Origin of the sequence: Alcaligenes sp. 13f (assembly GCF_020496585.1) — a bacterium.
Classification (GTDB): domain Bacteria; phylum Pseudomonadota; class Gammaproteobacteria; order Burkholderiales; family Burkholderiaceae_B; genus Alcaligenes; species Alcaligenes phenolicus.
Genome location: NZ_JAHKKC010000001.1, coordinates 115,344 through 230,686, shown reverse-complemented (window position 1 = coordinate 230,686; position 115,343 = coordinate 115,344). Strand labels below are relative to the sequence as shown.

Annotated in this window: 106 protein-coding genes, 1 tRNA gene and 1 pseudogene (2 of these 108 cut by a window edge); 58 read left to right on the top strand and 50 right to left on the bottom strand. The window is 56.0% G+C overall.

The features are described 5' to 3' along the window. The 3 genes from tviB to KOE80_RS01050 all read right to left on the bottom strand — a co-directional run. Window positions 1-416 carry the 5' end (the start) of a Vi polysaccharide biosynthesis UDP-N-acetylglucosamine C-6 dehydrogenase TviB gene (gene tviB / locus KOE80_RS01060; RefSeq protein ID WP_086046069.1) on the bottom strand. The gene continues 865 nt to the left of window position 1, outside the view, so only the first 416 of its 1,281 coding nucleotides appear in the window; the start codon lies at window positions 414-416; its stop codon lies off the left edge, out of view. Window positions 417-465: 49 nt separating this feature from the next. Next, the gene (locus tag KOE80_RS01055; RefSeq protein ID WP_042482977.1) at window positions 466-1,590 is read right to left on the bottom strand and encodes an MraY family glycosyltransferase; all 1,125 of its coding nucleotides are present in this window, start codon (window positions 1,588-1,590) and stop codon (window positions 466-468) included. A 200-nt stretch (window positions 1,591-1,790) separates the two neighbouring features. Then, window positions 1,791-2,747: a LysR family transcriptional regulator gene (locus tag KOE80_RS01050; RefSeq protein WP_009461103.1), complete on the bottom strand. Its 957-nt coding sequence runs from the start codon at window positions 2,745-2,747 to the stop codon at window positions 1,791-1,793. Window positions 2,748-3,036: 289 nt separating this feature from the next. On the opposite strand from KOE80_RS01050, the gene uraD reads away from it, so the two are divergent. The 6 genes from uraD to KOE80_RS01020 all read left to right on the top strand — a co-directional run bounded on the left by uraD (window position 3,037) and on the right by KOE80_RS01020 (window position 8,155). Next, window positions 3,037-3,567, top strand: coding sequence for a 2-oxo-4-hydroxy-4-carboxy-5-ureidoimidazoline decarboxylase (gene uraD / locus KOE80_RS01045; RefSeq protein ID WP_035271248.1), 531 nt, complete (start codon window positions 3,037-3,039; stop codon window positions 3,565-3,567). A gap of 145 nt (window positions 3,568-3,712) precedes the next feature. Continuing rightward, a complete protein-coding gene (locus tag KOE80_RS01040) occupies window positions 3,713-4,225 on the top strand; it encodes an ureidoglycolate lyase (RefSeq protein WP_035271249.1) in 513 nt (170 codons plus the stop codon). Continuing rightward, window positions 4,222-5,013, top strand: coding sequence for a class II aldolase/adducin family protein (locus KOE80_RS01035; protein ID WP_022983252.1), 792 nt, complete (start codon window positions 4,222-4,224; stop codon window positions 5,011-5,013). The genes KOE80_RS01040 and KOE80_RS01035 overlap by 4 nt, the downstream gene beginning before the upstream one ends. A 27-nt stretch (window positions 5,014-5,040) precedes the next feature. After that, a complete protein-coding gene (locus tag KOE80_RS01030; protein WP_009461108.1) occupies window positions 5,041-5,226 on the top strand; it encodes a 4-oxalocrotonate tautomerase in 186 nt (61 codons plus the stop codon). Between the two features lie 373 nt (window positions 5,227-5,599). Continuing rightward, the gene (locus tag KOE80_RS01025; protein ID WP_083054174.1) at window positions 5,600-7,084 is read left to right on the top strand and encodes a nucleobase:cation symporter-2 family protein; all 1,485 of its coding nucleotides are present in this window, start codon (window positions 5,600-5,602) and stop codon (window positions 7,082-7,084) included. 195 nt (window positions 7,085-7,279) lie between these two features. Beyond that, window positions 7,280-8,155: a hypothetical protein gene (locus tag KOE80_RS01020; protein WP_035271251.1), complete on the top strand. Its 876-nt coding sequence runs from the start codon at window positions 7,280-7,282 to the stop codon at window positions 8,153-8,155. 66 nt (window positions 8,156-8,221) lie between these two features. Here the strand turns inward: KOE80_RS01020 and KOE80_RS01015 are convergent, their stop codons facing one another. Then, window positions 8,222-9,139 (bottom strand): LysR family transcriptional regulator, encoded by a 918-nt coding sequence (locus tag KOE80_RS01015; protein WP_026485032.1) that lies wholly within the window; start codon window positions 9,137-9,139, stop codon window positions 8,222-8,224. Between the two features lie 110 nt (window positions 9,140-9,249). On the opposite strand from KOE80_RS01015, the gene gcl reads away from it, so the two are divergent. The 6 genes from gcl to pyk all read left to right on the top strand — a co-directional run bounded on the left by gcl (window position 9,250) and on the right by pyk (window position 16,138). Beyond that, window positions 9,250-11,025 carry a glyoxylate carboligase gene (gene gcl / locus KOE80_RS01010; RefSeq protein WP_035271252.1) on the top strand — a complete coding sequence of 592 codons (1,776 nt, stop codon included), beginning with the start codon at window positions 9,250-9,252 and terminating at the stop codon, window positions 11,023-11,025. A gap of 28 nt (window positions 11,026-11,053) precedes the next feature. Further along, window positions 11,054-11,842 carry a hydroxypyruvate isomerase gene (gene hyi, locus KOE80_RS01005; RefSeq protein WP_026485030.1) on the top strand — a complete coding sequence of 263 codons (789 nt, stop codon included), beginning with the start codon at window positions 11,054-11,056 and terminating at the stop codon, window positions 11,840-11,842. Between the two features lie 39 nt (window positions 11,843-11,881). Then, on the top strand, window positions 11,882-12,766 hold the full coding sequence (locus tag KOE80_RS01000) for a 2-hydroxy-3-oxopropionate reductase (protein WP_045930827.1): 885 nt from the start codon (window positions 11,882-11,884) through the stop codon (window positions 12,764-12,766). Window positions 12,767-12,988: 222 nt separating this feature from the next. Beyond that, window positions 12,989-14,266 carry a glycerate kinase gene (locus KOE80_RS00995; RefSeq protein ID WP_035271254.1) on the top strand — a complete coding sequence of 426 codons (1,278 nt, stop codon included), beginning with the start codon at window positions 12,989-12,991 and terminating at the stop codon, window positions 14,264-14,266. A 22-nt stretch (window positions 14,267-14,288) separates the two neighbouring features. Next, window positions 14,289-14,687, top strand: a complete 399-nt coding sequence (locus KOE80_RS00990) for a GlcG/HbpS family heme-binding protein (protein ID WP_009461115.1) — start codon at window positions 14,289-14,291, stop codon at window positions 14,685-14,687. Window positions 14,688-14,716: 29 nt separating this feature from the next. Next, entirely contained in the window at window positions 14,717-16,138 is a 1,422-nt protein-coding gene (pyk, locus tag KOE80_RS00985; protein WP_226348140.1) for a pyruvate kinase, read from the top strand. Window positions 16,139-16,666: 528 nt separating this feature from the next. Here pyk and KOE80_RS00980 read toward each other — a convergent pair. From KOE80_RS00980 to KOE80_RS00945, 8 genes are all read right to left on the bottom strand, one after another. Continuing rightward, window positions 16,667-17,062 carry a carboxymuconolactone decarboxylase family protein gene (locus KOE80_RS00980; RefSeq protein ID WP_226348139.1) on the bottom strand — a complete coding sequence of 132 codons (396 nt, stop codon included), beginning with the start codon at window positions 17,060-17,062 and terminating at the stop codon, window positions 16,667-16,669. Then, window positions 17,059-18,513 carry an NAD-dependent succinate-semialdehyde dehydrogenase gene (locus KOE80_RS00975; RefSeq protein WP_226348138.1) on the bottom strand — a complete coding sequence of 485 codons (1,455 nt, stop codon included), beginning with the start codon at window positions 18,511-18,513 and terminating at the stop codon, window positions 17,059-17,061. The genes KOE80_RS00980 and KOE80_RS00975 overlap by 4 nt, the downstream gene beginning before the upstream one ends. A 26-nt stretch (window positions 18,514-18,539) precedes the next feature. Beyond that, window positions 18,540-19,961 (bottom strand): purine-cytosine permease family protein, encoded by a 1,422-nt coding sequence (locus KOE80_RS00970; RefSeq protein ID WP_226348137.1) that lies wholly within the window; start codon window positions 19,959-19,961, stop codon window positions 18,540-18,542. A 105-nt stretch (window positions 19,962-20,066) separates the two neighbouring features. Further along, entirely contained in the window at window positions 20,067-21,536 is a 1,470-nt protein-coding gene (locus KOE80_RS00965) for an aldehyde dehydrogenase (protein WP_226348136.1), read from the bottom strand. A gap of 9 nt (window positions 21,537-21,545) precedes the next feature. Further along, on the bottom strand, window positions 21,546-22,583 hold the full coding sequence (locus tag KOE80_RS00960; protein WP_226348135.1) for an LLM class flavin-dependent oxidoreductase: 1,038 nt from the start codon (window positions 22,581-22,583) through the stop codon (window positions 21,546-21,548). A gap of 1 nt (window position 22,584) precedes the next feature. Continuing rightward, a complete protein-coding gene (locus tag KOE80_RS00955; protein WP_226348134.1) occupies window positions 22,585-23,502 on the bottom strand; it encodes a flavin reductase in 918 nt (305 codons plus the stop codon). A gap of 21 nt (window positions 23,503-23,523) precedes the next feature. Further along, a complete protein-coding gene (locus tag KOE80_RS00950) occupies window positions 23,524-24,333 on the bottom strand; it encodes an alpha/beta fold hydrolase (RefSeq protein ID WP_226348133.1) in 810 nt (269 codons plus the stop codon). Further along, window positions 24,302-24,904 carry an amino acid synthesis family protein gene (locus tag KOE80_RS00945; RefSeq protein WP_226348132.1) on the bottom strand — a complete coding sequence of 201 codons (603 nt, stop codon included), beginning with the start codon at window positions 24,902-24,904 and terminating at the stop codon, window positions 24,302-24,304. Before KOE80_RS00945 ends, KOE80_RS00950 begins: the two co-directional genes overlap by 32 nt. 174 nt (window positions 24,905-25,078) lie before the next feature. Between KOE80_RS00945 and KOE80_RS00940 the strand changes: the two genes are divergently transcribed. Beyond that, complete coding sequence (locus KOE80_RS00940; protein ID WP_226348131.1) at window positions 25,079-25,756, top strand: GntR family transcriptional regulator; 678 nt, start codon at window positions 25,079-25,081, stop codon at window positions 25,754-25,756. A gap of 1 nt (window position 25,757) precedes the next feature. Beyond that, window positions 25,758-26,042, top strand: coding sequence for a DUF1330 domain-containing protein (locus KOE80_RS00935; RefSeq protein WP_226348130.1), 285 nt, complete (start codon window positions 25,758-25,760; stop codon window positions 26,040-26,042). Window positions 26,043-26,242: 200 nt separating this feature from the next. Here KOE80_RS00935 and coq7 read toward each other — a convergent pair whose 3' ends face one another. From coq7 to KOE80_RS00905, 6 genes are read right to left on the bottom strand one after another with little or no spacing between them, the layout of a single operon-like run. Further along, the gene (gene coq7 / locus KOE80_RS00930) at window positions 26,243-26,911 is read right to left on the bottom strand and encodes a 2-polyprenyl-3-methyl-6-methoxy-1,4-benzoquinone monooxygenase (RefSeq protein ID WP_045930824.1); all 669 of its coding nucleotides are present in this window, start codon (window positions 26,909-26,911) and stop codon (window positions 26,243-26,245) included. A gap of 31 nt (window positions 26,912-26,942) precedes the next feature. Beyond that, the gene (locus KOE80_RS00925; RefSeq protein WP_226348129.1) at window positions 26,943-27,578 is read right to left on the bottom strand and encodes a hypothetical protein; all 636 of its coding nucleotides are present in this window, start codon (window positions 27,576-27,578) and stop codon (window positions 26,943-26,945) included. Next, on the bottom strand, window positions 27,578-28,213 hold the full coding sequence (locus KOE80_RS00920) for an SCO family protein (protein WP_009461119.1): 636 nt from the start codon (window positions 28,211-28,213) through the stop codon (window positions 27,578-27,580). The genes KOE80_RS00925 and KOE80_RS00920 overlap by 1 nt, the downstream gene beginning before the upstream one ends. A gap of 21 nt (window positions 28,214-28,234) precedes the next feature. Continuing rightward, a complete protein-coding gene (locus KOE80_RS00915; protein ID WP_026485026.1) occupies window positions 28,235-28,822 on the bottom strand; it encodes a c-type cytochrome in 588 nt (195 codons plus the stop codon). A gap of 55 nt (window positions 28,823-28,877) precedes the next feature. Then, on the bottom strand, window positions 28,878-29,468 hold the full coding sequence (locus KOE80_RS00910) for a cbb3-type cytochrome c oxidase subunit II (protein WP_226348128.1): 591 nt from the start codon (window positions 29,466-29,468) through the stop codon (window positions 28,878-28,880). A 7-nt stretch (window positions 29,469-29,475) separates the two neighbouring features. Continuing rightward, a complete protein-coding gene (locus KOE80_RS00905) occupies window positions 29,476-31,131 on the bottom strand; it encodes a cbb3-type cytochrome c oxidase subunit I (RefSeq protein ID WP_035271261.1) in 1,656 nt (551 codons plus the stop codon). 550 nt (window positions 31,132-31,681) lie between these two features. On the opposite strand from KOE80_RS00905, the gene KOE80_RS00900 reads away from it, so the two are divergent. Genes KOE80_RS00900 through KOE80_RS00890 form a run of 3 tightly spaced genes read left to right on the top strand, consistent with a single transcriptional unit; the run spans window position 31,682 to window position 33,403 of the window. Further along, complete coding sequence (locus KOE80_RS00900) at window positions 31,682-32,104, top strand: OsmC family protein (RefSeq protein ID WP_226348127.1); 423 nt, start codon at window positions 31,682-31,684, stop codon at window positions 32,102-32,104. A 7-nt stretch (window positions 32,105-32,111) separates the two neighbouring features. Then, on the top strand, window positions 32,112-32,912 hold the full coding sequence (locus KOE80_RS00895; RefSeq protein ID WP_035275513.1) for a thymidylate synthase: 801 nt from the start codon (window positions 32,112-32,114) through the stop codon (window positions 32,910-32,912). Next, on the top strand, window positions 32,909-33,403 hold the full coding sequence (locus KOE80_RS00890; RefSeq protein WP_026485021.1) for a dihydrofolate reductase: 495 nt from the start codon (window positions 32,909-32,911) through the stop codon (window positions 33,401-33,403). The genes KOE80_RS00895 and KOE80_RS00890 overlap by 4 nt, the downstream gene beginning before the upstream one ends. Window positions 33,404-33,574: 171 nt before the next feature. Here the strand turns inward: KOE80_RS00890 and gcvH are convergent, their stop codons facing one another. The 7 genes from gcvH to apbC all read right to left on the bottom strand — a co-directional run bounded on the left by gcvH (window position 33,575) and on the right by apbC (window position 45,251). Further along, window positions 33,575-33,949, bottom strand: coding sequence for a glycine cleavage system protein GcvH (gene gcvH, locus KOE80_RS00885; protein WP_021446974.1), 375 nt, complete (start codon window positions 33,947-33,949; stop codon window positions 33,575-33,577). Between the two features lie 86 nt (window positions 33,950-34,035). Further along, window positions 34,036-35,265, bottom strand: coding sequence for an NAD(P)/FAD-dependent oxidoreductase (locus KOE80_RS00880; RefSeq protein WP_226348126.1), 1,230 nt, complete (start codon window positions 35,263-35,265; stop codon window positions 34,036-34,038). Between the two features lie 6 nt (window positions 35,266-35,271). After that, entirely contained in the window at window positions 35,272-37,545 is a 2,274-nt protein-coding gene (locus tag KOE80_RS00875) for an arginine/lysine/ornithine decarboxylase (RefSeq protein WP_226348125.1), read from the bottom strand. Window positions 37,546-37,554: 9 nt separating this feature from the next. Next, the gene (dcd, locus tag KOE80_RS00870) at window positions 37,555-38,118 is read right to left on the bottom strand and encodes a dCTP deaminase (protein WP_009461128.1); all 564 of its coding nucleotides are present in this window, start codon (window positions 38,116-38,118) and stop codon (window positions 37,555-37,557) included. Between the two features lie 126 nt (window positions 38,119-38,244). After that, window positions 38,245-42,381, bottom strand: coding sequence for a translocation/assembly module TamB domain-containing protein (locus tag KOE80_RS00865; protein ID WP_226348124.1), 4,137 nt, complete (start codon window positions 42,379-42,381; stop codon window positions 38,245-38,247). After that, entirely contained in the window at window positions 42,381-44,159 is a 1,779-nt protein-coding gene (locus KOE80_RS00860) for an autotransporter assembly complex protein TamA (RefSeq protein ID WP_226348123.1), read from the bottom strand. Before KOE80_RS00860 ends, KOE80_RS00865 begins: the two co-directional genes overlap by 1 nt. A 6-nt stretch (window positions 44,160-44,165) precedes the next feature. After that, window positions 44,166-45,251, bottom strand: a complete 1,086-nt coding sequence (gene apbC, locus KOE80_RS00855; RefSeq protein WP_226348122.1) for an iron-sulfur cluster carrier protein ApbC — start codon at window positions 45,249-45,251, stop codon at window positions 44,166-44,168. Between the two features lie 102 nt (window positions 45,252-45,353). On the opposite strand from apbC, the gene KOE80_RS00850 reads away from it, so the two are divergent. The 3 genes from KOE80_RS00850 (at window position 45,354) to KOE80_RS00840 (ending at window position 48,992) form a co-directional block, all read left to right on the top strand. Beyond that, complete coding sequence (locus tag KOE80_RS00850; protein ID WP_009461132.1) at window positions 45,354-45,611, top strand: hypothetical protein; 258 nt, start codon at window positions 45,354-45,356, stop codon at window positions 45,609-45,611. Between the two features lie 218 nt (window positions 45,612-45,829). Next, window positions 45,830-47,899: a methionine--tRNA ligase gene (gene metG / locus KOE80_RS00845; protein WP_060186264.1), complete on the top strand. Its 2,070-nt coding sequence runs from the start codon at window positions 45,830-45,832 to the stop codon at window positions 47,897-47,899. Window positions 47,900-48,095: 196 nt separating this feature from the next. After that, window positions 48,096-48,992 (top strand): cation diffusion facilitator family transporter, encoded by an 897-nt coding sequence (locus KOE80_RS00840; RefSeq protein ID WP_060186263.1) that lies wholly within the window; start codon window positions 48,096-48,098, stop codon window positions 48,990-48,992. A gap of 42 nt (window positions 48,993-49,034) precedes the next feature. On the opposite strand, the gene KOE80_RS00835 is transcribed toward KOE80_RS00840, so the two are convergent. Further along, window positions 49,035-49,910 carry a LysR family transcriptional regulator gene (locus KOE80_RS00835; protein ID WP_196784069.1) on the bottom strand — a complete coding sequence of 292 codons (876 nt, stop codon included), beginning with the start codon at window positions 49,908-49,910 and terminating at the stop codon, window positions 49,035-49,037. Between the two features lie 261 nt (window positions 49,911-50,171). On the opposite strand from KOE80_RS00835, the gene KOE80_RS00830 reads away from it, so the two are divergent. From KOE80_RS00830 to KOE80_RS00785, 10 genes are all read left to right on the top strand, one after another. Then, window positions 50,172-51,008, top strand: coding sequence for a bifunctional allantoicase/(S)-ureidoglycine aminohydrolase (locus tag KOE80_RS00830; protein ID WP_026485011.1), 837 nt, complete (start codon window positions 50,172-50,174; stop codon window positions 51,006-51,008). Between the two features lie 174 nt (window positions 51,009-51,182). After that, window positions 51,183-51,656, top strand: a complete 474-nt coding sequence (locus KOE80_RS00825) for a nucleoside deaminase (RefSeq protein WP_042482892.1) — start codon at window positions 51,183-51,185, stop codon at window positions 51,654-51,656. Window positions 51,657-51,787: 131 nt separating this feature from the next. Beyond that, window positions 51,788-52,957 (top strand): YncE family protein, encoded by a 1,170-nt coding sequence (locus tag KOE80_RS00820; RefSeq protein WP_042482889.1) that lies wholly within the window; start codon window positions 51,788-51,790, stop codon window positions 52,955-52,957. Window positions 52,958-53,327: 370 nt separating this feature from the next. Beyond that, the gene (locus KOE80_RS00815) at window positions 53,328-54,737 is read left to right on the top strand and encodes a GNAT family N-acetyltransferase (RefSeq protein WP_226348121.1); all 1,410 of its coding nucleotides are present in this window, start codon (window positions 53,328-53,330) and stop codon (window positions 54,735-54,737) included. Between the two features lie 13 nt (window positions 54,738-54,750). Continuing rightward, the gene (locus KOE80_RS00810) at window positions 54,751-54,930 is read left to right on the top strand and encodes a hypothetical protein (RefSeq protein WP_125303786.1); all 180 of its coding nucleotides are present in this window, start codon (window positions 54,751-54,753) and stop codon (window positions 54,928-54,930) included. Window positions 54,931-55,109: 179 nt separating this feature from the next. Then, on the top strand, window positions 55,110-55,895 hold the full coding sequence (locus KOE80_RS00805) for an aldolase (RefSeq protein ID WP_026485007.1): 786 nt from the start codon (window positions 55,110-55,112) through the stop codon (window positions 55,893-55,895). Window positions 55,896-55,934: 39 nt separating this feature from the next. Then, window positions 55,935-57,263, top strand: coding sequence for an MFS transporter (locus KOE80_RS00800; protein ID WP_226348120.1), 1,329 nt, complete (start codon window positions 55,935-55,937; stop codon window positions 57,261-57,263). Continuing rightward, a complete protein-coding gene (locus KOE80_RS00795; protein WP_226348119.1) occupies window positions 57,260-57,868 on the top strand; it encodes a 2-hydroxychromene-2-carboxylate isomerase in 609 nt (202 codons plus the stop codon). Before KOE80_RS00800 ends, KOE80_RS00795 begins: the two co-directional genes overlap by 4 nt. Before the next feature lie 690 nt (window positions 57,869-58,558). After that, window positions 58,559-59,428: a DNA-binding response regulator gene (locus KOE80_RS00790; RefSeq protein WP_226348118.1), complete on the top strand. Its 870-nt coding sequence runs from the start codon at window positions 58,559-58,561 to the stop codon at window positions 59,426-59,428. A gap of 319 nt (window positions 59,429-59,747) precedes the next feature. Further along, window positions 59,748-60,887 (top strand): calcium:proton antiporter, encoded by a 1,140-nt coding sequence (locus KOE80_RS00785; protein WP_226348117.1) that lies wholly within the window; start codon window positions 59,748-59,750, stop codon window positions 60,885-60,887. Between the two features lie 30 nt (window positions 60,888-60,917). Here the strand turns inward: KOE80_RS00785 and KOE80_RS00780 are convergent, their stop codons facing one another. Continuing rightward, window positions 60,918-61,817, bottom strand: coding sequence for a LysR family transcriptional regulator (locus tag KOE80_RS00780; protein WP_226348116.1), 900 nt, complete (start codon window positions 61,815-61,817; stop codon window positions 60,918-60,920). A 193-nt stretch (window positions 61,818-62,010) separates the two neighbouring features. On the opposite strand from KOE80_RS00780, the gene KOE80_RS00775 reads away from it, so the two are divergent. Next, window positions 62,011-62,784 (top strand): SDR family oxidoreductase, encoded by a 774-nt coding sequence (locus KOE80_RS00775; RefSeq protein ID WP_063688870.1) that lies wholly within the window; start codon window positions 62,011-62,013, stop codon window positions 62,782-62,784. 142 nt (window positions 62,785-62,926) lie between these two features. On the opposite strand, the gene KOE80_RS00770 is transcribed toward KOE80_RS00775, so the two are convergent. The 3 genes from KOE80_RS00770 to KOE80_RS00760 form a co-directional block, all read right to left on the bottom strand. Next, the gene (locus KOE80_RS00770) at window positions 62,927-63,130 is read right to left on the bottom strand and encodes a helix-turn-helix transcriptional regulator (protein WP_226348115.1); all 204 of its coding nucleotides are present in this window, start codon (window positions 63,128-63,130) and stop codon (window positions 62,927-62,929) included. Next, window positions 63,131-63,541, bottom strand: coding sequence for a hypothetical protein (locus tag KOE80_RS00765; protein ID WP_226348114.1), 411 nt, complete (start codon window positions 63,539-63,541; stop codon window positions 63,131-63,133). Between the two features lie 84 nt (window positions 63,542-63,625). Beyond that, window positions 63,626-63,859, bottom strand: a complete 234-nt coding sequence (locus KOE80_RS00760; protein WP_226348113.1) for a hypothetical protein — start codon at window positions 63,857-63,859, stop codon at window positions 63,626-63,628. A gap of 66 nt (window positions 63,860-63,925) precedes the next feature. Between KOE80_RS00760 and KOE80_RS00755 the strand changes: the two are divergent. The 9 genes and pseudogenes from KOE80_RS00755 to KOE80_RS00715 all read left to right on the top strand — a co-directional run bounded on the left by KOE80_RS00755 (window position 63,926) and on the right by KOE80_RS00715 (window position 75,124). Continuing rightward, a pseudogene (locus KOE80_RS00755) lies at window positions 63,926-64,773 on the top strand (ABC transporter permease subunit). Window positions 64,774-64,775: 2 nt separating this feature from the next. Continuing rightward, a complete protein-coding gene (locus KOE80_RS00750) occupies window positions 64,776-65,504 on the top strand; it encodes an ABC transporter ATP-binding protein (protein WP_226348112.1) in 729 nt (242 codons plus the stop codon). Window positions 65,505-65,515: 11 nt separating this feature from the next. After that, window positions 65,516-66,508, top strand: a complete 993-nt coding sequence (locus KOE80_RS00745; protein WP_226348111.1) for an ABC transporter substrate-binding protein — start codon at window positions 65,516-65,518, stop codon at window positions 66,506-66,508. A 9-nt stretch (window positions 66,509-66,517) separates the two neighbouring features. Further along, window positions 66,518-67,867 carry an NtaA/DmoA family FMN-dependent monooxygenase gene (locus KOE80_RS00740; protein WP_226348110.1) on the top strand — a complete coding sequence of 450 codons (1,350 nt, stop codon included), beginning with the start codon at window positions 66,518-66,520 and terminating at the stop codon, window positions 67,865-67,867. 11 nt (window positions 67,868-67,878) lie between these two features. Then, window positions 67,879-69,117 carry an acyl-CoA dehydrogenase family protein gene (locus KOE80_RS00735; protein ID WP_226348109.1) on the top strand — a complete coding sequence of 413 codons (1,239 nt, stop codon included), beginning with the start codon at window positions 67,879-67,881 and terminating at the stop codon, window positions 69,115-69,117. Then, complete coding sequence (locus KOE80_RS00730) at window positions 69,114-70,754, top strand: rhodanese-related sulfurtransferase (RefSeq protein WP_264180159.1); 1,641 nt, start codon at window positions 69,114-69,116, stop codon at window positions 70,752-70,754. Before KOE80_RS00735 ends, KOE80_RS00730 begins: the two co-directional genes overlap by 4 nt. Before the next feature lie 171 nt (window positions 70,755-70,925). After that, window positions 70,926-71,435: an RNA polymerase sigma factor gene (locus KOE80_RS00725; RefSeq protein ID WP_226348108.1), complete on the top strand. Its 510-nt coding sequence runs from the start codon at window positions 70,926-70,928 to the stop codon at window positions 71,433-71,435. A gap of 20 nt (window positions 71,436-71,455) precedes the next feature. Continuing rightward, window positions 71,456-72,463, top strand: coding sequence for a FecR family protein (locus KOE80_RS00720; protein WP_226348107.1), 1,008 nt, complete (start codon window positions 71,456-71,458; stop codon window positions 72,461-72,463). 195 nt (window positions 72,464-72,658) lie between these two features. Beyond that, the gene (locus tag KOE80_RS00715) at window positions 72,659-75,124 is read left to right on the top strand and encodes a TonB-dependent siderophore receptor (RefSeq protein ID WP_226348106.1); all 2,466 of its coding nucleotides are present in this window, start codon (window positions 72,659-72,661) and stop codon (window positions 75,122-75,124) included. A gap of 228 nt (window positions 75,125-75,352) precedes the next feature. Here KOE80_RS00715 and KOE80_RS00710 read toward each other — a convergent pair whose 3' ends face one another. After that, complete coding sequence (locus KOE80_RS00710) at window positions 75,353-76,300, bottom strand: helix-turn-helix domain-containing protein (RefSeq protein ID WP_226348105.1); 948 nt, start codon at window positions 76,298-76,300, stop codon at window positions 75,353-75,355. Window positions 76,301-76,585: 285 nt separating this feature from the next. Here KOE80_RS00710 and KOE80_RS00705 point away from each other — a divergent pair, with 285 nt between their 5' ends. After that, window positions 76,586-77,221, top strand: coding sequence for a cysteine hydrolase family protein (locus KOE80_RS00705; RefSeq protein ID WP_226348104.1), 636 nt, complete (start codon window positions 76,586-76,588; stop codon window positions 77,219-77,221). Between the two features lie 108 nt (window positions 77,222-77,329). Here the strand turns inward: KOE80_RS00705 and KOE80_RS00700 are convergent, their stop codons facing one another. Then, a complete protein-coding gene (locus tag KOE80_RS00700) occupies window positions 77,330-78,367 on the bottom strand; it encodes a DUF72 domain-containing protein (protein ID WP_226348103.1) in 1,038 nt (345 codons plus the stop codon). 545 nt (window positions 78,368-78,912) lie between these two features. Next, window positions 78,913-78,986: transfer RNA gene (locus KOE80_RS00695), tRNA-Gly, on the bottom strand. 202 nt (window positions 78,987-79,188) lie between these two features. Here KOE80_RS00695 and trmB point away from each other — a divergent pair. The 4 genes from trmB to lysM all read left to right on the top strand — a co-directional run bounded on the left by trmB (window position 79,189) and on the right by lysM (window position 81,717). Then, window positions 79,189-79,956: a tRNA (guanosine(46)-N7)-methyltransferase TrmB gene (trmB, locus tag KOE80_RS00690; RefSeq protein ID WP_226348102.1), complete on the top strand. Its 768-nt coding sequence runs from the start codon at window positions 79,189-79,191 to the stop codon at window positions 79,954-79,956. Beyond that, on the top strand, window positions 79,953-80,900 hold the full coding sequence (pip, locus tag KOE80_RS00685; protein WP_226348101.1) for a prolyl aminopeptidase: 948 nt from the start codon (window positions 79,953-79,955) through the stop codon (window positions 80,898-80,900). Before trmB ends, pip begins: the two co-directional genes overlap by 4 nt. A 42-nt stretch (window positions 80,901-80,942) precedes the next feature. Beyond that, window positions 80,943-81,143, top strand: coding sequence for a sulfur carrier protein ThiS (gene thiS, locus KOE80_RS00680; RefSeq protein ID WP_060186249.1), 201 nt, complete (start codon window positions 80,943-80,945; stop codon window positions 81,141-81,143). A gap of 130 nt (window positions 81,144-81,273) precedes the next feature. Further along, window positions 81,274-81,717: a peptidoglycan-binding protein LysM gene (gene lysM / locus KOE80_RS00675; RefSeq protein ID WP_045930802.1), complete on the top strand. Its 444-nt coding sequence runs from the start codon at window positions 81,274-81,276 to the stop codon at window positions 81,715-81,717. 410 nt (window positions 81,718-82,127) lie between these two features. On the opposite strand, the gene KOE80_RS00670 is transcribed toward lysM, so the two are convergent. The 12 genes from KOE80_RS00670 to ffh form a co-directional block, all read right to left on the bottom strand. Next, on the bottom strand, window positions 82,128-83,003 hold the full coding sequence (locus KOE80_RS00670) for an alpha/beta hydrolase (protein WP_226348100.1): 876 nt from the start codon (window positions 83,001-83,003) through the stop codon (window positions 82,128-82,130). Beyond that, entirely contained in the window at window positions 83,000-85,387 is a 2,388-nt protein-coding gene (locus KOE80_RS00665) for a TonB-dependent siderophore receptor (protein ID WP_226348099.1), read from the bottom strand. Before KOE80_RS00665 ends, KOE80_RS00670 begins: the two co-directional genes overlap by 4 nt. Window positions 85,388-85,497: 110 nt before the next feature. Beyond that, window positions 85,498-86,502: a FecR domain-containing protein gene (locus KOE80_RS00660; RefSeq protein ID WP_226348098.1), complete on the bottom strand. Its 1,005-nt coding sequence runs from the start codon at window positions 86,500-86,502 to the stop codon at window positions 85,498-85,500. Beyond that, complete coding sequence (locus KOE80_RS00655; protein WP_226348097.1) at window positions 86,469-87,011, bottom strand: sigma-70 family RNA polymerase sigma factor; 543 nt, start codon at window positions 87,009-87,011, stop codon at window positions 86,469-86,471. The genes KOE80_RS00660 and KOE80_RS00655 overlap by 34 nt, the downstream gene beginning before the upstream one ends. A 215-nt stretch (window positions 87,012-87,226) precedes the next feature. Continuing rightward, entirely contained in the window at window positions 87,227-88,162 is a 936-nt protein-coding gene (locus KOE80_RS00650; protein WP_226348096.1) for an ornithine cyclodeaminase family protein, read from the bottom strand. Window positions 88,163-88,324: 162 nt separating this feature from the next. Beyond that, the gene (locus KOE80_RS00645; RefSeq protein WP_226348095.1) at window positions 88,325-90,004 is read right to left on the bottom strand and encodes a hydantoinase B/oxoprolinase family protein; all 1,680 of its coding nucleotides are present in this window, start codon (window positions 90,002-90,004) and stop codon (window positions 88,325-88,327) included. A 10-nt stretch (window positions 90,005-90,014) separates the two neighbouring features. Then, complete coding sequence (locus tag KOE80_RS00640; RefSeq protein WP_226348094.1) at window positions 90,015-92,108, bottom strand: hydantoinase/oxoprolinase family protein; 2,094 nt, start codon at window positions 92,106-92,108, stop codon at window positions 90,015-90,017. Window positions 92,109-92,141: 33 nt separating this feature from the next. Continuing rightward, a complete protein-coding gene (locus KOE80_RS00635) occupies window positions 92,142-92,942 on the bottom strand; it encodes a 3-ketoacyl-ACP reductase (protein ID WP_226348093.1) in 801 nt (266 codons plus the stop codon). Window positions 92,943-92,960: 18 nt separating this feature from the next. Then, window positions 92,961-94,241 (bottom strand): TRAP transporter large permease, encoded by a 1,281-nt coding sequence (locus KOE80_RS00630; RefSeq protein WP_226348092.1) that lies wholly within the window; start codon window positions 94,239-94,241, stop codon window positions 92,961-92,963. After that, the gene (locus tag KOE80_RS00625) at window positions 94,229-94,762 is read right to left on the bottom strand and encodes a TRAP transporter small permease (RefSeq protein WP_226348091.1); all 534 of its coding nucleotides are present in this window, start codon (window positions 94,760-94,762) and stop codon (window positions 94,229-94,231) included. Before KOE80_RS00625 ends, KOE80_RS00630 begins: the two co-directional genes overlap by 13 nt. 59 nt (window positions 94,763-94,821) lie before the next feature. After that, window positions 94,822-95,835 carry a TRAP transporter substrate-binding protein gene (locus KOE80_RS00620; protein ID WP_226348090.1) on the bottom strand — a complete coding sequence of 338 codons (1,014 nt, stop codon included), beginning with the start codon at window positions 95,833-95,835 and terminating at the stop codon, window positions 94,822-94,824. A gap of 828 nt (window positions 95,836-96,663) precedes the next feature. Beyond that, entirely contained in the window at window positions 96,664-98,088 is a 1,425-nt protein-coding gene (ffh, locus tag KOE80_RS00615) for a signal recognition particle protein (protein ID WP_226348089.1), read from the bottom strand. 103 nt (window positions 98,089-98,191) lie between these two features. On the opposite strand from ffh, the gene KOE80_RS00610 reads away from it, so the two are divergent. The 3 genes from KOE80_RS00610 to ampD are packed head-to-tail and all read left to right on the top strand — an operon-like array spanning window position 98,192 to window position 99,927. Beyond that, window positions 98,192-99,043, top strand: coding sequence for an inner membrane protein YpjD (locus KOE80_RS00610; protein WP_009463240.1), 852 nt, complete (start codon window positions 98,192-98,194; stop codon window positions 99,041-99,043). Next, complete coding sequence (locus KOE80_RS00605) at window positions 99,036-99,287, top strand: PP0621 family protein (protein WP_009463238.1); 252 nt, start codon at window positions 99,036-99,038, stop codon at window positions 99,285-99,287. Before KOE80_RS00610 ends, KOE80_RS00605 begins: the two co-directional genes overlap by 8 nt. Before the next feature lie 4 nt (window positions 99,288-99,291). Beyond that, window positions 99,292-99,927 (top strand): 1,6-anhydro-N-acetylmuramyl-L-alanine amidase AmpD, encoded by a 636-nt coding sequence (gene ampD, locus KOE80_RS00600; RefSeq protein WP_226348088.1) that lies wholly within the window; start codon window positions 99,292-99,294, stop codon window positions 99,925-99,927. Window positions 99,928-100,097: 170 nt separating this feature from the next. Here the strand turns inward: ampD and htpG are convergent, their stop codons facing one another. Together htpG and KOE80_RS00590 are read right to left on the bottom strand one after the other, a co-directional pair. Continuing rightward, window positions 100,098-102,002 carry a molecular chaperone HtpG gene (gene htpG, locus KOE80_RS00595; protein ID WP_226348087.1) on the bottom strand — a complete coding sequence of 635 codons (1,905 nt, stop codon included), beginning with the start codon at window positions 102,000-102,002 and terminating at the stop codon, window positions 100,098-100,100. Between the two features lie 94 nt (window positions 102,003-102,096). Beyond that, window positions 102,097-102,981, bottom strand: a complete 885-nt coding sequence (locus KOE80_RS00590; protein ID WP_226348086.1) for an EamA family transporter — start codon at window positions 102,979-102,981, stop codon at window positions 102,097-102,099. Between the two features lie 166 nt (window positions 102,982-103,147). Here KOE80_RS00590 and KOE80_RS00585 point away from each other — a divergent pair, with 166 nt between their 5' ends. Then, the gene (locus KOE80_RS00585) at window positions 103,148-103,459 is read left to right on the top strand and encodes a monooxygenase (protein WP_083054201.1); all 312 of its coding nucleotides are present in this window, start codon (window positions 103,148-103,150) and stop codon (window positions 103,457-103,459) included. A gap of 64 nt (window positions 103,460-103,523) precedes the next feature. Here KOE80_RS00585 and KOE80_RS00580 read toward each other — a convergent pair whose 3' ends face one another. Beyond that, window positions 103,524-104,066 (bottom strand): carboxymuconolactone decarboxylase family protein, encoded by a 543-nt coding sequence (locus KOE80_RS00580; protein WP_083054202.1) that lies wholly within the window; start codon window positions 104,064-104,066, stop codon window positions 103,524-103,526. Window positions 104,067-104,196: 130 nt separating this feature from the next. On the opposite strand from KOE80_RS00580, the gene KOE80_RS00575 reads away from it, so the two are divergent. Beyond that, window positions 104,197-105,051, top strand: coding sequence for an AraC family transcriptional regulator (locus tag KOE80_RS00575; RefSeq protein WP_083054203.1), 855 nt, complete (start codon window positions 104,197-104,199; stop codon window positions 105,049-105,051). Here the strand turns inward: KOE80_RS00575 and KOE80_RS00570 are convergent. Next, complete coding sequence (locus KOE80_RS00570) at window positions 105,043-105,936, bottom strand: LysR substrate-binding domain-containing protein (RefSeq protein ID WP_026484978.1); 894 nt, start codon at window positions 105,934-105,936, stop codon at window positions 105,043-105,045. The genes KOE80_RS00575 and KOE80_RS00570 overlap by 9 nt on opposite strands. Window positions 105,937-106,090: 154 nt before the next feature. Here KOE80_RS00570 and KOE80_RS00565 point away from each other — a divergent pair, with 154 nt between their 5' ends. From KOE80_RS00565 to KOE80_RS00555, 3 genes are all read left to right on the top strand, one after another. After that, window positions 106,091-107,083: a Bug family tripartite tricarboxylate transporter substrate binding protein gene (locus KOE80_RS00565; RefSeq protein ID WP_035271329.1), complete on the top strand. Its 993-nt coding sequence runs from the start codon at window positions 106,091-106,093 to the stop codon at window positions 107,081-107,083. A gap of 15 nt (window positions 107,084-107,098) precedes the next feature. Beyond that, window positions 107,099-108,265 carry an amidase gene (locus tag KOE80_RS00560; RefSeq protein ID WP_045930793.1) on the top strand — a complete coding sequence of 389 codons (1,167 nt, stop codon included), beginning with the start codon at window positions 107,099-107,101 and terminating at the stop codon, window positions 108,263-108,265. Window positions 108,266-108,526: 261 nt separating this feature from the next. Further along, window positions 108,527-109,840: a ferric reductase-like transmembrane domain-containing protein gene (locus tag KOE80_RS00555; protein WP_035271333.1), complete on the top strand. Its 1,314-nt coding sequence runs from the start codon at window positions 108,527-108,529 to the stop codon at window positions 109,838-109,840. Window positions 109,841-109,935: 95 nt separating this feature from the next. Here the strand turns inward: KOE80_RS00555 and KOE80_RS00550 are convergent, their stop codons facing one another. Next, window positions 109,936-110,544 (bottom strand): TetR/AcrR family transcriptional regulator, encoded by a 609-nt coding sequence (locus tag KOE80_RS00550; RefSeq protein ID WP_226348085.1) that lies wholly within the window; start codon window positions 110,542-110,544, stop codon window positions 109,936-109,938. A gap of 144 nt (window positions 110,545-110,688) precedes the next feature. Between KOE80_RS00550 and KOE80_RS00545 the strand changes: the two genes are divergently transcribed. The 5 genes from KOE80_RS00545 to KOE80_RS00525 form a co-directional block, all read left to right on the top strand. Further along, a complete protein-coding gene (locus tag KOE80_RS00545; protein ID WP_226348084.1) occupies window positions 110,689-112,197 on the top strand; it encodes a DHA2 family efflux MFS transporter permease subunit in 1,509 nt (502 codons plus the stop codon). Window positions 112,198-112,231: 34 nt separating this feature from the next. Continuing rightward, on the top strand, window positions 112,232-112,612 hold the full coding sequence (locus KOE80_RS00540) for an RNA-binding S4 domain-containing protein (protein ID WP_026484973.1): 381 nt from the start codon (window positions 112,232-112,234) through the stop codon (window positions 112,610-112,612). Window positions 112,613-113,047: 435 nt separating this feature from the next. After that, window positions 113,048-114,202 (top strand): mandelate racemase/muconate lactonizing enzyme family protein, encoded by a 1,155-nt coding sequence (locus tag KOE80_RS00535; protein WP_088451214.1) that lies wholly within the window; start codon window positions 113,048-113,050, stop codon window positions 114,200-114,202. A gap of 125 nt (window positions 114,203-114,327) precedes the next feature. Further along, the gene (locus tag KOE80_RS00530; RefSeq protein ID WP_226348083.1) at window positions 114,328-115,206 is read left to right on the top strand and encodes a Bug family tripartite tricarboxylate transporter substrate binding protein; all 879 of its coding nucleotides are present in this window, start codon (window positions 114,328-114,330) and stop codon (window positions 115,204-115,206) included. Window positions 115,207-115,321: 115 nt separating this feature from the next. Continuing rightward, on the top strand, window positions 115,322-115,343 hold the 5' portion of the coding sequence (locus KOE80_RS00525; RefSeq protein ID WP_226348082.1) for an HD domain-containing protein. Its footprint extends 620 nt past the window's final position; 22 of the gene's 642 nt are visible here — the first part of the coding sequence; the start codon lies at window positions 115,322-115,324; its stop codon lies beyond the right edge, outside the window.

Sequence of the window (115,343 nt, the reverse complement as noted above, 5' to 3'; positions counted from 1 at the left end):
ACTTGCTCCAGCACGGGCACGCACACTTCTTCGGTAGCACCTGGGTAAACCGTGGACTCGTAAACCACGATGTCACCACGCTTGAGCACTTTACCGATGGTCTCGGACGCACGAACCAGCGGCGTCAGATCGGGCTGCTTGAATTCATCAATAGGCGTGGGCACGGTCACGATGAAGACATTGGCCTGTGCCAGTTCATCCGCCTCGCAGGAGTAGCTCAGGCCACTGGCCTCGGCCAGCTCTGCGCTCTCGACCTCCAACGTGCGGTCTACCCCTTCCTTGAGTTCGGCGACGCGACGCGCGTTAATGTCAAAACCAATAACGGAACGCTTTTTGCCAAACTCTACTGCCAAAGGCAAACCGACATATCCCAAGCCGATAACGGCCAGTTTCACATTCTCAAGTTGCAACTTCATTCTCCAGTTAGCGCTATGCGCAAGGAATAATCTTGAACGCCTGCCAGTCTCAATCCCGGTCTACGCGCCGCCGTACCGACGGCAGCAGCAACCAGGAGGGGCGACGCCACGAAACCAGACGGGAATAGAGCCAGATATACACCAGTGAGAAGGCCAACATGCTGGCGCACAAAGCCCAGGTATTGTCCCACCAGATCGTGGCCGGAACCAAACCGATCAAGGCCAGAACCCACAGGTAAGGCGAGGTCATGGCATTACAGAACGCGGGCAAGGCCCCACCGCTGTCACGACTGAACGTGGAGCGCACCAGACGGCGGAACACCAGTTGATGCAGGTGCAGCGCATCCGGTTGATCCACAGGTACACCCCGTTTGAAACGGCGGCGCCAGATCGAAAACATGGTTTCGAAAACAGGATAAAACAGCACGGCCAAGGCGTAGAACGGCGACACACTGGGGTTGCGCACCACCAGCTGTACAGCCAGCTCAGCCAGCATGAAGCCCAGGAAATACGCCCCGCCATCGCCCAGAAAGACCCGTCCGAAAGGAAAGTTCCACACCAGAAAACCCAGGGTGGCCGAGGCCAGCGAGGCCGCAATCAGGAAAATCGGGATGTCCTGCACCTGCAGGGCCACCAGAGCCAGGGACAGAGCCATCAAGGTGGCGATCATGCCCGCCAGGCCGTTCATCCCGTCAATAATATTCAGTGCATGAGTACAGCCGCCCACGGCAATCATGGTAAAGAGCAGCGAAATGGGCCAGAAGCCCAGAACCCAGTCGGCCCAGCTCACCCCAACGCGCGACACTCCACCCAGCAGCCACCAGGCAATCGCTGCCGACAGGAAAGCGGCCAGCAAACGTTTCAGAGAACCCACGTCCTTGGTGATGTCCTCGACCAGGCCCGCCACAAAAACCGGCATGGCAGCCAGAAACAAGACCGGCCACAGCCAGGTCAGTGTCATGTTGCTGGGACCCAGCACCAGCAAGCCGGCCAAACTGCCTGCCACCACCGCCAGCCCTCCCACACGCGGGGTAGGACGAGAATGGGACGCTTGGGGTTTACTAAGGTCGCTGTCCCCGGTCAAACGGCCGTGCCAACGCTCGGAGGCCACAATAAGCCCGCCGACCATAAAAGCCACGACACAGATATACAACCAGGTAAAGGATTCCCCCATCTGAGGTAAAGACACCGCGAAACACCCTGCAAGGTTAGGAACTACATCATTATCAACCTGCCTTCCGGCTTGTGTCCGTGACTAGTCGCTTTAAATGCAACAATTTTCGTCAAGTTCCGTATCACTTTCGTGTAGGCAGGAGTAGCACGCTAATTTGCCCGAGCGCGAGCCCGAAAGCAAGTATTTTGCGGGATTGGGGCTCAGGAATCGGGTTGCGGCAACGGTTCTGTCGAGGCCAGCTGATTACCGCATTCGGTCAGCAGACGCCGCAACCAGCGATGGCTGGGCGAATGCCGGTTACGTTCATGCCAGAGCTGATAAAAGCGCATGGGCGGAAACTCCAGCGGGGCCTCCAGAATCGCCAGGGGCAATAGTCGACAATAAAACTCGGCGAAATGACGCGAAGTCGTAAAAATCAGGTCTGTATTCTGTAGCAAATACGGTGCTGCCGAAAAGGACTGCACCGCCACGCTTTCATCACGCTGAATACGTAAGGTCGCCAAGGTTGTATCGATGACACCGCGCTGGTTGATGGAATACGGCATGGGCACCACATGGCGCGCCCGCACGTAATCATCCATGGTCAGCCCCTTGCGAGCCAAGGGGTGCGTTGCCGCTACCAGGCAGACAATCTGATCTTCCAGCAGCACGGACAGATGCATGCGATCGGGCGGTTCGGGCCAGTTCCCAATGACCATATCCAGGTCGCCTTCCGCCAAAGAACGCTCAAAATCAAAGCTGGCATCCAGAGAATGCAGATTCAAGCGTGCCCCCGGTGCCTCGCGACGCATGCGCTCGACCACTCCGCCAATAAAGACAGGCGCCAGATAATCTGGCGCTCCGATATGAAACTCACTGCGACTTACCTGAGGGTCGAAACTGTCGGGTGCATTAACCATACAGTCGATCTCGGCCAGGGCTCCTTTAGCGTGGGCCAGCAGGCCAATGGCGCGCTCGGTAGGCACCATGCCCCCTTTTTCGCGCACCAGCAAAGGATCGCCAATAATGTCACGCAAGCGTCGTAAGGCCGCACTGATAGCAGGCTGCGACTGGTTCATTTTGAACGCGGTACGCGAGACGCTGCGCTCGGTAACGAGTAAGCAAAATACCCTCAAGAGATAGGTATCAAGCGGGTTATCCCCACGTCGGGCGGCCATCTTATTCTCTCCTTCTTACGCTTTTTTCCAGCATGATAATGACATACATGCACAATACGAGATGGCATATATCATTTATACGCCTAATTCTATTTTATTTATAAACAGAAAACTTAAACTGGTCCCATATAAGAAAATCATAGCCCACAGGCGGTGGTTTATAAGGGTTTGAATAAATCAAACATACCGTGTAAACGCCCACCCACTACCCTTGATAAAACGGCCTCCAGGCCTGGTCCTGGAGCCGCCTCGGCTCGCACTATTTACGCTTAGATAATCGGACTGACACATGACTACTCAAACCCTTACCACCACACAGGCGCTCACCGAACTCTCCAGCCTGGATCAGAGCCAATTTGTGGACAAGCTCGAAGGTATTTTTGAACACTCCCCCTGGGTCCCTGAGCGTAGCTGGAACCAGCGTCCCTTTGAAAGCGTGGATCAGTTGCACGCCTGCATGGTGCAAGTGGTCCAAGAAGCATCGCACGAAGAACAGAAGAACCTGATCTGTGCTCACCCCGAGCTGGCTGGTAAAGAAGCCGAGCAAGGGACACTGACCACCGCATCGACAGGCGAACAACGTGGCGCCGGCCTGGATCAGTGTTCGGCCGAAGAGCTGGCCCGTCTGCGTGGCCTGAATGCCCAATACCGTGAGCGCTTCGGTTTTCCCTTCGTGATTGCCGTCAAGGGTTTGAGCCGTTACCAAATCATGGATACAGTAGAAGCTCGTCTGAACAACAGTGCTGAAACCGAGTTTCAAGCTTGTCTGACTGAAATCGGCAAGATTGCCCGTTTCCGTCTGGATGCGCTGCTGGGCTGATTTTGCTGCCTGCCGGGTCTTGTTGACCCATCCAGTTCACGGGGTAGCGCCAGCCTGCGGGCACGCTGCCCTTTGTTTCCTCTGACCCTTCGTGGCGCGGCTGCTTTCAGCCCCACGCGGGTCTGCCCTACCAAGGACCTCTGCCATGACAATCACATTGAAGTTGGAAACCCTGACAGCCGAAGCCTTCGCCCCCTTTGGTGATGTCATCGAGGCCTCCGACACGGTTCAGCACTTCACCATCAATGAAGGCAATACCGAGCGCTACCACGACCTGGCCAAGATCGAGCCGGGTGCAGACGGCCACGCGATTGTGTCCATTTTCCGTGGTCAGCCACGCACCCTGCCCTTTACCGTGGAAATGATGGAACGCCACCCCAAAGGTAGCCAGGCCTTCATTCCGCAGTCCGGCCAACCGTATCTGGTGATTGTGGCCCCTGCTGGCCCGACTCCCAAGGCAAGCGATCTACGCCTGTTCCTGGCCCGTGGCGACCAGGGCGTGAACTACGCAACTGGCGTTTGGCACCACCCCTTGATGGCACTGAATCAAGTGGCCGACTTCATCGTGATTGATCGCAAAGGTCCCGGCGACAACTGCGATGTGATTCAGCTGGAAGAAAAAGCCATCATTGCTGAACTGGAAACCACAGCAGCGTGAGCCAGTCCTGTCCCATCACGCCGGACATAGCGGCCATTTACGCCCATCGTCCGGCCGATATTGATCCTGAGCACTGGCGTGCCCGTGTCAATCTGGCCGCCGCCTACCGGCTGGCGGCCCGCCAGGGCTGGGACGATATCATCTACACCCATATTTCCCTGCGCCTGCCCGGCCACGACGACACTTTCCTGATCAATCCCTTCGGTTTGCGCTTTGATGAAATCTGCGCTTCCAATCTGCTCTTGATTGATACCCAGGGCCAGGTTGTGGACGGCACAGGCCGTCGTGCCAACCCCAGCGGTTTTGCCATTCACGGCGCCGTTCACCGCGCCCGAGCGGATGCACACTGTGTCATCCACTTACATACAGATGCCTCGATTGCCGTCTCGGCTCTGTCCTGTGGACTGCTGCCTCTATCGCAACACGCCATGCGGTTCTGGCAGGATATTGGCTATCACGACTATGCCGGTCTGGCCTTCCCGCCCCAGGAGCAAGAGGCCCTGCTCAAGCAATTAGGCTCCTATCCCGCTCTGCTCTTGCGCAATCACGGCGCCCTGACCTGTGGCCGTACTGTTGCCGAGGCTTATGTCCTGATGGATGCCTTGGAGCGCGCCTGTCGCATTCAGCTCTCGGCCATGGCTGCCAGCCCGCAACTGCACCTGCCCCCAACGGATGTGCTGGATTTGACACATCGCCAGCTTTTACCTGGGGATGAGCCAGAGGGCTTGTTAGAATGGCCAGCCTTGCTGCGCAAGCTCTATCAGAGCGAGCCGGATTTTTGCCGCTAAGACCCTTTCCACCCCTACGGAGCTTTTATGCCTTCTATTAACGTACAACTATTCGACGGCCGTCCCGTGGAAATCAAGCGTGAGCTCGCCCAGGCCCTGACTAAAGAAGCCTGTCGCGTGCTTGGCTGTACCCCGGAGGCCGTCGATGTGGTCTTTACCGACGTCAAACGCGAGGACTGGGCCACGGCCGGCGTCCTGTGGTCGGACAAATAACTCAGACCCATGAAAAAGCGGCCACAGGGCCGCTTTTTTTATATCTTTCAGTACCTTAACGGCTCTTCAAACATAAATCAAACGGTAGTTTGGAGGCTGCTAACATAGATTTCCAGGACGGACTAGGTGGGCAATACCCCTAGCACTGAAAAATGCATGAAAAAAGCAGGAATCTGCTAGGGCGTGGCCTGAACACAGGCCCCATCTACAGGGCTTATATCCTTTCCCCCCTGTCAGCATCAGCCTGCCATACGCTTTTACGTATTCTACTTATCAAGCCGTACTGCCTTCCAGTGATACGGCCCATCCGATAACTTTATGCTTACGCGGCCCAGGCATCGGCTGCGCATAACGTATTAATAAGGAGACCCGGATGTCCGCCAACCCAGAAGTGTCCACACCTGCTGCTTGTGACGGTGTAGACGAACGCCTACCAACGGGGCGCCTGGCAACCCTTGGTTTGCAACACGTCATGGTGATGTACGCGGGCGCAGTTGCTGTCCCCCTGATCATTGGTGCGGCCTTGGGCCTGTCCAAGGAACAGATCGCATTCCTGATTAATGCCGACCTGCTGTGCTGTGGCCTGATCACCATCATCCAGGCTCGTGGCCTGGGTATGTTCGGTATCAAACTGCCCGTCATGATGGGCGTGTCCTTTGCAGCGGTCAGCCCCATGATCGCCATTGGCCTGGATCCGCAACTGGGCCTGCCCGGTATTTTCGGCGCCACCATTCTGGCCGGTATCTTCAGTATTCTGATTGCTCCGGTATTTAGCCGTCTGATGGGCCTGTTCCCCCCGGTCGTGACCGGCATCATCATTACCGTGATTGGCGTGACGCTGATGCGCGTGGGTCTGAACTGGATCGGCGGCGGCTCCCCTACTATTACTGACGCCGCCACCGGCCTGTCCATCCCCAACCCCGAATACGGCTCGCTGGAAAACCTGGGCATTGCCCTGATGGTGCTGACTGTGATCCTGCTGATCACCAAGTTTGCACGCGGTTTCCTGGCAAACGTGGCAGTGCTGATTGGCCTGCTGGTCGGTTTCTTTGTCTCTTTGGCCATGGGTCGCATCACCTTTGAAGGTCTGGATCAGACCAGCTGGTTTGCGGTGGTGACTCCATTCCACTTTGGCGTGCCTACTTTCAGCTGGGCCCTGCTGGGCGCAGCGGCAGTCCTGTCCCTGATCATGGTGGTGATCATGGTTGAGTCTCTGGGCATGTTCCTGGCATTGGGCTCCATCTGCGGCCGTCCTACCGACCGAGAAGCGCTGGTGCGCGGTCTGCGTACCGACGGTCTGGGTACCCTGGTGGGCGGCATCATGAACACCTTCCCGCACAGCTCGTTCTCGCAAAACGTGGGCCTGGTCAGCGTGACCGGCGTGCGCAGCCGCTGGGTATGTGTCATGGGGGGTGCCTTCCTGATCATGCTGGGCCTGTTCCCCAAAATGGCTTTCATTGTGGCCTCCATCCCCAACTACGTTCTGGGCGGTGCTGGCATTGTGATGTTCGGCATGGTGGCCGCTACCGGCATCAAGATCCTGATGTCAGCCAACCTGAACCGCAACCCTTACAACCCCTATATCGTGGCCATCAGCCTGGGCTTTGGCATGATTCCCCTGGTTGCCGAGCACCTGCTGGACAAGATGCCCCCTGCTCTGGCTCCCTTGCTGCATAGCGGAATCTTGCTGGCTGCCGTATCTGCCATCTTGTTGAACCTGTTTTTCAACGGCATGGAAAAATACGCCGACCAAGGTCACACCGTTGAATCCACCGCTGCTACCCAGGCCCGCAAACAGGCCGCCGCTCAAAAAGCGACTGAAGACAGCGGCAATCACCTGGCCTCGCAAAACGGCTAAGCCCCTTTTTGATCAGCCGCCCTGCCTGAAATGGGCGGCTGTTCAAATTCCTGCAGTACCTTCATAAAAGTATCGACTGTCCATAATTAATCTAAGCAAGGTCAGTAACACCCACTCAAAGAAAACTAAGGCCGCAGGCCGTAAGGGACATCAGATCCCAAGGACCTGCTTGCGCTCAAACAAAGAGGAGACACCATGAAAAAGCTACATTCTGCTCGCTGGGCATGCGCCCTGCTGGCCGCCCCACTGCTGTCCAGCCCCGCCTTGGCAGCCGACTGGAGCGACACCTTTTTAGGCTACCGCTTCAGCACGCAATACACCGAGCCGATGAACGATCGGACTATCCAGAAGCACATCCTGAGCCTGACACACGTTAACGGCTACAGCCTGGGCCAGAACTTCTTTAACCTGGATATTCTGCAGTCGGATCGCTACGACCCGTCCAGCGGCAATGGCAGCAATGGCGCCACCGAGTTCTACGCCACCTACCGTCACCAGCTCTCCATGGGCAAGGTATTCGACAAGGATCTGAGCTTTGGTCCCGTGAAAGATGTGGCCATTACTGCAGGCTTTGACCTGAACACCAAGAACACTGCCTTTGCACCTCGCAAACGCCTGCTGGTGCTGGGCCCGACCTTCAAATTCGATGTCCCCCGAGGTTTTGTGGACCTGAGCCTGATGGTGGGTAAGGAATGGAACCACTGCGGTCTGGGTGCTCCCGCCTGCCCGGACAGTCGCAGCTCCTTCCACACCCAGTTTCTGGCCAGCCTGAACTGGAACCTGCCCTTCGATGTGGGTTCGGTCCCGCTGAAGTTCCAGGGCTTTGCCAACTACGCAGGCCCCAAGGGTGACGACTACGCGGGCATCAGCACCAAGTCTGAAGTGCTGGTCCGTACCTCCCTGATGGCTGACGTGGGTAAAGTGGCCTTCGACAAGAAGAACACCCTGTGGGTGGGTATTGGCTACGAGTACTGGTACAACAAGTTCGGTAATCGCTATATGGCGAACGGCAACCTGAAGCCTGGCATCAAAACCAGCGCCCCCACCGTACAAGTGGAATGGCACTTCTAAGCGCCATGCAGCATAAAAAAAAACCGCTTTTCGAAGCGGTTTTTTTTATTCAGAAGACCAAAGCAGTTAGAACTGCACCTCGCCGTCCCAATAACCCGGGGTGTTGTAGATGGCTCGCAAATAGTCGATAAAACGTCGCACTTTGGCTGGCAGATAACGCTGTTGCTGATACACCGCCTGGATGTCGTAGCTGGGAATCTCGAACTCATTCAGCACCGTCACCAGCTCGCCTCGCTTGAGTTCTGGCTGAATTTCCCAGGTGGAGCGCCAGCCAATCCCCCAACCTTGCTTGACCCAATTAAAGAGCAATTCACCGTCATTGCAGTCCAGATCACCATCAACCCGTACCGCCAAAGGACGACCATCCCGCAAGAAGGTCCAGCCGCGTTGCTGCCCACCCTGCAAGTTAAAGGCCAGGCAGTTATGACGAGCCAGATCTTCCGGTACGCGCGGCACCCCGTGACGCTCGAAATACTCGGGCGTACCACACACCACACGCCGGTTCGGATACAGACGTACCGCCACATAGTTGGGGTCTGTGACCTCGCCAATACGCAAGGCCATGTCATAACCTTCGCGCACCAGATCCACCACGCTGTCGGTGAAGTTGAAAGACAGCTTCAGCTCGGGGTAACGCTTCTTGAAGGACAAGGCATGCGGTGCCACATGACGACGCCCAAAGGCAGCCGGAGCCGATACCACCAGGTGCCCGCGCACCACTTTACGCTGGGCGCTGATGCTGGCTTCAGCCTCTTCAAAGTCCTTCAGAATTTGTTTGCACTGCTCCAGAAACTGCTCGCCCAGATCAGTCAACGTCAGCCCGCGCGTGGACCGGTGCATCAAACGCACCCCCAGTCTCTGCTCCAAGGCATCCAGGCGCCTACCCATCACCACCGGGGTAACGCCTTCGATCACGGACGCAGCCGCAAAACTGCCTTTTTCAGCGACCAGCGCAAAACTTCGAATTTCGGTATAACGGCTCATTCAATACTCCAAGTATCGATAGAAACAATCGTACCACCATTTCTAGGCAGGGCTATCACTCCTTATTATCGAGTTGTGAATTTCGTCAAACGATGATCTAGGAGATATCAATGGCTCGAATGAGAGCAGTGGACGCCGCCGCCGCGATTTTACGTAAAGAAGGCGTGAGCACCGTATTTGGCGTGCCTGGCGCCGCAATCAACCCCTTCTACTCCGCACTGCGCAAGGAAGGTGGCTTTGATCACATTCTCGCCCGCCACGTGGAAGGCGCTTCCCACATGGCCGAAGGTTTTACCCGTGCCAATCCCGGCAATATCGGCGTATGTATCGGTACTTCCGGCCCCGCTGGCACAGACATGATCACCGGCCTGTACTCCGCATCGGCTGACTCGATCCCAATTCTGTGCATTACCGGCCAGGCCCCTCGTGCCCGCCTGTACAAGGAAGACTTCCAGGCCGTGGACATTGAATCCATTGCCAAGCCCGTGACCAAGTGGGCCGTCACCGTGCGCGAACCCGATCTGATCCCGCGCGTGTTCCAGCAGGCTTTCCACATCATGCGCTCTGGCCGTCCTGGTCCTGTGCTGATCGATATGCCTATCGACGTGCAGATGGCCGAGATCGAATTTGATCTGGATACCTACTCCCCGCTGGAAGCCTACAAGCCTGCTGCCACCCGTGCCCAGGCTGAAAAAGCCATCGAACTGCTGAACGCTTCCGAGCGTCCGCTGATCGTATCCGGTGGCGGCGTCATCAACGCCAACGCATCCGAGCTGCTGCAGGAATTTGCCGAGCTGGTCAACGTACCCGTTATCCCGACTCTGATGGGCTGGGGTACTGTGGCCGACGATCACCCATTGATGGCTGGCATGGTTGGCCTGCAAACCTCGCACCGCTACGGCAACCAGACCTTGCTGGCATCGGACTTTGTATTCGGTATCGGTAACCGCTGGGCCAACCGCCACACCGGTTCCGTAGACGTCTACACCGAAGGCCGCAAGTTCGTGCACGTGGACATTGAGCCTACGCAGATCGGCCGTGTATTTGGCCCTGATCTGGGTATTGCCTCGGACGCTGGCGCTGCACTGAAGCTGTTCATTGAAGTGGCCAAGGAGTACAAGGCTGCCGGCAAGTTGCGCGACCGCGCCGCCTGGGTAGCCGACTGCCAGAAACGCAAGGCCACCTTGCAGCGCAAGACCAATTTCGACAACGTGCCCCTGAAGCCTCAGCGCGTTTACGAAGAAATGAACCGCGCCTTTGGCCCTTCGACCACCTACGTCAGCACCATTGGCCTGTCGCAGATTGCTGCCGCCCAGTTCCTGCACGTGTACAAGCCACGTCACTGGATCAACTGCGGTCAGGCAGGCCCATTGGGCTGGACGATTCCTGCTGCACTGGGTGTGGTTGCGGCTGACCCCGGTCGCGAAGTGGTAGCCATTTCGGGCGACTACGACTTCCAGTTCATGATTGAAGAGCTGGCCGTAGGCGCACAATTCAAGCTGCCTTACCTGCACATTCTGGTCAACAACGCCTACCTGGGTCTGATCCGTCAGGCACAGCGCGGCTTTGAGATGGACTATTGTGTACAACTGGCCTTTGACAACATCAACGCCCCTGAAACCGAAGGTTATGGCGTGGATCACATCACCGTGGTGGAAGGTCTGGGTTGCAAGGCCATCCGCGTACACAAACCCGAAGACATCCAGCCCGCCATTGAACAGGCTCGCGCATGGATGAAAGAGTTCAGCGTGCCGGTTGTGATCGAACTGATCCTGGAGCGCGTCACCAACATTGCCATGGGTACCGAACTGCACAATGTGACGGAATTCGAGTCCCTGGCCGAAGCGGGTATTGACGCCCCCACCGCCATCTCGCTGATGGACTGATTGCTGATTTAAAAAACGGAGTAGCACTATGCCAAAATTTGCCGCCAACCTGACCATGCTGTTTAACGAGCACGACTTCCTGGATCGCTTCCAGGCAGCGGCCGAAGCTGGTTTCAAGGGAGTGGAGTACCTGTTCCCCTACGCCTACGACAAACAGCAGCTGGCTGACAAACTGCAACAACACGGTTTGACCCAAGTGTTGCACAACCTGCCTGCGGGCGACTGGGACGGCGGCGAGCGCGGCATTGCAATCCTGCCCGAGCGCGTGGGTGAATTCCAGGACGGCGTAGGCCGTGCCATTGAATACGCCACCGCGCTGGGCTGCAAGCAAGTCAACTGCCTGGCTGGCAAGCTGGCCGAAGGTGCAGACCGCGAACTGGCTCACAAGACCTTGGTCAGCAATCTGCAGTTTGCTGCCGCCAAGTTGAAAGACGCCGGCCTGCGCCTGCTGGTTGAACCCATCAATACCTTCGACATTCCAGGTTTCTACCTGAACCGTACCGAACAGGCCGCGGCGCTGTTGCAGGACGTGGGTTCGGACAATCTGTTCATCCAGTACGACGTCTACCACGCCCAGCGCATGGAAGGCGAGCTGGCTGCCACCATGAAAAAGCACCTGGACAAGATTGCACACATCCAGATCGCGGATAACCCAGGCCGCAACGAACCGGGCACAGGCGAGATCAACTACGCCTGGCTGTTCAAGTACATCGACAGCATTGGCTACCAGGGCTGGATCGGCGGCGAGTACAAGCCCGCCGGCGTGACCAAGGATGGCCTGGGCTGGATGACCGAACTGACTGAAGTCACCGCCTGATCGTCGAATACCTGCAGATAATTATTAGGAGATTACACAATGGCTAAAATCGGTTTTATTGGTTTGGGCATCATGGGCGCACCCATGGCCGTCAACCTGATCAAGGGTGGTCATGAGCTGTTTGCCTACACCCGTGGCGACTTCCCCAAAAGCGTGAAAGAAGCTGGTGCCACCGTTTGCGCCAACGGCACCGAAGTGACCCGTCAGGCTGACATCATCATCACGATGGTGCCCGACACCCCGCACGTGGAAGATGCTCTGTTTGGCGAAGACGGCATTGCCGCTGGCCTGACCGCTGGCAAGATCGTGGTGGACATGAGCTCCATCTCCCCCGTGGCCACCAAAGGCTTTGCCGAGCGCATCGTCAAGCTGGGTTGCGAATACCTGGACGCGCCTGTGTCCGGTGGCGAAGTCGGTGCCAAGGCTGGCTCGCTGACCATCATGGTCGGCGGCAAGCAAGAAGCCTTCGACAAGGTCAAGCCCCTGTTTGAACTGATGGGCAAGAACATCACCCTGGTCGGCGGCTACGGCGACGGTCAAATCACCAAAGTGGCCAACCAGATCATCGTGGCTCTGACCATTGAAGCCGTGGGCGAAGCCCTGTTGCTGGCCTCCAAGGCCGGTGCCGATGCGGGCAAGGTTCGTGAAGCGCTGATGGGCGGTTTCGCAAACTCCCGTATTCTGGAAGTTCACGGTGAGCGCATGGTCAAGCGCACGTTTGATCCAGGCTTCCGCATCGAACTGCACCAGAAAGACTTGAACCTGGCCCTGACCACGGCGCGCCAGCTGGGTGTAGCACTGCCCAACACCGCAACGGCCCAGGAGCTGTTCAATACCTGCGCCGCCCACGGTGGCGCCGCACAAGACCACTCCGCCATGGTCCGCGCTCTGGAAATCATGGCCAACTACGAGATTGGTCAATAAGATCGGTTCAAGGATGCTCCCGTCCGGACTGATTTTTTCCAGATATCAAGCCAGTACGACCGGGACATCCAGCAAGCGGGCTGCGGCCCGCTTTTTTTTACCGCCAAGTCCCCCCAGACAGCACAATCTTTCTCGAAGGCTGCAAGTCAAAGCGGGGAGGTGAAGGCGTGTTGTAGCGCAGTAAGATGGTTTGTTGCCGTCACTCTGCATTAGGATTGACCCATGAAGATCGAGCCACAAGACTTACTCAGCAAAATGTTTCAAGCTGCCGTCAACGCGGCTCAGCCTGAACATTGCATCCCGCCTTATCTGCCCGATGCTCCCAAAGGCCGCACCATTGTGATCGGTGCTGGCAAAGCATCGGCAGCGATGGCCCAGGCACTGGAGCGTCACTGGGACAAAGGCCCCATCAGCGGTGTTGTCGTCACCCGCTATGGCTACGGCGTGCCTTGTGATCACATCAAGATTCTGGAGGCCTCTCACCCCGTGCCGGACCAGGCCGGTGAAGACGCGGCCCGCGAAATTTTGCGCACGGTCAGCGATCTGAACGAAGACGATCTGGTTATTTGCCTGATTTCCGGTGGCGGCTCGTCTCTGCTGCCTCTTGCCGGAGAAGGCATCACCCTGGCGGACAAGCAAGCCATCAACAAAGCGCTGCTCAAATCGGGCGCTTCAATTGGTGAGATGAACACGGTACGCCGCCACTTGTCTGCCATCAAAGGTGGCCGTCTGGCAGCGGCTTGTGCCCCCGCCCGCGTCCTGAACCTGCTGATTTCCGATGTTCCCGGCGACAAGCCCATGGACATCGCTTCTGGCCCCACGGTGGCAGATCCCACCACGTGCGAGCAAGCGCTGGAAATCATTACCCGCTACGGCATCGAGATTCCAGCCGCAGCCCGTGCCCTGCTGGAGAGCGGCGATGGCGAAACCATCAAACCCGACGATCCACGCCTGGCTCATGTCACCACCCATCTGGTTGCTACACCCCAATTGGCCCTGCTGGCTGCAGCTCGTGTCGCTGAAGCCCGTGGCGTGCGTCCCGTCTTGCTGGGCGACAGCATTGAAGGCGAAGCGCGCGATGTAGGCAAAGTCATGGCTGGTATTGCCCTGAGCGTTTCCCAGCATGGCCAGCCTGCCCAGGCCCCCTGCGTATTGCTCTCGGGCGGAGAAACCACCGTGACCTTGCGCGGCCAGGGCCGTGGCGGTCGCAATGTGGAATTTCTGTTGTCCACCGCCATTGCCTTGAACGGGGCACCCGGTATCTACGGTTTGGCAGGCGATACCGACGGTGTGGATGGCCAGGAAGAAATTGCCGGAGCCTTCTGCGGTCCGGACACTTTGGAGCGTGCTTGGCAACAAGGTATACGCCCAAGGGCCAGTCTGGACAATAATGATGGTCATGGCTTCTTTGAAGCCTTGGATGACGCTTTGGTTACGGGCCCTACCCTGACCAACGTCAATGATTTCCGTGCAATTCTGGTTTTAACCCCTAGCGATTAACGCTTTTCTTTAAGGACTGGACATGAGAGACACGAAAGTACTGACCCTGGCCGATGTTAAAAAAATTGCTGCCGCTGCCGAGCAAGAAGCGCTCAAGAACAACTGGGCTGTCAGCATCGCCATTTGCGATGCAGGCGGCCACGCGCTCTGGATGCAGCGTATGGACGGCGCTCCCTTGATGAGCGCGCAGGTTGCTCCCGCCAAGGCACACACATGCGTGCTGGGCGGTGGCAAGCCCAGCAAGGTTTTTGAAGACATGGTCAACAATGGTCGCTTTGCCGCTCTGTCCATGCCCATCACGCCACTGGAAGGCGGCGAGCCGATTGTGGTGGACGGTCAAGTCATTGGTGCAGTCGGCGTGTCCGGCGTGAAAGCACCTGAAGACGCTCAGATCGCCCGCGCCGGTATCGCTGCTCTTTGAGCTATCGATCCCCCTAAGGACAACAACCCATGAAACGTCAACGTCATTCCCGCATTCTGGCTACCCTGGGTCCTGCCAGTTCTACGCCAGAACGCATTCGTGAACTGTTCGAGGCCGGCGCTGATGTGTTCCGCCTGAACTTCAGCCACGGCACACATGAAGACCACGCCGCGCGCTATCACACCATTCGTCAGATTGAAAAGGAAACCGGTCGCAGTATCGGTATTCTGATGGACCTGCAAGGGCCCAAGCTGCGCGTTGGCAAAATGCAAGATGGCCGCGTGACATTGGAAACCGGCCAGAAATTCCGCCTGGACCTGGACCCCGCCGAAGGGACCAGCCAGCGTGCCTACCTGCCTCACCCCGAAATCTTCGCTGCACTGGAAGATGGGACAGACCTGCTGCTCGATGACGGCAAGCTGCGTCTGCATGTGGACAGCTTTGGTCCGGATTTTGCAGAAACCACGGTCATGGTCGGCGGCCCGCTGTCCGACCGCAAGGGCGTGAACGTACCCGGCGTGGTACTGCCTATTTCGCCCTTGACCGAAAAAGACCTGATCGATCTGAAGTTTGGACTGGAATTGGGCGTGGATTGGGTTGCGCTGTCCTTTGTGCAACGTCCTGGCGACATCCGTGAAGCCCGCGAGCTGATCGGCGACAAGGCCTGGATCATGGCCAAGCTGGAAAAACCGCAAGCGCTGGAACACCTGGAAGAAATCGTCCAGCTGTGTGATGGCGTGATGGTGGCACGTGGCGACCTGGGCGTGGAAGTTCCACCCCAGCGCGTGCCTGTGTTGCAGCGTCAGATCGTGCGTACTGCCCGTGCGGCAGGCCGTCCGGTAGTTGTCGCCACACAGATGCTGGAATCCATGATCACCTCGCCAGTGCCCACACGTGCTGAAGCCTCCGACGTGGCTACCGCCATCTACTCGGGTGCTGACGCCGTCATGCTGTCTGCCGAATCGGCCTCGGGCCAGTTTCCGCTGGAAGCGGTGTCCATCATGGACAGCATCATCAAGGAGATCGAAAACGACCCTAGCTGGCGCACCATTCTGGAAGCCAACCACAGCACCGCCGAAGCCAGCACCGCAGACGCGATCTGCTGCGCCCTGCGTCGCGTGGCCAGCATTCTAGAACCGGCAACGAACGTGGCTTACACCACGACCGGCTTTAGCGCCTTGCGTGCCAGCCGTGAACGGCCCATCGCCCCTATCCTGGCCCTGACGCCCCGTGTGGAAACCGCACGCCGTCTGGCCTTGGCCTGGGGTGTCCATGCCGTACCCTGCGAGGACGTGAGCGATCTGGGCGAGATGATCGACCACGCTACCGATATGGCAGCGCAACATGAGTTCGCCCAGGCGGGCGACACCATCGTGATGATTGCCGGTGTTCCTTTTGGCACCAGCGGTCGCACCAACCTGCTGCATGTGGCCACGGTTCCACAGAAGTAAGTTCGCTCAACCTTGGCGATAAAAAAAGCCTTGTCCATCCACTATGATGGGCAAGGCTTTTCCTATTCAGACTGTGCAGTATTTTTTTTCATGTGAAGCCAAAACAGCGGCGGCGAGCCGCACGGGCATCAACAAGGCCAGAAGCCCCGTAAATGCTGGCCCTTCAAGACAGGACACTCACAAACAAAAGATACGGGCAAAAAAAAACCCGAGATCTAGAGATCTCGGGCAAATCCACCAAAGGAGGAGGGTGGAGGAGACAATCGTGGCAAGTTGGGCTACCAGATAAAGTATCGAGCCAGAAAGCTAAGGGTTATTACGCTTGTGCTTTTGCTTATTTCCCGCTTTCTTTTCAACATCCAATGACTAAAGTCTACCTACAAAAATGGTGCAATGCAAGATAAATACCGTGGAAAACCCTTAGACGCCCATCTTGTCGCTTTAATGCATCAATTTCCTAACGCAAATATCCTAGCAAGTATCTAGTCGTTATCCCTAGGGCAGCGAGCTTGCTCTCATTTACCACTCTTAGAGCGAGCCCACTTCCTCTTTCTGGTACTCCTCAATGGCCTGACGAGCAATACGGAAGCTGTCGACAGCGGCTGGAACGCCTGCGTAAATGCCAACCTGCAGCAACACCTCGCGGATTTTCTCCGTCGACAACCCATTACGCAACGCACCTTTGACATGCAATTTGAGTTCATGAGGGCGATTCAGCGCTGCAATCATGCCCAGATTAACCATGCTGCGCTCCGCCAGGCTCAACGTATCACGCCCCCACACATGCCCCCAGCAGTACTCCGTGACTAATTCCTGCAAGGGCTGCATGAACGCATCCGCCCGCCCAATCGCTTGATCGACATAAGCATCCCCCAACACCTGACGACGTATTTCCAGCCCTTTCTCAAACTTACTTTTGCTCATAAGGACAACCCTCCAAAAAGGCTGTATTTGATATCTAAATAATCATCAATCCCGTACTTTGAGCCTTCTCGCCCCAGCCCAGATTGCTTGATCCCGCCAAAAGGGGCCACTTCATTCGAAATAATGCCGCGATTAATACCGACCATGCCATAATCCAGCCGTTCGCTCAAACGCCAGGCCCGGCCCAGATCACGCGTGTAGCAATAGGCGGCCAAACCGAACTCCGTATCGTTTGCCATCGCCAGCGCCTGCTGCTCCGTATCAAACTTGAAGACAGCCGCCAAGGGACCAAACGTCTCATGTGTGGCCACCTCCATCTGAGCAGTGACGCCTGTCATCAAGGTAGGTTCAAAGAACCAACCTCCTCGCTCATGACGCTTCCCTCCCGTCCGTAGTTGCCCACCTTTATCCAGCACATCCTGAATCTGTGTCTGTATCTTGGCTACAGCACTTTCGTTGATCAACGGACCAATATCCACACCTGGCTGACACCCATCTCCCACCGATAGCGCTTGAACCTTGGCCTGCAACGCCGCCACAAACTCATCATGAATACCGGACTGCACCAGTAAACGATTCACACACACGCAGGTCTGGCCCGCATTGCGGAATTTAGCCACCAACGCCCCGTCTACCGCCGCATCCAGATCTGCATCGTCAAACACAATAAAGGGAGCATTGCCGCCCAGCTCCAGAGACACCTTCTTCAAGGTCTGTGCCGACTTTTCGTACAGCAACTTGCCAATGAGCGTGGAGCCGGTAAAGGTAAATTTACGAACCTGCTCACTTTGAAAAAATGCCTCACCAATCGCTTGGGCATCCCCAGTCACCACACTGAAGATGCCTGCTGGAACACCGGCCTGCTGCGCCAGATCCACTAAGGCCAGTGCGGTAAAGGGCGTCTCCAAAGCCGGCTTGACGATGCACGGGCAACCCGCCGCTAAAGCAGGACCGACTTTGCGCGTAATCATTGCCGCTGGAAAATTCCACGGCGTAATCGCCGCGACCACCCCTATGGGCTGCTTGCTGACTACAATACGGGCATCCGTATAAGGGCTGGGAATCAAATCGCCATATACACGTTTGGCCTCTTCGGCAAACCATTCAATAAAGCTGGCGGCATACACGATTTCCCCCTTGGCCTCAGCCAGAGGCTTGCCCTGCTCAGTCGTCAAGATCAAGGCCAGTTCATCGGCTTTTTCCAGCATCAAGTGATACCAACGCTTCAATACTTCCGAGCGCTCTTTAGCCGTCTTGCTTCTCCACTCAGGCCACGCCCGGACAGCCTCATCAATCGCACGTTGCGTCTCGGCCTGCCCCATATTGGGTACTGATCCAACGCACGATTGTGTCGCTGGATTGATCACTTCCCGCCGCTCACCCGTCTCAGCGTCACACCACTGCCCGCCAACAAATGCCTGTTGATGAAACAAACTCAGTTGATTCAACATCCTTTCTTTCCTTTTAAAACAGAGAATTAAACAGCTTCGGAGGCCATCCGGGCAGCCATGCTGGAACGCGCCTTGCCAACATTTAATCCGTAATACAGTAAAGCGCTGGCTGCCAGGCCAATCATCCAGGACACATCCACCCCACCGAGCACATCCCACCAAACTCCCTCGAACAACTCATTTTTCAGGAAAGGAAGTTGCACCAGAATGCCAAAAAAATAAGCACACAGAGCCTTCAAATTGAACTTGCCGTAACCCCCGCCATCCACGGCAAAAATAGCTTCAATGTCGTATCGCTTATGGTTGATCAGGTAAAAATCCAGCAAGTTGATCGCAACCCACGGTGCCAGAATAAACAGCAAGGCAAACACCGCATTGATGAAAATGCCAATGAAATTGCTGGAAGCCCACAACGCCGCCCCTGTTGAACCCAGCAGCAGGACCAGCGACAGCCCCACGCGAATCCGCTTGCTAGGCATCCACTGCCCTGCAAACGTCTGAATAAACGTAATGCACGACAGAACGGCGCCATAAAGATTCATGGCGTTATGACCGATGATGTTCAACAAAAACAGCACCATCAAAATGGAACCAAAGCCGCCCGTATAGGTTTTCACTGCCTGCATGGCATCGCTATGAAAACCAATACCCACCGCCACCATGCCAAACACAAAGGCAAAAATAGTGCCTAATGTTGAGCCCAAATACGTGTACCAGAATGGCTTTGCAATACCGATAGATTGGGGCAGGTAGCGGGAGTAATCAGAGGTATAAGGCGAAAAGCTGATTTGCCAGACAGCGCACAAGCCAAACATGGAGAACCAGCCTGTCGGGGTGAATTGCCCCTGGTTGAGCACCTGTGTATTAATATGCGGCACCATCAGAGCCATGCCAATGACCAGGGCGCCCCCCATGAACCACATACCAATCTTGTTAAAGCGGTGAATAAAGTGATAGCCCAAAATGCCAATACCGGTCGCCAATACAGCGCCCATGATGGTAGCGGTGGACAAGGGCAAAACCGGCACTACAGCATTCAAGGTCTTACCGGACAAAATAATATTGGAGACAAAAAACCCCAGGTAAATCACAGTAGTAAACAGCACGACCAACAAAGACCCGTAACGGCCAAACTGCGCACGACTTTGGATCATTTGCGGAATTCCCACCTGGGGCCCCTGGGCTGAGGACAAGGCATGGGCAATGCCACCAAAAAAATGCCCGCCACAAATCGCCAGCAAGGCACTGATCATGTCCAGTTTAAAAACCTGGATCGACATGGCACCCGTAATCACTGCCAAGGGCGCAATATTGGTACAAAACCACAAAGTGAATAAATCCTGTGGCTTGCCATGCCGGTCATCTGACGGCACATAATCGATCGAGCGGCTTTCAATCGCAAACACGCCCTGCTCTGGGTCCTGACACCCAGTTTCCAGTTGTCCCATAATTATTCTCTTAGGTGTAGTGAATCGTAGCGAGGCGTTGGCCCGCCGTGCTGCGCAAGCCAAGCCCTGAACAAGATCGTCGAAATACTGCGGTAGCTCCTTTACTTAACGCATGACGAATGGATCAGCCATCGGCTCATCCGAGGTGCGAAGCCAGACCGTTTTAGTCGTGGTGTAATCGAGCACCGCAGCCAGACCACCTTCGCGGCCGTGCCCAGATAGCCCGAACCCGCCAAACGACGCTAACGGCGAAATTGCCCGATAGGTATTGAGCCATACCACCCCCGCCCGCAAGGCTTTGGACAAACGGTGCGCACGAGTCAGTTGCGTCGTAAAGACCCCGGCTGCCAAGCCGTAGTCCGTATCATTGGCCTTGGCAATGGCGTCCTGCTCATCATGGAAAACGTCGACAGACAAAACAGGCCCGAACAATTCGATCCTCATGCTGTCTGCCTGCGGCGCCTGGCTGCAATCCAGTACCGTCGGTGCATAAAAATGGCCCACCGCTTCCAGTCGCTGACCGCCTACCAACAAGCGTGCGCCTTGAGCCAGGGAACTGGCCACCACACGCTCAATGGTGCTGATCTGGCGCACCGTGCATAAAGGCCCGTACTCCGTTGCCATATCCTGAGGATCGCCTATCCGGATCGCCTTCACTTTTTCAATCAGGCGCTCTAAAAAACGATCCTTGATACTGGCCTGCAGCAACAAGCGTGATCCGGCCACACAGCTTTGACCGCTAGCGGCAAATACCGCCGCTAACTGTGCATTGACCGCACTGTCCAGATCCGCATCGGCAAAGACCATCAACGGTGATTTGCCCCCTAGCTCCAGAGAAACCTTAGCCAGATTATTGGCACTATTGCCGACGATGCGCTGTGCGGTTTCCGGTCCGCCCGTAAACGCAATATGCGCGACTTTTGGGTGACTGCTCAACACGGCTCCGCACTCCGGCCCAAACCCAGTGATGACATTGACAACACCCGCCGGAAAACCCACCTGATCCAGCACTCGCGCAAAGGCCAACAAGGGACCAGGCGCTTCTTCCGACGCTTTGAGCACCACCGTGCAACCGGCTGCCAGCGCAGGACCAAGCTTGACGGCAGACAGAAACAACTGGCTGTTCCAGGGCACAATCGCCGCTACCACCCCCACCGGTTCACGCGTCATCCATACGTTCATATCCGGCTTATCCACGGGAATGAACTGTCCTTCGATCTTGTCCGCAACCCCGGCGTAGTATCGGTAATACTCCGCCACATAGGCGATCTGGCTGCGGGTTTCCCGAATAATCTTGCCCGTATCGACAGTTTCAATGGCTGCCAGTTCTGGCGCAGCTTGCTCCAGCAAGTCGGCCAACTTATAGAGCAACTTGCCCCGTTGGGAAGCTGTCAACTCGGCCCAGGCGGGATCATGCAAGGCACGATGCGCCGCCTCCACTGCCCGATTAACCTCATCAGAGCGGGCCTCGGGCATCTGTGCCCACCCCTGCCCACTTGCAGGATTAATACTCTCAAAGCTGGCGGCACCTGATTCGAACCGACCATCGATATACAGTTGAAATGGAGCCTTCATCGCGTATTCCTATGCAAAAGCTGGCATGACTTCATGAATCATGCGCTCCAACGACGCCTTCTTGCGTTCAAAGCTCATACCGGTATCAATCCAGAACGCATACTCGTCATAACCCATCGCTTCATAGGCTTTAAGGCGATCAATGACTTCCTGCGCCTGCCCAATGACATTGTTTTGACGCATGATTTGTGGCGAATACATGGGATGCGCCGCAATTTCCGCTTCACTTAAGGGCGCAATCAGGCCTTGTGAAATCTCACGCTCATTTTTGAACCAGGCACCAAAGTAGTTATAGAAAACATTGATTTCTTCGGCTGCCAATTGCGCATCCTGCTCACTGTCGGCCACATAGGTATGACGCAAAAGCATGATTTCCGGCTGTGGGATCTCCGAGAATTTCTGGCAGGCGGCCTTGAAATGACCCATCAGTTTTTCCACTTCTTCATCACCAAAATGCAGCGGGGTTACCTGCACATTGCAGCCGTTGGATACGGCGAACTCATGACTGTTAGGGTCTCGCGCTGCAACCCAGATCGGTGGGTGCGGCTGTTGTAAGGGCTGCGGAGCCGAAGTGGTCTTGGGAAACTGCCAGAACTCACCCTCATGGATGTAATCACCCTTCCACAAATTTTTCAGGGCAGGAATCAGTTCACGCATGCGTTGCCCTGCTCCCCACGGGTCCAGACCGGGCATCAGGCGCTCATATTCAAAGGCATAGGCTCCACGCGCAATTCCCAGCTCCAGTCGTCCATTGGTCAAGATATCCGTCATGGCGACCTCACCGGCCAGCTTGATCGGATGCCAGAATGGCGCCACAACCGTTCCCGTACCCAGCCGCACATTCTTAGTCTTGTTAGCCAGGTCAACCAAATTCAACAAGGGATTGGGTGCAATCGTAAAGTTCATGCCATGGTGCTCACCCGTCCAAATTGCATGCATGCCCCCTTCGTCAGCAATCTGGCACAACTCAATCATTTCTTCATAAAGCTGCTGATGAGTCTGTTGCTCATTGACACGCTCCATATGAATGAAAAGAGAAAAACGCATTTCAAAACTCCTGATTCAACATCTCTTTGACAACACCGGCCTCATGACTGCCTCGATACCAGCCATAGGTCTTGACCTGACTTTCACGGCGATAGCGGGCCAGCATGGCGACCTGGGCGGAGTCGGCCATTGGCCAGTCCTCCAAGGCACCCAGATCGACATAACATCCCCGCAAAGACTCGCTCAACGGCGTATTGCACAAAAAGGAAATGTATTGATGTTGATTGGCTGCGTGGTGATAGACCGCGTACACGAAACTGGCTGACGCCTCGGGCTGGACCTGGTTCAGCAAGCGATTCAAGGCCTCATCCGCTCCCTGCAGTCCGACCTCGATCGCTGGCAATGCCCATGTTTTGTCTGCGTTCTGCTCCAGCAGCACTTTATTGTCATGAACCACAATGGCATTGAGCACGACTTTAGGTCCGGCAATAACCTCGGTCGACAAGGCGGCGGGCGTGAAATAGCCGCCGCGATAATAGCCTAGGCCGGCATAACCGGCGGACTCAAAGTTCATGACCCGCCCAATCAAGATGGCATGATCGCCCGCGTCTACCACCTGATGCATGCAACAGTCGAACCAGGCGCTGCTGCCGCCCAACACGGGACTGCCATGTTCACTGAAGTGCCAGTCCAATCCGGCAAAGCGATCGGGGTTAGGGCGGGCAAAGGTATTGGAGATATCTTTTTGACTCTCAGCCAACACATTGATAGCAAAATGCCCAGTACCAGAAAAGGTCTCAAAATTACTGGACGATTTGGCAATGCTGACCAACAACAAGGCCGGGTCCAATGAGACCGATGAAAAAGAATTGGCCGTAAAGCCAACTGGTGCGCCATCGTCCGTACGCGTCGTAACCACCGTAATACCCGTCATGAAAGCACCGAAGGCCTCGCGCAGCGCTTTTTTTCTGTCTTCCATTATGTTTCCTCCTGTTGACGCTCAAGCCACAGCATAGTTGCAGCTTTGCACTGCCAGCCATCGCGTCAGGGCTTGGTTGACCTGATCAGGCGCTGTCAGGTTCACCATATGTCGTTCACACTCCAGCACCACCGCCGTCCCTTTTGCCGACAAGCTGGCCATCGTGCGCGACATCTGCGCGGTAGAGTTAGGGTCATCCGCCCCGGTCAATGCCAACACAGGGCACTGCACCTCGGACCAACGATCGGCATATAGCACATCGCCGTAAGCAAATGCGCTGTAGGCAGTGGCATAGCCTTGCAAGTCCACTTGCTCCAACCAACCTTTGACCTTGCTCACAATGGGCGCATGCGCAGGGCCGGTTTCAAACCAACGAGTCAGCGGGGTCTGCACATCCACATACCCTTCCGTCAACGACTGCGCCCGGGCAATCACCGCCTGACGTGCTGCTTGGTCACGCCGATGCACGCCATTGACCACCGCCAGTCGCCGGACTAAATCCGGACGCTCTATCGTGACCCCCGCTGCGATCAAGGCCCCCATCGAGTGACCACACAAATTAACGGGGCTCAGGGCCATGTTTTCCAGAAAATCGATCATCCAGTCCACATAATCAGCCAGCGTCGCCCCCGACATCAGGGGCGTGCTTTGACCATGCCCAGGCATATCCACCGAGATCACCTGATGCGTTGCCGCAAAGAAAGCCATCTGGGGATACCAGGCCTCGGCCTGCATGCCAACGCCGTGAATCAGCACCAAGGGCTCGCCTGCTCCTTGCTCCAGATAATGGGCAACGCGCTTATTTGACAGCAGCCGGATTTTCGACATCATGACCAAGCTCTTTCAAATCCGAGTAACGATCGCCAATACGATGATTCGGGCGCCCAGCGGTCGCGCCACCGAGCACCACGACGATTTCATCGGCCGCAGGCGCATCCGGCACAGCAAACTGCAAAGTCAGATAATGGGAGCGACGACCCTCATCATTCTTGTCCATCATCGGTACCAGAATGGGGGCATTAGCGGGACCACGGGTATTCGTGAAGGCCAGGTAAGACTTGGCTTTGACAGCGCTTCGATAAATATTGCCAAAGTGCAGCGTGTGGATCAGCGCGGAGGCATGCTCCAGCTCGCCATCCAGACCGACAACGGCGCTTTTACCAAACGCTTCGACCGCATCGCCTGAACCAATTTCATCAATGATGAGTTTGGTCAGATGCTCGCTGAGCTGCGGCGCAATGTCACGAATCTCTGGCGATAGATCCTCAACGAACCCACGACCGACCCAGGGATTACGAAGGATGGCGGCTGCCGCCACCATTTTCAAAGGACGCTCACCGGCCTTAAGGCCGTCCATATACACCGTCTCGACATGCAAAATGGTTTTTCGTATCAGGCTCATTCCACAACCTTCTTGAAGATATAAATAAATAAACGAAGCGCCATTATGGTGTACCATCTTATGGTATACCAAGTAGGGAATACCCGTATAATAGATCGATATCATTGCGTCTACCTTCATCACCAGCGGAATACGCTACGATGTAGCCACTTTATTTATTCAGTTTTTTTCATCATGAATCTGAAGATTGAGCATCCTCCGGCCACGTTGCGTGAACTTTGCCAAGCAAAACTTCGCAATGCGATCATTACTGGCTATTTCCCTTCCGGCAGACGGCTCGTTGAACGCAGCTTGGGAGAAGAGCTGGGAGTTAGCCGCAGCGTAATACGAGAAGTGATTCGATATCTGGAGGCCGAAGGCCTGGTCGAAATCTTGCCAAACAAGGGCCCGATCGTAGCCACCTTGAACTGGGACGTCGCCTCGCAGATCTACCAGGTTCGTCTTTTGCTGGAGCAAAGCGCGGTTGCCGACTGTACCCGCAACCTGACCGAAGACACGGCGCAAAAACTGAAAACCGCACTATCAGAACTGAAAAACAGTTTTGGCACCGAAGACATCCCCCTGATTCTGTCGGCATCCGCCCAGCTCTACGAAACCATTTTCACCGCCGCACACCACCACATCGCCTGGGAAATTGTGCAGCGGCTTAATGGCCGAATCAGCCGCCTACGCGCCATGACGCTCAAATCCACTGATCGGGAGCTTAGCGGACAGTTGCGGATCCAGCGTATTTGCGAAGCAATCTACCTGCATCGAGATGCCGACATGGCTAAACAAGCCGTTCTGGAACACATCACAGAAGCAGCCGCCATTGCCCAACGTATTCTGGCCACTCAAGAAGGAGACAACTGAAATGGCTGCCTACTGGATCGCTCATATCGATATTCTGGACCCCACGCGCTATACGGATTACACCAGCGTCGCTCCCGCGGCTTTTCAAAAATATCAGGCTAGATTTCTCGCCCGAGGTGGCCAGGCCACCTGCTTAGAGGGTCAGGCATATCAACGTCAGGTTGTGATTGAATTTCGCGATTACGAGACTGCTTTGGCCTGCTATCACTCCCCCGAATACCAAGCGGCTAAAGCCAAGCGCCAAGGATGCAGCGTCGCTCAAATCACGATTGTGAACGGCCTTTAAAGCTCCCCAGTCATTCCAATACAGACGGTCAAACACCTTTTTGGTGACGGCTGTGCAAAATAAAGAGCCTCATTCACACGGCACGAGCCCGCCCTCCGCTACTGTCGCCAGATGAGGGACGTGCTTCTACTCTGGAGCAATCTGGCGACAAAAAACCCGGCATCAACAAAAGGGCCGGGTTTCGTTTAAAAGAGGCAAAATCACAAACGATAAGCCGTCGTCGTCATGACTTTGGACATCATGCGCATCAAGGTTTTTACCGGAGGCGGCAAACCCGCTGCACCATGATTTTCGGCTGTGCGGCGATGCTCGATTTCGTCATCGCGCATTTTTTCCACAATGCGGCGCGAACGATTATCGGTGGCTGGCAAGGACTCCAGATGGCTTTCCAAGTGCTCCTCAACCTGACGCTCGGTCTCGGCCATAAAGCCCAGGTTATACGGCACCCCTGCCCGGCTGGCGAGCAAGCCCAAGGCAAAGGAACCGGCGTACCACAAAGGGTTGAACACGCTGGGACGGCTGTCCAGCTCACGCAAACGATCATCGCACCACGCCAGGTGGTCGACTTCTTCCTGGGCGGCTTGCAGCAGCACTTCGGTTGCCTGGGGATCTTTGCACAGCATGGCCTGGCTACGGTACAAGGCTTGGGCGCAAATCTCGCCTACATGGTTCACACGCATCAAGCCGGCAGCATGGCGGGCTTCGTCAGCCGTAATCTCGGACACTTCCTTGCCAGCGGGATTCGGGCGCGACGCGCGTGCCGAACGTCCCAATACTTCCAGGGCCCGATTCGTCTCGCTCAGAATCTGGTCAAAAAAGCTGTTACGTCGGTACAGACGGGTATCGCTGTTGGAAACGGTATGGCTCATGAGGACACCTGCAAAACAAAATGGATGGGTATTATTGCCGCAAAAAGGCGATCACTGCCTTGCTCTCAGACAAGAGCCAAAGCAATGGCAGCACACAAGCCATGATAACCAGGCCTATGCCGGCAATCTCTTGGTCAGACTGCAGATAGAAATTACAGAGCCGAACCGGATTGTCGTAATACAGCAGACCAACAATGGCCATCATCCAACTGAAGTTACCGAAGAAGAACAAGCGAAACACCAGGTGGGCGCGTCGCCAGGACTCCATGAACACCATGCCCATCAAGACCAGACCGATATATTTGGCGGTGGCCATGGGAGGCGATACCAGAACGTCGTCCAGTGCTTTGGGAACCATCCAGTAAGCCGCGGCAAAGCTGACCATGATCAGACCGGGCAAACCATATTCATTCAGGGCGTAATACGGGCGCAGCAAGGCCTGCATGGCAGCCGAACGGCCTACGCCCTGATAGCGCAGGGCCAGCTGCAAGGTAATGCCTGACAAGACCAACAAGGGAATATGCACCAGCATGTGCAGACTCATGGAGGCCGTCAGGGGCCGGTCCCAAAAGGCGGCAGCGGCAAACAGGAGCGCCGCCAGCAAGGCCAGGGCACTGCCAAAATAAGGACGTACTTTAGGGGATTCGACGACACGTTTTAAGGACATTACATCGCTCCCTTCTTATCCAGATCCTCGAGGGCACGCTTGGCATACGCCAGGGCCAACATAGGTTCACCGTAATCCACGATACGACCCAGGCGCGGTTCGGCACTGACAACGTGATAGGCCGCGTTGTGCTCGTACTCATCAAAAGGGGCGGGAATAACGACGATACCAAAATCATCCAGCACACGCTGACGCTGTTCGCCGGGCATCATGGTGACAAATTGCCAGACGTCCGGGTTGGCCTTCATGGTTTTGCTATAGCGGCGCAGGTGATCAGGCGAATCGGTGGGATCAAAACTGATGCTCAGCAGGCGGATACGGTCCTGCAAGCCTTCGTCCACAATCGCTTTTTGCAGTTGCTGATACTCCGAGCCCATCGCCAGACATAGCGTGACACAGCGGGTATAGATGAAATTGACGATGGTAATACGGCCATCGTTTTGCAGCAGAGAGCTTAGCTGGGTACTGCCCCCGGCAGGGAGCAGTACTTCGACATCGGAGATCAGACGCGGCGAGGCGGCAACATCATTGCGACGGGCCGTCTCGGCTGTCAGGGCGGAGAACCCTTGCGTCAAATGGGCCAGTGCCCCAATACCCAGGGCGAAGACCAGGAGAATACTTATAAATAGTCTCATCGCTGGCCCATCATTTCAGTCTTACTCTTCCATGGGAGCCAGATCAGCGTCCCCATTCCAATGATCGGTTTTATCGGCTGTTTTTTCACGTTCGGCTTTGACAAAGGCCACGTCCACAGGATCGGCGCTATTGCCACCCAATTCTGTACGCAGGTAATTAACAACGGCCGTCATTTCCTCGTCATTGAACTTCTCGCGGAACTCGGGCATCGCACCATTGTACTTATTCCCCTTGACCGTGATCTCACCCGTAATACCGTGCAGCATGATCTGGACCAAAACCTCAGGCTTGCGCAGTACCCATTCGGAACCCACCAGCGGAGGGAACACGCCTGGAACACCGGCACCCGTTGCCTGGTGACAGGCAGCACATTGGGCCACAAACAGCTGCTGACCATCTACTGCGCCTTCTGGCAACTCGAAGTCGGCAACGATACGGTTGTCGCCCACGGTTGCGTCATGACTCAGGTCACTGCTGAAAATATAGTAGATGCCCCACAGGAACAGACCTGCAATGATCAGCAGAACCACCCAAGGGATCGGTGCTGCGTTCTCTTCCGGATCGGAATGCTCACGCAGCTGTGCTTCATATTTACGATTGTCGCTCATTCTAATTCTCCGAGGCGCCCCGCCCTGCGGGGCGCGCTAGCTCAGCAATGCCTGTTTATTTGATAACGCTGGCTGGCGATACGGGATACGTACGATCCAGCGCCAACAGGTATTCAACCAGGTCCAGGGCCTCTTGCTTGGCCACAACCACCTTGCCTTCTGGTGCGAAATCACCTGGCAAGTTGACAACCTTGTCGCCTTCCTCTGCCTTGTCCTTGAGCTCGAACATGAAGGGGTATGAAGGCATATTGCTGCCAGGAGTATAAGCACGAGGCTGATACAAGTGACCCAGGTGCCAGTCCACGCTAGGCTGACGAGCACCAATATTGAGCAAGTCTGGTCCAGTACGCATGGTGCCGAGCAGGTGAGGTGTGTCGTAGAAGTAGTCGCCTGCTACCGAGGCACGACCCCAGCCACGCTGGAAGTCAGGAGCCTGGTTCTGGCTGCGTGGCTGCTGCGAGTGACAGTAGACACAGCCCATATCAATGTATTGCTGACGGCCGCGCAGTTGCACTTCCGTGTAAGGCTTCAGGCCTGGAGAAGGCTCCACCTTTTTAACTTGCAGGTAAGGGACAACGACCAGAGCCGATGTGGCCAGGGCGAGCGTCACCATGGCGCCGCCCAATAGTTTGTATTCGCTTTCCATGACTAAATCATGCCTCCACTACATTGCGAGTTGCCGAGCGCTGGTGAAACAGGGCTGGACCAATACGACGGCTGCCATAGCGCAAAGCCATTGCCACAAAGTGGAAGGCAAACACAAGGTGACCCAGAGTCATCAAACCACCGCCAATCGAGCGCGACTTCAGGTAAGGCATCGTGACAAACACCGATTCCATGAAGGCTTTGGCAGGATCAAGCATGGCCAGACCTTGCAACCAACCGCCAATGCTCAGACCAATAGCGTAGATGGAGAAACCAATCACAACCAGCCAGAAGTGCAGGGAGATCAGTTTGGGGTAAGGCCACTCCCAGGACAGCACGCGCGGCATCACGTAGTAGATGGCACCGAACATCACGATGGTAAAGAAGCCGTACAAGCCGATGTGGGCGTGGGCAACCGTGAAGTGCGTGAAGTGGGTAATCGTGTTGATGCTGCGCAGCGCTTCAAAAGAACCTTGAATGGAGCTGACGGTGTACATCATGCCGCCCAGCACGATAAAGCGCAGGGTGGGCGAGTGAATCAGGGTACGGAAGTGACCCTTCATGGTGTAGTGCTGGTTGATCGAGAAAGCCAGCACGGGGATGATCATCATCATGCTTTGCACGATGGACAGGGTAACCATCCACTGCGGCACAGGACCGCCAACCAAGTGGTGACCACCAACCTGACCGTAGAAAAATGCCAGACCCCAGAAACCCACCAGAGACAGGTTGTAGGAGCTGATAGGCTGACCGATGATCTTGGGCAGGAAGTAATACACCGAAGCCAGAGCCATCGGGGTGTAGAACAGACCCAGCACGTTGTGGCCAAACCACCAGTTCATGGTTGCTTGTTCAACACCCACGTGCACGGCAGGCAGGTTACCGACCAGGAACAGGATAGGGAACCAGAACAGGGCTGCGCCCATGTACCACACCGACACATACAGGTGGTGAGCACGACGGTTTTGCAAGGTGAAGACCAAAGGCAAGGCAGCCAGAGCACCACCGATAACCATCAGGATATCAACCTGCCAAGGCATTTCCAGCCATTCCATACCGTCGGTGATACCCATCGCGATACATGTCAGGCCGATAGCCAGGCCAATGTTCCACAAGATCCCGCCCGTGATGGCATAACGCGCACCGATCAGGGGAGTCTTGAGCAAACGAGGCAGCATCCACATGGCAACGCCGAACGCGGCCATTGGAGCCCAGCCGTAAGCCACACCGTTCAGGTGCAGCGTACGCATGCGACCAAAGGTCATCCAGGCGTGTTGCGTCAGAAATTCGGGATCGTGCAGCTTGATCGAGCTGATCAAGCCTGCCGTCGAGGCAAAGATCAGCCAGAAGACCGAACAGGCCAGCAAAATGAACGTGACCTTGGCGGAGGAGCGGTCGGCTTCCACGCGTTCTGCCAATTCAAGGCTCAGCGCCTGACGATCTTCAGCCGAAATTGCCTTGCGGCCCATTTCTTCTTGAAGTGCCTGACGTTGTTCAGGGGTGGCGGAGGGGTCATCTACCTGCCCGATTTCGCCTTTGGAGAAGATCTCTCGCGAAGCAGCGGGACTGTGGTCAAAGAAGTTACGGCGTAACGACCAGATGAAAACAAAGAGTCCTGTAACGGACAATATGAAAGCTAGTAGCAGTATTGAAACGGTATTCACAATGATCCAGGCCTGGTTAATGTGAAGCTGCCAAGCAGCTCGGCGGCACCTTGACGCGTCGCAGATCAAAAGAGCATGGACGCAAAAAATCTGCGACTGCCTAGGTCGCGAGAGCCGTCATGTTAAAACACCCGCTTGTGACGTCCGAATAAAGCCCCCATTGAAAGCAAGGTTTATTGAGACAGAACAAATACGAGCACGACATTTTTTGGTATACAGGCGACAGCCATTATAGGCGAGGGTAAACCCCTGTGACATATCTGTTTCAAAATGCCGTGTACCGCACTGCATTTTATCCTAGGACAAACAACAAAACCAGTCTAAATCTTACAAAGAGCCTGGTTCTGCTCTGATTTGCCTATATGGAATTTCTTATACGGGCCACGGCAAGCCCAACACAAAGCCGTAATCAGAGGCAACAAAACCAGGTGTGGTCGACATAGCCCCACAAGCAAGCGGCAGACGTTTCACACGACCTCATCAAAAAGTACAATCACTGCTATCAATCTACTGACGAGTCTTGGCTCGCACTGCAAACAAAGGAATTCATATGGAATGCACAATCGACTGGGGCGGCAAAGACGGAATGTTGTTCGTTGCCCGTACAGGCAGTGGTCATGTGACGGCCATGGACGGTGCACCTGAAGGGGGCGGCAATAACCTGGCTCCACGCCCCATGGAAATGCTGCTGACCGGCGCCGGTGGCTGCGCAGCCTACGACGTGGTGCTGATCCTCAAACGTGGTCGTCACGCCATTACCGGCTGTCAGGTCAAACTGACGGCCGAACGCGCCGACACCGACCCCAAAGTCTTTACCAAGATTCACTTCACCTTTGTGGTCACTGGCAAGGACCTGCCCCAGGCCGCCGTTGAGCGCGCCGTACAACTGTCGCACGACAAGTACTGTTCCGCTTCGGCCATGCTGGGCAAAACTGCCGAGATCACCCATTCCGTCGACATTCAGCAAGCCTGAGGCCACCATGTCCCTCTATCCCTACGAAGACCTGCTGCGCCTGGTCTACACCCAAGGCACTCCCAAAGGGGACCGCACCGGTACCGGCACGAACTCGGTATTTGGCCACCAAATGCGCTTCGATCTGTCGCAGGGTTTCCCGCTGATCACCACTAAAAAGCTGCACACCCGCAGTATCTTTATTGAATTGCTATGGTTTTTGCGTGGTGAGTCCAATGTGCGCTGGCTGCAAGAGCGCGGCGTAACCATCTGGGACGAATGGGCCGACAAGGACGGCAATCTGGGCCCGGTCTATGGTGTGCAATGGCGCTCCTGGCCCACTCCCGATGGCCGTCATATCGACCAGATCAGCCAGTTGGTGGAGCAAATTCGCAAGAATCCCGATTCACGTCGCCTGATTGTTTCGGCCTGGAACGTGGCGGATGTGGGCCAGATGGCCCTGCCCCCATGCCACGCCCTGTTCCAGTTTTATGTGGCCGACGGCAAGCTGTCCTGCCAGCTCTACCAGCGCAGTGCCGATATTTTCCTGGGTGTGCCCTTCAATATCGCCAGCTACGCCTTGCTGACTCACATGATGGCGCAGCAATGTGACCTGGAAGTGGGCGATTTCATCTGGACCGGCGGCGACTGCCACCTGTACTCCAACCACTTCGAGCAAGCTGAGTTACAGCTCTCGCGCGAGCCTCGCCCCTACCCCAAGCTGACGATCAAGCGCAAACCCGCCAGTCTGTTCGATTACGAGTACGAAGACTTCGAAATCACCGACTATGATCCTCACCCCCATATCAAGGCGCCTGTTGCCGTATGAGTTCTACCCCTTTCATTCGTCTGGTCGTTGCCTATGCGGCCAATCGCTGCATAGGCAAGGATAACGACCTGCCCTGGCGCCTGCCTTCCGATTTGCAGCACTTCAAGCGCGTGACCATGGGCTTGCCCATCATCATGGGTCGCAAGACCTGGGAGTCGCTGGGTCGTCCTTTGCCTGGCCGCCCGAATCTGGTGATCAGCCGCAATGCGGATTACCGGGCAGAAGGTGCACAGGTGTTCAGCAACCTGGACGATGCCCTGGCAGCCTGTCCCGGCTTTGAAACCGCTTGCGTGATTGGTGGCGAACAGCTTTTCCGTCTGGCCCTGCCTGTGGCGCAGGAACTGATCGCCACCGAGATCAAGGCAGATGTGGATGGCGATACGTTCTTTCCCGAACTGCCTGCCGGTGAGTGGCAGGAAGTGGAGCGCCTGCCTCAGCCTGAGGAAAACGGTTTCACTTACGACTACGTGACGTATCGCCGCCGTAGTTAAGAAAACCGGCTACTTGGCCCAAGCTATCCGTCTCACTGCACGCTTAACCGCGTATGCTCGAAACCAAATAAAAGGCCTGAATCCGATGACACGGATTCAGGCCTTTTTTGCGATCAGTCCGCCGAAATCAGGCAAGACCAAGGCGTATTCCTGCTAACTCAATATCTGAGCTTACTCAGCCACCGCTGCATAAGCAGGGCCATCCAGCAAACCTTGCAGATCAGCTGGATTGTCAGCCTTGAGCTTGAAAATCCAGGTATCAAACGGAGCTTCATTGATCAGATGGGGCGCATCGGACAAAGCCTGGTTGAACTCCACCAGCTCACCCGCCACTGGTGCGTAAATGTCGGAGGCGGCCTTCACCGACTCCACCACGCCTGCGGTGGCACCCGCAGCAAGACGTGTACCTGGGGTGAAGTCACCCACAAACACCAGGTCGCCCAACTGATCTTGAGCAAAGTCGGTAATGCCAACCAGCACAACACCGTCTTCATCTTTGGCCCACTCGTGGCTTACTACGTACTTTCTATCTCCTGGCAGCTGCATATCGCCTCCCTGACTGACCAGCCAACAATCCCGATGATTTCAGAAACGGCAGCAGACCATGCCCACTGCCCTTCCCGCTCGCATACTTAACCTTGCTCTGCCTGTGTCTTCAAGGCACGTGCACACGCTGCTGCCGACGCCCAGGCCCATTGGAAGTTATACCCGCCCAGCCAACCGGTGACATCGACCGCTTCACCGATGAAGTACAGACCAGGTACTTTACGTGCTTCCATGCTCTTCTGATTGAGCTCGCGCGTATCCACGCCGCCGCTCATCACTTCCGCCTTTTTATAGCCTGCGGTGCCACTAGGTTTCAACTCCCAGCCATTAATCACCTGTCCGACCGTACGCAATACACGATCCGGCAGATCGGCCAGACGTTGCTGCCCCACGCCTTTGGGCAACAAGTCCGAGGTATCCAGCCATTGTTCGACCAGACGGCGCGGCCACAAAGTCGACAAGACCGTGACCAATTGCTGGCGATTACCCGCTTTCAGATCCAATAATTGCTGCGCAATGTCCTGACCAGGAGCCAGGTCCACACTAATGGTCTCGCCCGACTGCCAGTAGCTGGAAATCTGCAAGATGCCCGGCCCGGACAAGCCACGGTGCGTGAACAGCAGATCTTCCAAAAAGGCCTGGCGTTGCTTGCCCTGCCCTGTGCTGACTTCCACTTCCAGAGCCATTCCGCTCAAGGCAGAAAATGGCTTCCAATCCCGACCATCAAAGGTCAAAGGCACTAACGCCGGATGCGGTTCGATCACTTTCAAGCCGAAGTGACGTGCCACGCGCAAGGCATAGTCCGTGGAACCCAGCTGCGGAATCGCCATGCCACCCGTGGCAATCACCACCTGCAAGGCATTCAAATCCCCCTGACTGGTGCGCAGCACAAAGCCTTCCTCGGTACGGCCAATGGACTGCACCGAACAGGGCATGCGCCAGGACACCTGCCCTTTCAAACACTCCTGGCGCAGCATCTGGATGATGGACTCGCTGGAGTCATCACAGAACAACTGGCCTTTGTGCTTTTCATGAAAACCGATGCGGTACTCTCGCACCAGTTCCAGAAAATCCTGGGGGGTATAGCCCGCCAAGGCCGAGCGGCAAAAATGCGGGTTCTTGGACAGAAAATTCTCTGGCGTGGTGCCCGTGTTGGTGAAGTTGCAGCGCCCTCCACCGGAAATACGGATTTTCTCGGCCAGCTTTTCAGCGTGATCAATCAGTACCACTCGCAGGCCGCGCTGGCCTGCGATACTGGCAGCCATCATACCGGCCGCACCTGCGCCGATGACGGCAACATCAAAAAAAGGGATCACGCGGGTTTACTCGTTGGTTTCAGACTCAAGCACGCAATCTACGTAGTAGCGCGGCAGTCCATCGGGGCCGATATCCTGCGCCAGTCCATGCACATAGGTCTCAAAGCCAGGGAAGCGGGCATTGAACTCGCGCGCAAATTGCAGGTACTCCACAATGCGCGAGTTAAAGCGTTCGCCAGGAATCAGCAAAGGGATGCCTGGAGGGTAAGGCGTCAGCAAGACACCTGTCACTCGACCCTCCAGCTCGTCAATACCCACGCGCTCGATATCGCCATGCGCCATCTTGGCATAGGCATCCGAAGGCTTCAAAGCGGGAACCATGTCGCTCAGGTACACCTCGGTCGTCAGACGGGCCAGATCATACTTGCGATAGGCCTGGTGAATCTGCTGACACAGGTCACGCAAACCCATGCGCTCGTAGGTAGGCTGAATCTTGCAGAAGTCCGGCAAAATGCGCCACATGGGCTGATTGCGGTCGTAATCGTCCTTGAACTGCTGCAAGGCGGTCAACAAGGTATTCCAACGGCCCTTGGTGATGCCAATAGTGAACAGAATAAAGAAGGAGTACAGGCCGGTTTTCTCGACTACCACGCCGTGCTCGGCCAGATACTTGGAGACCAGAGCGGCAGGAATACCCTGTTCAGCAAAGGTGCCGGAAATATCCAGGCCAGGAGTCACTACCGTGGCTTTGACCGGGTCCAGCATGTTGAAGTTGGTCGACAACTTGCCAAAGCCGTGCCACTCCGCATCGGAGCGCAGAATCCAGTCGTCGCGCTCGCCTATGCCTTCTTCAGGCAGATTGTCCGGGCCCCAGACCTTGAACCACCAGTCGTTCTCGCCATATTCCTTGGATACCTTGCGCATGGCGCGACGGAAGTCCATGGCCTCGCAAATGCTTTCCTCGACCAGGGCGGTACCGCCGGGCGGCTCCATCATGGCCGCCGCCACATCACAGGACGCAATAATCGCGTACTGCGGGCTGGTGCTGGTGTGCATCAGGTAGGCTTCATTGAACACGTTGCGGTCCAAGGGGCGGTTCTCCGCATCCTGCACCGTAATCTGGGACGCCTGCGACAAGCCAGCCAGCATTTTATGCGTGGAGTGCGTGGCGTAGATCATGGTGTCTTTGGTGCGTGGACGGTCCGCGCCAATGGCATGCATGTCGTGATAGAAGTCGTGAAATGCAGCATGCGGCAGCCAGGCCTCATCAAAATGCAGCGTAGGGATCTTGGAATCCAGAGTTTCCTTGATCATTTCCACGTTATAGATCACGCCATCGTACGTACTTTGCGTCAGCGTCAGAATACGGGGCTTCTTGTTCTTGGCCTTGCTGGCAAAGGGATTGGCCTCGATCTTGCGCGCAATGTTTTCCGGCAGGAACTCGTCTTGTGGAATGGGACCAATAATGCCAAGGTGGTTGCGCGTGGGGCGCAGGAACACTGGGATAGCGCCCGTCATGGTAATGGCGTGCAGGATCGACTTGTGGCAGTTACGGTCCACTACCACCACGTCGTTATTGGCCACATTGGCGTGCCAGACGATCTTGTTGGACGTGGACGTGCCGTTAGTCACGAAAAAGCAGTGGTCGGCATGGAAGATGCGGGCGGCGTTGCGCTCGGCATCGGCTACCGGGCCGGTGTGGTCCAGCAACTGACCCAGCTCGTCGACCGCATTACAGACGTCGGCACGCAGCATGTTTTCACCGAAAAACTGGTGAAACATCTGGCCAACCGGGCTTTTCAGGAAGGCGACGCCACCCGAGTGCCCCGGACAGTGCCAGGAGTAAGAACCGTCGGACGCGTATTTGACCAGCTCGCGGAAAAACGGCGGTGCCAGGCTTTCCAGGTAGGAGCGTGCTTCACGGATGATGTGGCGCGCCACGAACTCGGGCGTGTCCTCGAACATGTGAATGAAGCCATGCAGCTCGCGCAGAATATCGTTGGGGATATGCTGCGAAGTGCGTGTCTCGCCGTACAGGTAGATGGGGATGTCCTCATTGCGGAACCGCAGCTCGCCAATAAAGGAGCGCAGGTTCTTGATCGCATTGGCGACATCCTCCGGGGAATCCACATCGAATTCCTCATCATCAATCGACAAAATGAAGGCGCTCGCGCGGCTTTGCTGTTGCGCAAAAGAACTGAGGTCACCATAGCTGGTGACCCCTAGAACCTCTACGCCTTCGGCCTCTATCGCCGAGGCCAGGGCTCGAATGCCCAGGCCCGACGTATTTTCGGAACGGTAGTCTTCGTCGATGATGACGATAGGAAAACGAAACTTCATCCAGAACTCCTAGGTACGAGGCAGGGTAACGCCTAGCTGACCTTGATATTTGCCGCCGCGGTCGCGGTACGACACTTCGCACACTTCATCGCTTTCAAAGAACAGCATCTGTGCGCACCCTTCACCGGCGTAAATCTTGGCTGGCAGCGGGGTGGTATTGGAAAACTCCAGGGTAACGTGGCCTTCCCATTCGGGTTCCAGCGGAGTTACGTTCACAATAATGCCGCAACGGGCATAGGTGCTCTTGCCCAGACACATGGTCAACACACTGCGAGGAATACGGAAGTACTCAACCGTGCGGGCCAGCGCGAAAGAATTGGGCGGAATAATGCACACATCACCGACGAAATCCACAAAGGATTTTTCATCGAAAGCCTTGGGGTCCACGATGGTCGAGTTGATGTTGGTGAAAATCTTGAATTCGTTGGCACAACGCACATCGTAGCCATAGCTGCTGGTGCCGTAGCTGACGATACGTTGTCCGTCTACATTGCGCACTTGGCCTGGCTCGAAAGGCTCGATCATGCCTTGGGCAGCAGCCCGCCGAATCCAACGGTCGCTTTTGATACTCATAAGAAATTAGCCGCCTTAAATCAGTAACCGGTTATTTTATCGTTTAGATACACACACAAGCCAGTTGTGGCGCAAATATGTCATTTGCGCCACAAAACGGCCTGCACTGCGTCAAACTGCGCTGTCTTACTCCGGAGAGAACCAGCGATAAATCAGGGCCAGACCATTGACGGTTCCGGCGCTCAGCTCGGCGGTCAAACCACGAGCCAGTCGGTAACTGGCCCGGCCTACGGTGCCGGTATCGGCCATGGCCTGCTCCAGGCTGACCGAGATATCCGCCGTCAAGGCTTTGGTAATGGCAATGAACTTGCGCTCTTCATTACTGGTGCCGCTGTTCAGGGATTTGACCACACTTTCCACCGGCAAAATGCTACCGGCACTGCCCAGGTCGCCCGAGCGCATGGCCACTTCATCAATCCCGAACTTGCGGTAGAAGGGCTCGCCATCGCCCAGGAAGGACGTACCCACGCTAAGCAGCAAGGCCATGTCGCCACCCGAATCATCCGGCCCGTGACCCAGCAATAGCCAGGATAATTTTTCAACTTCGCTGACTTCAGGATAGGACACCAGATCGATGCGGGGCTTGCGTGCCGTACCGGCTACCTTAACACCTGCTTCCACAGCCTGACCGGTACGCACAGCCTCAATGTCCAGGATAGGGGATGTGATATCGCCCTGGAAGGTCACGGTTCCGCGCTTGAGCAAGAGCTTCTGGCCATACAGTTCAATGCGGCCCCCACGAGTACGCAAGGCTCCCATGCCAGTCAGCTTGCCGCCAATCATGGTGACCCGCAAACTGCCCACCAGACCGGAGTTCACGCCGTAGCCCGTCAGGTAAAAGCGCGGCCCCAGGTCCACATCAATTTCCATGCTCATGTCGGTTGCGGCCTGGGAGGGCTCGGAGGCTGGCTCGTCCCCTGCCCGCACAATCACCACGTCACTATCAACAGTAGGAATGCCACCGAGCATGTCCAGGTTGAACCAGCCCGCGTCAGCTACCACCTTGCCGGTAATGGCAATGCGCGGCAATTCCATGTCCAGATTGATATTGCCGGACATCATGGCGTAGCGATCCGAACGCTGCAAAATCGGGAAGCGGAAAATATCGACGCCAAACGCCCCTTGCTGTGTGCTCAGGTTCCATTGTCCGGAAACCGTCAGCTTGCCGTCCTTGGCATCCGGGCTTTCCTTCAACCAGGTGGCCGTACGCCACTCTTGTGGCTCGACTCGTGGGCGGGCCGGGAAAGTCAGCGAATCCAGACGGAAAATATCGCCGTCAAAACTGGCATCCAGTTGCCCGTCGATCAGACGGATACCGTCGTCCAGGCGGGTAAAGCGCAACTCGCGGCCGGTGACCGTACCACGGCTGGTCCAGGCCCATTTCGCGCCTATATTGATATCCACATCCGCGTTCAGGCGCCCGCCCAGTTCCATGGCATCGCCCAGGAACAAGCGCGTCCAGCCCAGGTCGTCGATATTGGCTTTGATGCTGACAGACTTGGGATCATTTTCGTTGATTGCCAGGCCATGAATGGGAGTCTGCGCCTTGGCCGTGACATAGCCCATTTCCTTGGTGCGCACATCCAGCTGCGCATCCACGCGGCTGCTGGTGGCCGAAGTGGGGTTGGCATTGATAACGACGCTCAGGTCTTCCAGACCCAAGGACATCGGGGGATCGGCAAAAACCTGCACATCACCGGCAACCCGATCCACTCGCACCTGCCCGGCCAAGGCCCCATTGAACATCAAATCCCAACGGGCCTTGATATCAATTTCAGGTGGCTGGGTTTTCTTGTGCTTGGCAATCTTGACCCCGCCCCCTTTGGCTTTCTCCGGGTTCTCCTGCACCCCGACCTTGCGCAACAGACGCGCGATGCGAGGCTCGGACAAAACCAGATCCAGCAATTCACCCCGGCTGGTCCACTGTCCTGGCTGATACGTGGATTCCTGATGGCGCAGATTGATCCAGGGCTCACCATCGACGGTGGTGCTCAAGGTAGCCGCGCCCACGCGTACCGACCAGGGTTCCAGTGGCGGTGGGGCAGCACGCGCCGCGGCAACGTCACCCTCGACAGTTGCCGCTTTGTCGGATGTTGTGACGCCGCTTCCATCTGCCGTATTGACTGCCGCACCCTGCTCCACCTCAGCGGGCTTGGCATCATCATTCACCAAGGCCGGAGCCGCCGTGGACTCTGGTTCTGGCTGGTCGGCGGACGTCGCATCTGTCTTGGCAAGGGATTCTTGCTGCGCAGGCTCTGGTGCACGCAGTGCATCGGTAAATCGCAGCGGCATGGCCGACTGCAAACGCACAGCCAAACCTGCGTGGTCGGCCTGCAAGCGGCTTAGCTTGCCATCCCAGTAAGCTGCCTTGCCCTGATCGGCGAAATGCCAGCCGCCTTCCAAAGCCAGATCAGCTTGCGCGCTACCCTGGCCCAATTGCCCACTTTCTTTTCCGCCCAAATCATATTGGCCTTTTAGCTGCAAGGTGTGACGCGACACGTCACCTCGCAGTTGGCCTTGTGCTGATGCCTTGCCCAACTCCAGGCCGGGCCACAACTGCTCTGCTTTGGGCATATTGACTTGCAAATCCAGCGCCGCCGTGCCGCTTATGCCCAGATCGCCCTTCAAGAGCACCTGGTTGTCGCCGACTTTCAAATCAGTCAGGACATCGCTCAAGCTCAGCTGACGCCACCAGTCAGGCGCGCCCGGTTGTGCCGGTGCAGAGGCTTTTGCCTTGATCTGCCCTATTGCCGACTGCTTGTTCCAGCGGCTGCCTTGCAGCAGTTGAACATCAACGTCCGCAGAGAGTATTTGCTCCTTATCGGCCAGCACCACATCAAACTTGCCCTGGCTATTGATCAGAGCATCAGGCAACACATCGCCTAGCAATGCATGCAAGTCCAGCTTGTCGCTGCTGAACTGACCTTTGAAATGATCCTGGACATGCACACCTTCCTGAGTGGCATCCCAGGCAAAGTCTGCGTCCAGCGAGGACTCGTCCGGCAGCTTCACGGCCAGTTTGGCCTGGCGCACTGGCACGGTATCCAGCGGGCTCAAGTCTGCACTGGCATCCAAGCTATAGCCCTGACCATGCCCCTTGAGCAGCAAGGTGGCTTGTTGCAGAGAGCCATTCAAGGTGATTTGAGCGTTGACCACACAATCAGGCAAAGGCTCGGGCTCAGGAACAGCAACCGGCTCCTGAATACGTTCCTCATCAACAAGACCTGCACTGCCCCCAGGTTCGGAGCTGATGACTCCGGCGACACTCTGGGCATCTACAGGCTGGTCGGCTGGCTGGCTGGCAGGAGTTTCATGACTCGGTGCGTTGGCCTCAGATTGACCTTGCTGTGTTGTCGCACTCTTTGCAGGTTCGACACTTTGCTCTGCTGCCTTTTCCGACGTTTTTTCTGATGATTTTTCTGCTGCTTTATCTGCAGTCTGCTTGTCCGCTTGCGCAGCAGCGGGAGCTGCAGCAGCCTTGGCACTGGACTTGACCGTTTCAGCAGCGGCTGTTTGTTTAGACTGATCCACTACTACCTTCGCGGCAGGTTTGCCGGACTTCGATTGCTCTGCATAAGCCGGCAAATACTGCTTCGCGCAAATGGGCGAATCCGCCGTCAAGCCACGGGCGATGATTTGTATATCGGCTCGCGCCGGATAAGGCGCTTCCAGACCGGCCAGCTCCACTTCGCCCTGAAAACCAGCGCGGATGGACTCATTGGCCACCATCAAATCGTAAAGGCGCAGTTGTGCGCTGTCGGAATCCACAGCCAGGGCCGAGGACAAATCCGCAATGGCTACCGGCAAGGGAGTGCCATCTTGCGTGAGCAAGAACTGGCCCAAGGCCAGCTTGTCCACGGCAATACTGATGGGCAGCTCAGGCATCTTGAAGGGTTCGTCAGATTTGGGCTCGTCCGAGGAGGTCAAGGCCACATCCACTTTATGGGCGCTTAATTCCACCACATGCAAACGGCGCTCCCACAACTCTTTCCAGTTGGCCTGCAAGCGCAAACGCTCGATATCGACATGGGTATCCGGCAAGCTCAGGACCAAGTGGTCGATACTCAGACCGTCCCAGATTGTTCCGCGCACGCCTTGTGCACTACCCTGCGCATACGGCAGGGCCGTGCGCAGCGCCCAACGGGTCCCGGCCTGACTGGCCAGCACCCAATACACAAAGCCGCACACAAGCAGCAGGGCAATCACCACAAAGGGAATGCCCCACAAAGCAAAATATCGGAACCAGCGCCGAACCCAGGCCATTAAAATGCGATTCCCAAAGAGAAGCTCAGACGTACACGCTTGTCTCGCTGACCGTACGCCAGATCAAGGTTGAAAGGCCCGGCCGGTGTGCGCACAACTGCGCCCAAACCGTACCCCCAGGCCAGGTCCATATCACCAAAACTGGATGCAGCATCACCCACATCCACAAAGGCGCGCATGCCATACATGCTGGTAAAAAAGTGGGTGTATTCCACACTGGCCACTGCCATGGCAGGCGCGCCTACAACGGCATCATTGGCACGCAAGCCAATGCTTTGATATTTGTAACCACGGATGCTGCGCGCACCCCCGGTCCGATAGCCGAAGTCTGGCGGTGTCCGGTCTGTCATGCGCCAAACCTTGCCGACTTCACCGCGCAGGGACAGGACATCCCGATCCCCGATAGGCCACCACTGTTGCAATCGCAGATTGCTGCGGTAAAAGGTTTCGCCCTTGTCCAAGGTGATACCCGCGCCCACACCAAAATCGATCAGATTACCTTCACGCGGATCGTACTTCTTGTCCACGTCCCGACGCAGCCATTGCCAGGTTGCAATCGCGGAAGGTGTTTCACGGGTGGGCAAACCAGAAATCTTGGTCTTGTCCCAGGCACCCAGCACACCCCATTCGGTTTCGTACTCCACCCGGCTATTGCCAGCAGCCTGCCGTTCCTGGCGCAGCTTCCAACCCAAGGCAGCACGTTCGGTGTCCAGGCCTTCAATGTCGGAGCGATCGTACAACACCCCAAAACTGTTCTTGTAGCCGCTAAGTGTGGGTGGCAAGTGAATGTCATAAAAAGCACGTTGGCGCTTTTTGTCCACGCCGATACCGGCCTCGGACCAGATCGGCAGTCCAAACACAATGTTTTTACGGTAAAGGGCTTCAGCTCGAACACCGTGATCGCTATCAAAGCCCAAAGAGCCGGTGAACTGCCGGGCCGGTGCCTCTGTGACCCGCACCCGCACGGGCAGCTCCACATCCCCGTCAGAAAGCTCTTTCTTTTTGCCGTCCCCTTCGTCGAGCGTGACAAAGGCACCCCGGAAAAACGTAGTGGCCGCCAAGGATTGCTGCCACTCGTCCAGCTTGTCCTGATCGTAAGGATCACCAGGGGTATAGCGCACGTAGCGATCCACCAGTGACTGGGGAACACGCTTCAGGCCGGTGGTTTCCAGAGGCCCCATGCGCACCCGTGGCCCACTATCCACTTTCAGGGACAGGTCGGCCACCCCCTCATCAGCCAGTACCGTCGCCCGCGTGTCTATATAACGAGCGTAGTAAAAGTCCTGACGTTGTACGCTTTCCAGCAAATCCGCCTTGGCCGAGGCCCAGACCGAGTTCAGGAAAGGATCCTCTTTCTTCAAGGGGAAGCTGGCCTTGATGCCTTCCAGACGCACCTGGTATTCCGGCTCCTGAATCTTGCCCTTGAAGTCCAGATCAATGTCGCGCACCCGCGTGATTTCGCCCGGACGGATGATGATGTCCCAGTACTCGCCATTGGAGTCTTCACCCACCTCCAGCGTGACGACTGAATCAAAATAGCCCTGCGTTTGCAAGGCTGAAACAGTCGCATCGTGGGCACGGCGACGCAGACGCGTCACCTCCCCCAAGTCCTGATCTTCAGCCAGACGCGTGATTGCGCTGACCGCGCGCTGAATCTCCTTCAGCGCCTGGGGAGGCACGCCCCCCGGATCAATAATGACATCGGGAACAGAAGACTGAGCCCAAACTGCAGGGCTCAGGACTATCGAGAACAACAGGCAAAAGCCGGATTTGCGCATACGTACTCAAAGAGGACGAGGAACAACCTTGGGGCGCTGCCCCGACGTGTCTGGAGGAAGTTGCGACAAGTTAGCCGAAACGCGATTGGCAATCTCGTGATAGAGGCGAGCCTCGGGGCTGTCCGCGCTGGCAATCACGGTTGGGGTACCGGAATCGGTCTGAGCCCGAATGCTCATTGCCAACGGCAAGGCACCCAGCCAAGGCACGTTGAACTGGCTGGCCATATCGCGACCACCATGCTGACCGAAGACCGGGTCAGCATGACCACAGTTCGAGCAGATATGGACCGACATGTTTTCCACAATACCCAGGACAGGCACATTCACCTTCTGGAACATGTTCAAGCCGCGCTTGGCGTCGATCAGGGCCAGATCCTGAGGCGTGGTCACAATAACGGCACCGGTCAATGGCACTTTTTGCGACAAGGTCAACGCGATATCACCCGTGCCCGGAGGCATGTCGATGATCAGATAGTCCAGATTGTCCCAACGCGTTTGTGTAAGCAGCTGTGTCAGCGCCTGGGTAGCCATCGGGCCACGCCAGATCGCAGGAGCGTCTTCGTCCAGCAGAAAACCAATCGAGTTGGCTTGCAGACCGTGACCGATCAGCGGCTCCATCATCTTGCCGTCTGCACTGCGCGGGCGCTCGTGCAGGCCCAGCATGGTGGGCACGCTAGGGCCATAAATATCCGCATCCAGCAAACCAACACGCGCACCTTGCATATGCAAGGCCAAAGCCAGGTTCACCGACGTTGTACTTTTACCCACACCGCCTTTGCCCGAGGACACCGCAATAATGTTGCGGATATTGGGCATGGGTCGCAACCCTTCCTGCACAGCATGCACGCCAATGCGGGGATTCAAATGCAGCTTGGACAGGGTGGCACCCACGCCTGCCAAGGCTTGCTCGATACGTTCGCGCAGCTGTCCCTGAATGTCATAAGCCGTATAGGGCAGGTGCAAAGTCAGCTCAACCTGGTTCTGGTCAATGCTCAGCTCGCATCGACCCGCATCGACCGATAACTTCTTTAACGTGTTGGGATCGGTCACACTCGCCAGGGCTTGCAACACGCGCTCGGAACTCACTGTCATTTATCCAAAACCTTGATATAAAGAAACATCACCATACCTTTAAACCAGAAAATTAGCGGTTCAAGAGGAATTTTTTTACACTTATGATGTCATACTAACCCTATGAACACATTTAACCAGATTATCCGCACAGCCCTCTTTGTCTTGCTGACAATTTTCGGTGCAATCATGGCGTTTATCTTCATGGTTTCTACCGCTATTGCGATCGGCATTTTATACATTGTGGCGCGTATTAGTGGCCGTCCTTTCGGCGTTAAAGCCTACTGGGACCAGCGCCGCCGCCCTGCCGCTGCCAGCAAACAGTCGACCACACCACGTTCGCGTGATGTCACCGACATCGAGATGCGCGAGATTCCTTAACAGTTCTTGACTGTTCGCCAAGCCTTTGACGAGCAGCAACGCTGATTAGGCACTGCCCCCGAACACCCTGAGTCGTCAAAGGCTCAGGGTGTGTGCATTTGTATCATTCGCAATTGCCGATCAGCACTTTGCCCGTGGACATTCCTCGGTCTGGCGCAGCACAAGTGTGCAATAGACCGTAGAATCCTTGTTCCCTTTCTCTTTTATTTTGTTAAGTCATGTCACGAACGATATTTGTTACGACCGCCCTGCCGTATGCCAACGGCTCGTTTCACATCGGCCACATCATGGAATATATCCAGGCCGACATCTGGGTTCGGTCCATGCGAATGTCGGGACATACTGTGCATTTTGTGTGTGCGGACGACGCCCATGGCGCGCCCATCATGCTCAAAGCAGAAAGCGCTGGCATTACCCCCGCTCAGTTGGTAGACAAGATCGCGGCCGAGCGCCCCACCTACCTGAACGGCTTTAACGTCAAATTCGACCACTGGCACCGTACGGACTCGCCAGACAACGTCGAACTGGCCCAGGATATCTACCGCACGCTGAAAAGCGCCGGCTTTATTGACACCCGCACCATCGAACAGTTCTACGATCCGGTCAAAGGCATGTTCCTGCCCGATCGTTACATCAAGGGCGAGTGCCCCAAGTGTCACGCCAAGGACCAGTACGGCGACAGCTGCGAAGTCTGTAGCGCGGTTTACGCTCCTACCGAACTGATCGAACCCTACTCCACCCTGACCAATGCGCGTCCGGTGTTAAAGACCTCGGAACACTTTTTCTTCCGCTTGTCCGACCCGCGCTGCGTAGCCTTCCTGCAAGAGTGGACCACGGGCAAGAACGCCCAGGGCAAGCCGCGTCTGCAATCGGAAGTGCTGGGCAAGACCCGCGAATGGCTGGGTACAGGCGAAGGCGCAGAGGCCTCTCTGAACGACTGGGACATTTCCCGCGACGAGCCCTACTACGGCATCCCGATTCCGGACGCTCCCGGCAAATATTTCTACGTCTGGCTGGATGCGCCTGTTGGCTATCTGGCCTCCTTGAAAGCCTACTGCGCCAAGGCCGGTCTGGACTTTGATGCCTTGCTGGATCCGGAAGGCAGCACCGAGCAGGTCCACTTCATCGGCAAGGACATCGTGTACTTCCACGCCCTGTTCTGGCCTGCCATGCTGAAGTTCTCCGGCCGTAAAGTGCCTGACGCCTTGAACGTGCACGGTTTCATCACAGTTAGCGGCGAGAAAATGTCCAAGAGTCGCGGCACCGGCATTTCGCCCCTGCGCTACCTGGAGCTGGGCATGGATGCAGAGTGGATGCGCTATTACATGGCCGCCAAGCTGAACTCGCACGTCGAAGACATGGATTTCAATCCTGACGACTTCATTGCCCGCGTCAACAGCGACCTGATTGGCAAGTACGTGAACATCGCCAGCCGTGCCGCCAACTTCATCAGCAAGCATTTTGATGGCAAGCTGGCTTACCAAGGCGACACCTCCGAACTGCAAAACCAGCTCAAGGAAGTCGCCGAGAAAGTCCGCGCCGACTTGGAAAGCCGCGAGTATGGTCGTGCCGTGCGCCAGATCATGGCTCAGGCCGACATCATCAACCAGGCTTTTGATACCGCCCAGCCCTGGGTCATGGCCAAAGGCATTGCGACCGCCGAGCAAGCTCAGAAAGATGCGCTGCAAGATATTTGCTCGCGCACCCTGGCTGGCTTCAAGGGCTTGTCCGTCATGCTGACCGCCATCTTGCCCACCCTGACCCATCGCGTGGCCCACGAACTGTTTGGTCTGGACCGCGACTTTGTCTGGGACGACGTGGCTGCCTTGCCTGATCACATCGCTCCCTTCAAGCATCTGATGCAGCGTGTAGACAGCGCCATGGTGGACGAGCTGCTGGCTCCGCCACCCGCTCCCGTCGTGCTGCCCGGTGGTGAAGCCATTGCCGACACCATCGACATCAAGGACTTCATCAAGGTGGACCTGCGCATTGCCAAGATTGTGAGTTGCGAAGCCGTGGAAGGCTCGGACAAGCTGCTGCGTCTGAGCCTGGACGCTGGCGAAGGCCGCTTGCGCCAAGTGTTCTCCGGCATCAAGTCGGCTTACCAGCCCGAAGATCTGATCGGCAAGCTGACGGTACTGGTCGCTAACCTGGCTCCTCGCAAGATGCGTTTCGGCGTATCCGAGGGCATGGTTCTGGCGGCCAGCCATGCGGATGATGCCGTGGATCAAGGTATCTATATTCTGGAACCATTCCCCGGTGCCCAGCCCGGTATGCGCATCAATTAAGACGCATTCCTGATACGCAAAAGAGCCTCGCCGAAAAAGCGAGGCTTTTTTGTCTACATATACCAAAGAACAGGCTCAAAACAGCCTGCCAAGCCCCTTTCAGCGACCCGTAACCCAGGAAAGCCGATACACTCTTTATTTTGAAACTGCTGTATTGATGCACAGTCTGCTGCTTTGAATGCAAGGACCTCTTGGCATGGAAAACATCCCCCCTTCTGAACTGGATCGGCACCTTGGTGCACAGCGCTCCACCTGGGTCAGTGTCATCGTCAATATCAGTTTGAGCGTGCTGCAAATTGTGGTGGGTCTGTTTGCTCATTCGCAGGCCCTGATTGCTGACGCCATCCACTCCCTGTCCGACCTGCTGTCAGACTTTGTAGTGCTGATCGCCAACCGCCATAGCCGTCGAGGTCCGGACGCAGATCACCCTTACGGACATTTGCGGTACGAAACGGCGGCCACCCTGGCCATTGGCGGCCTCTTGCTGGCCGTAGGACTGGGCATGTTATGGAATGCTGTGTCTTCCTTGCGCGACCCCAGCAGCATCGAAGCAGTACACCCGATTGCCCTGGCCATTGCCTTCATCGCGCTCTGTAGTAAAGAACTCCTGTTTCGCTACATGTTGCGTGTCGCGAAGCGTTTGCGCTCGACCATGCTGGTTGCCAATGCCTGGCACGCGCGCTCCGACGCTGCCTCCTCGCTGGTCGTTAGCGTCGGGGTGATGGCCAACCTGGCAGGTCTGCCTTTGGGCGACCCCTTGGCCGCCAGTATTGTGGGTTTGATGATTCTGCGCATGGGCTGGAAGTTTTCTATTGGCGCATTTCACGACCTGACCGATAAAGCGGTCGATCAGGAAACGGAAGAGCGCATTGCCAAGCTCTTGCGCGAGACCCCCGGTGTGGAAGGCATACACCAGCTACGGACCCGCAAACTGGGGGACATGATCTGGGTAGAAGTGGATCTGGAAATGGACAGCACCCTGACTATTGCTCAAGGTCATGCCATTGCCGTGGCCGCACGGGACCGTGTGATGGCCGAAGAGCCCGTGCTGGATGTCATGACACACTTTGATCCGGTCACACCCCAGCGCTAAACCCTGTCTAAGCTCTACGAGCTTCGCCAGCCCAACAGCAGGCTATCCAGGACGGCGGGCGCTCTCGGGCGCCAGCATCTCCACCAGCACACGGGACAAGGCCGTCACCATCTCATTGGCATGAGGTCGATGCAAAATTGCCAGTTCAAAAGCATCGATACGGGGCAGACCTTGTGCTTGGCCCAATTCAATATGGTCATCGCGCACCGCACGCCGCGGCAGCAAGCTGATCCCCATCCCGTCTGCCACCGCCCCCTGAATACCGCTCAAGCTGGAACTGGTAAAGCTGATACGCCAACGACGTCCCAAGGACTCGACAGCACTGATGATTTCCTCTCGATACACACCCCTACGCGGGAAGGTCACCAAGGGGATGGGGTCCAGATGAAAGACCGGATCAGTCGCGCTATCCACCCAGGCTGTCTGCTCGGGTAGACACGCCACCGCTTCACGGGCATTGTGACGCTGCTTGACCAGCACCAGATCCAGCTCACCCTGATCGTAAGCGGCCAGCAGGTCGCTGCTCAAGCCGCTACTGACTTCCAGACGCACCTGCGGGAAGCGACGGTTGAAGCCCGCCAAGGCCCGCATGGTCTGTCCATTGGTAAAGTCCTCAGGCACGCCAAGACGCACGGAAATAGTCACCAGAGAACCGGACAGGGCTTCAGACAGCTGATGATTCAAAGCCAGCATCTGGCGGGCGTAACCCAACAGGGTCTGCCCCGCTTCAGTCGTGCTGACGCCCCGGCTAGCCCGGTCCAGCAGACGCAGCCCGGCCAGTTCCTCCAGGCGCCGCACTTTCTGGCTGATCGTGGACTGCGTGGAATGCAAACGCGTTGCGGCCGCCGTGAAGCTGCCGCAATCGACTACCGTCAACAAGGCCAGCAGCAGGTCCAGATCGTACAAAGGCCGATTCAGGCTGGGACTGCTTGATAGTTGATGATCCATATGCTCAAACCCTTTCTGAAATCCGCCAGGGCAATCCACCCCACCGCCCTTTTATTCAAAAAACAGATACTAGAGATTTATACATTTAATTTGTAAATATCACCAGCAGTCGTTAAGGTGTATTGGTCCCGCGCATTACAACGACATCCCGCCTGTGCCTTTTGCCAGCCGCCGGGATTGCGCCGTGCCGTTCGACAGATTTTTCCTTACTGAATTTCAATGGGAATCAACATGTCCAAAGTCAATTACTACGCCCCTCCAGGTGGCCATCCTCCTCAGACTCAGTTGCTGACGGACCGCGCCATGTTCACCGAGGCCTATGCCGTGCTGCCCAAAGGCGTGCTGCAAGACATCGTGACCAGCTACCTGCCCGGTTGGGAAAATACCCGTCTGTGGGTATTGGCACGTCCTCTGTCCGGCTTTGCCGAGACCTTCTCCCAATACATCATGGAAGTAGGCCCACAGGGTGGCAGCAACAACCCTGAGTCCGACCCCGAAGCCGAAGGCGTGATTTTTGTCGTCAAGGGCCAGCTGGAACTGGTTCTGGAAGGCACCAAGCACATCATGGAAGAAGGCGGCTATGCCTTTATTCCTCCTTCCACCAACTGGACCTTGCACAACCGCACGGGCGAGCTGGCCAACTTCCACTGGATTCGCAAGCGCTACCAGCGTGTGGAAGGCCTGGATGCCCCTGAAGCCTTTGTGACCAACGAAAAAGACGTGAAACCTGGCGTCATGCCCGACACCGAAGGCCGTTGGAGCACCACCCGTTTCACCGACATGTCCGACCTGCGTCACGACATGCACGTGAACATCGTGAACTTTGAACCCGGTGGCGTGATCCCCTTCGCTGAAACGCACGTGATGGAACACGGTCTGTACGTTCTGGAAGGTAAGGCGGTGTACCGTCTGAACCAGGACTGGGTTGAAGTGGAAGCCGGTGACTTCATGTGGCTGCGCGCTTTCTGCCCGCAGGCTTGCTACGCAGGCGGACCAGGCCGTTTCCGCTACTTGCTGTACAAAGACGTAAACCGTCATGCCAATCTGACACTTGGCGGCACTCGCTAATATGGTCTGAAACAGAACAGCCGCTGCCCGTCAGCGGCTGTTTTGCATTACAAACACGCCAAACCGGAACGCGTCCCCCTGATGCCGCCTGTGCCCGCAGGGGTCCCACAAGGCGCAAATAGGGACTCTAGTTTCAAGGCTCATTCCAACCTTGCTTCTCTACAGGAGAAAAACATGAACGATAAACACTATCTGCTGCGCTCCATCCAGATCGCCGAAGAGAATGTCGCCCGCGGCGGCCAGCCCTTTGGCGCAGTGCTGGTGCGCGATGGTCAAGTTCTGGCCGAAGGGGTTAATGAGACCTACATTGCCCATGACCCCACCGCGCACGCTGAGATCCAGGCGCTGCGTACTGCCAGCCAGAACGTGAAAAGCAGCAGCCATGCAGGCAGCACCATGTATGCCAGCGGCATCCCCTGCCCCATGTGCATGGCCGCCATGATCGCCTCGGGCGTGGAGCGCGTGGTGTATTGCGCCGACGATGAGGAAGGCGAACCCTTTGGCTGGTCCACCGAATCCTTCTACAAAAAAATGCAGCAGGACTTTGGCAAACAGGGCGTGAAAATGGAGCACCTGCCCTTGCCGGAAAAACGCAAAGTGTATGAAGCCTGGCAAGCCCGATTTGGAAACGGCTCCAAGCAGGACTAAAACAAAGGCCATTCAAAACCCTGCCATCAAGCAGGATTTTGCGTATTTACATAGACAGACAAGTCAGAAAAGTTTATAAAACAGAGCAGTTATAGTAACGATTCTCATTTATTGAATCCCAAAGGAAATACATGATTGCGTCCCGCCCAGCCTCTTTAAAAATGATTGTTGCCTCCGTAATGGGCGCTTTGCTGCTCAGTGCATGCCAGACTGCACCGCAATCGCAACAAGCGGGCCAAACATCGTCCTTTAATGCGACTGCGCCTCAGGCACAGGTCACTTTCCGTCAGGACACCATTGATGGTGCCTACGAAATTCTGGCCGCCAAGGACAGCAAGCAGTTGTTTGTTGCTGCTACTCCTTTGTTTGAAGACCGTGCTGCTGGCTTCCTGCACGTTCTGGACCAGGACACGCTACGTGAATCGCAGCTGATCCAATTGCCGCGCCGTGCCTTTGCACTGGGCCTGAACCAGAAAACTCACACTCTGTACGTGGGCAACACCCTGGACGGCTCGCTGCTGGCAATCAACAGCCTGAATGGCACCGTCAAGCAACTGATCCAACTGGGTCAGAAAGAAGACAAGGGCGGCTGGGAACACACCCGTAAAGTCGTGATTGACGAGCAGGACAACCGCATCTTCGTGACCAACCCCTCTGAAGGTGGCCGCGTATGGATTGTGGACGGCGCCGAAGGTCGCATCCTGCATAACATCGATAACGTAGGCCTGTGGCCTGCTGGCGCTGCCTACGATGCCAACACCAAGCGCCTGTTCGTGGGCCACGGTGGCAAGGACGAAATTGCTGTCATCAACCCGGCCACAGGCGCTATCGAACAGCGTTTCACCACTGGCGATGCAAAAAGCGACAAGCGTGAAGACTCCCGCCACTTCTTCGTGAACATCACGCTGAGCGCCGATGGCAAGAAACTGTTTGGTGCTGACGCCAACACCGGCAAGATCTACGTGTTCGACACCACCTCCGGCAAAGTGGAAAACACCGCTGAAGTCGGTCTGGGGCTGCTGGATATCGTGTACAACGACGCTCGTAAAGAACTGATCGCCACCAACCGTGGCGTGGATCGTGAAACGCCTGCCGGCACCGGCTCGGTCACCATTCTGGATGCCAATACCCTGGCCGTGAAACACCGCATCAGCGCCCCTGTGCACCCCAACAGCGTGACTCTGAGCGCTGACGGCCAGACCGCTTTTGTCACCATCAAGATTCCTCATGGCGACAAGAGCCCACACTACCTAAAAGGTGCCAAAGACAGCGTTCTGCGTCTGAACCTGAATCAGCTCTAAGCTTCTGGCTTGAAGCCTGCCCCCAAGCCGAGACTACCCGCAAGGTAGCTCGGCTTTTTTAATACCTGCCACTTTGGTCTGCCAGGCGGCCTGCTCAGCATCTGTGCCTGGGCTGCAGGATAGTTTTGTCTGCTGTTCAAGCCCTAAGCCAGGGCCCGCCATAACTGGCTCTTGGGCGTTTCAACGCTATTTTAGCAATGCGGTCTGGAAACAGGCAGCAAAGCGGATTGCTGCAACCAGCCACTTGCTCAATAGAATCAATTAGTGGCCTAGCAAGACACCTCTTGTCTCCCGGCCTCACACTCCCTTTCCCGCCTCCAGTTGTGCCACAGATTGGCATTTCTGGAGCGTTTTCTATTGAAGACAAGTCATGGTTCAGCTGAACGCGTATCACCAGCCTATTGGCCCCCCGCTCCCTCATTGGCAAGCCCGTCCGCAGCCAGCACGCTGCGTTCTGCACGGCAAATACTGCCGTCTGGAAGCGGTGAACCCGGCGCAACATGGCGACAGCCTGTACGAGGCCTACAGCAGCGCCAGCGATGGCCGCGACTGGACCTATTTGTCTGTAGAACCCTTTACCAATCGCGCGCAGTTCGATCAGCACCTGCAAACCATCAGCCAAGCCAGCAATGCCGTGCACTACGCCGTCGTGGAGCAAGCCACAGGGCGCGCACTGGGCACCTTGTCTCTAATGCGTATCGACCCGCAAAACGGCTGTATTGAAGTGGGTTTTGTCGCCTGGTCGCCTGCCCTGAAACAAACTCGCATGGCCACCGAAGCCCACTACCTGTTGATGGCTTATGCGATTGATGGCCTGGGCTACCGCCGCTACGAATGGAAGTGCGACACACACAATGCTCCTTCACAAGCGGCTGCACGACGACTGGGCTTTCGCTACGAAGGTATTTTCCGTCAGGCAATTGTGTACAAGGGCCGCTCGCGCGACACAGCCTGGTTCTCCATTACCGATCAGGAATGGCCTGCCCTGAAAGCGAATTTCCAGGCCTGGCTGGCGCCCGAGAATTTTGATGAGCAAGGCCGTCAAAAACACCGTTTGGGGCAACAACTCACTGTCGCTCCGACTGGCCCGGGGGCCCGCCGCCTGAAACAAATGCTGGCCCTGCAAGCCGAACTGAACCAACTGATTGATCCTGACTGGCGAGTCGCCAAACAGGACTACTACCGGGCGATCTGGGTGGAATGTGCAGAGCTGGCCAGTTACCTGGATTGGAAGTGGTGGCAGCATAGTGAACGCAATCTGCCGCAGCTCCAGCTGGAGCTGATCGACATCCTGCATTTTGGCCTGTGCGATGTCCTGCGTGCCAAGGATGATCTGCGCGAGCAAGAGGCCGCCACCGCGCTGGATCAGCTCCAGCACGCACCAGCCATCGCCAGCGACTCGGCGGCCATCATGTCGGCTCTGGAACGCTTTACCTTGCGTGTCCTGGAGACGCGCCAGTTTGATTTCAGCGACTTTGCCCGACTGGCCAACCTTTGTGGCTTGACCCTGGATACGCTCTACCACTCCTACGCTGGCAAGAACGCCTTGAACCGCTTGCGTCAACTGCGTGGCTATCAGCATGGTCACTATCACAAGCAATGGGGCGGTCAGCAGGACAACGAGCATCTGGCGTTGCTGCAATCGCGTCTGCCCACCGAGCAAGACAACTATCCCGAATTGATCCTGCATGCCCTGCAAGACAGCTACGACACGTTTTTTTCGGGAGGCACACCAGCCCGCAACGGTGCCGCCGTACCGCCTCCCCTTTCTTCACGTTGACAAAGGACTGTCCATGTACCTCGATTGCGATTGTTCCATTAGTGTCTTTCTGGACTCGCCTAAACCGGACTCCAATCCCGTGGAAAGCAATGACACGCGCCATCCACCCGATCCCCGGCCACAGCCGCATAAGGTGCAGCATCCCTGGTCCCGCTCACGACGCCGCGAGCGATCCCGCTGGCGTCAGGGCTGATCTGCCCAGTGTCTGCCTCCTTGCCCGGCCCCAGCCGGGCTCGTCCCTTTAGTAAGGCCCCAAGCAAATGGAATAGGAGCTATGAGCCAGCGCGCATAGCTCCTCTTGATGTAAATCAAGACAATGAATCCCATCGTCGGCACAAGGATCGACGAGGCCTACCAAAGGAGACAAATCACATGGATACCCCGCTCAGAGACAAATCCTATTTTGATGAACGCGCCACCAAAGAGATGGCCACTCATCTACAGCAAGTGCAACGCGACACCCGCGAAACCATGGCATTCGCCTGCCGTATCCTGGCCATGACTGAGCAGGAAGCCGGTTTGGCCGGTCAAATCAGTGTCCGTTCCGAGCGCCCCGGTGCCTACTGGACCTTGCGCTTTGGTCTGGGTTTTGACGAAGCCACCCCCGAAGACTTCATTGAAGTTGACCGCGACTTGAATACCCTTAGCGGCGAAGGCATGGCCAACCCGGCCACCCGCTTTCACTTGTGGGTCTACGAGGCTCGCCCCGACGTCAACTCCATCATCCACACGCACTCACCCTGGGCCACGGTATTGGCCACCGCCCGCCAGCCCTTGGTAATTTCGCAAATGGACATGACGCCTCTGCACAATGACTGTGCATTTTTGGGCGAATGGCCTGGCGTGCCCATTGCCGATCAGGAAGGCGTCATCATTTCCAAGGCGCTGGGTGACAAGCGTGCCATTATTCTGGCCCACCACGGTTATCTGACCGCAGGTAAAAGCTGCCAGGAAGCCACTTACCTGTCGGTGTATCTGGAACGCGCCGCACGTCTGCAAGTGCGTGCACAAGCGGCCTTTGGCCCACTTACCCCTGTGGACGATACCTTGGCGGCCGAAGCGCACGACTATCTGCTCAAGCCCTCCATTGTTAACGCTACCTTTGACTACTGGTCCCGTCAGACCCAAGGCATTGCGCCCTTAACTAAAACTCGCTGACGCCCGTACCCAATATCCAGCTTCCACCAGGAGGTCGCTATGACGATGCCTAACCATGGACAGGCGCGTTCGTCGCGCCAGTACGTTACCGCTGGCTTGGCCAGCATGATGGGAACCACCATAGAGTGGTATGACTTTTTCCTATACGGCACCGCTGCCGCACTGATTTTCAACAAGATCTTTTTCCCCGCCTTTGACCCGATTACGGGCACACTGGCGGCCTTTGCCACCTACTCCGTGGGCTTTTTCGCCCGTCCTTTAGGAGGATTTGTTTTCGGCCACTTCGGCGACAAGCTGGGCCGAAAATCCATGCTACTGATCACGCTCTTTCTAATGGGAATCCCCACCATCCTGATCGGGCTGATTCCCTCTTATGAAAGTATTGGCTACTGGGCCGCTGTGCTACTGGTCCTGATGCGCTTTCTGCAAGGCATTGCCGTGGGCGGCGAATGGGGCGGAGCCGTGCTGATGGCGGTTGAACATGCCCCGGAAGGCAAGAAAGGCTTTTTCGGCAGCTTGCCGCAAACAGGGGTGGCCCCCGGCCTGATCCTGTCTTCTCTGGCTATGGGAGCCGTCGCCAGCCTGCCCGAAGAAGACATGCTCTCCTGGGGCTGGCGTCTGCCCTTTCTGGCCAGTGTTGTCTTGCTGCTGGTGGGCTGGTGGATACGCGCCAAAGTGGCCGAATCCCCCGACTTCGAGCAGATGAGTAAAAAGGGCAAACAGGTTCCGATCCCCGCCCTGGAAGTCCTGCGTCATTACCCGCGTGAAGTTCTACTCGTCGTGGGAGGTCGTCTGGCGGAAGTGACCTGGTTCTACACGGTGGTGACCTTTGCCCTGGCCTACGCCACCACGACCTTGGGGGTGGAGCGCAGCGTCATGCTGGATGCCACCGTCTGGGGCGCGTTTGCAGCCTTGTTCACCATGCCGCTATTTGGCGTCCTGGGCGACAGAATCGGCTTCAAATGGGTTTTCATGGCAGGCACCATCTGCATGCTGGCGTTCTCCTCCACCTTCTTTTCCATGCTGGGCAGCCTGGACTCCAAGACCATCACCCTGGCGTTGGTGATTGCAATTGGGCTGGTCTATGCCGCGCTGTATGGCCCACAAGGTGGCCTGTTTTCCACGCAATTCCCACCTGAAGTGCGTTACAGCGGCATCTCCATTGCCGTGCAGGTATCCGGTGCCATCGGTGGCGGTCTGGCTCCCCTGGTAGCGACCTCCTTGCTGGCCTATGGCGATGGCCAACCCGACTACATCGTCTGGTACCTGAGCGGGCTGGGTCTGATTGCCTTTGCCAGTACCTGGTTCATGCACGGCCCTACGCATTTTTCCCTTCCCGCCCTATCCAACCGAAAGGTCCGCACATGAACACGCCCGGTATTCACTACTACTTCTGGATGAATTCGGACTGGGCCTACCTGGGGGCCGACCGACTGGAGGCGATCGCCCACAAACATGACATCCCTATCCATTACAAACCCGTGGACTTGCCTCAGGTCTATGCCCGGACGGGCGGTGTTCTGTTGGGACAACGCTCGCCCGAACGGCAGGCTTATCGCATTGCAGAGCTGCAGCGCTGGTGTCGCAAACTGGGCATACACGTGAACCCCACACCGCGCTTCATGTGCCCAGACGCCACCCTGGCTTCCACCTTGGTGATCGCAATCGATCAGGCCCGCTTGCCGGTGCTGGATCTGTACAAAGCCATTTTGCGGGCACAATGGTGCGAGGAGCAAAACATTGCCGACCCAGCCCAACTGGCCGGGATCTTGCAGGCGTGCCAGCTGGACGCGGAGTACTGGCTGGAGCAGGCACCGCTGATGCAAAAGCAGTATCAAGCCCATACTGAAGAGGCCATTACGGCCGGTGTCTTCGGTTCACCCACCTATGTGTACCAGGGCGAACTTTTCTGGGGGCAAGACAGACTGGATATGCTGGACGAGGCCATCACTTTAGATCTTGCGCCGGCTTGACACCGGCTCCCCAGACCCACTCAAGCTGCTTGTAAAACAAGGGCGGGACAAGGCTGATCAAGCTTGTCCCGCCCTTCCTGTTCTCTGCTTGGTTTGCGGTCTTCCAACCTTCCCCACGTCCCCTGAAGGATTCAAACACGCCATATCAAAACCGATCTAATAACCATATCAATGATCAAAAACAGACCTCAAGAATTGGTCAAAATCCAACAGAGAAGCGGCAAATAAACGCCTTGTTACTGACTGTGCTTCCTGCTTCGCTGAATCATCACAAAAACAGCTTCACAATCCGCCACGGACAAGCTCATCCAGATGCACACTCATTCGGGCAAAACCAAGGCTGGCCAGCCTGGACTTAGTCCTGCTTTCAGGTGTAAAGCCGTAGAATCACGCCTTCTCCTGCCAAAAAAATTCACCGATACGCCAGCGTAGCATTCCTGAGATTGGACATTTGGGTCCGGCTTGGGGCCCGGGTTTCGGGCTTTCGGCATGCCGCCTGCCAAAAATGAAATGCAATGAGCAATTTTGAAAATTTACTTTTTCCATTGATACAGAATGTTATGTCTGCCGTACGAATCATATCGATAGATTTTATCTATTCATTGAGTCTGTATTCTGAGGAAATTGGCTACTTGAGCAATGCCAGTAAAGGTAGCCGTCTTCGTCAGAAGAAGGGCGCGGGACTTTATATTGAACAAATACGCCACTATAAAGTATCAGCCAGATCAAAAAATCAGGATTCTGCTGATCTCCAATAACACTCGACAGCACGAACAACTTCTTCAATCCCTGCTGGCTGGTGCTTTTCGGGTTTCTGTTGCCGCTGACGGAGTGCAAGGATATACCAAGGCCCAGTTAACGCTACCGGAACTTATCCTGCTGGATAAGCAATTGACGGGGATTGACGCTTTGTCCTTGACTCATATGCTGCAAGGATTAAAAGCCACCGCCCAAATCCCCATTATTATTCTGGATTCGCGCATGGATGGCAGCAGTGAGGAATGCGTCGCTTTTTTAAAGGCAGGAGCGGTTGATTACATTGGCAATCCGTATGCGGTAGACGAGGTCAAAGAACGGATCAACGTTCCCTTGCGCTGTCCCAAACAAATGACACCTGCAGTGATCTCGGGCAAGACTCCAAGCCAGCGCCCCAGCACAACTGCCGAAACCAGCATGCTGATCCACGCGATTCAAAAGACCATCGATGCCAATCTGGGCTCGCCTCCCAGCCAGAAAGAACTGTGCGATATGTTCAAGATTTCACGTCGAAAAATCATGAATATATTTCAACGCAATTTTGGCTTGAGTGTGAGCAGTTATATCCGATTGCAACGCATGTATCGGGCCGAATATCTGCTGAAAACCACAGCCTTGAAAATTGATGTCATTGCGACTGATTTAGGTTTCTCCAGCCCGGCCAATTTCTCTACCGCATTCAAAGCCTATGCGGGTGTGGCCCCTGGAAAATTCAGGCAGGCTATTGAAAAGAACAAACCCTATACAGAAAACGCGGCTTGTGTCCGCTCCATGGGACCACCTGTTTTTTCATCAGGTTGGTGACCGCCGTAAATAGCGATCCAAAATGGATGCAGACATTGGATAGCTGCAAGCACCCCCTGAAAATGAAAGCTGCTTGAACGCCATGGCAGGAAGATAAGTAGAAGAGCCCGCCCCTTCCCCGCAGCATCTTGCCTGAATACAGAAAAAGATGGCTCCCCGCCACAAAAAATCCGGTTTCAGGCAGGCCACACTTGCCGCTTGAGGTCCAGGTGATAAAATCGTGGCTACTTGAATAGTTCAATTCAAAACAGATCCAGGACGACCTGGATCTGCTTTTTCAGCACAGGGACGGCCCTACCTCTTTGGCGGAGCATCCACGATGGCCCACCCTGCATCACCCTCTACTCAACTCATTACTCCCATCACCTGGCTACGCTTGCTCGGTTCCTGGTCCATTGTTGTCCTGTTCATGATTTTTGGCGGGCAGTGGCTGGGAGATTCCTTGAACGGCACCACAGCGGCCATCGTCTTTCTGGTGCTGTTCGTGACCATTCTGGCGGCCTCATTTGGGGTGGTCCGTGAAGCCGACCACCTGGCCCATCAGTTGGGCGAGCCTTACGGCACCCTGATCCTGACCCTGTCCATTGTGCTGATCGAAGTCATCCTGATCGCCTCGGTCCTGCTGGGGCCAGGTGACTTTCCCACCATAGGTCGGGACTCGATCTACGCCGTAATGATGATCATCCTGAACCTGATCACCGGCCTGTGTCTGATTGCTGGCGCAGCGCGCAATGGCGACCAGGAGTTCAACCGCCAAGGCACCAACACCTACTTGTCCATGATCGTCTTGCTGACCAGTGTGGGCCTGATTCTGCCCAACTACACCAGCACGGCAGGCGAGTTCAGCACGACCCGGGCCATCGGCATTGCGGTCCTGACAGGTCTCGTTTATGCCACCTTCCTGTATCTGCAAATGGGCAGCCACCGTCATGACTATGTACAGCCCAACCAGGCCGTGCAGAACGCTGAAGATGCGGCACCCGCACCGCGTGATCCTCAAGCGACCCGCGCCATGCTGATACGCAGCCTGGTGCTGATCGCCCTGATCTTGCCTATCGTCTTGCTGGCACACGATCTGGCCATTGTGACGGACTACGGTATCGCCGCTTCGGGCGCCCCCGTTGCTGTCGGCGGTGTGCTGATCGCGATTATCGTGTTCACCCCGGAGTCCATTACCGCCATCAAGTCGGCCATGAACAATGAAATGCAGCGCGCCATCAATCTGTGTCTGGGTGCCTTCGTCTCTACCGTGGGGCTGACGGTGCCGGTGGTGCTGATGATTGGCCTGATCACCGGCAAACAAGTGATCATGGGCATCAGCAATACAGAAATCGTGCTGTTTCTGATCACGGTACTGCTCAGCATCTTGAGCTTTAGCGGCAAGCGAACCTCCCCCATTCAAGGCTATATGCACCTGATGGTGTTCGCGGTGTTCGGGCTGCTGCTGTTCTATCCCTGATGGCTTTCCCTTGCCGCCTATTGCTCCACACTACAAGGCGGAATGGTGCAGCAAGGTTTCCAGCCAATCCGCAAACACCTGAAAGCGGCGCGACAAGTGCTGGCGGTGCAAATACAGCAAGGACATGGGCATAGGGGCGGCACGGTGATCCGGCAGCACCTCCACCAATTCACCTGCCTGCAAGTGCGCCTGTACATCGTAGGCAGGAATCTGGATCAATCCCAGGCCGGATAAACAACAGGCGATATACGCTTCGGCATTATTCACCGTTACGCGGCCTGGCAGATCCAGCACCTGACGCTTGTCCTGCTCCATCCATTCCCAAGGAGCCACACGTTCGCTGGTGGGCGAGGCATAACGTACCACTTGATGGTTTTCCAGATCCGCTGGCGTCTGGGGCATGCCATACCGGGCAAGATAGGCGGGACTGGCCACATTGATCAAGGGCAGGCTGCCCATTTTTCTGGCGATCAGGCCCGAATCACTTAAGGGCCCCACCCTCAGTACACAATCCACCTGCTCCTCGATCAAGTTCACCTCGCGGTCCGTCACGCCCAGATGCACATGGACATGCGGATAGCGCTCCAGAAACTCTGGCAACGCAGGCGCCACAATCAGGCGACCCACCCGCCCCGGCACATCCACCTTGATTGTGCCTATTGGCCCCACACTGGCCTGGCGAAACAGGTTCTCGGTTTCCTGCACATCGGCAATCACGCGCAGGCAACGCTCGTAAAAGGCCGCCCCATCTTGCGTGACCGTTACTTTGCGCGTGGTACGATTCAGCAAGCGCGCCCCCACTCGGCCCTCCAGCTCCTGAATGGCCGCCGACACGGAAGAGCGCGGCATCCCCAAGGTATCCGCCGCGCGGGTGAAATTGGCGCACTCCACGACCCGCGTAAAGATGCGAAACAGGTCAATGCGGTCCATGGCCTTCTCCAAATAAGCGGTCGTAAAACACGGGCTAGACCGCCAGCCCCGGTCTGCTCAAGCAGCGAGGCTGATTGTTCGTTTTTTCAGACAAATGATGTCAGAACTGGATGATTTAAACAATTTCATCGACTTATATCATGGAAAAACGAAACGGCTTGCAGCCCGCAGCCCACACTAGCAAGGAGTCATCATGGCAAAGCACAGCATCAAAGGTAAAACCGTTCTGATTGCAGGCGGAGCAAAGAATCTGGGTGGCCTGATCGCCCGCGACCTGGCAGAACAAGGGGCGCGCGCCATTGCCATTCACTACAACAGCGACAGCTCCAAAGCGGATGCCGAAGCCACTGTCAAAGCCATCCAGGCCGCTGGCGCACAAGCCGTCGCCTTCCAGGCCGACTTGCGTTCGGCCAGTGCCATGGAAAAACTGTTTAGCGATACCGTCGCCGCCATTGGCCGCCCCGATATCGCCATCAACACGGTCGGCAAGGTACTGAAAAAATCACTGACCGAAGTCAGCGAAGCCGAGTACGAGGAGATGAGCGACATCAACTCCAAAACCGCTTTTTTCTTCCTGAAGGAAGCCGGCAAACACGTACAGGACAATGGCAAAGTCTGCACCCTGGTCACGTCCCTGCTGGGGGCTTTCACCCCGTTTTACGCCGCTTATGCGGGCACCAAAGCGCCGGTAGAACACTACACCCGCGCTGCCGCCAAAGAATATGGCGCACGCGGTATTTCCGTGACAGCAGTCGGCCCTGGCCCTATGGATACCCCCTTCTTTTATCCAGCCGAAGGCGAGGACGCCGTGGCCTATCACAAGACGGCTGCCGCCCTGTCCCCCTACTCCAAGACCGGACTGACAGACATTGAAGATGTGGTGCCCTTTATTCGTCATCTGGTCAGCGATGGCTGGTGGATTACCGGCCAGACCATTCTGATCAACGGTGGCTACACCACCAAGTAAGAAAGCGAGCCAGTGTTTGAGCCTGAGCCTGCAAGATCATTGCCTCAGGCTTGAACACTGGCTTTTTTCGATACCCGCTTGTTGATGTCCAGGAGGCATCAACAAGCTGCGGTGCCATCCAGAGAGCAATACCCGTCCAGGCTCAGGGCTCCCGATATGGGTTCTCGAAAATTTCTTCTACAGTCTGCGCGAACAAGGCACTGATCTTGAATGCCAAATCCAAGGACGGTGCATGTTTGCCTGTTTCCAGCGCATTTACCGCCTGCCGGGACACACCCAGGCGCTCTGCCAAATCTGCCTGCGTCCAGTTCGCCTCGGCCCGCAATACACGCAATCGGTTTTTCATTTAATCGCTAGTCCGGACAAAGGGTGAAACCAGGGCGAACACAGCCCAAAAGAAGGGGTAAATCAGCCAGGCAGGAATATGAGGCGCGGCAGCGTAAGTTTCCCCAAAGCCCCAGGCCGTCCACAAGGTCAGGGTTGCACCTGCGGCCAGCACAAAGCACTTGGCCACAATCACCCGCACGAACTCATCGCTTTGCGCCATCAAGCGCAAGGTGGCCCAGACTTGCCCCGCAACCGGCAGGGCGACGGCAATGGCAATCAGCCAACCAACAGGTCGACCAAGCAGGCTGTCGAACAGTCCCACAATGGTCAAGGCATTGACCAGGATATACACGCCCATAAAGAGCAAAGTGCGAATCAGATAGCTGCGGCCTGGTGATGGCGCAGAAGTGGAATTGCTGTTGATAAGCATGTTTGAACACCTGAATGTAAAGTAAACCTGACTTTATAGAAGTCAAAAAAACCTGTCAATAAGTAAAGTTAACCTTACATTTTTTTATGGTGGATTTCGCCACAGAAATACGCCTTCACATTCAGTAGGCACTGGCAGCGACTCACCGCCGTCACACACGCTAGTCGGCCAAACCCCATTTGCCATCGCTGGCAACTGGCTGACGGATTTGTTGCACGCTTCTTCCTGAATCTGTCCTGCAGCACCGAACAAGCTTGATTTACGCTCAAAAGTCATAACAAGATTACCTGCTTGAAGATTTAAATATTCCATCTTCATCTTTTACCCCGCTCTTTCCGGTCGATAGAGTTTGAGGCTTGTTCTCCGGTTTGATTGGGATAAAAAATGAAAAACAGCGTATTGCATGAAGCCGTTTCTGTGCCCCTGCTGCACCTTGCAGACAGCACCAAAACGCCTGTTCTCTCCACCAAGCAATTTCACGACTTGCTCTCCTGGCTGGCTCCTTTTGCACTGCTTGTCCTCTGGGAGGCGATCTCCCGTTCCGGCTTGGTCCAAGCCCATGTATTCCCTCCCCCTCTGCCGTCCTGTCCGCCGCCTGGGGACTGATTCAGTCCGGTGAATTGGCCTTGCACCTGGGGGCCTCCTTGCTACGTGCCGCAGCCGGTTTTGCCATAGGCGGCACGCTCAGTTTTGCCATTGGTGTGCTGACCGGCTTCTCTCCCCTGGCCCATGCCTTGCTGGATCGCATCATTCAGATGGTACGTGCTATCCCGTTCCTGGCCCTGCTGCCTTTGGTCATCGTCTGGTTTGGTGTGGATGAGTCCGGCAAGATTTTCCTGGTTTCTCTGGCGGTGTTCTTCCCCATCTATGTCAACACGGTGTTGGGCATACGACAGATCGATCCCAAGCTGTTGGAATTGGCCCGCGTGACTCGCCTCAGCGGTCTGGAAACGGTGCGCCGCATTGTGTTGCCCGGTGCCATGCCCTCGGTACTGACCGGGGTGCGCTATGCCCTGGCCTCAGCCTGGCTGGCACTGGTTGTCGCCGAAACACTGGCCACCACTCGTGGTGTCGGCTACCTGGCCATGGATGCACGCGAGTTTCTGCAAACCGACATCATTGTGCTGACCATCATCATCTACGCGCTGATTGGCGTCATGGCCGATAGCTTGGCGCGGGTTCTGGAACGCCGCAGTCTGGCTTGGCATCCCAACTTTTCCGGAAAGGCTTGAGCATGACGATTGCTGCCCCTCCAACACACAGCACCGAAGAAATTGCCGTTCAAGTTCAAGGTCTGCAACGTCGCTATGGCAATCGCATCGTCATTGCCGACCTGGACTTGAGCATTGCCGCCGGAGAATTCGTGGCTTTGCTGGGTGAAAGTGGCTGCGGCAAGACAACCTTGCTGCGTGTACTGGCCGAACTGGATACCCCCGATGCTGGCACTTTGACGAGCAGTGGCACCTCTGCCGTGGTCTTTCAGGAGCATCGCCTGCTGCCCTGGGCGGATGTGCTCAGCAACGTCATGCTGGGCCTGGATGCCAGCGCCGAGCCCTTGGCCCGCAACGCTCTTGAAGAGGTCGGTCTGGCCGGACGAGAGCACGACTGGCCGCGCAATCTATCCGGTGGCCAGGCGCAACGAGTCGCACTGGCACGAGCCCTGGTACGCCGTCCACGCCTGATGTTGCTGGATGAGCCTTTTGCCGCGTTGGACGCTCTGACCCGCATCAAGATGCATGTACTGGTGAAAGAGCTGATCGCCCGCCACCGTCCCGGCGCCCTGATCGTCACCCACGATGTAGACGAGGCCATTGCCATTGCAGACCGGATTCTGGTGATGAAAGCCGGACGCATCGCCGCTGAATACACCAAAGTCCAAAAAGCCGATTTCACGACGTTGCGCCACCACCTTCTGGGTGATCTGGGCGTTACCGATGATCTGGATCACCACTCCTCTTTATAGGTTGTTTCTTCATGTCTCGCTCTACCTTATTGACTCGTCGCAGTTTGCTTAAAGCCGGTGGTGCTGCCCTGGCCTCCGGTCTGGTACTGCCCGCCTTCAGTCGCAGCGCCTTGGCCAATGACACACAAACCGTGCGCTTGGGCTGGGGCCCCGGCGGCATCCCTCCTATTGCTCGCCGACGCGGAGAACTGGAAAAACGCTTGCTGGCCCAAGGTATCAAGGTGCAATGGGTCGGCCCCTTCCCGAACCATGCCCCGTCCATGCAAGCCATTGTCGGCGGCAGTGCCGACTTCAGTTTCTGGGGTTCCACCACGCCCGCCCTGGCCGCCATGCTGGCAGGCTCCCCGCTGGTGTTTGCGTCCTTCAATGTGTACTCGCCCCGCTCTACCCAGATCATCGTCAAGAAAAACAGTGGAATTGATCAGGTCAGCGACCTGGTGGGCAAACGCATTGCCGTCAACAAGGCCGGACTGGGCGAGTTTCTGGTAGTGGCCGCACTGGAAAAGCACAACATCGATCTTAAAGACGTCCAGTTTGTTTACCTGAACCCGCCCGATGCCGGCCCCGCCTTTGCCAGTAATAAAGTGGACGCTTGGGCCATGTGGTCGCCAGGGGTGGAAATTTCTCTGATCGCCAACGATGCCAAAAGCCTCTTTTTTGAAGGCAAGGATCTGGACTTCCTGATTGATTACAGCTCCCTGGTGGTCGCTCGGGATTTTGCAGAAAAGCAGCCCGCTCTGGTCCGTGCGGTGCTGGATGCCTACTACGAAGAGGGTAAGTGGATCTCCGAGCACCCTGAAGAGGCCGAAGAACTTGCCCGTCAGGAAAACGGCTATAGCGAGGCCGTGCGTGATCTGCTGATTTCCTACCGTCGTCAGAACCGCTTTTACGAAGCGGGCGATCAGAACTTCATGGCGGACTTCCAACGGGCGGCGGACTGGCTGGCCGAGCGCAAGATCATCAAGGCCCCCATCAAGGTCAGCGATTACAGCGTCAGATTTTAAGGGTTCACCATGTCAAACCAACACCTACGTCTAGGCGTGAATGTCCTGGCCTCCGGCCGCCATGATGCGGCCTGGAAGACCCTGCCCGACCCGGCCTCCCTATCGACAGATATCGACCGATTCATTGCCATCAGCCAATCCGCCGAGCGTGCCTTGCTCGATGCCATTTTTCTGGCTGACGGCCCCGGCGGTCTGGTTGAAGAAAGCTATTTGCGCCCCTGGCGAGCGCTGGACCCGACGGTGCTGAACACAGCCTTATCCCAGCACACGGAGTACATTGGCCTTGTCACAACCACCTCGTCCTTGTTTGGTCACCCTTACACTGTGGCGCGTCAAATTGCCTCCTTGGACTACGTCAGCCAGGGTCGGGCCGCCTGGAACATCATCACCTCCCAGACCTCCCCCGCCTTGCAGGCTTATGGACTGGAAAAAGGCTGGGATCAGAGCGAACGCTATCAACGCGCCGAAGAATTTGTTCAGATCATCCAGAATCTGTGGGACAGTTTTCCGCTGGAAGCGATTGAGGCGGACCTGGACAGCAGCGTCTTTGTAAACCCGAAAAAACTGAACCCGTTTGACTTGCAGGGCCAACACTTTTCCTCTCGCGGAGCCCTGTCCGTGCCCCGGACCCCGCAAGGACGTCCGGTGATTTTCCAGGCCGGCCAGTCTGCCGACTCCAAAGCCTTTGGTGCTCGTTATGCCGACGCCCTGTTCACCGGCCAACGCATTCTGGAAAATGCTCAAGGTTTTTACCAGGACACCAAGGCTCTGGCTGCCTCCTATGGTCGCCAGCCCGACCATCTGCTGGTCATGCCCGGCCTGTTCCCGATTCTGGGTTCCACGGACGAAGAAGCCCAACGCCATAAGCGAAAACTGGACGATCTGCTGGATAGCCGCAGCCTGCGTGCCGAACTGGCCCGCCATCTGGCTCTGGATGTCGATGATCTGGCGGATCTGGACGCCCCCTTGCCTCACGACAAGATCAGGGCCAATGAAGCGCTGGTGCCGATTGCCTCACGCTGGCATCGCAAGGAAATGCTCAGTGAAGCTCATGCCCATAACTGGAATACGCGCGAGCTTTTATTCTCCAACATCATAGGTGGGCATCGCATCTACACCGGCACGCCGGAGGGCTTTGCACAAAACATGATCGACTGGGTAGATGCCAAAGCAGCCGATGGATTCAATCTGAATATCGATGTACAGCCAGCCGGCCTGGATGTGATTGCAGACTACGTGGTTCCAGCCTTGCAAAAGCAAGGGCGCTTCCGGCGGGAATATCAAACCCGCACATTGCGTGAGCATCTGGGGCTACCGATTCCCCAACTTCATTCTGTTGAACAAGCCCTTGCCGTCTAAGAGAAACAAGCATGACCACATCCACACCATCCGATGCCAACACTCATCAATGGGGACCATTGGTTCAGCGCTTGCAGCTGGACGCCATCTTCACACAAATCGCCACAGAAGCACCTCGACGTGATGTTGAACGCGACCACCCCCATGAACTTATTGCTGCCTTGAAAAAGGCCGGCTTGGGCCGGGCCAGACTCAGCATTGAACAAGGTGGACTGGGCTTGTCCTTGATCGAACTATTCGATCTGGTTCAGGACCTGGCTTACGCGGACTCCAATGTCGCTCACATTTTCCGTAATCACCTGTTTGCCGTTGAAGAGGCCCTGCGCCTGCCCCAGGAGCCTTATTACGCCCGCTTGTTGGACGAGGCCGCACAGGGGCGCAGCTTTGGCTTGGGCTTTGGTCTGGCACCAGTAAAACGGGCCGGACAAATCCCCGATGGCGTCACTGGCGAGCTTAACTGGAGTGAAGAAGACGGCGTCTACCATGGCACCGGCATCAAGCTCTATTCCACTGGCAATCTGTATGCCGACTGGCTACTGGGCCCCGCCCAAGAGAACCGCAACGGTAAGCTGGTACGCTATCTGGCCTCCACACAGGCCCCCGGTGTGAACCTGACTGACGACTGGTCCGGCTTTGGTCAGAAGCTAACGGGTTCAGGCAATACTCGTTTTGCCGATGCCCGCATCGAAGCGCATAACCTGTATCCCCCACCTGTCACCCCCGAACACGATGGCACCTGGAGCTACACCTTCCACCAGATTTACCTGACGACCGTAATTGCAGGTATCGCTCGACGGGTCAAGGCCGACGCCGTCACGCTGCTTAAAAAACGCAGCCGCAACTTCTACCACGGTCAGGCTGAAGAACCGCGCAATGAGGCGGTACTGCAGGCTCAATTGGGACAACTGGCCGCCCATGTGGCCGCTATCGACGCACTGGTCAAGCGTGCTGCCACCGCGCTACAAGCTGGCTTTGCCGCTTACGGCTCCCCTTCAGCCACAGAACTGATGTTGGATGCCACCCTGAAAGCCGTCGAAGCCAAAATCGTAGCGGACTCCTGGGGACCACAATTAGCCGGCAACCTGCTGGATCTGGGTTCGGGCTCTGTAGTAACCATCGATGGAGCCTTGGACCGACACTGGCGCAACATCAAAGTTATTGCCGCACACAATCCCAGTTTGTACAAAACCCGCTTTCTGGGCGACTACCTGCTCAATCAGACTTTGCCACCGACAGGAGCCTTCTTTTGAGCACAGACATTCTTTTCCACTCGCGAGAAAGCAGCGTCGTGGTGACGCCTGGTTTCCCTTCAGTCTCGTCTGCACAAGTGCGTCAGGCCTTACTGGACGGGCAGGAAATCGCACTGCTGGATGTGCGCGAAGAAGCCCCCTATGCCCAGGAGCATCCGCTTTGGGCCGCCAACTTTCCCTTGTCGCGCCTGGAGCTGGAAGCCTGGGATCGTATTCCACGACGAGACACGCCTATCGTCATCTACGGTCATGATGACTACAGCGATCTGGCCCTGAAAGCCGCGCAAGTTCTGTACACACTGGGCTACAGCAATATTGGTCTATTGGAGCGGGGCCTGGAAGGCTGGCGCGCCGCCGGTGGAGAGCTATTCAGCGATGTGAACGTCCCCAGCAAATCCTTCGGAGAACTGGTCGAGGCGCAGCGCCACACCCCTTCACTGAGTGCCCAGGAAGTCCAGGCCTTGATCCATAGCCAGGCCGATGTGGTGATCGTCGATGCACGCCGTTATGACGAATACCACACCATGAGCATTCCCACCGCCACCAGCGTTCCCGGCGCGGAGCTGGTCTTGCGTGTCCAGGAACTGGCCCCCAGCCCAAAAACTCAGTTGATCGTCAATTGCGCAGGGCGGACACGCAGCATCATCGGTACCCAGTCACTGATTAATGCCGGCATTCCCAATCCCGTAGCCGCGCTACGCAACGGCACGATAGGATGGGTGCTGGCCGGGCAGACACTGGACCACGGTGCCACCTTGCGCCACAGCTTGAAGCCGGGCCCATCTCACGAACAGACCCAAGCACAAGCCCGACAAGTTGCCGACCGCACAGGCGTCAAACGCATCAAGTTGGAAGCCTTGGACCGCCTGCGTGAACAGGGACGCACCCTTTACTGCTTCGATGTACGTACACCCGAAGAATACGAAGCAGGGCATCTGCCTGGCTTTGCCCCCGCCCCCGGCGGCCAGTTGGTTCAAGAGACAGGCCACCACGCACCAGTTCGGGGAGCACGCATCGTGCTGAGCGATGATGACGGCGTACGGGCTTCCATGACGGGCTCCTGGCTCGCCCAAATGGGATGGGATGTCTACGTGCTGGAGCCTGCCTCCGAAGCTGAGCAATACATCAAAGGCCGCTGGCAACGTGCCATTCCCGAGCCCGAAGGGATTCAGTCGGTATCTGTGGACACGCTGCTTCAGTGGCTTGGCACCCATGATGACAGCACCCAGATACTGGACTTCGCGCCTAGCGCGGACTATGTCAAAGCCCATATCCCCGGAGCCTGGTTCGCTTTGCGCTCACAAATCAAACAGGCTCTGGACAAGGTCCCAGCCGCCCAGCGCTATGTGTTCACCTGCCGCTCCGGAGTCACGGCCAGTTTTGCGGCAGAACAAGCCATTGCGCTGACTGACGCCCCTGTTTATGTGTTGCAAGGAGGAACCCATGCCTGGCAAGCGGCACAGCAAGCGCTTGAAAGCGGCGAATCCCGCTTGGCTTGCCCACGCATAGACCGCTACCGCCGTCCTTACGAAGGCACTGATGCGCCTGAGGCTGCCATGCAGGCCTATCTGGATTGGGAGTTTGGTCTGGTTGAACAATTACGCCGGGACGGCACGCATAAATTCAAGGTGCTTTAGTTCTGTTAAGCCGCGCCTTCCCGAGCACCAAACATGCTATGGCTTGGGCTGGGCGCGGACTTACCATGCCACAGTGAGTTGCCTCCAAGCACAGGAAATCATGGACAAAGCCAGCAAAATGCCCTATAAAATCGGACGATCATAATAACGATTCTCATTTACCACTCTTCCATGTCTGATCGGCCCTCTCTGCGCAGCAGTTGGCTCGCACACTATGCCGAGCTGATCTCCACCTGGACACGACGTTACGGCAATCGGCATGACGCCGAAGATGCCACCCACGACGCCATCGCCAATATGCTGGAACAGCGCTCGGGGGTCATTGCCAATCCTCGCGCTTTTTTGCATCGCAGTGTTCATAATGGCCTGGTCAGTTTGAATCGTCGGGCGCATCGTCAGGCCCACGTTGCCTGGCAAGACTTGAGCGATGAAGAGCATCCGCTAGACCACTCCCACGAGCAGGAGATGGACAGCGCCCATTTGCGTCTGGCCCTGCAAAAAGCACTGAACGAGCTGCCCCTGAAAAGCCAGCAGATCTTTGCCTGGCACAGGCTGGAGGGCTACACTTTGCCCGAGATTGCGCGCAAGATGAATTTGTCTCAAAGCATGGTCGAAAAACACATGGCCCGCGCTCTGGATCACCTGCACAAACGCTTGAGCGACTTCCAACTGCCCGAGTGAAACCGCATGCCTCCTTCCCTATGACACGCAGCACCTCCACGCCGCTCTCGCTTCCCCTGAATCCTGATCAGCTCAGCCTTTGGCTGGTACGCGAACAGGCGGCTAGCCTCGCCGAGGCGGAACAGCAGGAGTTGATGCACTGGCGACAAGCCAGTGAGTCCAACGAGACCCACTACCAGCAACTATTGCTGACCTGGCAAGCCACGCAACTGGTGCCTGATCAGCACTGGCGCAGTGTGCTGGAACAAGCGCCCCAACAAGCCTCGCGCCGACGCTGGTTGCGCAATACCTTCCTGATTGGTGCTCCGGCTCTGGCCGCGGGAGCGGCAGTCATTGCATTGCCCGGCTTGCGTGGACTCTGGCAGCCCACCCCTGAATTCACCCAAAGCTATCAAAGCGCGCGGGGTGAGCAGCAACGCATCGTGCTGCCCGATCAATCCATTCTTCATCTGAACACCGACACACTGGTGGATGTGGCCTTTTATGCCGACCACCGAGAGGTGACTTTGCATCAAGGCGAAGCTCTGTTTGATGTTCATAAGCAGCACGACCGTCCCTTTCAGGTTCTGGGCGGACTGGCAACGATTCTGGTGACCGGCACGGTCTTTAATGTGCAGCGCGATCCGCAGGCACTCAGTGTCATCGTGCAAGAAGGCCAGGTTCAGGTCAGCAGCGGACGCTTGTGGTCTCCCAGCCATGTGTCTCTGGGGCCTGACCAGCGCTTGAGTCTGGAAGCGGGCAGCAGCCGTCCCCGTCTGGACTCCACCCCGGCCCAGGCTGCCACCGCCTGGCACACCGGCCAACTGGTCTTCAGCAACACCCCGTTAAGCGAGGTTGTGCGTGAGCTGAACCGCTATCGCCCTTCCCAGCAGGCCATTCAGATCATGGATGCCAGCCTGGCCTCGCGCCGCATTGCCGCAGTTTTTGAGCTGCGTGACAGTGCTGACCTGTTGGAAACCTTGCCCGAGCTACTGCCCTTGCGAGTCAACACGCTACCCTCCGGCGAAGTGCAATTACACGCACGCTAAAGACAGCGATTGAAGCACCAAAGCAGTCTGTGACCCATACCTGAGCTGCCTTCAAACCTGCGTCACCAAAGCCAGAGTGTCCGGCGATACGGACTTTTTTACCGGCCATTACGGGTTTTGACTGGCTGATGCGTCTCATCTACAGACCCGCCTGGCCAGGCATTGATCCATGACCCCTATCGCTTGCTTTTCAACATGACCTCTTTGCATTCTTCCCCGTCACCCGCAGAGCGTATCCGCCTGGGCCGCCCCCTTATGCGTGCAACGGCTCTGGCCCTGGCACTAGGCACTCTGCCCTTCTATGCCGCAGCACAGAACGCGGCCCCCAGCACCATCAGCCTGCCCGCTCAAAGCTTGTCCCAAGCCTTGTTGTCTTTAGGCCAGCAAGCCCGTGTACAGTTGTACTTTGACCCCAATATTGTTCAAGGTCTGCAGGCTCCCGCCGTTCACCAGGCCACATCAGTTGAGGCCGCTCTGGCACAACTTCTGGCAGGCACCGGGATTGAATACAAGCGCAAAGACAATCGCTATACCCTGAGCAAACCCTTATCGGGCGACAGCACACAGCTGGCCCCCATTACGGTTCATGCCGCCAGGGACACGCTGAACACCGAGCAAACAGGCTCCTATACCGCCACCCACAGCAATAGCGCCACCCGCCTGAACCTGAGCCTGCGTGAAACCCCGCAATCGGTCAGCGTCATTACCCGTCAGCAGATGGACGACCAGGGTATTCAGACCATTTCCGATGCTTTGCAGCAAACTCCGGGCATTACCGTCAATCGCGACAACTCGGAGTCCTACAGCTTTTACTCGCGCGGTTTCAATCTGGAAAACTTCCAGTTTGACGGTCTGCCCAGCCTGTCCTCGGACGGTGGCGCCGTACGCGATAACTACAGCATCACCAACTCCGCCATCTACGACCGTATCGAAATCCTGAAAGGCGCGACCGGCCTGGTCAACGGTGCAGGCTACCCCTCTGGCGTGATCAATATGGTCCGCAAGCGCCCCACCAGTCAGTTCCAGGGACACGCACAAGTATCCGCAGGCAGCTGGGACACGTATGGCACGGAACTGGACTTGTCCGGCCCGCTGGCCGCCGAAGGTGCCTTGCGTGGACGTGTCGTGGGCGCCACCCAGGACAATCGCAGCTTCATGGACTACGCCAAAGGCAAGCAGCAGATCTTTTACGGGATTCTGGAAGCCGACCTGGGCGAGCGCACCACTGTCGCTGTGGGCCTGGACTACCAGCGCAACCGTAACAACGCGACTACCAACGAACACTTGCCCGCCTTCTACAGCAATGGCGAACAGTTCTCCATCGGCCGCCACGTTAACCCGGCTGACCGCTGGGCCTGGCGCAACCAGGATACACAGCGCGTATTTGCCGATCTGAATCACCGCTTTGACTCCGGGTGGACCATCAAACTGGCTGCCGGTCAACGTGACTACCGTACCCGTCAGGTCATGTCCGGCCTGTCTGCCGATGTTGTCAACGCACAGACCTATGAAATCAGCCACGGCTTTTACCAGGGTGGCGCGGCGCGCTTTGACAGCGACTCCAAAGAAAAGACGCTGGACTTCCATGCCACCGGCCCTTTCAAGCTGCTGGGTCGCGAACATGAGCTGGTGCTGGGCGCGAACTACGCCAAGACCCATGCCTTGTCACAGCGCTGGGACGGCGACACCGACATGACGGTGCCCGACATTTTTGAGTGGAACAACAACGCTACCGAGCCCAACGAATACGAATGGTGGCTGCAGCACGATGTCAACGTGAAGCAGCACATGATCTACGGGGCCGCCGTTCTGAAACCCCATGACCGTGTCAATGTGATTCTGGGTGCCCGCCAGGTGCGCTACGACTGGTCCCTGGAAAGCCTGAACGCTCTGAACAATTTTCAGCGCCACGAAACTCAGGTCAGCGGCAAGATCATTCCTTATCTGGGTTTGAGCGTGGATCTGGACGAATGGCACACAGCCTATGCCAGCTATACCGACGTATTCAAACCCCAAGCCTATAACTTCAAGGCCAACGGCGAACAGCTGGAACCGCTGACTGGCAAGAGCATGGAAGTAGGAATGAAAGGGGAATATCTGGACGGCAAGCTCAACGCCAGCATGGCCCTATTCCAGATCAAGCAGGACAACGTGGCAGAACCCGACCCGATCAACCCGCAAACTCCAATGGGCGGCGTGGCCTACATTGCGGTTCCAGGTGTGAAGACGCGCGGTCTGGAACTGGAGTTGTCCGGCGAAGTCATGCCGAACTGGCAAGTTCACGCTGGCTACACTTATGCCCGCTCCCGCGATGCGGAAGGTGTGCGAGCCAGCCCCCGACAGCCAGAACACTTGTTCAAACTGGCCACTTACTACCGTCTGCCGTGGGCTGGCCAACGCATGATGGTAGGTGGCAATGTGCAATGGCAAAGCGGCAGCTACTTCACACAGATGATCGATGGTCAATTGCGCCGCTTCGAGCGCAAACCCTATGCACTGGTCGGTTTGAGCGGTTCGTATGAAGTGAACAAGGCCACAAAACTGTCCGTCAACATCAACAACCTGTTCGACAAGCACTACTACGCGGGTATCGGCAACTACAACACCGTCTTTTGGGGTGCGCCTCGCAACGTAACGGCAACCTTGCGGTATCAGTTCTAAACCGAGACTTCTCGAGCCTGAGTCCAGCGATCGCCTGATCCAGATAGTCCACTGAAACAAAACCCGCAGAGCTTGTTCAGCCCTGCGGGTTTTTAGGCCCAGCACTGTGCCAATACGCTCGAATCTGGCGCTACACGTCACGCTCATCCTGACTGGCAGCCCCCCCCTACATCCCTGTGCTTACACCGTGATCGTCTATGTATCGAACAGCCTAAATACGGCACGGATTCAAGACCTGCTTCTGGAGCCTAGCGTCGAAGGAGCTTGCCCAAACCGCGCCTGAAACAAACGGCTGAAATGGGAGAGGTCCTTGAAGCCACAGGCCATGGCCACCTCGGTCACCCGTTTGTGTTTCCCCTCGTCCAACAAACGGTAGCTCCGGATCAAACGCTGCTCCCACAGCCATTGCATGGGGGTTGTCGCTTCTTGTGCAAAGAGCCGATATAGCGTGCGAGCCGCCATGGACGAAGCACGGGCAATTTGCTCCACATCCAGTGCATCCTCATGCAGGTGCGCCCGTATATAAACCTTGATCTGTTCCAGACGCCGCTCCTGACGATTGCCCAGAGAAAGCGCAGAAGTTTCAGACTCGAAGACCGCAGAAAAGATGTCCAGCACCGAAGCCGTCACACGCTGATCCATGCCGTCCTCAGCAGATCTCCCCATACCAAGCAGTTGCTTGACCAAAGCCCCCGCCATCGGCCCCAGACGCGAGTTGGCCGCAATACGGCGCGCAGCCAGATTCCCCACCGAGGGCAGGCGCGTTGCCAGCAAGGGACGAGGAATCATGACCATGGCCGCATGAGCCAAAGGCCCCAGCTCCAAATCAAAAGGCCGTGACTGATCCTGAAGGACCAAGTCACCTGCTCCCAGGCTCACATAGCGTCCGTCCTGGCTCAGCTGAATATGGCCATCCAGCATGAGCCACAACATGAAGCAGTCGCGCTGATCTTTACGAATATCGGCCTGCCGTCTGTTGACGCGTATGGCCTCCCCCTGAGGGGTGGCAGACCAGATGCTGCTCAGGCCCAAACCACCAAAGCTATTGAGCGTGACCCGCGCCTGAAACTGGTGTCGGGCAATCTGGCTGCACTCGGTCTGTGAAAACTGCCTACAAGTGACCTCGTGCCAGTGTTCAAAGCTGTCTCCGGGCTTGACCGCTATGATCGCTGTCATAGGTTCAGTCTCCATAATCGGCGCTCTCTGCACCGATGGATTAATCGTTTTTCAACAAGATTACGTCCATTCCCCAAGCACAGACAAGCCCGGAAAACACCCAGCCCCAGCCCCCTGCCTGTGCATTATTCAAGATGGCAGACACAGTCAAAAAATCCATAAAAATGGCACAGACAGCCAAGCCGAATCCGCCTCATCCTCCTACTCTACAAGCGTCTATGACACCGGCAGCGGCAATCCCAACTACACAGCCGCCCGGCCTTGAGCAAACCAAAGGAGAATGAGATGGCTATTCAGATTGATCAAATCAATCCTGGCAGCACGGCGGTCATTGTGATCGACATGCAAAACGACTTCATCGCCCCCGGCGCCCCCCTGGAAACGCCCATGGGCATGGAGCTGATGCCCCGCCTGCAAAAACTGCTGGACCATGCCCGCCAAACCGGCATGGAAGTGATCTTCACCGCCCACGCCCACCGCCGCAACGGCTGCGATATGGGGCTGTTCGGGGAGATTTACCCTCCGATTCAAAACCAGGTGGGACTGGTCGATGAGACCGCTGGCGTTGATATTTACCCCGAAGTGGCTCCACAAGGGGACGAGGTCGTCATCAAGAAGCATCGGTACAGCGCGTTCTTTGGCACAGACCTGGACATCATCCTGCGTACCCGCAAGATCGATACGGTTGTGATCACCGGCGTGACCACTGAGAACTGCTGCCACGCCACGGCCCGCGATGCCATGTTCCATGGCTACAAAGTGGCTTTCATCTCCGATGCGACCGGCACCTACCACTACCCGGATATGGGCTTTGGGGCGATTCCCGCTGAAGAAGTGCACCGCGTCACCCTGGGAGTGCTGGCGGTATCCACCGCGCATGTCATGACGACAGATGAGCTGATTCAGAAATCCAGACAATAATCACGAACGGGGCCAGAACCCGCATGCATTGAGCCCCCAGCTCATCAGGCAACACAACAGGTCTTGTGAATCGTCACACTTTTGAGGATCGCTTCTCAAGACCTGCGGTTATTTTTCTTGTGCCACAACAAGTTGCGCCAGCCGCTGTATGGACAGCGGCGCACAGCCTTCCGCATCATTGCTGATCGTCACATAAGCCGCCTGCCCCGCCCCCGTAATTCCACGAATCGTGCGCGCCAGCACCGTGCGGGTATGCAAGTCCTCGCTGACGATGGCATCGAAGGGGGTATGCTTTTTTTGAGCATCGGCATAGCCGTAAGCACCAAACTCCCGGTTCAAGTTCCAGCGACACACCAAGGGTCCCGGCCACAAGGCGCGCAATACAGGCAGTTGCTCCGCAATCGGCGGCATCTTGCCGTGCAGGCCCAAGCAAAACGTCGCGCCATTGGCCTTGAGCGTATCGACAAGACTTTGGGTCAGCAGCTCCGGATCTCGGACTTCTACAGCAAGCACCACTTGTGAACCCTGCGGTAAAGCCTCTCGCGCCGCCGCCAGCATCTGCCCCAATTTGTCGAACATCTCTGCCGGGCGATTCAACCAGCCCCAGGACAGTGGGCTTAACTGGAAGACCAGCACGCCCAGCTTGTCACGCAAGCCCTCCGCGGCAGGCTGCACAAACTGCTCTACAGCCAGACGGATATTCAGAAAGTCCGGATTGGACTTGCGCACCTTGCCCTGCTCATCACGAACTTGAGCATCCGTAATCATAGACGGGCATTTCACGACGAAGCGGAAGTCTTCATCCACCTGCGTGGCGTAGGCGGAATACTGCGTGACCGTCAAAGGACGCCAGAAGGTGCGATCGACACAGACTGTACGCATCAAAGGATGCTGGTGATAGGCCTCCAGGCCATGCTTGGACAGGATGCTCGACTCGTACTCACCATCCCAGATCAAGCCTTCCCAACCGGGGTAGGACCAGGTGGAGACACCGAAACGCAAGGCTTCAGGAAGCTGGGCGGCCAGATCGCTTAGCTCCAGCGCGGAAGCAGCAAGGCTGACTTTGGTGATTTTGCGTCGGGAGGGAGCAGCGGGCTTTGAAGCAGGTGGCTGAGGAATGGCATCGCCGAAAAGATCTTCTTGCATGGTGGGTATAGTGCCATGGGAGAGAGCTCAAGCAAACTGGGTAAGACCCAAGCCAAACTTGGTTTTTATCATTTTCAACAAAATCCTAGTTTTATTACTATATTCACGTTCTTTTTAGGATTCTAAAACGTACGAAATTACTGTTTTCACGCCCGTTTATGGGACATTACGCAAGCTCTTATCACGTTGATAAGCCGACGCCCCATGAAGAAGGCACCCCGCGCAAGACGTGACACAAAACATCCATAATGAAATGGTCGGAGAAGTCCGCATTTTGGTGACCTTCCAACGAGCCTAGGAAAGGCTGAAAGAAATGCTGGAAATGCCTGAACAAGACAGTACTCGGGTCATTCGCTCTTTGAAAGAAAACGGCTGGCACGTTTCCGGGAAGTTGAAATAGGCGTATCCACAACTGGAAAAGCAGGAACTGGCAGAACGTGTTGTAGAGGCAGTTCGCTCGGCATTCGAAAAATGAAAACCGCAGGCCGCGCCGAAATAGATCAGAGTTAGCCTAGGAGCAACAGTCTTGGGAAACAAAGCAGAACTGGAGCGGGTGATGGGAATCGAACCCACGACGGATGCTTGGGAAGCATCAGTTTTACCATTAAACTACACCCGCCCTGATGGAGAGGTCTGCATCTAAAGCAGACAATCCCGCGAATGGGGAAGCGAAAATTATAGCGCGATCTTTTCTTGATGCGTGGTTCCCGCCCTATCTTTTTCACGTGCATCCCCATGAATTCAGTGGCAAGACTCACTACAATAGAGCTTTCCCGCTTTTAGCTAATACGCGAGCCATTCCTGATGCCCGCGCCACAACCATGACCACCAGCAACGAAAAACCATCCCTGCTGTCGCCCAATGTCGCGAACAGCAATTCCGGCGAGACCCATATCCGTAGCTTTGTTCATCGGCGCGCGCACATTACGCCCAGCCAGGAACAGGCCCTGGCGCGCCTCTTGCCCCTGTGGTCGATCAGCTACCGCGACAACATCCTTAAACCAGAAACAGTGTTTGGCAATGACAACCCCCTGATTCTGGAAATCGGTTTTGGCATGGGTGAAACCACCCAGAAGATTGCCCAGGCTCGTCCCGACGACAACTTCCTGGGTGTGGAAGTGTTCAACGCCGGTGTGGGCGCTTTGCTCAAGCGTATTGATGACAACCAGATCAGCAATATCCGCATCATTCAACATGACGCGGTGGAAGTGGTGCGCGACATGATCGCCCCTGCCTCGCTGGCGGGCATTCATATCTACTTCCCGGACCCCTGGCCCAAGAAGCGCCATCACAAGCGTCGTCTGGTGCAATCGCCCTTTATTCAGCTGCTGACCAGCCGTCTGAAACCCGGTGGTTACATTCATTGCGCGACCGACTGGGAAAACTACGCCGAACAAATGCTGGAAGTGCTGTCCGCCGAGCCCATGCTCAGCAACACGCACGAAGGCTACGCACCCCGCCCTGACTTCCGTCCACTGACCAAGTTCGAGAACCGTGGGCTGCGTCTGGGTCATGGCGTGTGGGATCTGATCTTCACCCGCAATGACACCCCTACCCCTGAACTGAACTGGCCCAAGAAAGAACAATGAGCGCTACCCTGTTCCCGCCTATAGAGCCTTACGCCCAAGGCACTTTGCACACCGATGATGGGCACCATATCTACTGGGAATGCTGCGGCAACCCGGCAGGTAAACCCGCCATTTTCTTGCACGGTGGGCCGGGATCAGGATGTTCTGCCGATCACCGCCGCCTGTTCGACCCGCAAAAATACAATGTGCTGCTGTTTGATCAGCGCGGTTGCGGGCGCTCCTACCCTCATGCCAGCCTGGAGAACAACACCACCTGGCATCTGGTTCAGGACATGGAGCGGCTGCGCAAGGAAAAGCTCAAGGCCGACAAGATGCTGGTCTTTGGCGGCTCCTGGGGCTCGACTCTGGCCTTGGCCTATGCCCAGACTCACCCCGAGCATGTCAGCGAACTGATTGTGCGCGGTATCTTCATGGCTCGTCCTGAAGAGCTGCACTGGTTTTACCAGGAAGGCGCCTCGCGCTTATTCCCGGACATCTGGGAACAGTATCTGGCTCCTATTCCCAAAGAAGAGCACGGGGATCTGATTAGCGCCTATCACAAGCGTCTGACAGGCGACGACCCTGCTGTGCAGCTACGCGCCGCACATGCCTGGTCGCAATGGGAAAGCAATACGATCACACTCTTGCCCAGCCAGAACCACCTGGACGCCAAATCCAGTGATAAAGCCGCTTTGGCCTTTGCACGCATTGAAAACCACTATTTCATGAACCGGGGTTTTCTGGAGCCGGATCAGTTGCTGAAAAACGCCCACCGCTTGCATGGCATTCCCGGTGTCATCGTGCAGGGACGCTATGATGTGTGCACTCCGGCGCATACAGCCTGGCAACTGCATCGCGCTTGGCCCCAAGCAGAATTTCATATGGTTGCGGACGCAGGCCACGCCTACGACGAACCCGGCATTTTGGCCCGGCTGCTGGCCGCCACCCAGAAGTTTGCCATCTGAATCACTCGTCCGGCCCTGGCCGGACCATATCCAGAGACAAGAATGAACATTACCCTGAACGGCCAGAGCAAGACTCTGGCAAACTCCGACACGGTTGGCACGCTGATTATCGAGCTGGGCTACGAGAACAAGCGCATTGCCGTGGAACTGAACGGCGATATCGTGCCCAAAAGCCAGCACGCCAGCACCCCGATCAAAGAAGGCGACACCATTGAAATCGTGGTTGCCGTCGGTGGCGGCTGATACTCGCCCTGTAAAATGCACAATTGCTGACATTCCGGTACGGCTTCAAGGATAAAAATGAGGTCATAATGGGCCGTCTCGCCTGCCATCAAGCAGGCAGCCATAGAACCCTAACTTCAGGAGCAAAGCGATGGGCGTATTCAGTTTTCTTAAAGATGTCGGCGAAAAACTCTTTGGTGCCAACGAAGCCAAAGCAGCAACAGCTGACGAACTCCAGAAAGAACTGGCCAAACACCAACTTTCCGCCGACGGTCTGAATCTGGCGGTTGATGGCGACAAAGTTACGGTTAGCGGCCAGGCTGCCTCCACCGAACAGGCCGAAAAAATTGTGCTGGCTCTGGGCAACACCCTGGGTGTCTCGCAGGTCGACAACCAGCTCAGCGTAGCTCAGCCTTCCGCTGAAGCCACCATGTACACCGTACAGAAAGGCGATACCCTGTGGAAAATTGCTGAAACCCACTACGGCAAGGCAAATGGTGCGAAATACACCGTTATTTTTGAAGCCAACAAGCCTATGCTCAGCCATCCTGACAAGATTTACCCCGGTCAGGTACTGCGTATTCCGGCGCTGTAATAACAACGGATCAGAACGAGAAAAGCCCGCATATGTGGGTTTTTCTCTTGGTCGTCTTGTCCAAACAGGTCACGCTCTTGCGACGAGCCAGCACTACGGCACTGCAATCTTGCGTTACCCAGATCAAATCGGTTTCCTGACGACCTGGCACCACTGCCTTGAACTCGTTCATATCTCTCTGGCTGCTATACCCAGGCTCCGACCAGACCTCTCATTCAACAACACGCAAGTCCCATACCAATATCCACACAGATCGCTAACACATTGATATTTAATTTTTAACACCATCAACATCACAAGCTGCTCAACCATCCACCAAACATCCGGTTTTCCGAACACAGGACCCACAAGAGGAACGGAAATCCGGATGGGCAGCACCGCTCCCTAAGGACTATGGATACTAAAAGGCCCTAAACCCGGCGCGCCGTCAATACCTGCCTGAGCACGGTTGTCGCTGCCGCCACGGGAACTGACAGATGCGTTTCATCCGCTAGCACCACGTGGCCCACCTCCAAGCCCTGGCCCGACAGCGCCGAATCCAAGCGGCGGGCCAAGGAGTGAGTCAGTTGCAGGGTCTGCGCACTTTCTGCCCCGCCTGCCATCAACAACAAACGCTTACCGAGCAGCGCGACCTTGCCTGCCTGTGCTTGCGCCGTAAACGCTCGCTCCCTGGCCAGGATGAAGTGGTCTTGCCACCAGACGGACGGGCTGATGGCGACAATCTGAGAGAACCGCTCAGGCTGTGCGTAAAACAAACTCAATGCAAACATGCCGCCGAAAGAATGCCCCAACAGCACCTGGCGATGCGCATCAACGGGAAATCGCCGCGCAATGTCCGGCAATAATTGCTGCGACAGAAATGCCATCATCTCCAACTCGCCCCCCAACGTCGGCCATCCAGGCTGCGGCGTCTGGCCAACAGGCAGCGGCGGCGTAAAGTCATACGCTCGCCGTGCCAGATCAAAGGGCTCTGGCGTGGGATAGCCGACCGCCACCAAGATGGCATCATCCGCCAATTCGCTTTGCATTCGGGCGGCATCGTAATACGCCCCAAAGAAGGCATTGCCATCGAGCAGATACAGCACGGGATGGCCTGCGGCGAACCGGGGCGCTTGACGCGGGGGCCTGACCATCACCTGATACCCGCCCCCCGACGTCGCAAGCGAAAACTGTTCGGTACCGGGCAAATGGACGGCCTGCTCCTGCGCAGCCCGGACCGGCAGGGCCAGGACCGACCCGGCCAGCCCGCCCAGCAGGCATCGGCGACGAGCTGGGTTCAGAATCACCAGCGGTACCTCAAACTGGCCATGACTTGTCGGCCCACGCCCAGATAGCAGTAGCCGCTATTGCACACCGGGACTTCTTTATCCGCTACGTTCTGCACATTCAAGGATGCCTTCCAACCCTTGAGAGAAGCAAAACGCCGACCGGGTTCATAGCTGACGGCCAGATCGACCAGCGTGGAGGCAGGGTTATGCATGGTGTTGAGCGTATCGCCATAACTGCTGCCCACATACCGTGCGCCAGCACCGAAACCCAATCCCGCCAAGGGTCCGCGCGACAAACGATAATCCAGCCATGCCCCAGCCACATGACGCGGTTGGCGGCTAGGCGTCTTGCCAATTTCGGCAGCATTATTGCTGGCTCGCACCTGACTACGGTTGTAGCTGTAATAGGCAGTCAAATCCAACCCATCAGCCAACTCGGCCACGGCTTCCAGTTCAATGCCCCGAGAACGCAACTTGCCTGCCAGTTCCGAATACGCCGTGCCCGGCACGGACCGTACCGCATCGGTCTCATCGATCTGATAAGCAGCCAGGGTGATCTGGCTGCGGTGACCCGGCAGTTGATACTTGATACCGGCCTCGATCTGCGCACCACGAGTCGGGTCCAGAGGTCTACCCTGCACGTTCAGACTGCTATTGGGTGTGAACGACGTGGCGTAACTCAGATACGGCGCAAAGCCACTGTCGCTCAGATACAGCACCCCTGCCTGCCACGTAAACGCATCATCTTTCTTGCGCAAGGCGCTACCACCCGCCAATACGTCCTCATTGCGCTGCCGTACAACATCGTATCGACCGCCCAAGCTCAAACGCCAGTTACCTATGTCGGCCTGATGAGACAGATAGTAGCCAAGCTGTTGATCGCGCTGCTTGACCGAAACCAGGTTGTAGTCAGGCGTGGGCAAGGAGACATTGCCATAGTGCGGATGGTCCAAATCCAGCGGCGGCACGCCGCTGGCCAGATAGCCGATGCGGTTATCCCAATCCACCCATTGATAATCGAAACCCGCCAACAGTTGATGAGCGACAGTGCCAGTCTGCAAGCGCATCAGCGCCCGATTATCCACGACCAGGCTTTTCACCTTGCTGCCCACCGACCAGGCTGACCTGTCCATGATGCGCGTTCCGGGCCGCAGGCCCGCGTTGTCCAGGTAACGCACCTTCATGTCCAGATCACCGTAACGCAACTGCTGGCTCAACGTCAGGGCATCACTATAGCGATGCTCCAGCTCGTATCCCAACTGATACTCCGTCTGGCGTTGGTAATCGTAATCAGGATCGCTGATACGCATACTGGTCGGCCTGCCATTATCAACATACGTGCCAACCCCGCCATCAGTTTCGTCTTTGATATATTGGCCGCGCAATGTCAGCGTCGTTTTCTCACTTAACTGAAAATCAAACGCGGAAGCCAGCACGTCCCTGTCATCGGCAATTTCGCGTTCGTGTTCACCTCGCCGGATCAGGCCCGTCACCCGAAAGCGCGCCGTGCCACTCTCATTTATGTCATCACCGATATCAAGGGCCAGTTGCTTACGATCATGGGATGCGCCGGTCAGCATGAGTTCACGCACGGGCGTGTCCGTCGGACGCTTGGACACCCGGTTGACCAAACCACCCGGCGTACCCTGCCCGTACAAGACCGACATCGGCCCCTTGACAATATCCACCCGCTCCAGCAAATAGGCTTCAGTGCGCGGTGTCGCATAAATGCCCGGTGTCTGGCGCAAACCATCCAGGTAATCCCCTTTGATGTTGACCTGAAAACCACGTATGGATATCTGGTCAAAGCGAGGATCGAAACCGGCACCACCTGTTGTCACTCCGGCCGTATACGTCACGGCATCCAATACGCTCATGCTGCCACGCGCGTCCATTTGCGCACGAGTAACCACACTGACCGATCGCGGTGTTTCATGCAGCGCTTCGTCAATCTTGCCGATACGGCTTTGCATGGCCACAAAGCCATCCTGGATGCTACCCTGAGTTGACGTACCTGCTCTGACCATAATAGGCGTCAAGGTCGCCGTCTCGACCTTGGGCTGCAAGGCATAGCGCCCCGGCCCAGTGTTACGCGCTTGCAAATCGGTAGCTACAAGCAAGACGGCCAATCCCTGTTCCACACTATAGGTGCCGTGCAGGCCCGCCGTTTGCCGCCCTTGAACCAGGCTGGCGGCCCCGCCCAGATAAATACCCGCACTCTGCGAGAACTGATTCAATGCCTGGCCCAACGGACCTGCTGCGATCGTAAATTGCAGCATCGGCGCACTTGCCGATGCGCTTTGCTGCGCCACGGCAGCAAGCGGAAAGATCGTGGGCCCCATCAGGCACGCAGCCAAAAAACGTTGCAATACGGATTGACGGAAAAAAGTAGGGGTTTGCATGAGAAAAACAAGAGTTCCGGGCACTGTCGTTGCGCAGTGCCTTCCCTATATGGATCGGACGAAAAACCAAAAGGGGAACTATGCTTAGGGGCTGTTGACACTACAAGGCCCTAGCGCGGCTCTATCGTTACCCACCACGGTAAGTTGCGCTGCACCCTGATCGGCAAAGCCTCGGACAACAAAGCCAGGGCAGCATCGGTATCAGGAACGGGATACGCCCCCATGACCTTAAGGTCGGCAATATCCGGATGCACGCCCAGATAACCCGGGCGATAGCGTGCCAGTCGCCGCAGGAAATCCACCAAACGCATATTGTCTACCGCCAGCACGCCGGCACGCCAAGCCGCTTGCGTCTGATCCAGCATGTGCTCGACACCCATGCGGTCTGATGCAATACCGACTTGCATCCCTTGTTCAATGATCCGCCGTTCACCCGTGCGGGCCAGACTGACTTGCACCGCCCCCTCCAAGACGGCAAGGTGAGCCGATTCGGCCTCTTTGCGCACCAGAAACACCGTACCCAACGCCCGCATCGTGCCAAACCGTGTCTTGACCACAAAAGGCTTGGCACGGTCATGCGCGGTTTGCACCACCACTTCGCCCTGATGCAAAGTCAGCAGACGCAGGTTCTCCTTGACCACAAAGTCTGCTGCACTGGCGGTATTGAGCCAGAGATGACTGCCATCGGGCAGGTGCAGATCACGAATTTCTCCAAGCCGGGTTTGGTAATCCGCCTGCCAGGCCAGCATCTTGTCTTGTGCCGGGGGATACCGCCAAACCATCCATCCGCCCGCGCCCGCCATCATCACGCCCGCTAAGGTACGCATCGCGCGGCGACGCGCAGGGGCTGCCGCCTGGCGCAGGCCTGCCGCCGCTGACGTGGAGCCTGTCTGCCCAGCCAATGCGGCAAAACGCTGGCCAACAGCGGTGATTTTTGCCCAAGCCGCTTGATGCTCAGCTTGGCTGTGCAGCCAATGCTGCCATGCCTGTCGTTGTGCGCTATCGTCCGGCGCATCGCCAAGGCGCACATACCAATCCGCTGCCTCTTGCAAGGTTCGGTGCCACTGCAACGCCGCCGGCTTCACTGCGGGTGCGTCATTATCATGCTGGACCACGCGGGCTGTGCCTCTTGAAAATCGGTTTCGAGCAAGGCGCAATGCACTAAGGCCTGCGCCATATATTTTTTGACCATGCGCTCAGAGACGCCCAGGCGCTCAGCGATATCCCGATACTTGAGGCCCTCGACCTGCGCCAAGATAAACGCCTCTTTGACTTTAGCTGGCAGGCGCTGCAACACCGCGCCTAATTCAAGCAGGGTTTCAAGAACAATCGCCTGTTGCTCTGGAGAAGGTGCCACACCGTGGGCATAAAATAACGCCTCTCGCCATGCTGACTCTACCTCGCGACGACGCCATAAATCAATACACAGCCCCTTGCCCATGGTGCGCAGATAAGCCCGAGCACCGCTTGGACTGTCAAAGCCTCGCGGTGTCAGCAACAAACGCAGGAAAGCATCCTGCGCCAGATCGGCTGCATCGCTGGCATTACCCAGGCGCCGTTGCAGCCAGGAACGTAGCCAGCCATGATGCAACTGATAGAGCTCCTCAATGCCGGAATCAGCCATATAGGCTCTCATACAATAAAACAAATGATTATAATATCAATTCTTATTCCGATACCGCCTCAACAACCGTCTCATGTCGCCAAGCAGGACGTGTGCGACCAACAAGGCAATCGCGGATCAACACGGCGGTGGTACGCTGCCCGATCGAACTGATCCAACTCTCCTTCCCATGCCTTACCATCCTGAAACGAGCGGCCATCTAGACGTAGCCCAGGTCAGCGATCAGTGCTGTGTCCGTGTTCTTCACGCCCTCGCTGCTGCAATACCAATGCAGCCGCAGCAATGTCAGCCAAGGCAATACCGACGGCCTTATAAACAATAATGTCGTCCCGACGTCCCTTTGCCACCGGCTTTTGAATCGTATCAGCCAGAGCCTCAAGCTTAGGAACAAGCCTCTCCTGGTCAGGAAACAAGGCCAGATCCCCCGTATCTTGCAAGGTTTGCTCAGGCCACTCCACAACCACCTTAGCAGCCCGCTGGATCAGCTTTGCATCAATTTCCTGAGTATGCGCCAGACATGAGCCAATCGCTGCGACAAAGCTGCCCGCCTGTACATGATCACTCTCAAAAACCGGTTTCAATGATCGCGTGGCGGTCACAATAATTTGACTTTTTGAGGCAGCCTCTTGCGCACTGACATGCTCAACCAAGACAGGCAGGGCCGCCAAAGCCTGTTTCACGGTCTCTGTAGATAAATATGGATCACAAACATACACGTTCCGGATAGGGAAAGCCGCCAGGAACTGCCTGATATGCTCCAAGCCCAGAGGACCCAGGCCAAAGACACCGAGTGTGGGAGTCTGGGGGTCCGCATAGCGTCTTGCGACCAGCACACTACTGGCTGCCGTTCGAATCGGCGTCAGTTCATCGGACTCCAGGGTCGCCAACGCCTCCCCCGTCTTGGTACTGAACAGCACCACTCTAAAACACAGTTTCCCTTTATAAGAGGTATAGATCTTGCTCCCGGCATAACCCAGCGCAGGTATCACCGCCCCCATGGATACCAACCTGAACCCATCCACCTCTGTTCTAAACCTGGGCTGCATGGCCGCTTCCCCACGCTGCCAAGCAAGATAGGCTTTTTCCAATACTTGCTCTAGTGTCTGAGGCACGAGCTGACGCCTGACCTCTGCATTATCGATATAAATCACCTCAGCCATCCTCCACTGACATACTCGTACTGTCGCAGCCGACCCGCGTCCCAAAATAGCGACGCGCCCCGCGGCATCCGCCATTCGGGGCGCGTACACCTTCCTTGACACCACTCCCTTGGATCAACACGGAATGGACTCCAGCAATCCGTCACACCGTCATCAAGAGAGGGCGAGCGGGGCCTGAAGATCGACGCCATAAACCTCGCGAGCCGCATCAGCAGAGATATAACCATTACGAACATCATTCACGACTTTCTTGTCATCACGCTCTTGAACATCCCCATAGCCGCCGCCACCGGGCAATGTCAGGATAAGCCGCTGACCATCCGGCACTTGCACTCGGGAGGCCTTGCCTTGCAACACCGTACCGTCACTTAATTGCAAACTACCCTTCAGGCCGGCCGTGCCTTGCTCACGCCCCTTTGCGGGGTTCAAGATTCGATCGAACATGGCATTAAAGGCCATGGTGTACCCCTGTGCCGCCGATATCTCCACCACCTGACCCAAACCACCGCGGCACTTGCCTGCTCCCCCCGAGTCCTGACGCAACTCTTTGCGCCACACCACAATAGGTCCAACCTGCTCGGTCGCCTCCACGGGCATCGTATGTATGCCACTTGGAAACGCCGTCGCATTCAAGCCGTCATAGCCGGGCCTTGCACCACCGCCACCACTATTGAACATAAGAATCTGGCTGGAATCTTTCTGGCCCTGCTCGCTGTGTTTGGCCACCACGCCGATTTGGATATTCCACGTCGTCCCAGCCCCTTCTGCCGGAATACGATCCGGCAAAAACTGATGAAGAGCCCCCAACACCACATCGGGGATAAAGTGCCCCAGTACGTGGCGTACCGCCACAGGACTGGGATGCTGCGCATTCAGAATGCAACCTTCTGGAGCAACAGCATCAAACGGGGCCAAGGAGGCTGCATTATTCGGAATTTCAGGCGCAATAGCACATTTCAGGCCATAGCAAGAATAGGCCTTGGTGTAGATCAAGGGCACATTAATGCCATATTCGCTGACACCGGATGTACCCGCGTAGTCCGCTACCACACGATCTTGCTCAACGCTGAGTGTCACCCGCATCGTGATTTGCTTCTCGTAACCATCGACCCGCATCTCATTGCTGAAGCAACCTTTGGGCAATTCAGCAATTTTTGCCAGGGTCGCAATACGACTGTTCTCCAGAATGTACTCACCCAACTCGTCCAGATCATCCAATTTGAACTCGCTCATCATTTCTTGCAAGCGACGATCTCCGATCTCATTGCACGCGGCCAAGGCATAAATATCACCGACCACTTGGTCTGCCTCGCGCACGTTATTGCGAACGATATTGATCAGGTCATGGTTAACCTCTCCCTTGATCGCAAAACGCATAATCGGAATGAAAAGTCCCTCTTCATAAACCTCGCGACCATCGGGTCCGAACCCCCTGCCGCCGATATCCACCACGTGTGCCGTACATGCAAAAAACCCGATCAGCTTTTGTTTGCGGAACACGGGTGACACAACGGTAATATCATGCAAGTGGCCCGTGCCTTTCCAAGGGTCATTCGTAATATAGACATCACCTTGAGCCATCGTCTCGACTCCCAGGGCTCGCATGAAATGCCCCACCGCCTCGGACATCGCATTGACATGCCCCGGTGTCCCTGTCACTGCCTGCGCCAACATGCGCCCTTGCTCGTCAAACACACCGGCCGACAGATCGCCTGCCTCGCGCACACTGGTGCTAAACGCAGTACGAATCAGCGTTAAGGCTTGTTCTTCAACCACCGAAATAAGGCGGTTCCACATGACTTGGCTATGAATATGATTCGACTTCACTGACATCGTGCCCACCTTATTTAGCTTGCTTATCAATTTCAACAAACAGGCAAAGATCTGCCTGAACCGTAGCGACAAATGCTGAGGGGATCACAGTGGCTGTTTCCCGCTCCACAATAATGGCGGGCCCTGTGACCTGGTCCCCAACATTGAGGTGATCACGGTTATAAATTCCGGACTCAACAAATTGCTCCAATTTAGACTCAAACACCCTACGGCTCCCTTCAGAGGCGGCAGGTCGAGTTTGCTCCACCCTCTTGATAGGACTCACGTTAAGAGGCGAGCTCGATGCCCGCACAGACCAGCTAACGATTTCTACACCCAGACCATCAATGGCCCGGCCAAAGAAGCGGACGTAGGCTTTCTCAAATTCGTTTTTCAGGAACTGGCTGTCTTGCGCGGTAAAGTCCCTGACCGGCACCTGCACGGGGATCTCCCAACCCTGCCCGGCGTAGCGCATATAGGCCACACGCTCCAGAACCGGATCGACATCCTTGAGCCCTTGCCGGGCAAAACTGCTTGCTTCTTGCTCCATTGATGCCAACAACTGGTTCACTTTATCGGCATCAAAACCAGCCAATCTCATAAAGCCGCTACGGGCCGACTCAAAACCAAAGGGAGCACGCAAAAAACCAAGCGCAGACCCAACCCCAGCGCCGTAAGGAACAAGAAACGCGTCAATAGCCATCTTTTCGCATAAGCGTGCAGCATGTACCGGTCCTGCTCCACCAAAGGTGATCATGGTAAAGCCGCTCAGGTCGTAACCGCTTTCCACTGCGTGTACACGACCAGCATTGGCCATGTTTTCATCGACAACTTCCACTATGCCGTACGCTGCAGCCGTGTCTGACAAGCCCAAAGGATCTGCAATGTCTTGGGTGATCGCCCGCCTGGCCAACGTGACATCCAGCTTCATCTTCCCGCCAGCAAAGTAGTCCGGGTCCAGCTTGCCGAGCAGCACATTGGCATCGGTCACTGTAGGGCGTTCGCCGCCACGCTGATAACACGCCGGCCCCGGCTCCGAGCCTGCACTACGCGGGCCGACGCGAATCTGATTCATGCCGTCTACACTGGCGATCGAGCCACCGCCTGCGCCGATTTCTACCATTTCGACAACAGGAATGGAAATAGGCATACCGCTGCCCTTCTTGAAACGGTACGTTCTGGCCACTTCAAAAATCTTGGCCGTTTTGGGCGCGTAGTTCTCGATCAGGCAAACCTTGGCAGTCGTTCCCCCCATATCAAACGACAAGACAGACTCCAAGCCGTAACGCTGCGCAATGTGGGCGGCAAAAATAGCCCCGCCAGCAGGCCCGGACTCCACCAGCCGCACAGGAAACTCGGCAGCGGTGTCAACGGAAATAATGCCTCCGCCTGAATGCATCATGAATACGTCGCATACCGTTCCTTGACTCTTGAGTTCGTCAACAAGGCGAGTCAGGTAGGACTTGATCAATGGTTTGACATAGGCGTTTGCGCATACTGTGTTAAATCGCTCGTACTCACGAATCTGGGGAGAGACCTCTGAGGAAATGGAAACGCTGAGCTGCGGCAAGTGCGCCTGGAGTGCATCCCTGACCTGCTGCTCGTGCTGGCCATTTGCGTAGCTATGCAAAAAACCAATCGCAACACTTTCATAGCCCTTTTCTTCAATCTCTGTAATCAAGGTCTGAATATCGTCAGGGCTGGGCGTGATCAAGGGCTTGCCATTCGAGTCCATGCGCTCTTTCAGAACGTAGCGATGCTCCCGGTCAATCAGAGCAGGTGGCAGAACAATATTCAGATCATATTGTTCAAACCGATTTTCGGTCCGCATTTCAATAACGTCACGAAACCCTTCAGTGGTAATCAATGCCGTCGGAACACCTCGTCGTTCAATCAGTGCATTAGTTGCCAAGGTGGTGCCATGAATAATCACATCAATATCACCAAATGCACAACCGGATTGCTCCAAAATCTGATTAAGGCCCGCCAAAATAGCACGCTCGGGGGCACTATAATCAGTCAACACTTTGGTCGTGAATAGTTCAGCATTTACTTCTAAGGCAACATCTGTAAAAGTGCCGCCGATATCCACCCCGACACGCACTAATTTCTTATCTACATTCATCTACAGTCTCCACCACATCAAAAAAATTAATCGCTATAAACAGGGAATAGTTAAACCACCGTCCGCATTAATGACTGATCCTGTCGCAAATGAAAACTTCCCACTTGCCAAACTAATCGCAATATCGGCCATGTCCTGACCTTCCCCCCATCGCCCCAAGGGAACCAAGCCCTCAGCGATCAACTTGTCATACCGAGCTTCTACGGGCTGGGTCATATTGCTATGAGTAATACCAGGACGCAGCTCGAAAACAGACACACCCGCTGAAGCCAAACGTAAAGCCAGCAGCTTGGTCAACATACCCAACGCCGATTTTGACAAGCAGTATTCCGCCCGATCAGGGGAAGCGACTTCCACACTGATCGAAGAGACATTGATAATGGAGCGAGGGTATTCCGAACTTTTTTTCTGTAGCATGCTTGCCATTACTTTTTGAGTAATAAAGAAAGTTCCGCGGATATTAATATCAAAGACAAAATCAAACGCCTCTGGCGTCAACTCCAACATGTCGGCTCGACGGGGCGCGCCAACGCCCGCGTTGTTAACCAGACAATGTATGTCCCCCAGGTTTTCTTCAATCTGATCGATCCATCCCTGATGGGAATGAACATCCGCTAAATCCCCCTGAATGACGTGGACCTTTCCTGCTCCGGCCACCAATAACTCCGATTTCAACGCGGTTAAAACATCGAGCTCGGCCCGGTCCATGACCGCCAGATTTGCACCCTGACGAGCAAACGCCAACGCGATTGCCGCGCCAATCGTCCCTGCCGCACCAGTGATAAAGATCGTTTGCCCAAGACCAGCCACTGACATTGAATTGCTACCCGTCATACGAAGAAACTCCCCTGATTAATGAAACAGCGCCGGCAACCACAAGGAAAACCACGGGACATACGCGACAAGCATGAGCACGAGCAAACTTGCCAGATAGTAGGGCCAGATAGTTCTTAGGACCTCACCCACCCCAACTTTCCCAATGGCACACCCTACAAAAAGCAAGGTTCCAACAGGCGGGGTATACAGCCCGATACCAGCCGCTAAAATCAGAACAATCCCAAAATGGACAGGGTCGACGCCAAAATTTATCGCCACTGGCAAAAATATAGGAGTACATATGATGACCATCGGTGACAAATCCATAAATGTTCCAAGCAATAGCAAAGCGACTAATATCAAGGCCATTACCACATAAGGACTTTCAGAAACATGGCTCATCACATCAATAACCATATTAGGTATTTGCAAAAAGGCCATGAACCACCCAAAGGCAGCAGCCGTTGCAATAATGAACAGCACCATCGCCGTTGTCCGTGCAGCAGCACTGACGGCTTCGATAAGCATTCGGAATGATGAACCCTTGTAGATAAAAATCATCAGTGCAAAAACATACAGAACCGCAATACACGAACTTTCAGTCGGTGTAAAAATACCAAAACGAACACCGCCAAAAATCACGAAAATCAGGAGAATGGCAGGAATAGCTGCAATAAATGCCTGAAAAATAAACCAGAATCCGGCAAAAGGTTCGGCAGGATACCCTTTTTTAACGGCCTGGATATACGCCGTAAAAAGTAAAGCAAGTGCCAGAAGCAAACCTGGAACAATGCCAGCCGTAAACAAGTCAGCGATTGAAATACCGCTACTTCCTGCAATCGCATAAAGAATAAGATTCGGTGATGGCGGAATCATCAACGCAATGACAGCACTACTGATGGTGACGTTGACCGCATAACTTCTTGCATACCCTCTTTTCACCATCTGTGGAACCATAATTCCACCAATCGCTGATGCATCTGCAATGGGAGATCCAGAAATACCGCTTAAGAAGACAGAGGACATAATATTGACTTGCCCTAACCCCCCTCGCATATGCCCCACCAAGCTGCTGGCAAAGTTGATCATTTTGTCAGCTACACCACCACGCATCATTAATTCACCTGCAAAGATGAACAATGGTATGGCGATCATTGAGAAAGAGCTAACTCCTTCACTCATTTGTTGAAAAACGATAAGAGGGGGAATTTCCATGTAAAAAGCAGTGCTTAAGGCAGCAATTCCAAGAGAAAAAGCAACGGGTACCCCCATCACCATCAACAGAAGGAAAACACCAAACAAAATTAATTGCTCCACAATTTGTTCTCCACTTTTCTCTGGATATCTGCTAGAACATTTTCCACACCAAAAAGAAAAATCAACACACCGCCCACAACCAGGGGGATATAATGCGCTCCTTGAGGTAGAAAATTTCCGGGCATGATGACGTGCCATGTACCCAGCACCAAATCCATGCCAAAAAATGCCATGCTAGAACCAAACAAAGCAATAAGTGCATTGCCAAGCCCAGAAATCCATCTCCTGAGTGTTGGCGGGAGCATGATCAGTACGACAATGAATCCTAAATGGTCTTTACTCCTGACCCCTGCGCCAGCCCCCACGATGACAAACCAACCCATCAGTAAAATCGAGGTGCTCTCACTCCAACTGGGCGAGTCATTCAGTACATAACGTGCAAATACCTGCCATCCAATAATGGCGGTCATCACCAATAATGAAAAACGGGATATCCATCGGGCTACCGTGCTGGCTATTTCCAGTACTCGAGTGATTGAGTGATGCAGACAACTATCTGCGTTGGGATTTGTCGCATCCATATTTCCATCCTTGTAATGGTGTTTTTCATATCTAGGTATGAAAAAACAAACAGCGTTCCTTACTGGATAGCTTGAATACGATCAAACAAGGACTTTAAGCGTTCATTGTTCAGTGCTTTTTCCTGCACTGGGGCAACCGCCGCCATAAATGGAGCCTTATCAACCACGGTCACAATGGCTCCCTTTTCACGCACGATTTTTTCTGACTCTTTCTCTCTTTGATCCCAAAGCTCACGCATTTTCAACTTAGCGTCATCAGCGGCCTGAAACAATGCGGCTTGTTGTTCCGCCGTTAAACGATCGAATGTTCTTTTTGAAATCACCAGTGTTTCCGGAAGCATCAAATGCTCTGTCAGCGAATAGTATTTGGCAACTTCGACATGATTTGTGGATTCATAGGAAGGCCAGCTTTGCTCTGTTCCATCAATAACACCAGTCTGCAAGCCGGTATACATTTCATTAAATCCCATCGGCACAGCATTTGCACCCAGTGCATTAATCATATCCAGAAAAATATCAGACGGCTGCACCCTTATTTTTAAACCTTTCAGATCATCTAATGTATGCACTTCGCGCTTGGAGTTATAAATATTGCGCGTACCTGCATCAAAAAAAGTAAGCCCGATCAAGCCATGGGGTTCAAGCGCCGATAACATTTCCTTGCCGATATCGCTGTCTACCACATGACGCATATGTTCAACCGAGCGGAACACATAGGGCAAAGACAGGACGAGTGTTTCTTCAACTAGATTATTGACTTCGCCCAAGGTGATGCGATTCATATCAATAACACCGAATCGGGTCTGCTCAAGCGTGGCTTTTTCGTTACCTAATTGACCAGACGAAAACACCTTGATGTCCAGCTCACCATTGGTCAGCTCACTGAGCCGATCGCTCATAAACTGGACGGCCTGCACTGTAGGGTAGGTATCAGGGTGGACATCTGCCGAGCGCAAAGTCTTGGCTTGCACAACAGATCCCGTCATAACAAAAAAAGAACTTAATAAAATAGTCATTACTATTTTTGTTAGGAATGCTTTCTTGCATATCAGATTATTTTTATTCTCGTTCATCACATTTGTCTCCTTGATCTTATTTTCTGCTAAGCCCTGAAAGGCTGCTTCAATACATACGATAGAATCTCATACCTTTACATCTATGCGTTAGCCCCCCTTATCAGGCCCCCAATTAGCGCTCTGAATTTTCGTTACACGTATCACTACTCCTGACAATCATCGCTACCAGCTCATACTCTAAAAAAATTCTTTATTAAGCTCTCCTGATTATCATCGGCATTTTTATATTTCTCAGGCGCGCAACTTCACCTAGGACATATCCATGTCCTAAAAAATTTCTATGTTTGATTTAAGGGCTCAGTTCATTACCGAGCCAATAGACAGATCTTTATGACTGCATCAATCGTATGCTGGTTTTATTTAATGCAAATGAATGCACTGCATTCAACGGCAGAAATAAATTTTTCTTATAATTGACTGTCCTGCCAACCCACCCATCATTGATATCGCTTCGCAAGTGCCTCATTGTCTTCCTTGACTGGTGATAAGAAAGCTAAAAATCACTCAATATGCTCAACTCAATTGTCATCATACAACTACAAAATCACGAACCAAACTAGGGTTAGTACCATCATTATTGAAATATCAATAACTTAATCTCAAACAGCGATAATTATGCGGCGGAGAAAGAGGCGTAGAGAAACTATGTCGTATGATGTCTGAGGTGATTGGGAGGCTAGAAACACCAACAGACCACACTCACGACCAGATGGGCAGATCGCAGCATTAAGCGTTCGTATTATGAGCTTGCTTACCGTAGGCTTGTGCCCCCCCCCCGCAGCGGCCCTCTCTCTGCCTTGCCGCCTTACTTACGCAAGCTAGCGCTTACCGAAACCCCTTGAAACCCTTTCCAGCCAGACCTTTCAAGGCCCCCATCCCGCCTAGGCCGCGCATCATCTTGGCCATACCGCCTTTTTTCATCTGCTTCATCATGCCTTGCATTTGCTCGAACTGATTCAGCAGGCGGTTGACCTCTTGTACCGACACACCGGAGCCGGCTGCGATACGACGCTTGCGCGAGGCTTTGAGCAATTCGGGCTTGGCACGCTCGGTAGGCGTCATGGAGTTCAAGATACCTTCGGTACGACGCAGTTGCTGCTCAGCTTGGCCGCCTTGCAACTGGGATGCAGCCTGGGAGAACTGCGCAGGCAGTTTTTCCAGCAAGGAACCCATATCACCCAGCTTTTTAACTTGCTGCAGCTGGTCGCGGAAGTCGTTCAAGTCGAACTTGTCGCCCGCCTTGATCTTGTCGGTAATCTTTTGCGCATCGGCAATGTCGATATTGCGCTGGGCCTGCTCGACCAAGGAAACAATGTCGCCCATGCCCAGCACGCGCTGAGCCATACGCTCGGGATGGAACGGCTCCAGGCCATCCAGTTTTTCCGACACACCTACAAATTTGAGCGGTTTGCCAGTGACATGGCGCACCGACAAGGCGGCACCACCACGTGCATCACCATCCAGCTTGGTCAGCACCACACCCGTCAGCGGCAAGGCATCAGCAAAGGCCTTGGCCACGTTGACCGCGTCCTGACCCTGCATGGCATCCACCACGAACAGGGTTTCGATGGGGTTCAGCAGGTCGTACAGAGCGCGAATCTCGCGCATCATTTCTTCATCAATACCCAGGCGACCGGCCGTGTCGACGATCAGCACGTCAAAGTGGTGACGCTTGGCGTGGTCCAGGGCATTGCGGGCAATGTCTGCGGGCTTCTGGCTGGGATCGGAGGGCAGGAACTCGACGCCCACTTGGGCGGCAACGGTTTTCAGCTGTTCGATAGCGGCGGGACGGTAGACGTCAGCACTGACCACCAGCACTTTCTTCTTGCCTGTTTTACGGCCATGCTGAACGTGACCACCTTCGCTCAGCCATTTGGCCAGCTTACCAGTGGTAGTCGTTTTACCTGCACCTTGCAGACCGGCCATCAGGATGATCGCGGGTGGCTGTGCCGCCAGGGACAGTTCGCTGGCGTTGTCGCCCAGGTCTGCCCCCATCAGATTGGTCAGCTCCTGGTGGACAAGCCCCACCAGCGCCTGGCCAGGATTCAAGCTGTCGGCAACTTCAACGCCAAGCGCCTTTTCTTTGACCCGTGCCACAAAATCGCGCACGACGGGCAAGGCCACGTCCGCTTCCAGCAAAGCCAGACGGACTTCCCTCAACATCTCCTGAGTATTGGATTCGGTCAGACGAGCCTGTCCGCGCATGGTTTTCACCACACGCGACATACGCTGGGTCAGATTTTCAAACATAGGACTGGGTTCGCTTAAACTAGGTTATCGTGTGGTCTACGAATAAGAATAAAATGGCCACTTGAGGTACGCCCCGTACCGTTTTTCAGGAAATCCGGGACTTATGTCTGCAAGTATTGTATTTCACTTGCTCGCCGCACTGGCGTACATCGTGCTGTCGATCTCGCTCTGGCGTCCGTTGACTCGCGGCAGCACCCGAACCGTACTGAACGCCCCCAGCCGGGTGGCCTTGCTCTGCGCCATCATTGTGCACGGAGCGGGCCTGCTGCTGACTATTGTGCTGCCCCAGGGGCTGCATCTGAGCTGGGCACTGGCCTTGTCAGCGGCAATCTGGCTGGGCATGGTGGTGTTCTGGTTCCAAAGCCTGTATCTGCGTCTGGACAGCCTGCTGCTCATTCTACTGCCTGCAGCCACAATCGTCAGCCTGCTGGCCATGGCCTTTCCCGAAGGCCATATCGTCAACCATGTCGGCAATGAATGGCTACGGATTCACTTGATGATTGCGCTGGTCGCCTATGGGCTTAGCACCGTGGCGGCTTTGCACGCCGTCTTGATGACGGCTCTGGACCGTCAGTTGCACCGCCCTATTCTTCATCAGGAGCAACGTGGTTTGTTCAGCCGGGTTCTGGACACCATGCCGCCCCTGCTGGTGCAAGAGGAGCTGCTGTTTCGCCTGATCCGTGTCTCTTTCGTGATTCTGACCTTCACGATTCTGAGCGGTGCCGCCGTCTCCATGGCGATAGACGGTAAATTTTTGCCCGCCGACCACAAAACTGTCTTTACCTTGCTATCCTGGGTTACATTTGGTGGCTTATTATGGGGTCGGAAACAGTATGGATGGCGTGGTCGCGTTGCCTTGCGCTGGACCTTGGCCGGTTTTGCCTTCCTGCTGCTGGCCTATACAGGCAGCCACTTTGTACTAGACGTCATCTTGCAACGAGGGAAAATTGGGTAAAGTCTTATTTTGGGTTGTCGCCATCCTGGCGGCCATGATCATTGCCCGCATCGTGTCGCAAAACAAGGCCCGCAAGCGCAATCCACCCAACCCCACCATGCGTCCCCCGCGCAAGCAAGGTGCTGCTGAAGAAATGGTCCGTTGCGCACACTGTGGGATTTATCTGCCACGTTCCGAAGCCTTGATGAGCAATCATCACACCTGGTGCAGCCTGGAACACGCCAAGCGCGGCCCACGCAGCTAACGCCATGGCTCGCATGCACCACGCCTACGACCTGGACCGACAGGGCTGGCTGAAACCTCATGCCAATGTCTTGCGCGCCCTGTCACCCAATCAGGATGACCGCCCCGAGGGCGACACTCCGACCTTGCTGGTGCTGCACAATATCAGCCTGCCACCGCAAGAGTTCGGCGGGCCCTACATTCGGGATTTTTTTCAGAACAAGCTGGATATCAGCGCCCACCCCTGGTTCGAGAACATCCGGGACCTGAAAGTTTCGGCTCACTTTCTGATCCAGCGCACTGGCCACATCATCCAGTTTGTTCCCACTACCCGCCGTGCCTGGCATGCGGGTGTGTCGCGCTTTGAAGACCGCGAGCGCTGCAATGACTTCTCTATTGGCATTGAGCTGGAAGGCAGCGATTTCGAACCATTCACAGAAGCGCAGTACCGGGAGCTATCCCGCCTGAGCCGCGCCTTACGTATGCGCCATAACTTGCGCGCCGTACGTGGCCATGAGCACATCGCTCCAGGGCGCAAGACAGATCCGGGTCCTTTCTTTGATTGGGAACGGGTGAAGCGGGAACATGGCTGGCCCAAAGAAACCTTGCCGGAACAAGAGTTGGGACCAAAGCAAAGACCAGTGCCAGATCAAGACCGATAAAGTAGTTCAGGGCCAATAACAAGAAAAATGCTACAGCATTCACTATCGTGATCCGCCCTAAAGCCCACTCATAGATACAGATGCAAAAAGCCCCGATCATCGTAAGACGATCAGGGCTTTACCTGATTAGTATCTAGCCCTGCTTAACGCAGAGCCAGCAAGATTCAGGTTTACAGATTCAACAGCAAGCGGTTCACACGCTTCACAAAACTGGCGGGATCTTGCAATGCGGCACCTTCGGCCAGCATGGCTTGTTCCAGCAGCAACTGTGCCCACTCACCAAAAGCCTCGTCGTCAGCGGCCTGGACTTTGGCGATCAAGGCGTGCTCAGGGTTGATTTCCAGAATCGGCTTGACCTCGGGAGCTTCCTGGCCAGCGGCTTGCAGCATACGCAGCAGGTGCGGGCTCAGTTCGTTGGCATCGACCACCACGCAAGCAGGGGAATCGACCAGACGGGCAGTAATGCGCACTTCCTTGACCTTCTCGCCCAGTGTGGTTTGCAGGCGCTCGACCAGAGGTTTGAAGGTTTCAGCCACTTCTGCCTGATGTTTCTTTTCTTCCTCGTCCGCCAGCGAATCCAGGTCCAGGCCACCCTTGGCCACGGATACCAGTTGCTTGCCTTCAAATTCGCGCAAGTAAGACAACATCCACTCGTCCACACGGTCGGACATCAACAGCACTTCGATGCCTTTCTTGCGGAATACTTCCAGATGCGGGCTGTTAGATGCAGCGGCAAAAGTGTCAGCCGTGACGTAGTAGATCTTGTCCTGACCTTCTTTCATGCGACCGATGTAGTCGTTCAAGGAAACGACCTGCGCCGAACCTTCCTGATTCGTGGACGCAAAGCGCAGCAAGGCAGCGATACGGGCCTGATTGCCCATGTCTTCGCCAGTGCCTTCTTTCAGGACCTGGCCGAACTGGTTCCAGAACTCGGCATATTGCTCGGGCTGGTTCTCAGCCAGATCTTCCAGCAAGGACAGGATGCGCTTGGCACTACCTTCGCGGATAGCGCGAACATCACGGCTTTCTTGCAGGAGTTCACGCGAAACGTTCAGCGGCAGGTCGGCCGAATCGATCACACCGCGCACAAAGCGCAGGTAAGCAGGCAGCAGCTGCTCGGCGTCGTCCATGATGAATACACGTTTCACGTACAGCTTCACGCCACGGCGAGCATCGCGGTCCCACAAGTCAAACGGGGCCTGCTTGGGGACGAACAGGAGCTGGGTGTATTCGCTACGACCTTCGACCCGGTTGTGTGTCCAGGCCAGAGGATTCTCGTAATCGTGAGCGATGTGCTTGTAGAACTCCTGGTACTGCTCGTCGGTGATTTCCGACTTGGAGCGTGTCCACAAGGCGCTGGCCTGGTTCACGCTTTCCCACTCGTCCTGCTTTACTTGTTGCTGCTTTTCTTCGTCCCACTCTTCCTTGCGCATTTGCACGGGCAAGGAGATGTGATCGGAGTAGCGACGCAGCACGTTGCGCAGGCGCCAGCCGTCCAGGAAATCGTCCTCGCCTTCACGCAGGTGCAAGGTGATGGTGGTTCCGCGCTCGGCTTTTTCAGCGGCGGCAATGGTGAACTCGCCTTCACCGGCGGACTCCCACAGCACGGCTTCCTGATCGCCACCGGCACGACGTGTCAGCACGGACACTTTATTGGCCACGATAAAGGAGGAGTAAAAGCCCACGCCAAACTGACCAATCAGTTGGGTGTCTTTTTGCTTGTCGCCCGTCAGTTGGGAGAAGAATTCTTTGGTTCCCGAGCGCGCGATGGTGCCCAGGTTGGCAATGGCTTCATCACGGGACATGCCAATGCCGTTGTCGGAAATGGTGATCGTGCGCTGGTCCTTGTCGAACTCCACGCGGATACGCATTTCTGGGTCGCCTTCCAGCAGGGCTGGATTGTCGATAGCCTCAAAGCGCAGTTTGTCACAGGCATCCGACGCATTGGATACCAGCTCACGCAGGAAAATCTCCTTGTTGCTGTACAAGGAGTGAATCATCAAATGCAGTAATTGTTTGACTTCAGCCTGAAAACCCAAGGTTTCGGACATATTCGCAGTGTCAGTCTGGCTCATGGTGAAAAAGCAAAAAAATGGGTTGATTGCCGCACGCCAAAGCGCGCCCTATTGCAGACAGATAGGGACGACCCACCATATTTCAAGAGACGGATCAGGCCGCCGGCCCGGATGTCAGGGCAATGACTCCGCTGATCATGATGGCGCAACCGAGCAAACTCCAGACATTGGCCTTTTCGCGCAGGACGACCATACCCAATATGGTGCCGGCCATCATGGACATTTCACGGGCGGGCGCCACCATGGACAAGGGTGCGCCCATACTTAATGCCTGCAAGACCAGGATGTAGGACATGGGCGATAACAAACCCACTGCAGCCGCCAGTTTCCAATAAGGTTTGAACTTGACGAAGCCTGCCCGCCCCCGCCTGGCGATAAAAGGGGCCAGCATCCCCAGGCGCAACACATTGCTGAACCAGTCCAGCAGGAATGGCGAGATCAGCAGCACCTTGACGCCATAGGCATCGACCACGGTATAGGCCGCAATCAGAATCCCGGTCTGCATGCCCCAACGCACACCCGTCAGCGCTGCAGGGCTGAAAAAACGGCGCAGTCGACCTTGCGTGGCGATCAGCAAAATCCCCATCACGACCAGCAAGATGCCGAGCACTCCCAAAGGACGCACAGGCTCGCCCAGCAGGATAAAAGCACCAATGGAAGAGAGCATGGGGCCCGTACCACGGGCAATGGGATACACCACGGACAGGTCTGCAACCTGATAGCCTTTTTGCAAACTCAGGCTATAGCACATGTGCAGCAAGGCACTAAGCACCAAACAGGTAATGGTCTCGCTGGTCCAGGGCATATTGCCTTGCGTAAAGACCACCCACAGCGTGATGGGGAAATAAAACAGAATGGCAAAAAAGGAATAGGCGAATACAAAATGCGCCCCTGCCATCGCCGCCCGTTTAGAGAGCAAGTTCCAACCCGCATGAATGAACGCAGCACACACCACCAACAACAAAGCGGTCCAGGACATGAGGGCTTCCACCAGCAAATAGCAAAAGAAAAACTATACGCCCCCTTCAGGGGGGAGGCCAGCCAATCACGGGCCTTTCAACGTCCCATGACAAATAAGAGACAGTACTGGACAATTCAAACATCAAGGTATGATGTTCGGCACGTATTTTGATATGGAGCCGATCATGAGCACCCTGCTGTATGTTGATTTTCCTTACCCCGGCCCTTGGGGTTCAGAGATGAGCGAAGCCATGCAAGAACTGGCGCAATCCATCTGCCTGGAACCTGGCTTGATCTGGAAAATCTGGACCGAGAATAAAGAACAGTCCAAAGCAGGTGGCGTGTATCTATTCAGCGATCAAGCCAGCGCGCAGGCGTATCTGGAGATGCACAGCAAACGGCTCAACAGCTTTGGCATCACCGGCATTGATGCGCGCTTTTTTGATGTGAACCAGCCGCTGACAGCTATCAATTCCGGTCCCTTGGCAGCCAAATAAAACACAGACAACAGACGCAAGAAAACCCGCCTGCATATCAGCAAGCGGGCTTCCATATCGATGCTTAGGCAGTCAGCTCAACGGCCTTGAAATCCACCGGAACCTCCAGCGCATTGTTGATGTAGTTGGTGAACAGGTTCAAGGCAGTCACACCGACCAGTTCCACCACCTCACCTTCGGAAAAGCCGGCATCGCGCACGGCTTGCACATCGGCAGCCGAAACTTGCCCACGCTGATCCACCAGCTTGAGCACAAATTTCAAAGCGGCGGCGGTACGCGGGTCATCCGACTGACCACGCTGAGCCTGGGCCAGTGTCTCCGGACTTAGGCCAGCATTGGCACCCAGCACATTATGGGCAGCCAGGCAGTATTCGCAACGATTACGGTCGGCAATGGCAACCGCCAATTGCTCGCCCAATTTCGCACCCAGCTTGCCACCGGCAAAGGCACCGAAAGAGCCCCACATGCTGCGCAAGGCGGCGGGCGAATTGGACACCATACGGAACATGGCAGGCACGCTGCCACCAAAGGCTTTTTGAATTTCCTGCAAAGCAGGCTGGCTGGCGGCGGGAGCTTGAGCAACGTCAGGCAATGTAAGACGGGACATGATGATCTCCTGGTGAAGTGGGCCGGGGTGGCCGGAAAAAGCTTGCAGGGATAGTGTCTCGCCAAGATCAAGATCATTGGATAAGATTAGTCCCGACAACTTACCTTTTCATCCAGATGAGGATGTTTTCATGAACCTGGATCGCCTCTCCCTTCTGCTGGAACAATTCCGTGTTCGGGCTCATTTGTTCTACAACGGCTCTTTGTGTGGCGTAACCCGCTTTGCGGCCCAACCCGGACGGGCCTTCTTGCACATTCTGCGACGCGGCCAGTTAAGCGTGCGCCACGATCCGCGCGATCCCGTGCCGGAAGTCCTGACCATTGACCGCCCCAGCCTGCTGTTCTACCCCCGTCCGCTGGAGCACGCTTTTTACGATCTGCCCAATGAAGGCTCGGATTTCACCTGTGCCACCCTGGATTTTGATGGGGGTGAGCATCATCCCTTGGCCCGCTCCCTGCCCGATCTGATTATCGTGCCGCTGGAAGAAGCGGCCGGCCTTGAACAGGCACTGGGCCTGCTCTTTGCAGAAACGGAGTCCGTGCGCTGCGGCCATCGCCTACTAGCAGACCGTCTGTTCGAGATCGTGTTGCTGCAATTGCTACGCTGGCTGTTTGACCATCCTGATCGTTGCGAGATTCCCGTAGGCCTGTTTCGAGGCTTGTCGCACCCGCCCGTCGCACGCGCGCTGCTGGCAATTCAGGCCGATCCCGGTCGGGACTGGACCGTGCAATCACTGGCACAGGAAGCCAAGATGTCGCGCAGCGCCTTTGCCGTGCAATTCAAGCACTGGGTGGGCGACACACCGGCAGACTATCTGGCCCAATGGCGCCTGTCGCTGGCCTGCCAGCGGCTGGCACAAGGCCAGTCTGCCAAGCGTATTGCTCTGGATCTGGGCTACGCCAACCCCTCTGCCCTGTCCCGCCTGTTTCGGCAGCGCACGGGTCAATCCATGCGGGAATGGTTGGCCGCCCGTCAATCAGCTTGAGCGATTCTGTTCCAGCACCGCCAGAAAATTCACCAAGGCCGGGTTGGTATTGTCCGAGACATAAGCACTCATCAGCTCTGCCGCAATATCGTCTGCATCCAGCAAAGGCAGATACTCCAAGGTATCGGTGCGCAAGCGCGCCAGGGAAGCGGGAACAATAGCTGGAGCAATGCCCGCTTCAACCATGACCAGCACCGTGGGCACCATGCTTTCCTGTGCAAAGCGCGGCAGGCAGCCTGAGCGCTGCAACATGCGCTGCTGCAAGAGATGAAAGTAACGCGACTGTTGCCGCGAATACGCCACCATTTCGTAAGAGAAAGCCTGGTGCAAGGTCAGCCCCTGACTATGCTCCTGAGCACGTGGATCATCCCGCCTGACGACAAACATCATGGGTTCGGACTCCACCAGCTGCGGGTTCAAATCGGGCACGGCAAAGGAAGGCCGAATCAAGGCCACATCCACCCGGCGCTCGTAAAGAGCCGCAGGCATATCGCTGGAGTTCATCTCGTAGATCTGTATATCCACCTGCGGGAAGTCCTGTCGAAAGCGATACAAATGCTTGGATACCCCCGCATAGGCGCTGCTGGGGGTCAGGGCTATGCGCAACATGCCAGTCTCGCCTCTATGCACTTGCTGTACCGCTTGCAAGGTCTGCTCCAGTTCGTTGCCGATCAAGCGCAGGCGGCGCTGCAACTCCGCTCCCGCTGCCGTCAATTGCACCGTGCGTGTGGTGCGGATAAACAAGGTCGCCCCTACCTGCTCTTCCAGCCTGCGTATGGCCTGACTCAAGGGCGGCTGGGTCATGAACAAACGCTGGGCGGCTCGACCAAAATGCAGCTCTTCAGCCACCACCAAGAACATCTCGCTTAATTTGGAGTCCAGCATATGCCCGCCAATTAGGTTAGAAAAAAGATCAATAACGATTATTTTTAATATTAGACAACATAATTAGCTCTTACTACCATCCGTCCTGACACTTATCAAAAACAGGGCCATACTGCACGTCACTGCGAATATTGGCCCAACGCAGGAGATAGACATGACGGTATTCAAGCATCGCGCCCCTTTACTGAGTGGCCTGCTCACACTGACTTTGTTGGGTTCCGGTTCGGCCATGGCCGACGCGGCTTACCCTTCGCAGCCCATTACGTTTGTGGTGCCCTACGCTGCAGGTGGCAGCTCGGATACCCGCTCGCGCATGCTGGCTCAAAAAATGAGCGACAGCCTGGGCGTGACAATCGTGGTGGAAAACAAGCCCGGTGCCAGCGGTAATATCGGCACCAGCATGATTGCGCGCGCCAAGCCCAACGGCTACACCATCGGCCTGGGCAACTTTGGCCCCATGTCGGTGAACAAGGCGCTGTACGGCAGCAACCTGCCTTTTGATCCTGAACAGGATTTGCAGCCCATCGCCCTGATCGAACGCGGTGCCATGGCACTGGGTGTGAACAGCAACTCGCCCTACCAGTCTCTGGCTGACCTGGTCGCCGACGGCAAGAAGAACCCCGAAAAACTCGACTACGCCTCGACTGGCGCTGGCGGTGCCTCGCACTTGCTGACTGAACAGTTCAAGGCCACCTCCGGCTTTGACGCCGTACACGTGCCTTACCGTGGTGGCGCTCCTGCATCGAACGACCTGCTGGCCGGCAACATCTCCTTCTATCTGGAATTGGCCAGCCTGTTCCTGCCCCACATGCAAATCGACAACCCACGCCTGCGCGTACTGGGTGTGACCTCGGAAGAGCGTCTGAAAGCCATGCCTGACACCCCCACCTTCAAAGAACAAGGCGTGGATCTGGTGGCCTCGAACTGGTTTGGCGTGATTGCCCCCGCCGGCTTGCCTGCTGATGTACTGGAAAAACTGAACAAGGCTGTCAACGACGCCCTGAAAGACCCCGACTACCGTCAGATTGTGGAATCCCAAGGCGCGGAAGTTGTAGGTGGCACACCTGAAGAATTTACCGCTTTTGTGAAAGAAGAAACCAAACGCTGGACCACGCTGATCAAGGCACAGAACATCTCGATTCAGTAGTTCCAGTTCTCGCTTATGACTGCCAACCCTTCCCCTCTCGCTACGCAGGACCAGGCTATCCAGGCCTGGTCCTGGCTGGCTGATCCCGCCACCTGTATCAGCACCAATCCCACTGGCCCCTTGGCGGGTTTGAGCTTTGGTGTGAAAGATGTGCTGGATGTTCAAGGCATGCCCACGTGCTACGGCGCGCATTTCCCCAATGCGCTACCGGCCGAGCGGGACGCCGCCTGTGTCGCCCTGCTGCGTCAGGCCGGTGCCATTGCCCTGGGCAAAACCGTCACCGCCGAATTTGCCTACGCAGCCCCCGGCCCCACCCGTAATCCACTGAACCTGGAGCACACGCCCGGCGGTTCTTCCAGTGGTTCGGCAGCGGCCGTAGCAGCTGGCATGGTTGATTTTGCATTGGGCACCCAAACGGGGGGCTCCATGATGCGCCCCGCTGCGTTTACCGGCATTCTGGGTTTCAAACCCAGCTTTGGCGCGGTGCATCGCAGCGGTCTTTTCCTGTTGTGCGACAGCCTGGACACAATCGGCTACTTCAGCCGGGACTTGTCCGTGCTGCGCCGCGTGGCCACTGTCCTGCAAGGCTTACCTGATAGTCGAGTCCCCACCGCGCCGCGAATTGGCGTGCTGGATGGCAAAGATCTGGGCCCGATCACACCCGCAGCACTGGCCGCGTTGGAACAAGGCTGTGAGCATCTGGAGCAACAAGGCGCCCACCTGGAGCGTCTGCCTGCGGACCCACAACTGAAAGAGCTGCTGATCCTGCAAGGCCAGATCATGGCTTATGAAATGGCCCGCAGCCTGCTACCCGTCTGGCAAGCCAGCCCGGATGCCTTGCGCCCCATTACCGTGCAAGCCATCAAACAAGGCCTGGAATTGCCTGCAGCGGATTACCACGCCTGGCAGGCGCGCCGTCGCCAATTGCAAACAGAATGGCAGGATCGTTATGGTCATTTCGACGCATTGCTCACTCCAGCGGCTCCCGGCCCGGCTCCCTATGGACTGGATAGCACTGGCTCTTCAATACTGAATCGTCCTTGGTCCTTGTTAGGCTGGCCTACCTTGAGCCTGCCCGCGCCCGGTCAAAACAGCCCACTGCCCTTGGGTTTGCAACTGATCGGACAGCCTCACCAGGACGCGGCTTTGCTGGATCTGGCATCGCTTATCTGCCCAGCTTGATGGGCCTGAAAAGCAATCAAAAGAACTACTCTGCAACAAGCTGAAATAGAGTAAACAGCAACCAGAATCATTAACAAATGCTTTAAATAACAAATATTTAGGAGTGCTTTGAGTTTTCTCAAAACACTCTTGAATATTGGCTCCGCAAACGGCTTGGCAGCGTACTAACATCAATAAGGTGTTCCCGGTGCGCTGCGTCGGTACGTTCATCACATCGCGACTACGCAGCACCCGGCTCTTTCAAACAATCCGGAAAAGACCATGCGTCGCCCTCTCTTACTGCTGCTCTCCACTTTCTTTCTGATCTGGGCTGTTGAAGCCCTGTGGCTGGCCCCCTCGCCACCGGGCGATATGCTGTGGGTGGTCCGACAAGAAGGCATGCTGTTAACCGGGATTCTGGCACTGGGCACCATGACGGCCATCATGATTCTGGCCCTGCGTCCCCGCCGTCTGGAACCCTGGTTAGGCGGCATGGACAAAGCCTACAGGCTGCATAAATGGCTGGGTATCATCGCCATTTTGCTCAGTCTGGCCCATTGGCTCAGCAAGGAATCCAAAGGTCTGATCTCGGCAGCGATCGGCACGGGCGGCCGTCTGGCCAAAACCCCGGTTCCTGAATGGGTCAGCCTGTTCAAGCCCTATGCAAAATCACTGGGTGAATGGACGTTTTACGCGCTGATTCTGATGCTGATCATCACCCTGGCGCACCGCACGATTTCCTATAAAAAGTGGTACAGCCTGCATCGCCTGATGCCAGTGGCCTATTTGATCCTGATCTTTCATGGCGTGGTACTGACGCCCCCTGCTTACTGGAGCGGTATAGGCGGCTGGGCACTGGCCATCACCATGGTGATCGGGACAGCAGCAGCCGGCATCCAGCTGCTACGCAACTTGAGTTCGGCCTACCCGCACACGGGCACCGTGATCTCCTGTACGTCACAAGGTGATGTGCTGGAGGTGCAATGCCGCATGGACCAATCCTGGCCAGGTCACCAGGCTGGGCAGTTCGCTTTCTTACGTTTGAAGGGTGAATCCGAGTCCCATCCCTTTACCTTGTCCGATGCAGATCAGGACAACCAGATTGTGCGCTTTCATATCAAGCAGTTGGGCGACTGGACCCGCAGCCTGCCCGAGCGTTTGCATGTTGGCCAGAACATTGAGCTGGACGGCCCTTATGGACGCTTCACTCAGCCGGACCGCGATGACAAGGGCATTTATATCTGGGTGGGTGCGGGTGTCGGGGCCACGCCATTTCTATCCTGGTTAAGCCAGGAACATCAGGACGGTCACGCTCCCTACGCCTATCTGCAATATGCCTGTCAGCATAGTACTGACCCATTGGCTCAGGCCTTGAGCAAGGCTGCCAAAGAGCACCCGGACGTGAATCTGGAAATTTATGCCGATGGCCGTCGCTGGACGCCCAAAGAGGTGCTGCAGCATTACCATGCCGACAAACCTCTGCATATCTGGTTCTGTGGACCGGCTGCAATGGGCCGACAGTTGCGACGTGAGCTCAAGCAAACACTGCCTGCAAAATCCTGGACCTTGCACAAGGAACACTTCCAGTTCCGCTAAGCCTTTGCTCATCCAGCAACTGGCCTTGTTTAGAAATCAGAACAAGGCCAGTTCTGCGTATGCTGAGTGCTGCAATCCAGTGCGGCTAGAACAGCCTACATATTTTGGTGAGGCGGCGTCGCCCCGAGCATAGACACAAAAAGAGTCACCAGATTGTTCTCCATGACGGCCCACTGCTCTGCAGTTTCCAACCCCATATTGTCGACCGCGCCATGCATGCCCTGGTAGATCACCCAGGCGGTCAAATCCACGTCGGCCACAGACCAGGCCCCCGCTTTCTGCCCTTCGTTCAGGATCCGGTGCAAGGGCTCGGTTACCGTGTTGCGTTCACCCTGGTAATTGCTGCGCATATGGTCTGAAAACACCAGATCATGCATCTCCAGGGTGTCTCTGTACGCCTGTACCGAAGCTCGAATCCAACAGGCCAGACGCTGCACCCAATCCTCTGCCGGCGCCTGCTCCAGCGCCCCCTGCACACGATCATGAAACTGCTGGATAAACTGCTCGCGCAGGGCAGCCAGAATCTCCTGCTTGGAGCTGAAGTAGTGATAGAACAAGCCCTTGGACATGCCCGCCCGCGACACAATTTCATCCACCGGCGTGGCATCAAACCCTTGTTGCAAAAACAAGGTGGCAGCCGCCTCCAATAAGTCTCGGCGACGAACTTCAGAGGGTTGGGTACGAGGTGTTCTGGCAGCGGTCATGGATGTCAAAGTATCAGAAAAACCCCGACAAAGTGTCTCGTCGGGTGTCACGGCGCTATTTTAGCCAGCCTGTTTATTTTTCATTGACTGACAGTCAGTCAATATTTTATAGTCGTCGATAATAATTCTCATTTATCAAATATCATGACTCGCCGACTTGCTCTAACCATCGCCATTTACCTGGGGACTTTTATGGTCACCCTGGACATCAGCATCGTGAATCTTGCCTTGCCACGCATGCAACAAGCCTTGCAAACCGATATGGCCGGGCTGCAATGGATCGTGGATTCCTATGCGCTGTGCCTATCCGCCTTCATGTTGTCTGCCGGGCTACTGGGGGATCGCTACGGACGCAAGAAGAGCTGGTTGCTGGGCGTGCTGGCCTTCACCGTCGGCTCCATGATGTGCGCCTTGGCCGGTTCACTGAGCGCCCTGCTCTGGGGTCGTGTCGTGCAAGGCATGGCCGGGGCTTTACTTATTCCTGGAGCCCTGTCGATCCTGACCCACGCCTTTCCGGACTCCACCCAGCGTGCCCGCGTCATTGGCGGCTGGTCTTCCTTCAGCGCCCTGGCTTTGGTACTGGGCCCGATTCTGGGCGGTGTGCTGGTCGATGTAGCCGACTGGCCTTCGATCTTCAGCCTGAATTTACCGCTGGGCTTGCTGACCCTGGGCTTGGGCGTGTGGGGCATTCAGGAGTCGGCCAACCCCGAACACGCAGCTTTCGACCCTATCGGCCAACTGCTTAGTGTTATCTGGCTCGGCTCCCTGACCTATGGCCTGATCTGCGCGGGTGAGCAAGGCTGGCACGCCACCGAGACGATTCGCGCTCTGATCGTGGCAGCGGTCACCTTCGTGGCGTTTATCTATGCCCAAACCCGCGTCGCCCGCCCTTTGCTGCCTTTAAGCCTGTTTCGGGACTACCGCTTCAGCACCGCCAATATCGCCTCCTTTGTGCTGGGCTTTGCCGCCTATAGCAATGTGTTTTTCCTGTCCCTGTTCTTCCAGAACGCCCTGGGCTGGAGTGCCACCCAAACCGGCTGGGGGCTGGCTCCCCAGTTCATTGGCATGGCTGTGCTGGCCTCCCGTTTCGGTGCCTTGAGCCAGCGCTTTGGCTTGAAGCTGATTCTGACCCTGGGCTTTGGCCTGATGGCTGCCGGTTCCTGGTTGATGATGTTGCTGCAACCTGGCGCTTCCTACTGGATGGCCGGTTTCGCATTGGCTGTACTGGGCATTGGCATGGGTTTGTCGGTGCCGGCATGCAGTACTTTGGTCATGAATCTGGTACCACGTGAGCGTTCCGGCATGGCATCAGCCACCACCAATGCCATTCGTCAAACCGGCATGACCTTGGGCGTTGCCCTGCTGGCCTCCTTGATGAGCCAAGGTGCAGTCAGCTCCTTGTCCAGTCGTCTTGATCCGGTCAATCCCATGCTGGAACAGGCACAGCAAATTATCAGCTCCGGTCAGGTGACTCTGCCTGCCTCAGCAGATTCCTTGTTCTGGATGCAAGCCATCCAGCACGCCTGGGCAGACGGCTTTCACCGCGTCATGTTCTGGGCCGGATTGCTGGCCGTCTTCAGTCTGGTTCTGCTGCTGCGTCTGCGTTTACCTCGTGTACAGGCTGCTCCTGCCGCTGCGGTGGAACTGCATTAAGCCCAGCTTTTGCAGACTGGATTTACAATAGCGCATGGACAAATTACGACTGGATAAATGGCTCTGGGCAGCGCGCTTTTACAAGACGCGCAGCCTGGCTTCCGAGGAGATCACCAAAGGGCGGGTTTTGCTGAATCAGCAAAGCACCAAGCCTGCCCGCGAAGTCTCAATCGGTGATGTGATTACCTTGCGCAAGGAGACTCCTGCCATGGAGGTTCACGTCACCGCCTTAAGCGGCGTACGTGGTCCCGCGCCGGTTGCTCGCCAGCTGTATCAAGAGACGGAAGAAAGCAGCACACGACGCGCGCAGGCCGCCGAACAACGCCGTCTGGCACCTGAACCTGCACTGGACTTTGATGCTGGACGTCCGACCAAGAAAGATCGTCGTCAGATGCAGTTGCTGCGGGGGAAATAGACCGCTCCCTGCTCGTACTTCGCGACATGGAAAAAGCCCTGCCAAGCTGCCCTGCCTGGCAGGGTTTTTTTTATGCTTCGTTCTTTCGATGAGTCTATCGCCAGCGTTTCACGGCGATCTGCACAGGGACTAACAACCCGCTCCTGCTTGCCTCTTCCCCGCCGGTCTACCTGCTTATGCCGCAAGCGCCTGCACTGCTTTTGAGCACCCCACAAAACGTCTGCACTCCCGTCCGCTAAAGCATCTGCCGATGCAGAAAACCTTCAACTAAAAACCTTAAAAACAACGCTGCAAACCCTTTTTTATATATCAGATTGCGCTTTTATATATCAATAAAATCAAGGGTTTACACCATTGATCGCGCTTGCAACAAACCGCTATAAACCTAAAACAATTACATGCAAACGCATTCAAAAAGCGTGAGGAGACAGGAAAATGAAGATCACAGCAGTACGCGCCATTCCCTTGAACGTGCCTTTCAAGTTCGATAGCGCGGGCATCCAAAAACCCACCAACCTGGCCATCTGCCATGTGGAAATCGAGACCGATGAAGGCATCACCGGCTACGGACTGAGCGCCATTACCGAAGAGCACCCTGTTGCCAGCACCATCAACGATATTCTGGCCAGCGACCTGATCGGGCAAGACCCCTTGAACACCGAGCGCCTTTGGGATCGCATGTACTGGAACGTGTGCCCTCGTGGCCAGACGGGCTATGCCATGCACGCTATCTCTGCGTTGGACATTGCCTTGTGGGACATCAAGGGTAAAGCCCTGGGTCTGCCCGTATGGAAACTGCTGGGTGGTGCCCGTGAAAAAGTACCGGCCTACGCGACCTTCGGCTTTGCTTTCCTGGGCGAAGAAGAGTTGGTTAAAGTCGCGCGCGACTGCGTGGATCAAGGCTTCAAGGGCCTGAAGATGGTGGTAGGCCATCATGGCTTGCAACGTCGCGACGAACCGCGCCCCCTGTCCGAACTGATCCGCCAGGACATGCGCCGCATGAGCCTGGTACGCGAGGCCATCCCCGCCGACATTCCGCTGTACATCGACGGCAATTGCAGCCTGGACTATGTGCACGCCAAAGCCATCGCCCGCCACGCCCGTGAGCTGAACGTCGGCTTTTTTGAAGAGCCCATTACCCAGAATGACACGGGTCGATTGCGCGAATTGCGTCAAAGCACTGGGATCACCATTGCCGCTGGTCAAAACGAAGGCCAGTCCTACCGCTTTCGGGATCTGTTGATGCAGCAGGCTGTCGACATTCTGCAGCCCAACGTGCTGATCTCCGGCGGTTTCACCCAGTCCCGCAAGATCTTCGCTCTGGCGGAAAGCTTTAACGCGTCCGTCGCCAATGGCGGGGCGTTCCCCTCCCACAACGGTCACCTGCACTGCGGATTGCTCAATGGCGGCGATGTGGAATGGCACCTGGCCGCCAGCGCCATGATGGCCGAGATCTACACCGGCCTGCCCCAGCCCGAACAAGGCTGGCTGCGCATGCCCGACGCCCCCGGCCTGGGGCTGACACCACGACAAGATCAAATCGACAAGCTGCGCAGCAACCCCGGCAGCCTGGGCTCCGGCAAAGGCTGAAACCGACGACTACCGAGGAGGTAAAAAAACATGAAACCCTGGTCCCGTGTTGTACTTGCCCTCAGTTTTATCTTTGCTGCCGCGCCCCAAAGCTGGGCAGCTTCCCCGCCTGGGCCGAACGCCCGGTGCGGCTGATCGTCCCTTCTGCCGCGGGTGGTTCGGGCGACACCCTGGCTCGTCCTCTGGCCGAAGCTCTGGGCAGTGAAATAGGTCAAACCGTTGTTGTAGAAAATAAAGGAGGTGTAGGCGGCGTGCTGGGTGCCAGCATGGTGGCCAACTCCAGCCCCGCAGACAATCAGCTCTTGTTTGGTGCCGTGCATCACATGATTGCGCCTGCCGTGTTGAAGAACTTCCCCTACGACACACGCAAGGACCTGAAAGCCGTCACCCTGATTGCCGCCATGCCCAATGTGCTGGTGGTGAATGCCAATTCGCCCTATCACAGCGTGGACGACCTGCTGGCCGCCGCCAAGCAAGGGGCTGGTGTGAACTATGGCACCAGTGGCGTCGCTACCATGCTGCATCTGATGGCCGGCAAGCTGGAAAAGAAATCCGGCACCACCATGACCGCCGTGCACTACAAAGGCAGCGGCCCGGCTGTGATGGCGCTGATCAGTGGCGATCAAGTGGACTTCATGTTCGAGACCATGCCGTCGGCCGTGGCACAGATACGCAATGGCCGCCTGCGCGCCCTGGCTGTTTCCAGCCCGGAACGCGCTCCTGCCTTGCCGGATGTACCCACGCTGAAAGAACTGGGCATGGATGAGATCAGTGCCCAGACCTGGTACGGGATTTTCATGCAAGGAGATGTACCGGATGCCACCGTGCAAAGCGTGGCAGACAGCATTCACCGTGCCTTGAATACCGACAAGATCAAGGAAATCTGGGAAGGGAACGGCGCGACCCTGGTCACCAACAGCCCAGCCGAGTTCACGGTCTATGTGGATCAGCAGTTGAACTATTGGGCCGACTCGGTCAGTGATCTGGGGCTGAGCAACTTCTAACTCTAAAAACTGCAACTCACCTTCAGGGCTGCCACTGGCAGCCCTTTTTCTTAAGCCTGCCCTGCCCCTGCTGCTTCGCGTTATGCTGTGGCACCCGTTACAGCAAACCATAGCCATGTCCAGCCTGTTCCACCCCT

Coding starts and splice junctions, on each gene's coding strand:
- thiS (WP_060186249.1), top strand. CDS start 80,943: ATGAACATTACCCTGAACGGCCAGAGCAAGACTCTGGCAAACTCCGAC.
- apbC (WP_226348122.1), bottom strand. CDS start 45,251: ATGACAGTGAGTTCCGAGCGCGTGTTGCAAGCCCTGGCGAGTGTGACC.
- KOE80_RS00745 (WP_226348111.1), top strand. CDS start 65,516: ATGTCTCGCTCTACCTTATTGACTCGTCGCAGTTTGCTTAAAGCCGGT.
- KOE80_RS00550 (WP_226348085.1), bottom strand. CDS start 110,544: ATGACCGCTGCCAGAACACCTCGTACCCAACCCTCTGAAGTTCGTCGC.
- KOE80_RS00990 (WP_009461115.1), top strand. CDS start 14,289: ATGAGAGACACGAAAGTACTGACCCTGGCCGATGTTAAAAAAATTGCT.
- KOE80_RS00750 (WP_226348112.1), top strand. CDS start 64,776: ATGACGATTGCTGCCCCTCCAACACACAGCACCGAAGAAATTGCCGTT.
- KOE80_RS00915 (WP_026485026.1), bottom strand. CDS start 28,822: ATGAGCGACAATCGTAAATATGAAGCACAGCTGCGTGAGCATTCCGAT.
- KOE80_RS00560 (WP_045930793.1), top strand. CDS start 107,099: ATGACTGCCAACCCTTCCCCTCTCGCTACGCAGGACCAGGCTATCCAG.
- KOE80_RS00935 (WP_226348130.1), top strand. CDS start 25,758: ATGGCTGCCTACTGGATCGCTCATATCGATATTCTGGACCCCACGCGC.
- htpG (WP_226348087.1), bottom strand. CDS start 102,002: ATGAGCCAGACTGACACTGCGAATATGTCCGAAACCTTGGGTTTTCAG.
- KOE80_RS00740 (WP_226348110.1), top strand. CDS start 66,518: ATGTCAAACCAACACCTACGTCTAGGCGTGAATGTCCTGGCCTCCGGC.
- KOE80_RS01040 (WP_035271249.1), top strand. CDS start 3,713: ATGACAATCACATTGAAGTTGGAAACCCTGACAGCCGAAGCCTTCGCC.
- KOE80_RS00620 (WP_226348090.1), bottom strand. CDS start 95,835: ATGAACGAGAATAAAAATAATCTGATATGCAAGAAAGCATTCCTAACA.
- dcd (WP_009461128.1), bottom strand. CDS start 38,118: ATGAGTATCAAAAGCGACCGTTGGATTCGGCGGGCTGCTGCCCAAGGC.
- trmB (WP_226348102.1), top strand. CDS start 79,189: ATGACCACCAGCAACGAAAAACCATCCCTGCTGTCGCCCAATGTCGCG.
- ampD (WP_226348088.1), top strand. CDS start 99,292: ATGGCTCGCATGCACCACGCCTACGACCTGGACCGACAGGGCTGGCTG.
- KOE80_RS00795 (WP_226348119.1), top strand. CDS start 57,260: ATGAACACGCCCGGTATTCACTACTACTTCTGGATGAATTCGGACTGG.
- KOE80_RS00850 (WP_009461132.1), top strand. CDS start 45,354: ATGAACACATTTAACCAGATTATCCGCACAGCCCTCTTTGTCTTGCTG.
- KOE80_RS00960 (WP_226348135.1), bottom strand. CDS start 22,583: ATGCGTTTTTCTCTTTTCATTCATATGGAGCGTGTCAATGAGCAACAG.
- KOE80_RS01000 (WP_045930827.1), top strand. CDS start 11,882: ATGGCTAAAATCGGTTTTATTGGTTTGGGCATCATGGGCGCACCCATG.
- lysM (WP_045930802.1), top strand. CDS start 81,274: ATGGGCGTATTCAGTTTTCTTAAAGATGTCGGCGAAAAACTCTTTGGT.
- KOE80_RS00910 (WP_226348128.1), bottom strand. CDS start 29,468: ATGGAAAGCGAATACAAACTATTGGGCGGCGCCATGGTGACGCTCGCC.
- KOE80_RS00735 (WP_226348109.1), top strand. CDS start 67,879: ATGACCACATCCACACCATCCGATGCCAACACTCATCAATGGGGACCA.
- KOE80_RS00765 (WP_226348114.1), bottom strand. CDS start 63,541: ATGCTTATCAACAGCAATTCCACTTCTGCGCCATCACCAGGCCGCAGC.
- KOE80_RS00890 (WP_026485021.1), top strand. CDS start 32,909: ATGAGTTCTACCCCTTTCATTCGTCTGGTCGTTGCCTATGCGGCCAAT.
- KOE80_RS00580 (WP_083054202.1), bottom strand. CDS start 104,066: ATGTCCCGTCTTACATTGCCTGACGTTGCTCAAGCTCCCGCCGCCAGC.
- KOE80_RS00640 (WP_226348094.1), bottom strand. CDS start 92,108: ATGAATGTAGATAAGAAATTAGTGCGTGTCGGGGTGGATATCGGCGGC.
- KOE80_RS00830 (WP_026485011.1), top strand. CDS start 50,172: ATGTCCAAAGTCAATTACTACGCCCCTCCAGGTGGCCATCCTCCTCAG.
- ffh (WP_226348089.1), bottom strand. CDS start 98,088: ATGTTTGAAAATCTGACCCAGCGTATGTCGCGTGTGGTGAAAACCATG.
- KOE80_RS00805 (WP_026485007.1), top strand. CDS start 55,110: ATGGATACCCCGCTCAGAGACAAATCCTATTTTGATGAACGCGCCACC.
- hyi (WP_026485030.1), top strand. CDS start 11,054: ATGCCAAAATTTGCCGCCAACCTGACCATGCTGTTTAACGAGCACGAC.
- KOE80_RS00965 (WP_226348136.1), bottom strand. CDS start 21,536: ATGAAGGCTCCATTTCAACTGTATATCGATGGTCGGTTCGAATCAGGT.
- KOE80_RS00815 (WP_226348121.1), top strand. CDS start 53,328: ATGGTTCAGCTGAACGCGTATCACCAGCCTATTGGCCCCCCGCTCCCT.
- KOE80_RS00715 (WP_226348106.1), top strand. CDS start 72,659: ATGACCTCTTTGCATTCTTCCCCGTCACCCGCAGAGCGTATCCGCCTG.
- KOE80_RS01055 (WP_042482977.1), bottom strand. CDS start 1,590: ATGGGGGAATCCTTTACCTGGTTGTATATCTGTGTCGTGGCTTTTATG.
- KOE80_RS00865 (WP_226348124.1), bottom strand. CDS start 42,381: ATGGCCTGGGTTCGGCGCTGGTTCCGATATTTTGCTTTGTGGGGCATT.
- KOE80_RS00780 (WP_226348116.1), bottom strand. CDS start 61,817: ATGGACCGCATTGACCTGTTTCGCATCTTTACGCGGGTCGTGGAGTGC.
- KOE80_RS00840 (WP_060186263.1), top strand. CDS start 48,096: ATGGAAAACATCCCCCCTTCTGAACTGGATCGGCACCTTGGTGCACAG.
- KOE80_RS00710 (WP_226348105.1), bottom strand. CDS start 76,300: ATGACAGCGATCATAGCGGTCAAGCCCGGAGACAGCTTTGAACACTGG.
- KOE80_RS00570 (WP_026484978.1), bottom strand. CDS start 105,936: ATGCTGGACTCCAAATTAAGCGAGATGTTCTTGGTGGTGGCTGAAGAG.
- KOE80_RS00825 (WP_042482892.1), top strand. CDS start 51,183: ATGAACGATAAACACTATCTGCTGCGCTCCATCCAGATCGCCGAAGAG.
- KOE80_RS00800 (WP_226348120.1), top strand. CDS start 55,935: ATGACGATGCCTAACCATGGACAGGCGCGTTCGTCGCGCCAGTACGTT.
- KOE80_RS00760 (WP_226348113.1), bottom strand. CDS start 63,859: ATGAAGATGGAATATTTAAATCTTCAAGCAGGTAATCTTGTTATGACT.
- metG (WP_060186264.1), top strand. CDS start 45,830: ATGTCACGAACGATATTTGTTACGACCGCCCTGCCGTATGCCAACGGC.
- KOE80_RS00625 (WP_226348091.1), bottom strand. CDS start 94,762: ATGGATGCGACAAATCCCAACGCAGATAGTTGTCTGCATCACTCAATC.
- KOE80_RS00955 (WP_226348134.1), bottom strand. CDS start 23,502: ATGGAAGACAGAAAAAAAGCGCTGCGCGAGGCCTTCGGTGCTTTCATG.
- KOE80_RS00950 (WP_226348133.1), bottom strand. CDS start 24,333: ATGATGTCGAAAATCCGGCTGCTGTCAAATAAGCGCGTTGCCCATTAT.
- KOE80_RS00575 (WP_083054203.1), top strand. CDS start 104,197: ATGAACCTGGATCGCCTCTCCCTTCTGCTGGAACAATTCCGTGTTCGG.
- KOE80_RS00540 (WP_026484973.1), top strand. CDS start 112,232: ATGGACAAATTACGACTGGATAAATGGCTCTGGGCAGCGCGCTTTTAC.
- KOE80_RS00895 (WP_035275513.1), top strand. CDS start 32,112: ATGTCCCTCTATCCCTACGAAGACCTGCTGCGCCTGGTCTACACCCAA.
- gcl (WP_035271252.1), top strand. CDS start 9,250: ATGGCTCGAATGAGAGCAGTGGACGCCGCCGCCGCGATTTTACGTAAA.
- KOE80_RS00775 (WP_063688870.1), top strand. CDS start 62,011: ATGGCAAAGCACAGCATCAAAGGTAAAACCGTTCTGATTGCAGGCGGA.
- KOE80_RS00565 (WP_035271329.1), top strand. CDS start 106,091: ATGACGGTATTCAAGCATCGCGCCCCTTTACTGAGTGGCCTGCTCACA.
- KOE80_RS00645 (WP_226348095.1), bottom strand. CDS start 90,004: ATGTCAGTGAAGTCGAATCATATTCATAGCCAAGTCATGTGGAACCGC.
- KOE80_RS00700 (WP_226348103.1), bottom strand. CDS start 78,367: ATGCAAGAAGATCTTTTCGGCGATGCCATTCCTCAGCCACCTGCTTCA.
- KOE80_RS00770 (WP_226348115.1), bottom strand. CDS start 63,130: ATGAAAAACCGATTGCGTGTATTGCGGGCCGAGGCGAACTGGACGCAG.
- KOE80_RS00925 (WP_226348129.1), bottom strand. CDS start 27,578: ATGTCCTTAAAACGTGTCGTCGAATCCCCTAAAGTACGTCCTTATTTT.
- KOE80_RS00820 (WP_042482889.1), top strand. CDS start 51,788: ATGATTGCGTCCCGCCCAGCCTCTTTAAAAATGATTGTTGCCTCCGTA.
- KOE80_RS00980 (WP_226348139.1), bottom strand. CDS start 17,062: ATGAGCAAAAGTAAGTTTGAGAAAGGGCTGGAAATACGTCGTCAGGTG.
- KOE80_RS00810 (WP_125303786.1), top strand. CDS start 54,751: ATGTACCTCGATTGCGATTGTTCCATTAGTGTCTTTCTGGACTCGCCT.
- KOE80_RS00535 (WP_088451214.1), top strand. CDS start 113,048: ATGAAGATCACAGCAGTACGCGCCATTCCCTTGAACGTGCCTTTCAAG.
- uraD (WP_035271248.1), top strand. CDS start 3,037: ATGACTACTCAAACCCTTACCACCACACAGGCGCTCACCGAACTCTCC.
- KOE80_RS00920 (WP_009461119.1), bottom strand. CDS start 28,213: ATGAGACTATTTATAAGTATTCTCCTGGTCTTCGCCCTGGGTATTGGG.
- KOE80_RS00940 (WP_226348131.1), top strand. CDS start 25,079: ATGAATCTGAAGATTGAGCATCCTCCGGCCACGTTGCGTGAACTTTGC.
- KOE80_RS00635 (WP_226348093.1), bottom strand. CDS start 92,942: ATGACGGGTAGCAATTCAATGTCAGTGGCTGGTCTTGGGCAAACGATC.
- KOE80_RS00720 (WP_226348107.1), top strand. CDS start 71,456: ATGACACGCAGCACCTCCACGCCGCTCTCGCTTCCCCTGAATCCTGAT.
- KOE80_RS01020 (WP_035271251.1), top strand. CDS start 7,280: ATGAAAAAGCTACATTCTGCTCGCTGGGCATGCGCCCTGCTGGCCGCC.
- KOE80_RS00725 (WP_226348108.1), top strand. CDS start 70,926: ATGTCTGATCGGCCCTCTCTGCGCAGCAGTTGGCTCGCACACTATGCC.
- KOE80_RS00970 (WP_226348137.1), bottom strand. CDS start 19,961: ATGGGACAACTGGAAACTGGGTGTCAGGACCCAGAGCAGGGCGTGTTT.
- KOE80_RS00545 (WP_226348084.1), top strand. CDS start 110,689: ATGACTCGCCGACTTGCTCTAACCATCGCCATTTACCTGGGGACTTTT.
- KOE80_RS01015 (WP_026485032.1), bottom strand. CDS start 9,139: ATGAGCCGTTATACCGAAATTCGAAGTTTTGCGCTGGTCGCTGAAAAA.
- KOE80_RS00900 (WP_226348127.1), top strand. CDS start 31,682: ATGGAATGCACAATCGACTGGGGCGGCAAAGACGGAATGTTGTTCGTT.
- KOE80_RS00785 (WP_226348117.1), top strand. CDS start 59,748: ATGGCCCACCCTGCATCACCCTCTACTCAACTCATTACTCCCATCACC.
- KOE80_RS01025 (WP_083054174.1), top strand. CDS start 5,600: ATGTCCGCCAACCCAGAAGTGTCCACACCTGCTGCTTGTGACGGTGTA.
- KOE80_RS00610 (WP_009463240.1), top strand. CDS start 98,192: ATGTCTGCAAGTATTGTATTTCACTTGCTCGCCGCACTGGCGTACATC.
- KOE80_RS00995 (WP_035271254.1), top strand. CDS start 12,989: ATGAAGATCGAGCCACAAGACTTACTCAGCAAAATGTTTCAAGCTGCC.
- KOE80_RS00705 (WP_226348104.1), top strand. CDS start 76,586: ATGGCTATTCAGATTGATCAAATCAATCCTGGCAGCACGGCGGTCATT.
- gcvH (WP_021446974.1), bottom strand. CDS start 33,949: ATGCAGCTGCCAGGAGATAGAAAGTACGTAGTAAGCCACGAGTGGGCC.
- pip (WP_226348101.1), top strand. CDS start 79,953: ATGAGCGCTACCCTGTTCCCGCCTATAGAGCCTTACGCCCAAGGCACT.
- KOE80_RS01030 (WP_009461108.1), top strand. CDS start 5,041: ATGCCTTCTATTAACGTACAACTATTCGACGGCCGTCCCGTGGAAATC.
- pyk (WP_226348140.1), top strand. CDS start 14,717: ATGAAACGTCAACGTCATTCCCGCATTCTGGCTACCCTGGGTCCTGCC.
- KOE80_RS00945 (WP_226348132.1), bottom strand. CDS start 24,904: ATGAGCCTGATACGAAAAACCATTTTGCATGTCGAGACGGTGTATATG.
- coq7 (WP_045930824.1), bottom strand. CDS start 26,911: ATGAGCCATACCGTTTCCAACAGCGATACCCGTCTGTACCGACGTAAC.
- KOE80_RS00655 (WP_226348097.1), bottom strand. CDS start 87,011: ATGGCTGATTCCGGCATTGAGGAGCTCTATCAGTTGCATCATGGCTGG.
- KOE80_RS00590 (WP_226348086.1), bottom strand. CDS start 102,981: ATGTCCTGGACCGCTTTGTTGTTGGTGGTGTGTGCTGCGTTCATTCAT.
- KOE80_RS01050 (WP_009461103.1), bottom strand. CDS start 2,747: ATGGCCGCCCGACGTGGGGATAACCCGCTTGATACCTATCTCTTGAGG.
- KOE80_RS00975 (WP_226348138.1), bottom strand. CDS start 18,513: ATGTTGAATCAACTGAGTTTGTTTCATCAACAGGCATTTGTTGGCGGG.
- KOE80_RS00665 (WP_226348099.1), bottom strand. CDS start 85,387: ATGCAAACCCCTACTTTTTTCCGTCAATCCGTATTGCAACGTTTTTTG.
- KOE80_RS00585 (WP_083054201.1), top strand. CDS start 103,148: ATGAGCACCCTGCTGTATGTTGATTTTCCTTACCCCGGCCCTTGGGGT.
- KOE80_RS00860 (WP_226348123.1), bottom strand. CDS start 44,159: ATGCGCAAATCCGGCTTTTGCCTGTTGTTCTCGATAGTCCTGAGCCCT.
- KOE80_RS00875 (WP_226348125.1), bottom strand. CDS start 37,545: ATGAAGTTTCGTTTTCCTATCGTCATCATCGACGAAGACTACCGTTCC.
- KOE80_RS00555 (WP_035271333.1), top strand. CDS start 108,527: ATGCGTCGCCCTCTCTTACTGCTGCTCTCCACTTTCTTTCTGATCTGG.